At 63.0% G+C, this 110,082-nt stretch carries 114 protein-coding genes and 1 pseudogene (2 of these 115 running past the window's edge); 51 read left to right on the forward strand and 64 right to left on the reverse strand.

Features of this window, described 5'->3' with window-relative positions:
- The 3 genes in view from HUI96_RS19795 to HUI96_RS19805 are tightly spaced (each overlapping or abutting the next) and all read right to left on the reverse strand, a layout consistent with a single transcriptional unit that may run on beyond the window.
- Window positions 1-1,477, reverse strand: the 5' portion of a protein-coding gene (locus HUI96_RS19795; protein ID WP_188256420.1) for a DUF4159 domain-containing protein. The gene continues 1,361 nt to the left of window position 1, outside the view; only the first 1,477 of its 2,838 coding nucleotides appear in the window; the start codon lies at window positions 1,475-1,477; its stop codon lies beyond the left edge, outside the window.
- Window positions 1,474-2,391, reverse strand: coding sequence for a DUF58 domain-containing protein (locus HUI96_RS19800; RefSeq protein WP_188256421.1), 918 nt, complete (start codon window positions 2,389-2,391; stop codon window positions 1,474-1,476). Before HUI96_RS19800 ends, HUI96_RS19795 begins: the two co-directional genes overlap by 4 nt.
- The gene (locus HUI96_RS19805) at window positions 2,391-3,395 is read right to left on the reverse strand and encodes an AAA family ATPase (protein WP_188256422.1); all 1,005 of its coding nucleotides are present in this window, start codon (window positions 3,393-3,395) and stop codon (window positions 2,391-2,393) included. Before HUI96_RS19805 ends, HUI96_RS19800 begins: the two co-directional genes overlap by 1 nt.
- Window positions 3,396-3,539: 144 nt before the next feature.
- Here HUI96_RS19805 and HUI96_RS19810 point away from each other — a divergent pair, with 144 nt between their 5' ends.
- From HUI96_RS19810 to HUI96_RS19820, 3 genes are read left to right on the forward strand one after another with little or no spacing between them, the layout of a single operon-like run.
- Complete coding sequence (locus tag HUI96_RS19810) at window positions 3,540-4,169, forward strand: DUF1285 domain-containing protein (RefSeq protein WP_237684257.1); 630 nt, start codon at window positions 3,540-3,542, stop codon at window positions 4,167-4,169.
- 1 nt (window position 4,170) lies between these two features.
- The gene (locus tag HUI96_RS19815; RefSeq protein ID WP_188256588.1) at window positions 4,171-4,806 is read left to right on the forward strand and encodes a CoA pyrophosphatase; all 636 of its coding nucleotides are present in this window, start codon (window positions 4,171-4,173) and stop codon (window positions 4,804-4,806) included.
- Window positions 4,803-6,080, forward strand: coding sequence for a CCA tRNA nucleotidyltransferase (locus HUI96_RS19820; RefSeq protein WP_188256424.1), 1,278 nt, complete (start codon window positions 4,803-4,805; stop codon window positions 6,078-6,080). Before HUI96_RS19815 ends, HUI96_RS19820 begins: the two co-directional genes overlap by 4 nt.
- On the opposite strand, the gene HUI96_RS19825 is transcribed toward HUI96_RS19820, so the two are convergent.
- The 3 genes from HUI96_RS19825 to hemF form a co-directional block, all read right to left on the reverse strand.
- Window positions 6,077-6,262 carry a DUF1059 domain-containing protein gene (locus tag HUI96_RS19825; RefSeq protein WP_188256425.1) on the reverse strand — a complete coding sequence of 62 codons (186 nt, stop codon included), beginning with the start codon at window positions 6,260-6,262 and terminating at the stop codon, window positions 6,077-6,079. The two genes, HUI96_RS19820 and HUI96_RS19825, sit on opposite strands and share 4 nt — an antisense overlap.
- A gap of 120 nt (window positions 6,263-6,382) precedes the next feature.
- A complete protein-coding gene (locus tag HUI96_RS19830; RefSeq protein WP_237684249.1) occupies window positions 6,383-7,027 on the reverse strand; it encodes an alpha/beta hydrolase in 645 nt (214 codons plus the stop codon).
- A gap of 500 nt (window positions 7,028-7,527) precedes the next feature.
- Window positions 7,528-8,442 carry an oxygen-dependent coproporphyrinogen oxidase gene (gene hemF, locus HUI96_RS19835; RefSeq protein ID WP_188256426.1) on the reverse strand — a complete coding sequence of 305 codons (915 nt, stop codon included), beginning with the start codon at window positions 8,440-8,442 and terminating at the stop codon, window positions 7,528-7,530.
- A gap of 105 nt (window positions 8,443-8,547) precedes the next feature.
- Here hemF and HUI96_RS19840 point away from each other — a divergent pair, with 105 nt between their 5' ends.
- The gene (locus HUI96_RS19840; RefSeq protein WP_188256427.1) at window positions 8,548-8,805 is read left to right on the forward strand and encodes a hypothetical protein; all 258 of its coding nucleotides are present in this window, start codon (window positions 8,548-8,550) and stop codon (window positions 8,803-8,805) included.
- Window positions 8,806-8,812: 7 nt separating this feature from the next.
- Here HUI96_RS19840 and HUI96_RS19845 read toward each other — a convergent pair whose 3' ends face one another.
- Window positions 8,813-9,268 (reverse strand): tRNA (cytidine(34)-2'-O)-methyltransferase, encoded by a 456-nt coding sequence (locus tag HUI96_RS19845; RefSeq protein ID WP_188256428.1) that lies wholly within the window; start codon window positions 9,266-9,268, stop codon window positions 8,813-8,815.
- A gap of 278 nt (window positions 9,269-9,546) precedes the next feature.
- Between HUI96_RS19845 and HUI96_RS19850 the strand changes: the two genes are divergently transcribed.
- The 8 genes from HUI96_RS19850 to HUI96_RS19885 all read left to right on the forward strand — a co-directional run bounded on the left by HUI96_RS19850 (window position 9,547) and on the right by HUI96_RS19885 (window position 17,894).
- Window positions 9,547-9,867 (forward strand): hypothetical protein, encoded by a 321-nt coding sequence (locus HUI96_RS19850; RefSeq protein WP_188256429.1) that lies wholly within the window; start codon window positions 9,547-9,549, stop codon window positions 9,865-9,867.
- 86 nt (window positions 9,868-9,953) lie between these two features.
- Window positions 9,954-11,822 carry an ABC transporter ATP-binding protein gene (locus HUI96_RS19855; protein ID WP_188256430.1) on the forward strand — a complete coding sequence of 623 codons (1,869 nt, stop codon included), beginning with the start codon at window positions 9,954-9,956 and terminating at the stop codon, window positions 11,820-11,822.
- Window positions 11,823-11,936: 114 nt separating this feature from the next.
- On the forward strand, window positions 11,937-13,805 hold the full coding sequence (locus HUI96_RS19860) for an ABC transporter ATP-binding protein (RefSeq protein ID WP_188256431.1): 1,869 nt from the start codon (window positions 11,937-11,939) through the stop codon (window positions 13,803-13,805).
- A 70-nt stretch (window positions 13,806-13,875) separates the two neighbouring features.
- Window positions 13,876-14,178, forward strand: a complete 303-nt coding sequence (locus HUI96_RS19865; protein ID WP_188256590.1) for a DUF6665 family protein — start codon at window positions 13,876-13,878, stop codon at window positions 14,176-14,178.
- A 284-nt stretch (window positions 14,179-14,462) separates the two neighbouring features.
- Window positions 14,463-15,065 carry a ubiquinol-cytochrome c reductase iron-sulfur subunit gene (petA, locus tag HUI96_RS19870; protein WP_188256432.1) on the forward strand — a complete coding sequence of 201 codons (603 nt, stop codon included), beginning with the start codon at window positions 14,463-14,465 and terminating at the stop codon, window positions 15,063-15,065.
- A 19-nt stretch (window positions 15,066-15,084) separates the two neighbouring features.
- Window positions 15,085-16,362, forward strand: coding sequence for a cytochrome b (locus HUI96_RS19875; protein WP_188256433.1), 1,278 nt, complete (start codon window positions 15,085-15,087; stop codon window positions 16,360-16,362).
- Window positions 16,363-16,388: 26 nt separating this feature from the next.
- Window positions 16,389-17,252 carry a cytochrome c1 gene (locus HUI96_RS19880; RefSeq protein ID WP_188256434.1) on the forward strand — a complete coding sequence of 288 codons (864 nt, stop codon included), beginning with the start codon at window positions 16,389-16,391 and terminating at the stop codon, window positions 17,250-17,252.
- A 96-nt stretch (window positions 17,253-17,348) separates the two neighbouring features.
- Window positions 17,349-17,894 (forward strand): adenine phosphoribosyltransferase, encoded by a 546-nt coding sequence (locus tag HUI96_RS19885; protein WP_188256435.1) that lies wholly within the window; start codon window positions 17,349-17,351, stop codon window positions 17,892-17,894.
- Window positions 17,895-18,010: 116 nt separating this feature from the next.
- Here the strand turns inward: HUI96_RS19885 and HUI96_RS19890 are convergent, their stop codons facing one another.
- The 3 genes from HUI96_RS19890 to HUI96_RS19900 are packed head-to-tail and all read right to left on the reverse strand — an operon-like array spanning window position 18,011 to window position 19,969.
- On the reverse strand, window positions 18,011-18,481 hold the full coding sequence (locus HUI96_RS19890; RefSeq protein WP_188256436.1) for a MaoC family dehydratase: 471 nt from the start codon (window positions 18,479-18,481) through the stop codon (window positions 18,011-18,013).
- The gene (locus HUI96_RS19895; protein ID WP_188256437.1) at window positions 18,478-18,936 is read right to left on the reverse strand and encodes a MaoC family dehydratase; all 459 of its coding nucleotides are present in this window, start codon (window positions 18,934-18,936) and stop codon (window positions 18,478-18,480) included. The genes HUI96_RS19890 and HUI96_RS19895 overlap by 4 nt, the downstream gene beginning before the upstream one ends.
- Before the next feature lie 58 nt (window positions 18,937-18,994).
- Window positions 18,995-19,969 (reverse strand): magnesium transporter CorA family protein, encoded by a 975-nt coding sequence (locus HUI96_RS19900; RefSeq protein WP_188256438.1) that lies wholly within the window; start codon window positions 19,967-19,969, stop codon window positions 18,995-18,997.
- A 284-nt stretch (window positions 19,970-20,253) separates the two neighbouring features.
- Here HUI96_RS19900 and HUI96_RS19905 point away from each other — a divergent pair, with 284 nt between their 5' ends.
- Window positions 20,254-20,790, forward strand: a complete 537-nt coding sequence (locus HUI96_RS19905) for a DUF1097 domain-containing protein (protein ID WP_188256439.1) — start codon at window positions 20,254-20,256, stop codon at window positions 20,788-20,790.
- Between the two features lie 118 nt (window positions 20,791-20,908).
- On the opposite strand, the gene ychF is transcribed toward HUI96_RS19905, so the two are convergent.
- Window positions 20,909-22,012 (reverse strand): redox-regulated ATPase YchF, encoded by a 1,104-nt coding sequence (gene ychF, locus HUI96_RS19910; RefSeq protein ID WP_188256440.1) that lies wholly within the window; start codon window positions 22,010-22,012, stop codon window positions 20,909-20,911.
- A gap of 161 nt (window positions 22,013-22,173) precedes the next feature.
- On the opposite strand from ychF, the gene HUI96_RS19915 reads away from it, so the two are divergent.
- On the forward strand, window positions 22,174-23,097 hold the full coding sequence (locus HUI96_RS19915) for a manganese catalase family protein (protein ID WP_188256441.1): 924 nt from the start codon (window positions 22,174-22,176) through the stop codon (window positions 23,095-23,097).
- A 51-nt stretch (window positions 23,098-23,148) separates the two neighbouring features.
- On the opposite strand, the gene pth is transcribed toward HUI96_RS19915, so the two are convergent.
- Together pth and HUI96_RS19925 are read right to left on the reverse strand one after the other, a co-directional pair.
- The gene (gene pth, locus HUI96_RS19920) at window positions 23,149-23,871 is read right to left on the reverse strand and encodes an aminoacyl-tRNA hydrolase (RefSeq protein WP_188256442.1); all 723 of its coding nucleotides are present in this window, start codon (window positions 23,869-23,871) and stop codon (window positions 23,149-23,151) included.
- Window positions 23,872-23,895: 24 nt separating this feature from the next.
- Window positions 23,896-24,525 carry a 50S ribosomal protein L25/general stress protein Ctc gene (locus HUI96_RS19925; RefSeq protein WP_188256443.1) on the reverse strand — a complete coding sequence of 210 codons (630 nt, stop codon included), beginning with the start codon at window positions 24,523-24,525 and terminating at the stop codon, window positions 23,896-23,898.
- A 268-nt stretch (window positions 24,526-24,793) separates the two neighbouring features.
- On the opposite strand from HUI96_RS19925, the gene HUI96_RS19930 reads away from it, so the two are divergent.
- The 3 genes from HUI96_RS19930 (at window position 24,794) to chrA (ending at window position 27,845) form a co-directional block, all read left to right on the forward strand.
- Window positions 24,794-25,564, forward strand: a complete 771-nt coding sequence (locus HUI96_RS19930) for a sulfite exporter TauE/SafE family protein (protein WP_188256444.1) — start codon at window positions 24,794-24,796, stop codon at window positions 25,562-25,564.
- 129 nt (window positions 25,565-25,693) lie between these two features.
- Window positions 25,694-26,506, forward strand: coding sequence for a chromate resistance protein ChrB domain-containing protein (locus HUI96_RS19935; protein ID WP_188256445.1), 813 nt, complete (start codon window positions 25,694-25,696; stop codon window positions 26,504-26,506).
- 1 nt (window position 26,507) lies between these two features.
- Window positions 26,508-27,845, forward strand: coding sequence for a chromate efflux transporter (chrA, locus tag HUI96_RS19940; RefSeq protein ID WP_188256446.1), 1,338 nt, complete (start codon window positions 26,508-26,510; stop codon window positions 27,843-27,845).
- Window positions 27,846-27,860: 15 nt separating this feature from the next.
- On the opposite strand, the gene HUI96_RS19945 is transcribed toward chrA, so the two are convergent.
- The 5 genes from HUI96_RS19945 to HUI96_RS19965 all read right to left on the reverse strand — a co-directional run bounded on the left by HUI96_RS19945 (window position 27,861) and on the right by HUI96_RS19965 (window position 32,260).
- Window positions 27,861-28,796 carry a ribose-phosphate pyrophosphokinase gene (locus tag HUI96_RS19945; protein WP_188256447.1) on the reverse strand — a complete coding sequence of 312 codons (936 nt, stop codon included), beginning with the start codon at window positions 28,794-28,796 and terminating at the stop codon, window positions 27,861-27,863.
- A gap of 131 nt (window positions 28,797-28,927) precedes the next feature.
- Window positions 28,928-29,542, reverse strand: coding sequence for a hypothetical protein (locus HUI96_RS19950; protein ID WP_210320248.1), 615 nt, complete (start codon window positions 29,540-29,542; stop codon window positions 28,928-28,930).
- Between the two features lie 27 nt (window positions 29,543-29,569).
- A complete protein-coding gene (locus tag HUI96_RS19955; RefSeq protein WP_188256448.1) occupies window positions 29,570-30,721 on the reverse strand; it encodes a M24 family metallopeptidase in 1,152 nt (383 codons plus the stop codon).
- Complete coding sequence (gene pgeF, locus HUI96_RS19960) at window positions 30,722-31,513, reverse strand: peptidoglycan editing factor PgeF (protein WP_188256449.1); 792 nt, start codon at window positions 31,511-31,513, stop codon at window positions 30,722-30,724.
- A 210-nt stretch (window positions 31,514-31,723) separates the two neighbouring features.
- Entirely contained in the window at window positions 31,724-32,260 is a 537-nt protein-coding gene (locus HUI96_RS19965) for a Kazal-type serine protease inhibitor domain-containing protein (RefSeq protein WP_188256450.1), read from the reverse strand.
- A 388-nt stretch (window positions 32,261-32,648) separates the two neighbouring features.
- Between HUI96_RS19965 and HUI96_RS19970 the strand changes: the two genes are divergently transcribed.
- The 3 genes from HUI96_RS19970 (at window position 32,649) to HUI96_RS19980 (ending at window position 34,194) form a co-directional block, all read left to right on the forward strand.
- Window positions 32,649-32,864 carry a cold-shock protein gene (locus tag HUI96_RS19970; RefSeq protein WP_188256451.1) on the forward strand — a complete coding sequence of 72 codons (216 nt, stop codon included), beginning with the start codon at window positions 32,649-32,651 and terminating at the stop codon, window positions 32,862-32,864.
- A 489-nt stretch (window positions 32,865-33,353) separates the two neighbouring features.
- On the forward strand, window positions 33,354-33,566 hold the full coding sequence (locus HUI96_RS19975) for a cold-shock protein (protein WP_188256452.1): 213 nt from the start codon (window positions 33,354-33,356) through the stop codon (window positions 33,564-33,566).
- 217 nt (window positions 33,567-33,783) lie between these two features.
- A complete protein-coding gene (locus tag HUI96_RS19980) occupies window positions 33,784-34,194 on the forward strand; it encodes a BA14K family protein (RefSeq protein ID WP_188256453.1) in 411 nt (136 codons plus the stop codon).
- A 49-nt stretch (window positions 34,195-34,243) separates the two neighbouring features.
- On the opposite strand, the gene HUI96_RS19985 is transcribed toward HUI96_RS19980, so the two are convergent.
- Both HUI96_RS19985 and HUI96_RS19990 read right to left on the reverse strand, forming a co-directional pair.
- A complete protein-coding gene (locus HUI96_RS19985; protein WP_188256454.1) occupies window positions 34,244-34,885 on the reverse strand; it encodes an MBL fold metallo-hydrolase in 642 nt (213 codons plus the stop codon).
- A 197-nt stretch (window positions 34,886-35,082) separates the two neighbouring features.
- Window positions 35,083-35,976, reverse strand: coding sequence for a branched-chain amino acid aminotransferase (locus HUI96_RS19990; RefSeq protein WP_188256455.1), 894 nt, complete (start codon window positions 35,974-35,976; stop codon window positions 35,083-35,085).
- Window positions 35,977-36,213: 237 nt separating this feature from the next.
- Here HUI96_RS19990 and HUI96_RS19995 point away from each other — a divergent pair, with 237 nt between their 5' ends.
- From HUI96_RS19995 to HUI96_RS20010, 4 genes are all read left to right on the forward strand, one after another.
- On the forward strand, window positions 36,214-36,723 hold the full coding sequence (locus HUI96_RS19995; RefSeq protein ID WP_188256456.1) for a MarR family winged helix-turn-helix transcriptional regulator: 510 nt from the start codon (window positions 36,214-36,216) through the stop codon (window positions 36,721-36,723).
- 21 nt (window positions 36,724-36,744) lie between these two features.
- Window positions 36,745-37,449: a response regulator gene (locus HUI96_RS20000; RefSeq protein ID WP_188256457.1), complete on the forward strand. Its 705-nt coding sequence runs from the start codon at window positions 36,745-36,747 to the stop codon at window positions 37,447-37,449.
- Window positions 37,450-37,594: 145 nt separating this feature from the next.
- Window positions 37,595-37,861 carry a DUF6074 family protein gene (locus tag HUI96_RS20005; protein ID WP_188256458.1) on the forward strand — a complete coding sequence of 89 codons (267 nt, stop codon included), beginning with the start codon at window positions 37,595-37,597 and terminating at the stop codon, window positions 37,859-37,861.
- A 174-nt stretch (window positions 37,862-38,035) separates the two neighbouring features.
- Window positions 38,036-39,451, forward strand: a complete 1,416-nt coding sequence (locus tag HUI96_RS20010) for an ATP-binding protein (RefSeq protein WP_188256459.1) — start codon at window positions 38,036-38,038, stop codon at window positions 39,449-39,451.
- On the opposite strand, the gene HUI96_RS20015 is transcribed toward HUI96_RS20010, so the two are convergent.
- On the reverse strand, window positions 39,435-39,575 hold the full coding sequence (locus tag HUI96_RS20015; protein WP_188256460.1) for a hypothetical protein: 141 nt from the start codon (window positions 39,573-39,575) through the stop codon (window positions 39,435-39,437). The two genes, HUI96_RS20010 and HUI96_RS20015, sit on opposite strands and share 17 nt — an antisense overlap.
- A gap of 33 nt (window positions 39,576-39,608) precedes the next feature.
- Between HUI96_RS20015 and HUI96_RS20020 the strand changes: the two genes are divergently transcribed.
- Window positions 39,609-40,721 carry a glycosyltransferase family 4 protein gene (locus tag HUI96_RS20020; protein ID WP_188256461.1) on the forward strand — a complete coding sequence of 371 codons (1,113 nt, stop codon included), beginning with the start codon at window positions 39,609-39,611 and terminating at the stop codon, window positions 40,719-40,721.
- Between the two features lie 2 nt (window positions 40,722-40,723).
- Here the strand turns inward: HUI96_RS20020 and HUI96_RS20025 are convergent, their stop codons facing one another.
- The 4 genes from HUI96_RS20025 to HUI96_RS20040 form a co-directional block, all read right to left on the reverse strand.
- Window positions 40,724-41,797, reverse strand: a complete 1,074-nt coding sequence (locus HUI96_RS20025; RefSeq protein WP_188256462.1) for a DNA topoisomerase IB — start codon at window positions 41,795-41,797, stop codon at window positions 40,724-40,726.
- 125 nt (window positions 41,798-41,922) lie between these two features.
- A complete protein-coding gene (locus tag HUI96_RS20030) occupies window positions 41,923-42,282 on the reverse strand; it encodes a tRNA-binding protein (RefSeq protein WP_188256463.1) in 360 nt (119 codons plus the stop codon).
- A gap of 3 nt (window positions 42,283-42,285) precedes the next feature.
- Window positions 42,286-42,786, reverse strand: a complete 501-nt coding sequence (locus tag HUI96_RS20035) for a YbjN domain-containing protein (protein ID WP_188256464.1) — start codon at window positions 42,784-42,786, stop codon at window positions 42,286-42,288.
- A gap of 320 nt (window positions 42,787-43,106) precedes the next feature.
- Window positions 43,107-43,451 carry an accessory factor UbiK family protein gene (locus HUI96_RS20040; RefSeq protein WP_188256465.1) on the reverse strand — a complete coding sequence of 115 codons (345 nt, stop codon included), beginning with the start codon at window positions 43,449-43,451 and terminating at the stop codon, window positions 43,107-43,109.
- A gap of 125 nt (window positions 43,452-43,576) precedes the next feature.
- Between HUI96_RS20040 and lgt the strand changes: the two genes are divergently transcribed.
- The 4 genes from lgt (at window position 43,577) to HUI96_RS20060 (ending at window position 46,899) form a co-directional block, all read left to right on the forward strand.
- Entirely contained in the window at window positions 43,577-44,428 is an 852-nt protein-coding gene (gene lgt, locus HUI96_RS20045; protein WP_188256466.1) for a prolipoprotein diacylglyceryl transferase, read from the forward strand.
- Complete coding sequence (locus HUI96_RS20050) at window positions 44,425-45,504, forward strand: class I SAM-dependent methyltransferase (protein WP_188256467.1); 1,080 nt, start codon at window positions 44,425-44,427, stop codon at window positions 45,502-45,504. Before lgt ends, HUI96_RS20050 begins: the two co-directional genes overlap by 4 nt.
- Before the next feature lie 166 nt (window positions 45,505-45,670).
- On the forward strand, window positions 45,671-46,480 hold the full coding sequence (locus tag HUI96_RS20055) for a DUF2189 domain-containing protein (protein WP_188256468.1): 810 nt from the start codon (window positions 45,671-45,673) through the stop codon (window positions 46,478-46,480).
- A gap of 176 nt (window positions 46,481-46,656) precedes the next feature.
- Entirely contained in the window at window positions 46,657-46,899 is a 243-nt protein-coding gene (locus HUI96_RS20060) for a hypothetical protein (RefSeq protein WP_188256604.1), read from the forward strand.
- A 133-nt stretch (window positions 46,900-47,032) separates the two neighbouring features.
- Here HUI96_RS20060 and uvrB read toward each other — a convergent pair whose 3' ends face one another.
- On the reverse strand, window positions 47,033-50,110 hold the full coding sequence (uvrB, locus tag HUI96_RS20065; protein ID WP_188256469.1) for an excinuclease ABC subunit UvrB: 3,078 nt from the start codon (window positions 50,108-50,110) through the stop codon (window positions 47,033-47,035).
- 246 nt (window positions 50,111-50,356) lie between these two features.
- Here uvrB and HUI96_RS20070 point away from each other — a divergent pair, with 246 nt between their 5' ends.
- On the forward strand, window positions 50,357-51,475 hold the full coding sequence (locus tag HUI96_RS20070) for a glycosyltransferase family 4 protein (protein WP_188256470.1): 1,119 nt from the start codon (window positions 50,357-50,359) through the stop codon (window positions 51,473-51,475).
- 118 nt (window positions 51,476-51,593) lie between these two features.
- Here HUI96_RS20070 and HUI96_RS20075 read toward each other — a convergent pair whose 3' ends face one another.
- The 3 genes from HUI96_RS20075 to HUI96_RS20085 all read right to left on the reverse strand — a co-directional run bounded on the left by HUI96_RS20075 (window position 51,594) and on the right by HUI96_RS20085 (window position 56,277).
- The gene (locus tag HUI96_RS20075; RefSeq protein WP_188256471.1) at window positions 51,594-52,997 is read right to left on the reverse strand and encodes a hypothetical protein; all 1,404 of its coding nucleotides are present in this window, start codon (window positions 52,995-52,997) and stop codon (window positions 51,594-51,596) included.
- Window positions 52,998-53,322: 325 nt separating this feature from the next.
- Window positions 53,323-54,534, reverse strand: coding sequence for a mandelate racemase/muconate lactonizing enzyme family protein (locus HUI96_RS20080; RefSeq protein ID WP_188256472.1), 1,212 nt, complete (start codon window positions 54,532-54,534; stop codon window positions 53,323-53,325).
- Between the two features lie 126 nt (window positions 54,535-54,660).
- The gene (locus HUI96_RS20085) at window positions 54,661-56,277 is read right to left on the reverse strand and encodes a GMC family oxidoreductase (RefSeq protein WP_188256473.1); all 1,617 of its coding nucleotides are present in this window, start codon (window positions 56,275-56,277) and stop codon (window positions 54,661-54,663) included.
- 178 nt (window positions 56,278-56,455) lie between these two features.
- Between HUI96_RS20085 and HUI96_RS20090 the strand changes: the two genes are divergently transcribed.
- Window positions 56,456-56,848: an acyl-CoA thioesterase gene (locus tag HUI96_RS20090; protein ID WP_188256474.1), complete on the forward strand. Its 393-nt coding sequence runs from the start codon at window positions 56,456-56,458 to the stop codon at window positions 56,846-56,848.
- Window positions 56,849-56,915: 67 nt separating this feature from the next.
- On the opposite strand, the gene HUI96_RS20095 is transcribed toward HUI96_RS20090, so the two are convergent.
- Window positions 56,916-57,335 carry a winged helix-turn-helix transcriptional regulator gene (locus tag HUI96_RS20095; protein WP_188256475.1) on the reverse strand — a complete coding sequence of 140 codons (420 nt, stop codon included), beginning with the start codon at window positions 57,333-57,335 and terminating at the stop codon, window positions 56,916-56,918.
- 85 nt (window positions 57,336-57,420) lie between these two features.
- Here HUI96_RS20095 and HUI96_RS20100 point away from each other — a divergent pair, with 85 nt between their 5' ends.
- On the forward strand, window positions 57,421-58,026 hold the full coding sequence (locus HUI96_RS20100; RefSeq protein ID WP_188256476.1) for an NADPH-dependent FMN reductase: 606 nt from the start codon (window positions 57,421-57,423) through the stop codon (window positions 58,024-58,026).
- 439 nt (window positions 58,027-58,465) lie between these two features.
- Here the strand turns inward: HUI96_RS20100 and HUI96_RS20105 are convergent, their stop codons facing one another.
- The 5 genes from HUI96_RS20105 to HUI96_RS20125 all read right to left on the reverse strand — a co-directional run bounded on the left by HUI96_RS20105 (window position 58,466) and on the right by HUI96_RS20125 (window position 62,933).
- Complete coding sequence (locus HUI96_RS20105; RefSeq protein ID WP_188256477.1) at window positions 58,466-58,798, reverse strand: hypothetical protein; 333 nt, start codon at window positions 58,796-58,798, stop codon at window positions 58,466-58,468.
- Window positions 58,799-59,019: 221 nt separating this feature from the next.
- Window positions 59,020-60,327, reverse strand: a complete 1,308-nt coding sequence (locus HUI96_RS20110) for a hemolysin family protein (RefSeq protein WP_188256478.1) — start codon at window positions 60,325-60,327, stop codon at window positions 59,020-59,022.
- Window positions 60,328-60,569: 242 nt separating this feature from the next.
- Window positions 60,570-61,346, reverse strand: coding sequence for an extensin family protein (locus HUI96_RS20115; protein ID WP_188256479.1), 777 nt, complete (start codon window positions 61,344-61,346; stop codon window positions 60,570-60,572).
- Between the two features lie 106 nt (window positions 61,347-61,452).
- Window positions 61,453-61,995 (reverse strand): extensin family protein, encoded by a 543-nt coding sequence (locus HUI96_RS29500; protein WP_237684261.1) that lies wholly within the window; start codon window positions 61,993-61,995, stop codon window positions 61,453-61,455.
- Window positions 61,996-62,507: 512 nt separating this feature from the next.
- Window positions 62,508-62,933, reverse strand: coding sequence for a DUF3775 domain-containing protein (locus HUI96_RS20125; RefSeq protein ID WP_188256481.1), 426 nt, complete (start codon window positions 62,931-62,933; stop codon window positions 62,508-62,510).
- Window positions 62,934-63,079: 146 nt separating this feature from the next.
- On the opposite strand from HUI96_RS20125, the gene HUI96_RS20130 reads away from it, so the two are divergent.
- Window positions 63,080-63,430, forward strand: a complete 351-nt coding sequence (locus HUI96_RS20130) for a DMT family protein (protein ID WP_188256482.1) — start codon at window positions 63,080-63,082, stop codon at window positions 63,428-63,430.
- 81 nt (window positions 63,431-63,511) lie between these two features.
- On the forward strand, window positions 63,512-64,039 hold the full coding sequence (locus HUI96_RS20135; RefSeq protein ID WP_188256483.1) for a tetratricopeptide repeat protein: 528 nt from the start codon (window positions 63,512-63,514) through the stop codon (window positions 64,037-64,039).
- Window positions 64,040-64,120: 81 nt separating this feature from the next.
- Here HUI96_RS20135 and HUI96_RS20140 read toward each other — a convergent pair whose 3' ends face one another.
- The gene (locus HUI96_RS20140) at window positions 64,121-65,251 is read right to left on the reverse strand and encodes a PQQ-dependent sugar dehydrogenase (protein WP_188256484.1); all 1,131 of its coding nucleotides are present in this window, start codon (window positions 65,249-65,251) and stop codon (window positions 64,121-64,123) included.
- A 173-nt stretch (window positions 65,252-65,424) separates the two neighbouring features.
- Window positions 65,425-65,745 carry a hypothetical protein gene (locus HUI96_RS20145; protein ID WP_188256485.1) on the reverse strand — a complete coding sequence of 107 codons (321 nt, stop codon included), beginning with the start codon at window positions 65,743-65,745 and terminating at the stop codon, window positions 65,425-65,427.
- 323 nt (window positions 65,746-66,068) lie between these two features.
- Here HUI96_RS20145 and HUI96_RS20150 point away from each other — a divergent pair, with 323 nt between their 5' ends.
- Window positions 66,069-66,278: a cold-shock protein gene (locus HUI96_RS20150; protein ID WP_188256486.1), complete on the forward strand. Its 210-nt coding sequence runs from the start codon at window positions 66,069-66,071 to the stop codon at window positions 66,276-66,278.
- A 118-nt stretch (window positions 66,279-66,396) separates the two neighbouring features.
- On the opposite strand, the gene HUI96_RS20155 is transcribed toward HUI96_RS20150, so the two are convergent.
- Together HUI96_RS20155 and HUI96_RS20160 are read right to left on the reverse strand one after the other, a co-directional pair.
- On the reverse strand, window positions 66,397-67,230 hold the full coding sequence (locus tag HUI96_RS20155) for an EAL domain-containing protein (protein WP_188256487.1): 834 nt from the start codon (window positions 67,228-67,230) through the stop codon (window positions 66,397-66,399).
- On the reverse strand, window positions 67,227-68,132 hold the full coding sequence (locus HUI96_RS20160; RefSeq protein ID WP_188256488.1) for an EAL domain-containing protein: 906 nt from the start codon (window positions 68,130-68,132) through the stop codon (window positions 67,227-67,229). Before HUI96_RS20160 ends, HUI96_RS20155 begins: the two co-directional genes overlap by 4 nt.
- A gap of 219 nt (window positions 68,133-68,351) precedes the next feature.
- Between HUI96_RS20160 and HUI96_RS20165 the strand changes: the two genes are divergently transcribed.
- From HUI96_RS20165 to HUI96_RS20175, 3 genes are all read left to right on the forward strand, one after another.
- Entirely contained in the window at window positions 68,352-69,554 is a 1,203-nt protein-coding gene (locus HUI96_RS20165; RefSeq protein WP_188256489.1) for a pyridoxal phosphate-dependent aminotransferase, read from the forward strand.
- 137 nt (window positions 69,555-69,691) lie between these two features.
- A complete protein-coding gene (locus HUI96_RS29115; protein WP_210320249.1) occupies window positions 69,692-70,768 on the forward strand; it encodes a PAAR domain-containing protein in 1,077 nt (358 codons plus the stop codon).
- Between the two features lie 277 nt (window positions 70,769-71,045).
- Window positions 71,046-73,028: a putative bifunctional diguanylate cyclase/phosphodiesterase gene (locus HUI96_RS20175; RefSeq protein WP_188256490.1), complete on the forward strand. Its 1,983-nt coding sequence runs from the start codon at window positions 71,046-71,048 to the stop codon at window positions 73,026-73,028.
- Between the two features lie 94 nt (window positions 73,029-73,122).
- Here HUI96_RS20175 and HUI96_RS20180 read toward each other — a convergent pair whose 3' ends face one another.
- A complete protein-coding gene (locus tag HUI96_RS20180) occupies window positions 73,123-73,311 on the reverse strand; it encodes a hypothetical protein (RefSeq protein ID WP_188256491.1) in 189 nt (62 codons plus the stop codon).
- Between the two features lie 109 nt (window positions 73,312-73,420).
- Window positions 73,421-73,825 carry a hypothetical protein gene (locus tag HUI96_RS20185; RefSeq protein WP_188256492.1) on the reverse strand — a complete coding sequence of 135 codons (405 nt, stop codon included), beginning with the start codon at window positions 73,823-73,825 and terminating at the stop codon, window positions 73,421-73,423.
- 236 nt (window positions 73,826-74,061) lie between these two features.
- Between HUI96_RS20185 and HUI96_RS20190 the strand changes: the two genes are divergently transcribed.
- Window positions 74,062-76,116, forward strand: coding sequence for an elongation factor G (locus HUI96_RS20190; RefSeq protein WP_188256493.1), 2,055 nt, complete (start codon window positions 74,062-74,064; stop codon window positions 76,114-76,116).
- A gap of 206 nt (window positions 76,117-76,322) precedes the next feature.
- The gene (gene msrP / locus HUI96_RS20195) at window positions 76,323-77,291 is read left to right on the forward strand and encodes a protein-methionine-sulfoxide reductase catalytic subunit MsrP (protein ID WP_188256494.1); all 969 of its coding nucleotides are present in this window, start codon (window positions 76,323-76,325) and stop codon (window positions 77,289-77,291) included.
- A gap of 331 nt (window positions 77,292-77,622) precedes the next feature.
- Here the strand turns inward: msrP and HUI96_RS20200 are convergent, their stop codons facing one another.
- Both HUI96_RS20200 and trxB read right to left on the reverse strand, forming a co-directional pair.
- Entirely contained in the window at window positions 77,623-78,519 is an 897-nt protein-coding gene (locus tag HUI96_RS20200; RefSeq protein WP_188256495.1) for a LysR family transcriptional regulator, read from the reverse strand.
- Between the two features lie 58 nt (window positions 78,520-78,577).
- Entirely contained in the window at window positions 78,578-79,552 is a 975-nt protein-coding gene (gene trxB, locus HUI96_RS20205; protein ID WP_188256496.1) for a thioredoxin-disulfide reductase, read from the reverse strand.
- Window positions 79,553-79,779: 227 nt separating this feature from the next.
- On the opposite strand from trxB, the gene HUI96_RS20210 reads away from it, so the two are divergent.
- From HUI96_RS20210 to HUI96_RS20225, 4 genes are all read left to right on the forward strand, one after another.
- On the forward strand, window positions 79,780-80,259 hold the full coding sequence (locus HUI96_RS20210; RefSeq protein WP_188256497.1) for an Lrp/AsnC family transcriptional regulator: 480 nt from the start codon (window positions 79,780-79,782) through the stop codon (window positions 80,257-80,259).
- Window positions 80,260-80,470: 211 nt separating this feature from the next.
- Window positions 80,471-82,306, forward strand: coding sequence for an acyltransferase family protein (locus HUI96_RS20215; RefSeq protein WP_337918505.1), 1,836 nt, complete (start codon window positions 80,471-80,473; stop codon window positions 82,304-82,306).
- 37 nt (window positions 82,307-82,343) lie between these two features.
- Window positions 82,344-83,192 carry a hypothetical protein gene (locus HUI96_RS20220; protein WP_188256499.1) on the forward strand — a complete coding sequence of 283 codons (849 nt, stop codon included), beginning with the start codon at window positions 82,344-82,346 and terminating at the stop codon, window positions 83,190-83,192.
- A gap of 138 nt (window positions 83,193-83,330) precedes the next feature.
- A complete protein-coding gene (locus HUI96_RS20225; protein ID WP_188256500.1) occupies window positions 83,331-83,999 on the forward strand; it encodes a hypothetical protein in 669 nt (222 codons plus the stop codon).
- Here HUI96_RS20225 and HUI96_RS20230 read toward each other — a convergent pair.
- A complete protein-coding gene (locus HUI96_RS20230) occupies window positions 83,977-84,759 on the reverse strand; it encodes a TylF/MycF/NovP-related O-methyltransferase (RefSeq protein WP_188256501.1) in 783 nt (260 codons plus the stop codon). The two genes, HUI96_RS20225 and HUI96_RS20230, sit on opposite strands and share 23 nt — an antisense overlap.
- Window positions 84,760-84,803: 44 nt before the next feature.
- The gene (locus tag HUI96_RS20235) at window positions 84,804-85,430 is read right to left on the reverse strand and encodes a glycosyltransferase family 29 protein (RefSeq protein ID WP_188256502.1); all 627 of its coding nucleotides are present in this window, start codon (window positions 85,428-85,430) and stop codon (window positions 84,804-84,806) included.
- Between the two features lie 141 nt (window positions 85,431-85,571).
- Between HUI96_RS20235 and HUI96_RS20240 the strand changes: the two genes are divergently transcribed.
- Window positions 85,572-86,273 carry a glycosyltransferase gene (locus tag HUI96_RS20240; protein ID WP_188256503.1) on the forward strand — a complete coding sequence of 234 codons (702 nt, stop codon included), beginning with the start codon at window positions 85,572-85,574 and terminating at the stop codon, window positions 86,271-86,273.
- Between the two features lie 37 nt (window positions 86,274-86,310).
- Here HUI96_RS20240 and HUI96_RS20245 read toward each other — a convergent pair whose 3' ends face one another.
- The 4 genes from HUI96_RS20245 to HUI96_RS20260 all read right to left on the reverse strand — a co-directional run bounded on the left by HUI96_RS20245 (window position 86,311) and on the right by HUI96_RS20260 (window position 89,372).
- Window positions 86,311-87,057 (reverse strand): glycosyltransferase family 25 protein, encoded by a 747-nt coding sequence (locus HUI96_RS20245; protein WP_188256504.1) that lies wholly within the window; start codon window positions 87,055-87,057, stop codon window positions 86,311-86,313.
- On the reverse strand, window positions 87,054-88,133 hold the full coding sequence (locus HUI96_RS20250) for a glycosyltransferase family 4 protein (RefSeq protein ID WP_425299253.1): 1,080 nt from the start codon (window positions 88,131-88,133) through the stop codon (window positions 87,054-87,056). Before HUI96_RS20250 ends, HUI96_RS20245 begins: the two co-directional genes overlap by 4 nt.
- Before the next feature lie 13 nt (window positions 88,134-88,146).
- Complete coding sequence (gene greA / locus HUI96_RS20255; protein ID WP_188256505.1) at window positions 88,147-88,620, reverse strand: transcription elongation factor GreA; 474 nt, start codon at window positions 88,618-88,620, stop codon at window positions 88,147-88,149.
- A gap of 194 nt (window positions 88,621-88,814) precedes the next feature.
- Window positions 88,815-89,372, reverse strand: a complete 558-nt coding sequence (locus HUI96_RS20260; protein ID WP_188256506.1) for a methylated-DNA--[protein]-cysteine S-methyltransferase — start codon at window positions 89,370-89,372, stop codon at window positions 88,815-88,817.
- A 330-nt stretch (window positions 89,373-89,702) separates the two neighbouring features.
- On the opposite strand from HUI96_RS20260, the gene HUI96_RS20265 reads away from it, so the two are divergent.
- Window positions 89,703-90,521, forward strand: coding sequence for a lytic transglycosylase domain-containing protein (locus HUI96_RS20265; protein WP_337918493.1), 819 nt, complete (start codon window positions 89,703-89,705; stop codon window positions 90,519-90,521).
- 54 nt (window positions 90,522-90,575) lie between these two features.
- On the opposite strand, the gene HUI96_RS20270 is transcribed toward HUI96_RS20265, so the two are convergent.
- From HUI96_RS20270 to HUI96_RS20285, 4 genes are all read right to left on the reverse strand, one after another.
- Window positions 90,576-90,863, reverse strand: coding sequence for an HlyU family transcriptional regulator (locus tag HUI96_RS20270; RefSeq protein WP_188256507.1), 288 nt, complete (start codon window positions 90,861-90,863; stop codon window positions 90,576-90,578).
- An 89-nt stretch (window positions 90,864-90,952) separates the two neighbouring features.
- A complete protein-coding gene (locus tag HUI96_RS20275; RefSeq protein WP_188256508.1) occupies window positions 90,953-91,375 on the reverse strand; it encodes a secondary thiamine-phosphate synthase enzyme YjbQ in 423 nt (140 codons plus the stop codon).
- Between the two features lie 220 nt (window positions 91,376-91,595).
- Entirely contained in the window at window positions 91,596-92,204 is a 609-nt protein-coding gene (locus tag HUI96_RS20280) for a Uma2 family endonuclease (RefSeq protein WP_188256509.1), read from the reverse strand.
- Between the two features lie 68 nt (window positions 92,205-92,272).
- Window positions 92,273-92,566: a GYD domain-containing protein gene (locus tag HUI96_RS20285; RefSeq protein WP_188256510.1), complete on the reverse strand. Its 294-nt coding sequence runs from the start codon at window positions 92,564-92,566 to the stop codon at window positions 92,273-92,275.
- A gap of 254 nt (window positions 92,567-92,820) precedes the next feature.
- Here HUI96_RS20285 and HUI96_RS20290 point away from each other — a divergent pair, with 254 nt between their 5' ends.
- A complete protein-coding gene (locus HUI96_RS20290; protein ID WP_188256511.1) occupies window positions 92,821-94,719 on the forward strand; it encodes a hypothetical protein in 1,899 nt (632 codons plus the stop codon).
- A 111-nt stretch (window positions 94,720-94,830) separates the two neighbouring features.
- On the opposite strand, the pseudogene HUI96_RS20295 reads toward HUI96_RS20290, so the two are convergent.
- Window positions 94,831-95,106, reverse strand: a pseudogene (locus HUI96_RS20295) (transposase); the annotation flags it as partial.
- A 421-nt stretch (window positions 95,107-95,527) separates the two neighbouring features.
- Complete coding sequence (locus HUI96_RS20300) at window positions 95,528-95,953, reverse strand: VOC family protein (protein WP_188256512.1); 426 nt, start codon at window positions 95,951-95,953, stop codon at window positions 95,528-95,530.
- 69 nt (window positions 95,954-96,022) lie between these two features.
- Between HUI96_RS20300 and HUI96_RS20305 the strand changes: the two genes are divergently transcribed.
- Window positions 96,023-96,610 (forward strand): TetR/AcrR family transcriptional regulator, encoded by a 588-nt coding sequence (locus HUI96_RS20305; protein ID WP_188256513.1) that lies wholly within the window; start codon window positions 96,023-96,025, stop codon window positions 96,608-96,610.
- Between the two features lie 37 nt (window positions 96,611-96,647).
- Here HUI96_RS20305 and rpoD read toward each other — a convergent pair whose 3' ends face one another.
- From rpoD to HUI96_RS20320, 3 genes are all read right to left on the reverse strand, one after another.
- Entirely contained in the window at window positions 96,648-98,675 is a 2,028-nt protein-coding gene (gene rpoD, locus HUI96_RS20310; RefSeq protein WP_188256514.1) for an RNA polymerase sigma factor RpoD, read from the reverse strand.
- Window positions 98,676-98,978: 303 nt separating this feature from the next.
- Window positions 98,979-100,910, reverse strand: coding sequence for a DNA primase (gene dnaG / locus HUI96_RS20315; RefSeq protein ID WP_188256515.1), 1,932 nt, complete (start codon window positions 100,908-100,910; stop codon window positions 98,979-98,981).
- The gene (locus tag HUI96_RS20320; RefSeq protein ID WP_188256516.1) at window positions 100,882-101,121 is read right to left on the reverse strand and encodes a hypothetical protein; all 240 of its coding nucleotides are present in this window, start codon (window positions 101,119-101,121) and stop codon (window positions 100,882-100,884) included. The genes dnaG and HUI96_RS20320 overlap by 29 nt, the downstream gene beginning before the upstream one ends.
- Here HUI96_RS20320 and HUI96_RS20325 point away from each other — a divergent pair.
- Window positions 101,120-102,304, forward strand: a complete 1,185-nt coding sequence (locus tag HUI96_RS20325) for an MFS transporter (RefSeq protein WP_188256517.1) — start codon at window positions 101,120-101,122, stop codon at window positions 102,302-102,304. The two genes, HUI96_RS20320 and HUI96_RS20325, sit on opposite strands and share 2 nt — an antisense overlap.
- A 176-nt stretch (window positions 102,305-102,480) precedes the next feature.
- Here HUI96_RS20325 and HUI96_RS20330 read toward each other — a convergent pair whose 3' ends face one another.
- A complete protein-coding gene (locus tag HUI96_RS20330; protein WP_188256518.1) occupies window positions 102,481-102,819 on the reverse strand; it encodes an RcnB family protein in 339 nt (112 codons plus the stop codon).
- 303 nt (window positions 102,820-103,122) lie between these two features.
- Between HUI96_RS20330 and HUI96_RS20335 the strand changes: the two genes are divergently transcribed.
- A complete protein-coding gene (locus tag HUI96_RS20335) occupies window positions 103,123-104,784 on the forward strand; it encodes a Na/Pi cotransporter family protein (RefSeq protein ID WP_188256519.1) in 1,662 nt (553 codons plus the stop codon).
- A 99-nt stretch (window positions 104,785-104,883) separates the two neighbouring features.
- Here HUI96_RS20335 and HUI96_RS20340 read toward each other — a convergent pair whose 3' ends face one another.
- Complete coding sequence (locus HUI96_RS20340; RefSeq protein WP_188256520.1) at window positions 104,884-105,333, reverse strand: GatB/YqeY domain-containing protein; 450 nt, start codon at window positions 105,331-105,333, stop codon at window positions 104,884-104,886.
- A 283-nt stretch (window positions 105,334-105,616) separates the two neighbouring features.
- Here HUI96_RS20340 and carA point away from each other — a divergent pair, with 283 nt between their 5' ends.
- Window positions 105,617-106,819 (forward strand): glutamine-hydrolyzing carbamoyl-phosphate synthase small subunit, encoded by a 1,203-nt coding sequence (gene carA / locus HUI96_RS20345; protein WP_188256521.1) that lies wholly within the window; start codon window positions 105,617-105,619, stop codon window positions 106,817-106,819.
- Window positions 106,820-106,852: 33 nt separating this feature from the next.
- Here carA and HUI96_RS20350 read toward each other — a convergent pair whose 3' ends face one another.
- The 4 genes from HUI96_RS20350 to HUI96_RS20365 form a co-directional block, all read right to left on the reverse strand.
- Window positions 106,853-108,463, reverse strand: coding sequence for a pilus assembly protein TadG-related protein (locus tag HUI96_RS20350; protein WP_237684250.1), 1,611 nt, complete (start codon window positions 108,461-108,463; stop codon window positions 106,853-106,855).
- A 130-nt stretch (window positions 108,464-108,593) separates the two neighbouring features.
- Entirely contained in the window at window positions 108,594-109,508 is a 915-nt protein-coding gene (gene ypfJ / locus HUI96_RS20355; protein ID WP_188256522.1) for a KPN_02809 family neutral zinc metallopeptidase, read from the reverse strand.
- Between the two features lie 92 nt (window positions 109,509-109,600).
- Window positions 109,601-109,789: a hypothetical protein gene (locus HUI96_RS20360; RefSeq protein WP_188256523.1), complete on the reverse strand. Its 189-nt coding sequence runs from the start codon at window positions 109,787-109,789 to the stop codon at window positions 109,601-109,603.
- Between the two features lie 95 nt (window positions 109,790-109,884).
- A protein-coding gene (locus tag HUI96_RS20365; RefSeq protein ID WP_337918494.1) for a bifunctional diguanylate cyclase/phosphodiesterase crosses the window boundary here: on the reverse strand, window positions 109,885-110,082 show its 3' end. 2,415 nt of this gene lie beyond the right edge of the window; only the last 198 of its 2,613 coding nucleotides appear in the window; the start codon falls outside the window, past its right edge; it ends in the stop codon at window positions 109,885-109,887.

Here is a 110,082-nt window from a genome sequence, read left to right on the forward strand (position 1 = left end):
TCTCGCGCTTGTCGCCGGTGACCAGCGGCGTGCCGTCGGCGAGGCTGGCCCAGGTCCGCTCCAGGATGTCGGCCGACGGCTCGGCGAGCACCTGCCGGGTTACCGTCACTTCGTTCGGCGGGGTCAGGTCGCTGAACGGACCGTTCGGCGGGAATTCGGCGACGGGCTGTGGCTCGGTCCAGGACAGAGTGCCGCCGAGAGCCCGCTCACCCGTGCGCAGCCGCACCGGCAGAAGGTCCGGATCGGGTTCCGCCGCCGCCAGCCGCGACCCGGCGAAGCGCACCAGGGTGCCGCCCTTCTTCACCCAGTCGAGAAGCTGTGCGTGGGCGGCATGCGGAATGGTCCCGACGTCCGCCATGACGATCATGGCCGGTTTCTGCGCGATCAGGTCCGGGATGGACACCGCCAGGTCGGGATTGCTGGTCTCCACGAGATCGGCGAAGGGCTCGAGCGCGTGGCGTATGTAGTAGAGCGGCGAAAGCAGTGGCTGTGCCTGATCGGCCTCAGACTGCGAGATCAGCCCGACACGGCGGCGCTTGGCGCTCTCGTCCAGCACGCGCACGGCCGCGGCCTGGTTCTCGCCGTCGATTGCGACCGCGGAAAAGTCGTTACGAAGCTCGAACGGCACCTGCATCGTTCCGGTAGCGGTTGTTTCGCCGGCGGCGAAGCTCAAAGTCGCATCGGCGATGCGGCGGCCGCGATCGTCGAAGGCGCCCGCGGTCACCTGGCGGGGAGCGATGTCCCCCGCCGGACGGATCGCCGTCAACCTAAACCCGTCAACGCCGTTTTCGGTGGCGGTGAGGCCAAGCATCGACAGGCGGTCGGGAACAGCCCAGACCACCGGCGCGCTCACGCCGGAGAACAGTCTCGTGAATGCAGCTTCGTCGGAAGGCGCGGCAAGCCCGTCGGCCAGCACCGCGACGCTCGCGCCGGGCAGGGCGCGCATCGCCTCCGCGACGCGCGCGTAGACGGCCGGACGGTCGGTCGGGATCGGCCGCGGCTTGGCAGCCCGCAGACGATTGCGCGCACCCTCGGCGTCGAACGGCCCGATCTCGGCATTCGGCTTCTCCGCCGTGAAGGCCAGCAGCACCGGCCCTCCGGTCGCAGCCGCATCGGCGATCAGCCGTTCCGCGGTGGCGACACGGCGGTCCCAATCCGGGGCGCTGGCCCAGCCATTGTCCATGACGATCGCTATGCCCTGGCCGCCGGTCTCGACACGCTCGCGCGGATTGAAGATCGGCTCGGCCAGCGCGAGGATCACCAGGGCGGCCATCAGCAGCCTCAGCAGCGTCAGCCACCATGGGCTCTGGTGCGGCGTCTCCTCCCGCCGCAGCACCTGGGCGAGAATGCGCAGCGGTGGGAACACCTCGGTCTGCGGCCTGGGCGGGGTGAGCCGCAGCAGCCACCAGATGACCGGCAGCGCAAGCAGCCCCCACAGGATCGCCGGAAAACCGAAGGAGAGCGGCAGCCAACTCATCCCCGCACTCCCGCTGCGTAGCCGGCGTCGGCCGACATCGCCAGATGAACGCTGACGAGCGCCTCCGAAGCGGGACGGTCGGTGTGATTGACGGTGTAGCTCCAGCCGAGACGCCGGCACCAGGCGCCAAGTTCCTCACGGCGGGCCGTGTAGATACGGCGGTAGTCCTCGCCCAAAAGTTCGGCACGTCCGGCGATCAACTTGTCGCCGGACTCTGGGTCGGTGAATTCGGTGCGGCCGGAATAGGGGAAACTCTCCTCCGCGGGATCGGCGATCTCAATGAGGTGCGCCCGCACGCTGCGGCGGGCCAGCGTGTCGAGCCAGCCGCGGATCTCGTCCACCGGATCGAGGAAATCGCTGGCGATCACGACATCGGAAAAGCGCCGGACCTGCGACAGGTCAGGGCGCCCGGACATGACCGGGGCATGGCTCAGCAGTGCGCCTATCCTCTCCGCCCCATTCCTCGCCGTGATCGGATCGGTGAGGCCGGGCCAGGCGATCCGCTCGCCGCTGCGCGACAGAAGCTCCGCGATCGCAAGGACGAGGACCAGCGCCCGCCATTCCTTGGAAACAAGCGCGGCCGAAGATTTGTAGAGCATCGACGGGGACGGGTCGGACCACAGCCACACCGTATGCGCCGCTTCCCACTCCTGATCGCGGACATAGGTATGATCGTCGCGCGCGGAGCGGCGCCAGTCGATGCGGGACAAGGACTCTCCCTCGACATAGGGACGGAACTGCCAGAAATTCTCGCCGATCCCACGCTTGCGCCGGCCATGCCAGCCGCTGATCACCGTGTTCACGACCCGGCGGGCCTCGATCAGCAAGTCCGGCACGAGTGCCGCGCGCTCACGGGCGCGGGCAAGGGCGTCGCGTGCGCCGACCGGTGCCGAAGCCTCGCCGACACGCGCCATCAGATGACTTTCACCAGGCGCGCTATGACGTCGCGGACGCTCATGCCCTCGGCGCGCGCCGCGAAGGTGAGCGCCATGCGGTGCTGCATCACCGGCTCGGCGAGCGCCTTGACGTCGTCGACGGAAGGGGCGAGCCGGCCCTCGTAGAGGGCGCGAGCGCGGGCGCAGAGCGTCAGCGCCTGGCTGGCGCGCGGACCGGGACCCCAGGCGACGTGTTTGTCGGTCTCGGCGACTCCCTGGCCAGGACGGGCCGAGCGAACGAGGTTCAGGATCGCCTCGACGACGCTTTCGGGGACCGGCATGCGGCGGATCAAGTGCTGGATCTCCTTCAACCGTTCGGGGTTCAGCACGTTAACGGCGCTCGCTTCCTCCACGCCGGTGGTCTCCAGCAGGATGCGGCGTTCGGCCTCGAGCTCCGGATAGAGGATATCGATCTGCATCAGGAAGCGGTCGAGTTGCGCTTCAGGTAGGGGATAGGTGCCTTCCTGCTCCAGCGGATTCTGCGTTGCGAGCACGTGGAAAGGCGAGGGGAGGTCGTGGCGCACGCCCGCAACGGTGACGTGGTACTCCTGCATGGACTGCAGCAGCGCCGACTGCGTGCGCGGGCTGGCGCGGTTGATCTCGTCGGCCATCAGCAACTGGGCGAAGATCGGTCCTGGAATGAAACGAAAGGAACGACGGCCGTGCTCGTCCTGCTCCATCACCTCGGAGCCCAGGATGTCCGACGGCATCAGGTCGGGCGTGAACTGGATGCGGCGGTCATCGAGGCCGAGCACCGTGCCGAGCGTATCCACCAGCTTGGTCTTGGCGAGGCCGGGCACGCCGACCAGCAGCGCGTGGCCGCCCGCCAGAAGCGCCACCAGCGTGCGCTCGACAACACTCTCCTGGCCGAATATGACGCGACCAACGCCCTCTCGAATCCGAGAGATGTCGCTCAGCGCCTTCTCGGCTTCGGCGACCATTTCCCGTTCGCTGAGGCCTAGATCCTTGATGATGGCGCTCATTCAGCCTCGGTCCTCTCATAGAAGCGGACCCATGAGGCGATGGAGGGGATCACAAATCCGGCCCGCACATTAGACTTCAAACACAGCGAACTTAAATCAGCCCACCCGGCTGACAAGCGAAAGAACAGTGACTATTTCGTGACCATGCAAAGCACTGGAGACCAAACGACGCAAGAGTTGAGCCAGGCCGGCGACGCAGCCGGATTGTCGGCTCTCATCTCACGAGCCGCGCGCTCAGGAAAGGGCCTTCCGCCCGTCGAGAAATGGAATCCGCCCTTTTGCGGTGACTTGGACATGGAGATCAGGGCCGACGGCACGTGGTTCTATCTGGGCACGCCGATCGGCCGCATGCCGCTGGTGCAACTGTTCTCGACGGTGTTGCGAAAGGACGAGGACGGCAAGACCTATCTCGTTACACCGGTCGAGAAGGTCGGCATCCGCGTCCAGGACGCGCCGTTCGTAGCCGTCGAAATGCACATCTCGGGCGGGGGCGAGGCCAAGGTGATCACCTTCCGGACCAATGTCGGCGATGTGGTCGAGGTGGGGCCGGACCGTCCGCTGCGTTTCGTCGACGAGCCCGAGACGGGCGGGCTGAAGCCCTACGTGCTGGTTCGCGGCCGGCTCGAGGCGCTGGTGGCGCGAGCGGTCATGTACGAGCTTGTCGAACATGGCGAGGAGATCGAGGTCGACGGAACGCCCATGTTCGCCGTGCGCTCGCACGGACAGATCTACCCGATCATGGCGGCCGAACGCCTGGCGAGCCTGAGTGGCTGACATGCGAGCGCCGGACGCCAGGCTCTTCACGGTCGAGGATTTCAGGCGCCGGGCCGCGCGCCAGGAGAACTTCCTCGCTCACCCGGAGCATGACGGCGACCATCGCTTCAATCCCGGCCATGCGCGGCTGATTCAGCACGATCGATTGCGCGACGCTGCGGTGCTGATCCCCGTAGTCGATCACGGAGACACCGCCACGATGTTGCTCACCAAGCGGGCCGAGACGCTGCGCAGCCACACCGGCCAGGTCGCATTTCCCGGCGGCCGGATCGATCCCGAAGACGGATCGCCGGAGCAGGCGGCTCTTCGCGAAGCCGAGGAGGAGGTGGGCCTCGGCTCGGAACATGTGGAGATCGTCGGGCGCATGCCGGACTACGTCGCCGGCAGCGGCTATCGCATCGTACCCGTGCTCTCGGTCGTCAGGCCGGGGTTCCTGCTGACGCTCAACCGCGACGAGGTGGACGACGCCTTCGAAGTGCCGCTGGCCTTCCTCATGGATCCGGCCAACCACGGCCGCGCCAGCCGTTTCTGGGGCGACCAGGAATGGTTCTACTACGACATGCCGTTTGAGGGCCGCCGGATCTGGGGCGTGACCGCGGGCATCATCCGCACGCTATACGAAAGGCTGTACGCGTGAGCGATGCCGTCTCCCTTGCCGGGCGCGCAGACTGGCTCCCCGACCCGCACCTGCAAAAACTGCTCGCCGTGCTGCGAGAGGGCGGTGAAGAGGCGCGGATCGCGGGTGGCGCGGTGCGCAACGCCCTCATGGGCGTGCCGGTCACCGACATCGATATAGCGACGACCACGGTTCCGGACGAAACGACGCGGCGCGCCGAGGCCGCCGGATTCAAGGCCGTGCCGACCGGGGCCGATCACGGCACCATCACGGTGATCGTGGCAGGAGTCCCTCACGAAGTGACGACGCTGCGGGCGGATGTCGAAACTGATGGGCGCCGGGCAAGAGTTGTTTTCGGCCGTGACTGGCCGGCAGATGCGGAACGGCGCGATTTCACCATCAATGGGCTCTACGCCGAGCCGGACGGCACCGTAGTGGACCTTGTCGGCGGGGTCGAGGACATCCGTTCCGGCACCATCCGCTTCATCGGCGATGCTGAGCGGCGCATCCGCGAGGACTATCTGCGCATCCTGCGCTTCTTCCGATTCTTCGCTTGGTACGGGTCGGGTCGCCCCGATGCCGATGGGCTTCGGGCCTGCGCGCGTCTCAAGGAGGGATTGGACGGTCTTTCGGCAGAACGGGTCTGGACCGAGACGAAGAAGCTTCTCTCCGCACCTGATCCGGGACGCGCGCTCTTGTGGATGCGCCAGACCGGCGTGCTCACACGCATTCTCCCCGAAACGGAGAAATGGGGGATCGATGCCGTCCAGCCGCTTATCGGCGCGGAGCGGGATCTCGGATGGCCGCCGGATCCCTTGCTTCGGCTGGAAGCGATGGTGCCTCCCGATGCCGAAAGGCTGGCTGCGATGGCCGAGCGGTTGCGTTTCTCCAAGGCAGAGGCCGCTCGCCTCACGCGGTGGGCATCGACGCCGCCGGTTGCAGCCACCACGACCGAGCTGTCATTGAGGAAGGCGCTCTACGTGAGCGATCCGGAGGCCGTCAGGGACCGGCTTCGGCTGGCGCTGGTTTCGGCGCGTGGGCGCGCGGTTGGCGACACCGTGGCGTTGATGGAAGCGGGCGCCTATCAGCGGCTGCTGAAGGTAGCCGAGACCTGGGAGCGCCCGACCTTCCCGGTCAAGGGGGGCGATCTGAAGTCACTGGGAGCAGCGGATGGTCCTGGGATGGGCACCCTGCTTCGACAGATCGAGAGCGCGTGGGTGGATTCGGGTTTCGTGCTCGGCCGCGACGCCCTGCTGGAGCGCGCCGCGAAGATCCTGAAGGGCGAGGGCGCCTAGGCGGCGTCGCGTACCGTCTCGATGCGCGAGCGGATCGCCTCGATCATGGTCTCACGAATTTCCTTTTCGCCGTGTGTCTGCCGCAGGTGCTCGACGGCGCGGCGCATCACTTCCGCCTCTTCGGGATGGCGGGTATGCCAGTCACAACCCGGAACAAGCGATCCGCACTGAAACTCTTTCATTGGGCTTCTCCTTCCTGGTTTGTTTCCTCGAGGATGGAGCATAGCACATAGTTGTTTTATCGGCGCCGGGAAGAACGAGTTCTGCGCTCCCTAATCTCCGACTAATAGCTCAGCCTGTTGTCAGTTTTGCGAAACCGCATTTGCCCGATCCAGCCAGCCGGCGACCACTTCCACGTCCTGGTCACCAAGCAGATGGCCCGCCTTGACCACCCTGGGGTCGACGCGCGCCCCGTGATCCCGCAGCAGTTTCTCGAGCCCGGGGCCAAAGGGCGCATAGGTCTCGTCCTCTTCGCCGATCACCATGAGGAAACGCGACCTGGAGAGGTCGGCAGAGGGCACATCCTCCAGCACGGGCATCGGCCTCAACAGCACCGCTCGCTCCACGAGGCCGGGATGAAGGAGGCAGAGGGCCGCCAACAGGTTCGCCCCGTTCGAGTAGCCGACGAAGACTGTATGATCGAGGTCTAGCGTCTTTGCCCTTTGCGCGGTCTCGAGGAAGTCGGCGAACGCCGCTGCCTCGGCGCGGATGTCCTTCTGGTCGAACGAGGTCGGCGTGAGGCGCTGGTACCAGCGTTTCGTGCCTTCCTGGGTCACTCGGCCGGCGACCCCAATCAGCGACGCGTGAGGCGAGGCCCGCGATGCGAGCGGCAACAGCGTGGTCTCGTCTCCGCCGGAGCCGTGCAGCAGGACGAGCGTGTCGCCCGACGGGTCCTTCGGCTGCCGGTAGGTTACCTTGAACTGCTTGGCCCGCTGGATTGCCGCCATTGCGGCTTCGGGCAGTTTGGATCTGCGTTGGTCGGTCAATGTTTTTGAAACGTCCGTCTTCGATGTCATTGCGGTTGCGCACGGCTCCTCCGCAGACGGAGTCTGCCCAGGAAGCTGGCCGGTTTCGCCACTCGTCGCCATCGAAACAACTGCATCAGGGCGGCAATGCGGCGAGGCTTCCGCTGTAGCCACGGTAGAGATCGAAAGAGACGCCAGAATCAGCAGGGCGAAGCCGGGAGCGCGCAAATCAGCCATGAGGCAAGGAATCCCAGCCAAAGGTTAAGGAAATTTTCAGGATCCGCGGTCCGATCGATAAAAGCGTGGACCCGCGTCGATCATCTTACGACTCGTAGCCGGATGACGCCATCTTCATAGAGGATTTCGTAGAAAAGTCCACGCGCTGAATCAATCCGTATCGCCAAGACGCACGTCTCGCGCGGACGTGATCGAGCCGGTCTTCGTAGACGATGCGAATGCCAAGCGGAGAGGGCTACGCGCCATCAGGGCCATTTCACCTCGGGCGGCATGCTGGAGAGGATGGCCTCTACATTGCCGCCGGTGTTCAGCCCGAACGTCGTGCCGCGATCGTAGAGGAGATTGAACTCGACGTAGCGGCCGCGCCGTACCAGTTGCTCCTCCCGATCGGCCGGTGTCCAAGGCGTATTGAAATTCGCCCGCACCAGGCGCGGATAGATGTCGAGAAAGGCGAGCCCGACATCCTGGACGAAGCGGAAGCCCGAATCCCAGCCGCCCTGTTCCGGGGAGGGCTGGACCCAATCGAAGAAGATGCCGCCGATCCCGCGCGGCTCGTTGCGGTGCTTCAGGAAAAAGTAGTCGTCGCACCACGCCTTGAATTTCTCGTAGTCCGCGACGCCTGAGTGAGCCTCGCAGGGAGCGCGCATGGCCTTGTGGAAGGCGACCGTGTCGGGATCGTCCTGGGTCCGGCGCCTGTCCAGGACCGGGGTCAGGTCTGCCCCGCCGCCGAACCACCAGCGCGAAGTGACCACCATGCGCGTGTTCATGTGCACGGCCGGCACATTGGGGTTCTGCATGTGCGCGATCAGCGAAACGCCGCTCGCCCAAAAACGCGGGTTTTCCACCGCGCCCGGGATCTGCTTGCGGAACTCGGGCGAGAACTCGCCATGCACGGTCGAGGTGTGCACGCCCACCTTCTCGAACACGCGGCCGCGCATGGTCGACATCACGCCGCCGCCTCCGGCGCCCTTGTCCCGCAGCCAAGGTTTGCGCTCGAAACGTCCCGGCTCTTGCTCGGACAGGGGGCCGGTGAACTCGTCCTCCAAGCGTTCGAACTCTGCGAAGATGCGGTCGCGCAGTTCCTCGAACCAACTACGGGCGCTCGCCTTGCGCTCCTCGATGTCTGCGGGAAGGCCAGCCGGCAGTTCGGGACGCTTCATGATCACTCCTTCGTCGTCCAGTGCAGAGCCCGACAAAGGACTCGCATTTTTTGCGTCGATCCCTAATCTGTTGACCGTGAGCGTCAAGCAGCATGAGGTTGCACGGTGCGTGCACCGACCAGACCGCCGCTCGATGGGCTGAAGAAGCAGCTCCACCGCGCCCGCTCCGAGGGATCGAAGCGGATCGGCGACGGCTTTATCCGTGAGACCTTCGTTCTACCCCGCCCGGACGCGCGTCTCAAGGCGCAGGAATGGTTCGACCGCTGGCCGAAGCAGGCCTACTGGACTTCGATCGAAAGCTGGTTCGAGCGCCCCAATGACGTGATCGAGTTTACGATCCGCAGGCTTCCGGCCGCGGATTGAGAGAATCTTATCCCACTTGCCTCAGCGCCTCTCCCGCCGCCATCGCTGCGGCCAGCGCGACATTGAGGCTGCGGCCGCCACCGCGCATCGGGATCAGCAGGCGGGCGTCGGCGGCATCGTGAACGACATCCGGTACACCCGCAGATTCACGGCCGAAGAGCAGGATGTCCGAGGGCGAAAACGTAAAGTCCGTGTAGGGCAGGGCGGCCTTGGTGGAGAACAGGACCAGCCTGCGTCCCTCGCTTCGCCGCCAATCGTCAAAGGAAGCGAAGTCGAGGTGGCGCGTCAGCGCGGCCATCTCGATATAGTCCATACCGGCCCGCCGCAGCGCCCGGTCTGAGAGGTCGAAGCCCGCAGGCTCGATGATGTCTACGGCGACGTCTAGGCACGCCGCCATGCGCAGGATCGTGCCGGTGTTGCCGGCGATGTCGGGCTGGTAGAGCGCGATGCGGATCGAGGACAAGGGCGAACCCGGAGTTGCAGGTCGGCCACACTGATCGCCTCACCTTACGCTACGGCAATTCGAGGGTGGCTCTCAGCGCCGAATGGAGTTATAAGACGCGCCTTGTCAACTCGAACCGAGGGAGGCGGAGCATGGAATTCATGATGACCGTAGACATCCACCGCCCCAACCGTGGGCGCAGCGCCTGACGGCGGTATCGGTTCGACGCTTTAGACCACTCCAAAAGCAGATCGCGATCTCCGCCGGAAACCACTCCTGGTTCTCGAAGGATTTTGGCGATGTTTTCTCGCTTCAGCCGCGGGCGGCAAGGCCCGCATATACTCCTTATCCGCGACTCCGATGGCCCCGTCCGGCTCGACGAAGCGCGCTTCATCGGATGGGCCAAAGCGCTCGGCCAGGTCCGGGAAGCCGGTCCGCGATCGATCCGCCCGCATCGCGGACAGTTGCCGGACCTCGACCTTTCGTGCGCCGAGCCGGTGAAGCGTCGGCCGGGCCTGTTCGCGCGAATTGCGAATGCCGTGCTTGCGGGCAAGGTCCCGGACCCTGACGGGGATCTGTCAGGAGACGGCAAAGCCGCTCTCGGCAAGCGGCCGCCGTAATTCTATGCTGTTGCCGGACGGCGTTAATCGGCGCCTAGCGCGATCGCGCGCAGCGGGGCTACGAAGAGTTTTCTGGAAAGTCACACATGTTCGCCTGGTTCGAAAAGAGACTCGATCCGTTTCCTCCCGAGGAGCCGACCGAGCCGCCCAAGACACTGATCGCCTTCTGCCTCCATTACACCAGGGGCTCGTGGCCATACATTATCGCCGCCGCGTTGCTGATGGCGGTGATTGCGCTGACGGAAGTCTGGATGTTCGGTTTCCTGGGCTCGATCGTCGACTGGCTGTCGGCGCAGAACCGCGAGACATTCCTGCAGACCGAGGGCTGGAAGCTCGCGGGCATGGCGGCGATCGTGCTCGTCGGGCTGCCGGCCACCGTGCTGCTGCACTCCCTGGTCTCGCAGCAGACGCTGATGGGCAACTACCCGATGCGCATCCGCTGGCAGGTGCATCGCTACCTGCTTAAGCAGTCTATGAGCTTCTACCAGGACGAATTCGCCGGGCGTATCGCCGCCAAGCTCATGCAGACTGCGCTCGCGGTGCGTGAATGCGTAATCAAGCTTATCGACGTGCTGAACTATGTCTGCGTCTATTTCGCCGGCATGCTGTTCATCGTTGGCTCGTCCGACTGGCGCCTGGCGACGCCGCTTGCGGTATGGCTCGTGGCCTATTTAGGCCTGCTGACATACTTCGTTCCGCGGCTTGGCAATGTCTCGGAGGAGCAGGCCGATGCCCGCTCCATGATGACCGGACGCGTTGTCGACAGCTATACCAACATCCAGACGGTAAAGCTGTTCTCGCACAGCCGGGGGGAGGCTTCTTATGCCCGCGAGAGCATGTCGATCTTCATCGATACCGTTTACCGCACCATGCGGCTGGTCACCCAACTCTACGGCTCGCTCTACATGATCAATTCGCTGCTGCTGGCTTCGATCGGCACGCTGTCGATCTGGCTATGGCTGGAGGAGGCGGTGACGATCGGAGCGGTCGCGGTCGCCATCGGCCTCGTGCTGCGGCTCTGGGGCATGTCGCAGTGGATCATGTGGGAAGTGTCGGGGCTGTTCGAGAACATTGGCACGGTGCGCGACGGCATCAACTCGATCTCGCTGCCGCGCGTTGTGGAGGACCGGCTTGACGCGAAGAACATCGTCGTCAAGGACGGGGACATCCTGTTCGACCGCATCGGCTTCCATTACGGCAAGCGCAAGGGCGTAATCGACGATCTCACCATCCGCATCCGGCCGGGCGAGAAGGTCGGCATCGTCGGCCGCTCGGGCGCGGGCAAATCGACGCTCGTCAACTTGCTGCTGCGCTTTTACGACCTGGAAAGCGGACGCATCCTGATCGACCATCAGGACATCGCCCATGTCCGCCAGGACTCGCTCAGGGCACAGATCGGCATGGTGACGCAGGACACCTCGCTCATGCACCGCTCGGTGCGTGAGAACATCCTCTACGGCCGGCCGGACGCCACCGAGGGGATGCTCATCGAGGCGGCCCGAAAGGCCGAGGCGCTCGATTTCATCGCCGGTCTCGCCGATGCGCAGGGCCGCAAGGGTTTCGACGCGCATGTCGGCGAGCGGGGCGTGAAACTTTCGGGCGGACAGCGCCAGCGCATCGCGATCGCGCGGGTGATGCTGAAGGACGCGCCGATCCTGATCCTCGACGAGGCGACGTCGGCGCTCGACTCCGAGGTCGAGGCGGCGATCCAGGACAACCTTTACCGGCTGATGGAAGGCAAGACGGTGATCGCCATCGCCCACCGCCTCTCCACCATCGCGGCCATGGATCGCCTGATCGTCATGGACAAGGGCATGGTAGTCGAGGAAGGCACGCACGAGGAACTGCTCACCCAGGGCGGCCTTTATGCCCAGTTGTGGCAGCGACAGTCCGGCGGCTTCCTTCCCAACGACGACACGCTCGAGCCGGAGGCGGAGAAGGCGGCCGCCGAGTGATCGGGCTAGGACGAGCGCTCGTCCGGGCGGATACGTGTCTTTCGCCCGGCAGCACCTATATGCGTGGTTCGCGCCGGTGGCCCGGCGCACGGACCGGCCAACCAGCGAGTAAGAATGGCGGAAGAAAGCTTTCGTGAGAGGCTGCTGCATCGCGTCGAGGGAAGCATCGATGCGTTCCATGACACCGACCGCGAGGTGCTGCCCAAGGAGGCGTGGCGCTTCATTCTCTATTTCGCCTCGCAGGCGAAGGGACCGTTCCTGCTGCTCCTGCTGGTCGGTGGCCTCTCGGGTGGTGTGGATGCAGCGCTTTACTGGGCGGTCGGCTGGCTGATCGACCTGCTCGACCATTCCAATCCGGCCACACTGTTCTCGGATCACTGGCCGCAATTGGCGGGCATGCTGGTCCTGCTGCTGGTGATCCGGACTCTGGTCATGATCGCGTCGGCTGTCGTTGAGCAGCAGATCGTGGTGCCCGGCTTCTTCTCGATGGTTCGCTGGCAGTCCTTCCGGCGGGTGATCGAGCAGCCCTACGATTTCTACCAGAACGATTTCGCGGGCCGCATCGCCACCAAGATCATGCAGGGCGGCGAAGCGGTGGGCGACTTCATCGTCAACGTGCTGCAGACCATGTGGTCGTTCCTCACCTTCGTGGTGCTGTCGATCACGATCCTGGTGGCGCTCGATCCGCGCATGGGCGCGGTGGTTATCGTCTGGTTCATCGGCTACGGCTCGATCGTCTATTTCCTGCTGCCCGAAATGCGGCGCGCCGGGCGCGCCACCGCCGACGAGCGGTCGATCTTCAACGGCCGCCTGGTAGACGCCTTCACCAACATCATGGCGGTAAAGCTGTTCGACAGCGGACGGCGTGAGCATGCCTACATCCGCGACGGGCTGGAGCGTTTCCTGGCCGCCGTCAAACGGCTGACCCGCGCCGTTACCACGGTGCGCTCCTCGGTGGCCCTTCTCAACGGCATGATGATGAGCGCCATCGCGGCGCTCTGCATGCTGAGCTTTTCGGCAGGCGAGATCTCGACAGGTGCCGTTGCCGCCGCCATGGGGCTCGTCTTCCGCCTCAACCAGATGTCTGGCTGGATGATGTTCAACATCAACGGCCTGATCCGAAACTATGCGACGGTTCAGGACGCCACCCGCACGATCTCGGTAGAGCCCGCCATCCGCGACGCGCCCGCAGCCACGGTGCTGCCTCGGGCGAAGGGGGACATCCGGTTCGAAAACGTCTCCTTCCACTATGGAAAGGGCGAGGGCATCATCGAGAACCTGAACTTGCACATTCGGCCAGGCGAGCGGGTGGCGCTGGTCGGACCGTCCGGAGCCGGCAAGACGACGATCGTGAATCTGGCGCTGCGCCTCTTCGACGTGGAGGAGGGTAGGGTGCTCATCGATGGCCATGACGTGCGCTCAGTCACCCAGGCCTCGCTCAGGGCACAGTTCGGCGTGGTCAGCCAGGAAGCGATGCTGATGCATCGCTCAATTCGCGACAATATCGGCTATGGCAAGGCCGGAGCGGGTCAGGCCGAGATCGAAGACGCGGCGCGGCGCGCTGCCGCTGACGGATTCATAAGAGGCGTCGCCGATCCGCGCGGCCGAAAGGGCTATGACGCCTATGTCGGCGAGCGCGGCGTAAAACTTTCGGGCGGACAGCGCCAGCGCATCGCCATAGCCCGCATGATGCTGAAGGACGCGCCGATCCTCATCCTCGACGAGGCGACTTCCGCCCTCGATTCGGAGATCGAGGCGGCGATTCAGGACAACCTCTACCAGTTGATGGAGGGCAAGACGGTGATCGCGATCGCGCACCGCCTCTCCACCATCGCGGCGCTCGACAGGTTGATCGTGCTCGATCGCGGGCGGATCGTCGAGGAGGGTCGACACGAGCAACTGATCGCCCGCGGCGGGCTCTATGCGCAACTGTGGAAGCGGCAGTCCGGCGGCTTCCTGCCGGACCGGCTGGCGGCCGAGTGAGGCACCTGTGGGATCTGTGAAGACAGCAGGAACGATCGCTTCTGATGCGTTCAGGAAGGAAGACGTGACAATGGTGCTTCGTCCGCCGCAGCAGTTGCAGCCGTCGCAGGTCACCAACCCGCTCGACGTCGAGATCCTGGCCGAGAAGGCTGCCTCTCTTGGCCATGCCGGCGAGAAGGTCGAGAAGGCGCTTGCACGTCTGCGTGCATTCGAGGGGACGCCGGAGGAGCGCCGCGCACTGCTCAAGGATGCGGCCGAATGCGTCTACGCCTATTTCATCCAGCGAGAGCTCTGCGGCCTGCGCCGGCACCACGAGGTGATTCGGGAATACGGTATCCCGAACGAGGTGCTGGTGCGGCTCGGCGCGAAGTGATGATCGACATGCCTCGTCCCAAGGATTGAAGAGCCTGACGCCGGTGCGGGCGAAGTCCTTGGTGTTGCGAATGACTACGGTCAAGAACGGTGGCGGCGATGTAGGCGTCGCGTCCTGAGCGAAGCGTGCAATCCACAGCGCGCAATCGAGCCCCGCGACAATCTGCCGTCCTCTCTTGGCCCGTCTGGACAAGCGTGGGCTTCACGCATAAACCACCCCGACTGCCGGAGGACTTCTCCAGCCCGTGCCGCCGCGCGAATACGGGCCGGTGCGTCAGGGGGACCATGTTCCGGCGAGGGGTTAGGCGAAAGGATGCCCGTTCCGTGAGCGCAGAAGATACCATTGAACCTTCCCGTCGCGATTTTCTTTACATAGCTACCGGAATGGCGGGCGTCGTCGGCGTCGGCGGCGCGGTGTGGCCCTTCATCGACCAGATGCGGCCAGACGCTTCGACCTTGGCGCTCGCGACCGTCGAAGTCGATGTGGCGGCGCTCGAGCCGGGCATGTCGCTGACCGCCAAGTGGCGCGGCAAGCCGATCTTCATCCGCAACCGCACGCCCGAAGAGATCGAGGCGGCGAAGTCGGTTCCGATGGCGGAACTGAAGGATCCGGTCGCGCGTAATGCGAACAAGGCTGCCGACGCCCCGGCAACGGACGAGGATCGCTCCGCTGGCGACGGCAAGGAGAACTGGCTGGTGATGATCGGCTCCTGCACGCATCTGGGCTGCGTGCCGCTCGGTCAGCAGGGCGATTTCGGCGGCTGGTTCTGCCCCTGCCATGGCTCGCACTATGATACGGCCGGACGCATCCGGAAGGGTCCGGCTCCGGAGAACCTTGCGGTTCCGGTATTCCAGTTCGTTTCCGACACCAAGATTCGCATCGGCTGAGGGGCCTGGGAAAGACATCATGAGCGGTGGACACTCGACCTACACGCCGAAATCCGGGATCGGAAAGTGGATCGACGCGCGCATGCCTTTGCCGCGTCTCGTCTACGATTCATTCGTCGCCTACCCGGTTCCGCGCAACCTGAACTACGCCTACACCTTCGGCGGCATTCTTTCGCTGATGCTGATCGCGCAGATCCTCACCGGCGTCGTGCTGGCGATGCATTACGTGTCCGACACGTCGCTGGCCTTCGTGTCGGTTGAGAAGATCATGCGTGACGTCAACTCCGGCTGGCTGCTGCGTTATATGCACGCCAACGGCGCGTCGTTCTTCTTCATCGCCGTCTACATCCACATCATGCGCGGCCTTTACTACGGTTCCTACAAGGCTCCGCGCGAACTGCTCTGGATCCTGGGCTGCATCATCTATCTGCTGATGATGGCGACGGCCTTCATGGGCTACGTGCTTCCGTGGGGCCAGATGAGCTTCTGGGGCGCCACCGTCATCACCGGCTTCTTCACCGCGATCCCGCTGGTCGGCGAGTGGATTCAGCAATTGCTGCTCGGCGGCTTTGCGGTCGACAATCCGACGCTCAACCGCTTCTTCGCGCTGCATTATCTGCTGCCCTTCATGATCGCCGGCGTCGTCGTCCTGCACGTCTGGGCGCTGCACGTCACCGGTCAGACCAATCCGACGGGCATCGAGGTCAAGGCGAAGACCGATACCGTGGCGTTCACGCCCTACGCCACGATCAAGGACGCGTTCGCAATGATCGTGTTCCTGGCTGTGTTCGCCTACTTCATCTTCTACATGCCGAACTATCTTGGCCATCCGGACAACTACATCGAGGCGAATCCGCTGAAGACGCCGGCGCACATCGTGCCCGAATGGTACTTCCTGCCCTTCTACGCCATCCTGCGTGCGATCACCTTCAACATCGGGCCGATCGACTCCAAGCTGGGCGGCGTGCTCGCGATGTTCGGCTCGATCGCGGTGTTGTTCTTCGTGCCCTGGCTCGACACCTCGCGCGTGCGTTCGGCGGTCTACCGTCCGTGGTACAAGCTGTTCTTCTGGCTCTTCGTGGCCGATGCCATCTTCCTGGGATGGTTGGGCTCGCGACCGGCCGAGGGCGCCTATGTGGCAATGGCGCAGGTGGCGACGCTCTACTACTTCGCCTTCTTCATCGTCATCATGCCGGTTCTCGGCCTGATCGAGACTCCGCGTCGGCTGCCGAACTCCATCACCGAGGCAGTGCTGTCGAAGAACAAGGCTCATCCGGCGGTTGCCGCCAAGGTCTAAGCCAGAGAATCTAGAGGGACTTCGCTATGAAAAGGATTCTCAAGGGCCTGGCCGTTCTGTCGGTCGCCACGGTCTGCGCATTCGGTGCATCGGCCGCGGAGGAAGCGGGGCATTCGGCCGCCGAGCCGACCCACTTCCCGATCTTCAAGCCGCACCACGAAAGCTGGTCCTTCGCCGGTCCGTTCGGCAAGTACGACCTGGCCCAGCTGCAGCGCGGGCTGAAGGTGTATCGCGAAGTCTGTGCCGCCTGCCATGGACTGAACCTGGTCTCGTTCCGGACGCTGGAAGGGCTTGGCTATTCCGACGCCCAGGTGAAGGCGATCGCGGCTCAATATGAGGTTCAGGACGGCCCGAACGCCGATGGCGAGATGTTCAATCGCCCGGGTATCCCGTCCGACTATTTCCCGTCGCCCTATCCGAACACGGAAGCGGCCGCCGCGGCAAACAATGGCGCCGCCCCGCCTGATCTTTCGCTGATCGCCAAGGCGCGTGGCGTCGAGCGTGGCTTTCCGACCTTCATCTTCGACATCTTCACGCAGTATGCGGAGAGCGGACCTGACTACCTCTATTCCCTGCTGACCGGCTATGATCAGCAGCCTCCGGAGGGGATGCAGATCCCGGAAGGCACCCACTACAATCCGTATTTCATCGCCGGAAAGTCGTTGGCAATGCCGCCGCCGCTTAGCGACGGACAGGTGACCTATGACGACGGCTCGCCGGAGACGGTCAAGCAGTATTCGCACGACGTTGCCGCCTTCCTGATGTGGGCTGCGGAGCCGCACATGACGGCGCGCAAGCAGACTGGCTTCAGCGTGCTCGCCTTCCTGATCCTCTTCGGCGCCTTGGTCTACATCACCAAGCGCAAGGTCTGGTCTGAAGTCACCCACTAAGCGGAAAATCAAACCCGAATATGGGCAAGGGCGCTGCGGCGCCCTTTTCTTTTCGCGCGTCTAAAGGCAATTATGCCGGGCAAGGAGTCGTCCGCGATGAAGTCCTCCCTAGAAGAGACGCTGCTTTCTTCGATCCGCACGATTCCAGATTATCCCAAGCCGGGGATCCTGTTCCGCGACATCACCACGCTGCTCGGCAACGCTCGCGCGTTCCGGCGGGCGATCGACGAACTGGTGCATCCCTATGCGGGGTCGAAGATCGACAAGATCGCCGGGATCGAGGCTCGAGGCTTCATCCTCGGCGGCGCCATCGCCCACCAACTGTCGGCCGGCTTCGTGCCGATCCGCAAGAAGGGTAAGCTGCCGCACGAAACGGTACGCGTCGCCTACAGCCTGGAGTACGGACTGGACGAGATGGAGATGCACCGCGATGCGGTCAAGCCGGGCGAGAAGGTCATCCTTGTCGACGACCTGATCGCAACAGGCGGGACTGCGGAGGGAGCGGTGCGGCTGCTGACGCAGATGGGGGCCGACATCGTCGCCGCCTGCTTCATCGTCGACCTGCCGGACCTCGGCGGCCGCGCCAAGCTCGAGGCGCTCGGCGTGGACGTGCGCACGCTGATCGCATTCGAGGGACATTGAAGGCTTTTAGGTCCCAACTTTGAGGGACATTGGAGTTTAGGTGCGTCCTTCGAGGCTCGCCCGAGCCTCGAAGGACGCACCCAAAATTCCCGCGCCGCTAAGGGCGCACCGTTGGATTACTCCACCTTCACCAGTACGGCGCTGTCGAACTCGATGACCTTGTCGCCCTTCGAGTCGAAGCCCTGCGAGTGCAGCGATACGAGCCGCCAGCCGGGCCGGCTGGCCATCGTGCGGTGGCTGACGACCCTGCGCGTATAGGAGACAGTCTCGCCGGCATAGACGGGCTTCAGCCATTTCATGTTGGTGAAGCCGGGGGAGGGGCCCATTTCGGGCTCGGGGCAAGGCCCGGTCCATCGTCTCCCGTCGCGGTTGATCGGAGTCGCGATGTTGCACTTCATCCAGGCGGCCGCCGTATGCCAGCCAGAGGCGCAGAGACCGCCGAGAACGGATTCCTGCGCTTTATGCTCGTCCGTATGGAATGTCTGAGGATCGTATTTTTGGGCGAATGCCTTGATGGCCTCCGCCGAGAAATGATGCGAGCCGATCGGGACTGTCACTCCGACCTCGAGCCATTCGTCGAGGGTCATGCCGTCTCCCGCCTCAGGAACATCATGCTGTTCTGGAACTCCAAAACGGTTTCTCCGCGTTGGTTGAAGAGTTCGTGCCGGCATAGGACCAAGCCGATCATCGGCCGGGACTGAGAGGGGCGCTTGGCTACGACCGTGGTGCGGCCGGTCAGCGTATCCCCCGCGAGCACCGGTTTCCTCCACTTGCCATGATCGACGCCCGGTGCGCCCTGCGAAGTCGAGTCGAGCAGGAAGGCGTCGCAGATCATGCGCATGACGATGCAGCAGGTGTGCCAGCCAGATGCCGACAGGCCGCCAAGGATACTTTCCTTGCCCGCCTGCTCGTCGAGATGCATGGGCTGCGCATCGAACTCGCTGGCGAACTCGACGATCTCTTCCGCGGTCACGAGTTTGGTTCCGAGGTCGATCGACGATCCTTCCTCGAAGTCCTCGTATGCCCAGCGCTTGTCGGTCATCGCCCCCGTCCTCGTTGTTCCGGTCTCGCCTAGCAGAGGAAGGTTGCCGGGGCCAGACTTAGAGCCATCCGCGGCTCTTGAACCACCAGAAGGGGAGGACCGCCGAGAGGATCATTGCGCCAATTGCAAGCGGATAGCCGAAGACCCAGTCCAACTCGGGCATGTTGTGGAAGTTCATGCCGTAGACGGAGGCGACGAGGGTCGGTGGCAGGAACACCACCGCAGCGACCGACACGATTTTGATGATTGCATTCTGCTGGATGTTGATCATGCCGAGCGTTGCGTCGAGCAGGAAGATGATCTTCTGCGAAAGCGACTCGGCGTGGGCGGCGAGCGAAAGCACGTCGCGCGACAAGGTCTTGACGCGACCGCGCTGGTCCTTGTCGCCCTGCTTGACCATGGCGATATTGCTCAGGAACCCGGAGAGGCGTTGCAGGCTGACGAGGCTGTCCTGCACGTCGGAGATGAAGTGCTCCAACCGGCCGATCCGCCTTAATATGTGCTGGAAATCCTGGTCGCGCTTCGAAGCCTTCTTCGCGGTCGGATGGAAAATCTGCCGGGACAGATCGACGACGTCGCGGCTCGCCTGCTCCAAGTGATCGGCCAGCCGGTCAACGATCATTTCCAGGAGGGCGATCAGCACCGAGGTACCGTCGGTGCAGTTCAGGTCGGCGTTCTCTGCCCGAGCCGGAAAGGTCTCGAAGACCCGAGGCTCGTGGTAGCGTATGGTCGCGAGCCTGTTCTTCGTGAGGACAAAGGTGACCGGCCCGATCCTGCTGCCGACATCATCGGACTGAGCGGGGATCGTGGCCGTCATCACGAAGCCGTCTCCCTCGGCATAAAGGCGGGACGAAGTTTCAATCTCCTCCATCTCTTCGCGGGTTGGAATGCCCATGCCGAGCCAGCGTTCGGCGGTCTGCTCCTCTTCCTTGCTGGGGCTGAGCAGGTCGACCCAGACCGCACCCGCCAAGCCATTTCCAAGGTCGGACAACTGGCGCAGGCGATCCCCCTGCGCAGCGAAGGCTCGGATCATTGAGCTTTCCTCGGGGCTGGTATGTTCGAACGGTCTTTCTGGAACCGGTTGTAGCACGGAGCCCGGTAAGCGCGAGCCGCATAATCCCCCGCCCGGCGCGGGTAAAGGCGAGTGCGCAGCCCGAGGAGTGGGGCGGATTGGTGGTTGCGACCGAAAGTAACCCTTGCGTCAGGTCCGATATGGGCAGAAGCTTCGAAGACGTTGGAGGGGAAACTGAAGCGGATGTGAGCCGCACACTCACAGTCTGGTAATTGACCCTCTTCGTGCAAGATCGGGAGGAACAAATGCCACTTCTCACCGCACTTGCTATCAGCATCGGTGTTCTGGGCGGGATCGCCACCTGGCTGTTCGTCGGTCCAGTCGGCGCACTGGGCCTGCAAATTTGGGCCGCATTCGTGGCCTGGGCTGCATTCTTCCACTCCGGCGGCGGGCAGGCCGCGCTGAAGACCAACATTCCTGCCCATGTCTACGGAGCGATCATCGCCTGGATCGTCTTCGTGCTCCTCGGTGCGCTCGCAGGCCCGCTCGGCATTCCGGTGGCCGCCGGCATCCTGGTCGGGCTCGGGGTGATCGCTATGGTCCTGGGCGCCAATGCACCGGCGCTGAGCAGCATACCATCGTCCGTGTACGGTTTTGCCTGCGTCGCCGGCTATACGCTGCTCGCCGGCAAGACGGGTACCGTGCTGTCCGCCTCGCTTGTCGACAATCCGCTGATCAACATCGTCATCTCGATGGTGATCGGGGCCGTGTTCGGCTTCATTTCCGAGAAGGCGGCAGGCGCCCTAACAAAGGCACGGCCGACCACCGCACATCCGGCCTGACGGCTGGACCTCGTCGGCCTCAGCCCGGCGGTTGAGATTAGATTTGGGGTCACGGAAGCCGTGAAGCTTCCGTGACACGCAGCGCGGTGGGACTTCGCCTCGCTGTCGGCGTAGAACGTCAGGTGTTGAACTTGAACAGCATGACGTCGCCGTCCTGAACGACGTATTCCTTGCCTTCGTCGCGTGCCTTGCCGGCTTCCTTGGCCGCCACTTCGCCGCCGAGATTGACATAGTCTTCATAGGCGATCGTCTGAGCCCTGATGAAGCCGCGCTCGAAATCCGTGTGGATGACGCCGGCCGCCTGCGGCGCCTTGGTGCCTTTCTCGATCGTCCAGGCCCGCGTCTCCTTGGGGCCGGCGGTGAAATAGGTGATGAGGTTGAGCAGCGCGTAGCCGGCGCGGATCAGCTTATCCAGACCCGGCTCCTCGAGCCCCATGGAGGCGAGGAACTCGAGTTCCTCCTCGTCGGGCAGTTGTGCGACCTCGGCCTCGATCGCCGCTGAGATCACCACCACGCCGGCCCCTTGTGCCGCAGCCATAGCCTCTACCGCGAGCGTGTGCTCGTTGCCGGTGGCGGCATCCGTTTCCGCGACGTTGCAGACGTAGAGGACGGGGTGCGAGGTGAGCAGGTTTAGGCCCTGCAGGATCTTCAGGTCGTCCAGCGAGATGCCCTGCAGCATCAGGCGCACCGGCTTGCCGTCCTGCAGCAGCGCGAGCGCCTTCTCCATCACCGGCAGTACGGCCAAGGCTTCCTTTTCCTTGCCCTGGGCGCGCTTCCGGAACTGCACGATGCGGCGCTCGAGGCTTTCCAGGTCTGCCAGCATCAGCTCGGTCTCGACCGTCTCGGCGTCGGCGACCGGATTGATGCGGCCCTCGACATGGGTGATGTCGTCATCCTCGAAGCAGCGCAGGACGTGCACTATGGCGTCGACCTCACGAATGTTGGCGAGGAACTGGTTGCCGAGGCCTTCACCCTTTGAGGCGCCGCGCACCAGGCCGGCGATGTCGACGAAGGAGATGCGGGTCGGGATGATCTCCTTCGATTTGGTCACCGCAGCGATCTTCTGCAGGCGCGGATCGGGGACCGCCACCTCGCCGGTATTCGGCTCGATCGTGCAGAACGGATAGTTGGCGGCCTGTGCCGCGGCGGTGCGCGTCAGCGCGTTGAACAGCGTCGACTTGCCGACGTTGGGCAAGCCAACGATGCCGCATTTGAAACCCATGGCAATGTCCTAGGAAACGAGGTTTTGCCCGCGCGTATGGGGGAAAGGATCGCCGATCGTCAAGGCCTGCGGCCTGTTTGGCTGGCATCCAGGACGACGGGTCGCGTTTGGAACATGCCGTTCCTCCGTTTGTTGGGCCACGTCAAAACAGGAGGTCAGCCATGTTCTTGCGCGTCGACAAGCTGCAGATCGAACTGCCGCCGCCCGCGAAACAAGATGCAAACGCCGCCGCCGCGCTTCAGGAACTGCTGGGCGGCAAGTATGGGGAGATGTCAACACTCGGAAATTATCTGTTTCAGAGTTTCAACTTCCGGTCGAAGAGCAAGCTGCGTCCCTTCTACAGCCTCGTCGCGGCGATCACCGCGGAAGAGTTGGGCCATGTCGAGCTGGTCAGCAATGGCGTGGCCATGCTCAACAACGGGCCGGACGAGGACCATGACGATACGATGCCTGGCGACGTCACCAACGCTCCGTTCGAAATGATGAAGGATGTGCGGCTAGCTGCCGGCTTCTTCTCGCAGGGCGGAGGCGCCGTCCCGGTCGACAGCAACGGGCTCAGTTGGAACAAGGACTTCGTCACCACGACAGGCAACGTCATCTTCGACCTCCTACACAACTTCCACCTGGAGTGCGGGGCGAGGCTGCACAAGCTGCGAGTCTATGAGACGCTCACCGATCCGACCGGCCGAGAGGTCTGCGGATACCTGCTGGTCCGCGGCTCCGTCCACGCGCACGCCTATGCTCTGGCGCTGAAGAAGGTCACGGGCGTGTCGATCGAGAAGATGCTGCCCACGCCCAACATCCCGCTCGACAAGATCCCCGAGGCCCAGAAATACCTGGCCGAAGGTGCGCACCGCCGTCTCTATACCTTCAGCCCCAGTGACTATGCCGAGATCGCGGGTATTTGGGGCAATGGCGAGACGGCGCTGGCCGGCGATCCTCCCGGAGAACTGGAGGTGGTCGAAGGCATGCCGGACGGAGGCAAGATCCAGGAATTGGTCGGGGAGCCCTCCGCCTTCACGCCCGACTACGCACCCGAGGAAATGTACGAGATCGCGGCGAAGCTGTATCAGGCCTCGCGGTAGAAGTCCGGGCTCACGTGGCGAGTGATCCGCACCGGAGATCTCGCCACAAGCTCAGGATTCGCCCTTCCCAAACAGCTTCTTCAGCATCGCCGCCATCGGCCCGCTTTCGGGGACCTTGACGGCGGGCTGCTGCGGGCGGGCCTGCCGTATATGGCTGACGCGTTTCTTCTTGGGAGCCGCTTCGGGCTCCGCGGCCGTACCGGCAGGGCCGGACACCGCCAGGCTTACCCGGTTCATAAACTTGTCATCCTCACCCTTCACGAGGTGGGGGGCATTAACGGCAATCGCCTCTAGCAGCGGCTCCAGCCACTCCTTGTCGACCTTGGCGAAGTCGCCGAGCACATGGCCGTGTACCAACTCCTTCACGCCCGGATGGCCGATCCCGATGCGCGCGCGTCGGTAATCCTTGCCGAGATGGGCGTCGATCGACTTGATGCCGTTGTGGCCGCCTGATCCTCCGCCCTTCTTGACCCGTACCTTGCCGGCGACAAGGTCGAGTTCGTCGTAGAACACGGTCAGCGCGGAGGGGGTGAGCTTGTAGAACCGCAGCGCCTCTCCGATCGCCTGGCCGGAAAGGTTCATGAAGGTCTGCGGCTTGATGAGGAGGACCTTTTCGCCGCCGATCGTTCCATCGGCAACGAGCGCCTGGAACTTTTTGGACCAGGCGGAGAAGCCATGGCGGCGGTGGATCTCATCCGCCGCCATGAACCCGACATTATGCCGGTTGTTGGCATATTTCGCGCCCGGATTGCCGAGGCCTGCAAAGACCAGCATGGCTCAGCCTCCGGGGCGGGAGGATTACTCCTCGCCGCCAGCCTCGGTTGCGGCCGGCGCCTCGGCTTCCTCGGCCGCCGGCTTCATCGCAGCGGAGCCAGCGATGGTGGCAATCGTGAAGTCGCGGTCCTGGATGACCGGCTGCACGCCCGCCGGCAGCTTCACCGCCGAGATGTGGATGGAGTCGCCGATTTCCCGGCCGGTCAGGTCGATCTCGATCGAATCCGGGATCGCATTGGCCGGGCAGCGGAACTCTACCTCATGGCGAACGATGTTGAGCACGCCGCCGCGCTTGATGCCGGGCGACTTCTCTTCGTTGAGGAAGTGGACAGGAACCAGGACATTGACCTCGGTGTCCCTGCTAACGCGCAGGAAGTCGACATGCAAAGGCATGTCCTTGACTGGGTCGAGTTGGTACTCCCGCGGCAGGACCCGGATCTTCTGGCCGCCGACGTCGATCGTGGTGACGGTGGTCAGAAAGCCGCCGCCGTGAATCTTGTAGTAGATTTCCTTGTAGGAGAGAGCGATAGCCAGGGGAGGCTGCTTGTCTCCATAGATGACCGCAGGGATCTTGCCTTCGCGGCGAACTGCACGGGCGGACCCCTTACCGACCTGTTCGCGCGCCTCGGCCTTGAGCTCGTAGGACTGGCTCATGGCATTTCCTTTCCGTGTTGCTGGAGCGTTTCCGGCGCTGCGGGCAGCGGTGATCCGAAAACGTCGAAAGCCGCGTCTTGCGCGGCCCTCGCCCGCGCTGCCTCCAAGGGTGTCTACGCGGGTGGCGGCTCTATAGCGAAAGGGGCGGCGAGGCGCAAGATTTCGCTTGCATCGAGCTCGGACTGCATAGCTGGGACTGCTGGTCCGGGCATCACCGCGAGACTGGGGCTATCGATGGTGAAGCAAGGAGCATTACTGGCTCGCCCTTATGACCGAAGCCAGTGAACTGATCTCAGCCCTTTCAGCGGGCGAATTCATCTTTCTCGCATTGTCGGCCCTGATCGCAGGGCTGGCGCGCGGCTTCTCGGGTTTCGGCGGTGCGCTGATCTTCGTGCCTCTCGCAAGCTCGGTGATCGGCCCGAAGCTGGCCGTGCCGATCCTGCTCGTCATCGACATGATGCTTACGCTTACGATGATCCCCAACGCCTGGCGCAAAGCGGAACGGCCGAGCGTAGGCACAATGGCCCTGGGCGCGGCGATCGGCATTCCAGCCGGCGCCTATCTCCTCACCGCAGTCGATCCGGTGGCGATCCGTTGGGGTATCGCCGCGGTGGTCTTTGCGCTGCTCGTCCTTTTGATTTCGGGATGGCGGTATCATGGCAAGCCGAACGTACCGACAACGATCGCCGTAGGCATGACCTCGGGCGTGTTTTCAGGTGCTGCCCAAATCGGCGGTCCTCCCGTGGTCGCATACTGGCTGGGTGGGTTCATTCCGGCAGTGACAGTACGCGCCAATACCGTCCTCTATTTCGCAATCTCCAGCGTGATCTCCCTGGTCAGCTATCTCATGGGCGGCCTGATCACACTCGAGGCATTGAGATTGTCCCTTCTTGTGGGCCCCGCGTTCGGTATAGGACTCTACTTCGGCTCGCGAATGTTCGGGCGATCCGACGAGAAGCTGTTCCGCCGCGTTTGCTTCGCGCTGATCGCTGCTGCGGCCATCATCGGCCTGCCGGTCCTGGATGGCGTACTGCGATGATACGGTCAGCCTGACCCTTCTTGAAGGTGTCATGTTGCGCGTCTATCATGGCCACTCGGGGGCATGGTGGACTCCCCGTGAGGCGTGCGCCCAAGTTCCGCCTTCGCGATGCTATGCGGAGGAGCGGCCATGTCTCGCAAAGTTCAAGCCCAAAAACTGATCCCGCTTGTCGGAACCGATAGAAGTCCGCTCTTCATCGACGTGCGCCGTCTGGCAGTTCGCGCCGATAATCCAGTGCGGATAGCCGGCGCCCTCTGGCGCGATCACATGAAGGTCGGTGAGTGGCTGCCGGGCTTGCCGTCTGGGCGGCGACTGGTGGTCTACTGTGCTCAGGGTCACAATGTCAGCGAGATTGCGCTGGCAGAACTGCTTGTGGCTGGCGCCGAAGCCGGGATGCTTGAGGGTGGCCTGGAGGCCTGGATTGCCGCCGGTGGGCCGACCGTCGCCAAGGAAGGACCGGGTATCGAGCCCGGACTTCCTCAGGCCAGCATCTGGGTTACTCGGGAGCGGCCCAAGATCGACCGGATTGCCTGTCCCTGGCTAATCCGGCGTTTCATCGACCCGCTGGCCATCTTCCACTTCGCCGCCGCCGAGTGGGTCATCGACATGGCCGAGGAAACCGGCTGGATTCCCTACGACGTAAAGGGAGTTCACTATTCTCATCGCGGTGAGACCTGCACCAGCGACACGCTGGTCGAGGAGTTTGGGATCGCCGATCCTGCGCTGCTCCATCTCGCCAGGATCGTGCGCGCCGCCGACACCGCGCGTCTGGATCTGGAACCGCAGGCAGCCGGCTTGCTCGCTTTGTCGCTCGGGCTGTCTGCAATGGAGGCGGATGACCTTGTTCAGATGGAGAAGGGATTCCTCCTCTATGATTCACTGTACGCCTGGTGCCGGTACGCCACGGCAGAAACACACAATTGGCCGGCGGGGGCGACCTGAGATGGACCAGAGTTTGCGCCAAGGGAACGTGCCTTCGTTCTCGGAGGCGACGCGCACATTCACCCGCATCGGACTTCTTTCCTTCGGAGGGCCGGCGGGTCAGATCGCGCTCATGCACAAAATCCTGGTCGAGGAGAAGCGATGGCTCGACGAGCCACGCTTCCTGCACGCGCTCAATTACTGCATGCTGCTCCCCGGCCCGGAGGCGATGCAACTCGCGACCTATGCCGGATGGCTGCTGCACGGCGTGCGCGGCGGGCTGATCGCGGGATTGCTGTTCGTGCTGCCGGGTGCGGTGGTGATCACCGCACTTTCCGCCCTCTATTTCACCCTTGGGCACGTTCCGCTGGTCGAGGGCCTGCTGTTTGGCATGAAGGCCGCGGTTCTGGCGGTCGTGCTCGAGGCCCTCGTCCGTGTCTCGCGCCGGGCAATCACCAGTCGAGCGGCTGTCGGGATGGCGATCGTGGCCTTCGTGGCCATCGCATTCCTGAAGATCCCTTTTCCTGTGATCATTTTTGCCGCTGCCTTGGTGGGAGCGGTTGGGCGCGACTTTGCCAGTCCTGTGCGGTCGAACGGTGCCGGCGCGGATGCGAGCGCGGAGGCAACCCTGATACCCGAATGGACGCGGCCCAACTGGAAGCGGTTCGTGCGGACCCTGGCGATCTGGTTCGCCATCTGGTTCGTTCCGCTAGGGCTCCTCTGGGCAATTTACGGTCCAGGTCATGTGCTCACCGCCGAGGGTGTGTTCTTCTCCAAGATGGCGAGCGTCACCTTCGGCGGCGCTTATGCGGTGCTCGCCTATGTGGCGCAGCAGGCTGTCGAGATATACGGCTGGCTGAAACCCGACGAGATGCTGACGGGGCTGGGCCTGGCGGAGACTACGCCGGGCCCGCTGATCCTCGTCCTGGTCTTTGTCGGTTTCCTTGGCGGCGCCAGGCTGTCGGGCTTCGACCCGCTGCTCGGCGGGTTGGCGGGGGCGGGCGTGACGCTCTGGTTCACCTTCGTACCCTGTTTCCTCTGGATCTTCGTCGGGGCGCCCTATGTCGAGACGATACGTGGCGTGCGCTGGCTGAGCGGCGCACTCGCCGCGGTAACCGCGGCGGTGGTCGGCGTCATAGCCAATCTGGCGGTGTGGTTCGCCCTGCACGTGCTGTTCGCACGGATGGGGGAGGTGGTCGCCGGGCCGTTCACTTTTCCAGTGCCGGATCCCGCCAGCCTCGACCTTTATGCGTTCGTGATCGCGCTTGGTGCGGCCATTGCGTTGTTGAGGTTGCACGCGAACATGATCGCCGTACTCGTGCTGGCGGCGCTGGCCGGAATCGCGGTGCGCCTGATCTGATCGGCGGGATTAGGCTCAGTCGAACAGACTGGAAACCGATTCTTCCTGTGCGGTGCGCGAGATCGCCTCGCCGATCAGGTCGGCGATGGAGATGACGCGGATGTTGCGGGCGTCGATCACGGCCTGGGTGGGCTGGATGGAGTCGGTGATGACCAACTCCTGCAGCTTCGAGCCGGTGATGCGGGCGACAGCGCCGCCTGAAAGCACGCCGTGGGTGATGTAGGCCGACACGCTGTTGGCACCCTTTTCGAGCAGTGCCTCGGCCGCATTGCAGAGCGTGCCGCCCGAATCGACGATGTCGTCGAGCAGCAAGCAGTCCTTGCCATGCACGTCGCCGATCACGTTCATGACCTCGGACTCACCGGGCCGTTCACGGCGCTTGTCGACGATGGCAAGCTGGGCATCGATTCGCTTTGCCAGCGCGCGGGCGCGCACAACGCCGCCAACGTCGGGCGACACCACCATCACATTGTCGAGCTGCTTGTACTTGGCCTTCACATCGCGGGCCATGACGGGGACGGAAAACAGGTTGTCGGTCGGGATGTCGAAGAAGCCCTGGATCTGCCCGGCATGGAGGTCGAGCGTGAGGACGCGGTTCGCTCCGGCGCGGGTGATCATGTTGGAAACCAGTTTTGCGGAGATCGGGGTCCGCCCCGATGCGCGCCGGTCCTGCCGGGCATAGCCGAAATAGGGAATGACCGCCGTGATGCGCCGCGCCGAGGACCGCATGAAGGCGTCCATCATGATGAGCAGTTCCATCAGATGGTCGTTGGTCGGATACGACGTGGACTGGAGGATGAAGACATCCTCGCCGCGCACGTTCTCCTGGATCTCGACGAAAATCTCCTGATCGGCAAAGCGGCGCACGCTCGCCTTGCCGATCGGGATATTCAGATAACGGGCTACTGCCTCTGCAAGGGACCGATTGGAGTTGCCCGCAAATAGCTTCATCTGTCTTTTCCGAGGGGATGGTTGAGCGGGCTTTTAACCGGCTTAACCGCCATTGCAAGCAGAACCCGTCCGGAATGATGTAAACATCGTCAAGCGAACTGCCGCAGGAAGCTTCGTGTTCCCGATATGAGTCAGCCCTGACCGCCGGCGAGCCAGCCTGTCAACTGCTCCACCGTTGAATCCGCGATCGCCTGCATGGCCGCGTCCGGCACCGCGGCCCACCCTTCTCCGCCTGCGGAAGTCACCTTCTGCTGGCCGGAGATGCGATGGATGCGGTTGCCGGTAGGGTCGTAGACGTCCCAGACGTAGATCACGGTGGTCTCGCGTCCCTCGACGAGCGGTGTGAAATACCCCTTCAAGAGATGAGTGGTCGTCGTGTCCGAACTGCCGGTGATCCGGATGCCGCGGTCCTTGGCGCGCGTCGCCAGGCGCTCCGACAGCGAAGTGGCCGCTTCCACTGATGCGCCGACGAGAGGAGCGAAGTAGACCCTCGCCCTGCCGATGAGGGCTGCCGACTGGGTGGCCGTGGCAGCCGGAGCGGGGCTCGTCGCGGCTGTAGAGAGGGTAGCGGCGGATTGATCTACCGAAGCCGTCGACGGATCGCTGGCGTCAGCCACGGAGGTCGGCGCAATCGCAGATGGCTCCAGGACGTCCTGGGCGCTGGTGCAGGCCGAAAGCCCGACTGCTACGAGCACGGCACCTGCAAGCTTGGAGATCCGCCAGGCGCCCTCAGAACCAAAAACCAATTGCGGTACCCCTTCGCGAGTGACGATTCACTTCACGATCAAGTCGAGATCATGGCGGGAAAGTGGCCTTGGTGCCGTTTCTGTGGTGAGATAGGTGCGTCCGAGTGTCATGGCCGTCTCGGCCTCCGAGTCCATGATGATCATGTGCGCAAAGAGCGTCATGTTTGGAGCGATCGGCTCGGAGTTTCCCTGATAGAACATCGGCGTGTCCATCCAACTGGGCGCGAATCGCGCGCCTACTGAATAGCCGCACGCGTTCAGCCTGTGGCGCGTGAGGTCATCCGCCTCGAGCGATTTGGCATGGGCGTCGAACACGTCCCCGAAGGTCTTGCCAGGCATCATCGCCTTCTCGACCGCCATCATCGCGTGATGCGCTGCTTCGTAGAGCTCCTGATGACGCTTCGTGGCCTTTCCGGTCAGGATCGTGCGCATCATCGGTGCATGATAGTGGTTGAAGACGCCCGACCATTCCAGGGTCAACTGGTCGTTCTTCAACAGCTTCCGGCGGCCGGACTTGTAACGGCAGAGCAGGGCGTCGGGTCCTGAGCCGATGATGAACTCGTTGGCGGGATAATCGCCGCCGCCGGTGAAGATCGCGCCCTGCATCGCTGCCAGAATGGCGCCTTCGTCGGCGCCCTGCGTGATCAATGGCAGCGCCGCGTCGAGCGCATCATCCGACAGAGCCGCGGCGTGCTCCACCTTCTCGATCTCGGCCGGGCTTTTGAACTGGCGCAGCCGTGGCACAATGCCCGAAGCGTCGATGATCTGCCCGAAGGTCAGCAACTGCTCGTCAAGCCTGCGGCCGTTATGAGCGGTCAAGCCATGCGTGTCGTATTCGACGCCGATGCGGGCTCCCAGCAGGCCGAGGTCGTTGAGCAGGTTACGAAGGTCCAACGCCGGATTGGCCTGTTCGCGGTCAAGCCAAATGACGATGTTATCGATGGTGGAGGTGTGCCGCGCCTGGCGCAGATCAGCGGAGCGGGTGAGCAGCACCATCGAGCCGTCCGCCTTCACCACGAGAGCCTGGAAGAAGCAGAAACCGAAGGTGTCGTAGCCGGTCAGCCAGTACATGCTCTCCTGCGCGAAGAGCACCAGCGCATCCAGCTTCTTCTCCGCCATCTCAATCGTCAGCCGGTCGCGACGGGCGTCGAACTCGGTTCGCTCGAAATGCAGGGCCATTCAAAGGTCCTCCAGCACGATTGCAGATATCTGCCGGCCGTAATCAGGCTCCTTGCGGTGCGTCGCGCGGCGATAGGAGAAGAACAGGTCCTCTTCCGCGTAAGTGCAGCGCTTGAGCGCCTCAGCCGTCACGCCCGCCTTGCGCAGCCGATCTACTGTATAGCCGTTGAGGTCGAAGTAGCAGTGCCCGGGGCGCGTGGACGGCTTAAACCATGTCGTGTTGCCGCCATCTGCATCCAGGAAGCGCGCGACGAATTCAGGCCCGACCTCGTAGTTGTCCTGCCCGATCGAGGGGCCGAGCACCGCAATGATACGGGATCGCTTCGCCCCGAGAGACTCCATCGCCCCAATGGTGTTCTCCAGCACGCCCGTGAATGCCCCCTTCCAACCGGCGTGCGCTGCTCCGATTACGCGCGCCTCGACGTCCGCGAACAGAACCGGCCCGCAATCGGCCGACGACGAACCCAGCGCCAGTCCTGGTCGGTCGGTGACGATGGCATCCGCCTTGGGGCGCTCGCCCGCGAACGGACCCGTCGCTACGATCACGTCAGGGGAATGGACCTGATAGAGCGAAAGCAGGGCAGGGGATTGCACCCCCATCCAGGCTGCCACACGCCGTCGGTTCTCCGCCACCCTGGTTGGCTCGTCCTGCGAGCCCGTGCCGATGTTCAGGCCCCGGTAGATGCCTTCCGACACGCCGCCGAGCCGGGTGAAGAAGCCATGGCGGATTCCGGACGATCGGCCTTTTAGCAAGTCCGACTGAAGAGGCGCTGGCCCGTGATGCTCGGTCATCCGCGATGCTGTTCTCCGCGGACGGTCAGGGGCTTGGGCATCGAGGGAACTCCTTGGCTGCTTCGGCTGGCGGCGGAAAGTGAGCCAGCGGCAATCCCAAGTCAACCGAGACAACTGCGCCGTGTGGACACGTACGTTACGGGTGCGAAGATGCACCTTGTATTCGATCGCGGAGACGGACGTCTTGCCGCCTCCGCCGCTAATCGAGCCTCAGCAGGGGCCTTCCTGGATGACGCGATAGCGTGCGACGCCGGCCTCACAAGCATTCGGGAAGGTGCGCACGCTCTCGCCTTGCCGCGCGCATACCGGCCGATATTCGCGGGTGCAGAAGGCAGGTTCCTCGTCGCGGTCGCGGCGGGGTCGGCATTCGCCTCCGTGGACGACGCGGTAGCCTGCCGATTGGGCCTCGCATTCGTTGGGGAAGGTTCGTGTGCGCTCGCCTCGCCGCCCACAGACCGGATCGTATTCGCGCGTGCAGAAGCGCGGCTCCGCTGGGCGCCGGCATTGGCCCGGGTGGGCGATCCGATAGCCCGCGCGGTCCGCCAGGCAGGCATTGGCGAAGGTCCGGCTTTCGCCGCCGCGCCGGCCGCATACCGGGTCGTACTCACGCGTGCAGTAGGATTCGGCTGGACCCGGCAGGGGACCGGGCCGGCCCTCGTCCACCACGACAGTGTCGCAGGAACTCAGGAGGACCAGTGCCGCAACTAGCAACGCGCCACGTCTCCAGTCCAGAAATATTGAGCGCATGAGAATCTCCCCCATCTTCTACGCGTATGCTATGATGTGTATCCGGTCCAAAACGCAATGCCGGAGTTTATCCGGTGCTGTTCCCCTGCGGCAGTGCGGCCTGGTTCGCGGACGGCGCTCAAAATTCCCGCATAACCAGCTTCCCGGTTTTCCTTGCGTCAAGAAGATTTCCGTGCGATATATTTCGTGTTCGGGCTATTCATGACCCGGAGACTGGACCGCTTTGGAAGAAACCTTTCCCCGAAACCGTGAATATCTAACGGCCCTGTATTGGTGGGGGGCAGAACGTGCCTGAATGCACGGCCAAACTGACACGGGCGTTCGATCTCCGGAGAAATCCCGGGCAAACGAAACCGCTAGACCCCATCGGGTGAAGGAGCTTCCCCCCATGTCCCAGACGGGAACCGTGAAGTTTTTCAACGCAACCAAAGGCTACGGCTTCATCACGCCGGAAGGTGGCGCGAAGGATGTCTTCGTGCACATCTCGGCGATAGAGAAGTCGGGGCTGAGGACACTCATCGACGGCCAGAAGGTCACGTTCGATATTGAACCTGATCGTATGGGTAAGGGCCCCAAGGCCGTCAACCTGCGCGCGACAGCCTGACACTTGGCTAACCAGGGCCGGTCGGCGAGGCCGGCCCTCGCGCTCCCATCTGATCGATTCGCCTGAAGCTGGAGCGCGGTGTCAGCGCTCTCCTCTTAGGGAATACGCTGCGGCATTGGTCTGAAACTTGCCCCTGGTTTCAACTCACCGCAATCGCGGTTATATGAATTGCCAGCCGCAATTCCGTCCAGTCGTTCCTTGAGGAACGGACTAGGGAATACCTTTCAGTCTCTGCCGTAGACTTGTGGCGTAGAAAGTTTTGCTTGCCCGTTCCGATAAAATGAAGGACAAATCTCGTCTCGGGCATTTGCGGGCCGGAGATGGGAACGAGGCCCCGGCGGCTCTTCTGGAGCACGGGTGCGGCGCATAAACGATAAGAGGGCGGGCCAAAGCCCCGGCGCGATCACGAGTTTCTTCTCCCCCAAGATGGTCGGGAGCCTGTGGGTTCTGCCTGCAGGATCATCGTTCAATGGGTAGGAGATTCATACCATGCCGCAGCACGGCACCGTCAAGTTTTTCAACCATGCCAAGGGGTTCGGCTTCATTACCCCGGACGACGGCGCCAAGGACGTCTTCGTGCATATCTCTGCCGTGCAGGCCTCGGGACTGCCTGGGCTCGAGGACGGCCAGAAGGTGACCTTCGACACCGAACCGGACAAGCGCGGCAAAGGACCCAAGGCCGTCAATCTGACGATCGGCTAGCTGTCTGGCTCCGGGCCACAACTCCCGGGCAATCAACCTCACGTCGCGTCGCCATCACGCTGCGTCGCTCTCTTTCGGTGCGGATAACGTCCGCGTGAACAACTTTTTGCCCGATACGTTGTTCAGCTAGTGTTCAGCCGTAACAGGCATACCGTTCAAGCGACAACGGGGCGGTGGGGTGCTCTCCCCACCGCTGGGACAGTCGAAGGAGAGTGGAATGAATCGCTTGCTGAAGTCGGCCGTGCTCGGCCTTGCCGTCACGGCTACATCCTTGTCGGCGCTCACCGCTGCAGAGGCCGGGGATAGATGGCGCCGTCACCATCATCACCGCGGTTCGGGCGATCTCGTTGCCGCCGGCGTACTCGGAGCTGCGGTCGGCGCTCTGGCGGCAGGAGTCGCGACCACGTCCCGCGTCGAGTATTACGAGCCGGTGCCGGTGTATCGCGACCCGCCGCCGCGGCGTGTCTATGTGGCCCCGGCTCCGCGTGTTGTCTATGCAGAGGGTGCTCTAGAGCCTTGGACGCCGTCCTGGTACGAGTATTGCGAGTCCCGCTATCGCTCGTTCAACCCGCGCACCGGCACATTCGTCGGCTATGATGGTGAGCGCCGCTTCTGCGTAGCCAACTAATTGCAAGCCCTGAATGGAACGGCGCCGTCCACACGCGGCGCCGTTTTCATTAGACGAGGAACGGATTGGTCCGTCTTTCCTCGCCGAAACGGCCGCCTGGGCCGTGACCGCAAAGGAAGCCGACCTCGTCTCCGAGCGGAAGCAGCTTGTTCTTGATCGACGAGAGCAGGGCCGCGTGGTCACCGCCGGGGAGATCGGTGCGCCCAATGGAGCCGCGGAACAAAACGTCGCCGACATGGGCGAACTGTGCGGCGCGGTTAAAATAGACCACGTGCCCCGGGGCATGGCCGGGGCAATGCAGCACCTCGAACTCGTGCGATCCGAACGCGACCTTGTCGCCCTCGTTCAGGAAGCGATCAGGGTTGCAGTTGCGCACGCCGCCGGCGATACCGAAACGCTGCGCCTGCTTCTCGATGTTCTCCAGCAGCGGACGGTCGGCCTCGTGCGGGCCGATGATCTCGACCCCCAGCGCGTCCTTGAGATCCATCGCGCCGCCGGCGTGATCGATATGCCCGTGCGTGATCCAGATAGCGGAGGCTGTTAGGCCGTTTTCGCTCAGCGCAGCCAGGATGCGGTCGACGTCCCCGCCGGGATCGATGACGACGCATTCCTTCGTCTCGTCGTCGAACAGGATCGTGCAGTTCTGCTCGAACGGGGTGACTGGGACGATGCCCGCATTCAGTTTGCCCATGGGTCCTCGCTCCTCAGTCCGCGATGTAGATCAAGCCTGCCTCACTGCCGCCCAACAGCTTGTTGCCGAATGGCGGAATCCGGCCATGACGAATAGGGCCGGAGGGCCGCAGAGCGACTGCTTCCGCTCTTATCAACGAAATAATGCCGGGTGGCCCTGACCACCCGGCATCGCATTCTCCAGCGTCGGCCGCCCGCTTACTCGGCGGCGATTGCCTGCTTCGGCTGAACTGCCGCCGTGTAGTCGTTCATCAGCGTCTTGGTGATCTCGCCGACCTGGAAGTTGTAGGGCCCGATCTCGGAGACTGGCGTGACCTCGGCGGCGGTTCCGGTGAGGAAGCACTGCTCGAAGCCTTCCAGTTCCTCCGGCTTGACGACGCGTTCGTTCACCTCGAGACCGCGCTGGCGGGCGAGGTCGATCACGGTCTGGCGGGTGATGCCGTTCAGGAAGCAATCAGCGATCGGCGTGTGAACCGCGCCGTCCTTCACGAAGAAGATGTTGGCGCCGGTCGCTTCGGCGACATTGCCGCGCCAGTCGAACATCATGGCGTCCGCATAGCCCTTCGCCTCGGCGGCATGCTTGGAAAGCGTGCAGATCATGTAGAGACCGGCGGCCTTCGCCCTGGAGGGGGCGGTGCGCGGGTCGGGGCGGCGATATTCGGCGATATCGAGGCGAATGCCCTTGAGTTTCTGCGCCGGGTCGAAATAGCTCGGCCACTGCCAGATCGCGATGGCGCAGTTGATCTTGTTGTTCTGCGCCGCGACGCCCATCTGCTCGCTGCCGCGCCAGGCGATCGGCCGCACATAAGCATCGGTGAAGCCCTGCTTCTTCAGGAGGGCGCGGCAGGCCTCATCGATCTCCTCGACGCTCCACGGGATGGTGAAGCCGAGGATACGCGCCGATTCATGCAGCCGCTCGGTGTGCTCTGTCAGCTTGAAGATCTCGCCGCCATAGGCGCGCTCGCCCTCGAAAACCGCGCTGGCGTAATGCAAACCATGAGTCAGTACGTGAATCTTGGCATCGGCCCATTTGACGAACTCGCCGTTCATCCAGATAAAGCCTTCAAGTTGATCGAAGGGGACGGATGCCATCAGTGCCTCCTCGGGCCGCAGCCCGGTGTCGTTTATCGTGAGGGGTGTTCGCCGAAGCGAACGCCAAATGTGGAATCTAGGCTGATGCAGGGCTCAAGGCAAACTTACAAAACCCACCATTCGGGGCTTGCAGCTTTCCTTTTCGTTCGCATTGCGCCCAAAACCTTGCCAAAAATTACCAACGCCCGAAAAATATGTCAACATCGCTGACATAAATTCTGCTCGCCAGGAACACGCATGCCAGATCGACAGAAACCGGCCGCCATGCCCGTCCGCTCTCCGCTCGCAGAGGAGAATGGCATCGACCTTTCCATCATCGAGCTCCTTTTCTTCGCCTATCGGGACTTCACCTCCGACCCCGACCAGATCCTGGAGGCATACGGCTTCGGGCGCGCGCACCACCGCGTCCTGCACTTCGTAAACCGGAAGCCTGGGCTGACCGTTGCCGAACTTCTGGAAGTACTCCAAATTACAAAGCAGAGTCTGGCTCGCGTGCTGAAGCAACTGATCGATACGGGACATATCGTCCAGTTGCCGGGCCCCCGCGACCGGCGGCAAAGGGAACTTTACCCCACGCAGAAGGGGCGGCAACTGGCGCTCGACCTTGCGCGGCCGCAGTCACGGCGCATTGATGCTGCACTGAAGGCGATCGGCCCGGATGAACGGGGGGCTGTGGAAAGCTTCCTCAAGGCAATGGTCAACGCCGAACTTCGGCCGCAGATCGATCGTCTGGGGCACGAACAGTAGGGCGCAATGTGAGAGGATCAGATGAGCGCAGTTCCGTCCGTTCTTGACGATGACGCACCGCATCTGCTGGTGATCGACGACGACACCCGCATCCGCAACCTGCTCAAGCAGTACCTCACCGAGAACGGATTTCGAGTTACGGTCGCGGGAAATGCCGAGGAAGCGCGGCGGCATCTCATGGGGCTCGACTTCGATCTCTTGATCCTTGACGTGATGATGCCGGGCGAGTCGGGCGTGGAACTGACCAAATCCCTGCGCGAGCAGAGAACGGTGCCGATCCTGATGCTGACGGCTCTTTCGGAGACCGACAGCCGGATCGCCGGTCTGGAGGCCGGCGCGGACGACTACCTGCCCAAGCCTTTCGATCCTCGCGAATTGATCCTGCGCATCAACAACATCCTGCGGCGGGGCGGGCCAGCGACCACACCCAAACTCGAGCAATTGGTGTTCGGGCCCTATACGTTCCAGATCGCGCGGCGCGAGCTCAAGAGGGGCGGCGAGCCGCTCAAGCTCACCGAACGGGAGCAGGAGATCCTGGCGATCTTCGCGACGCGGGCGGGCGAGACCATCCCTCGCCACGAACTGGTGGCGGGCGAGGCAGAGGTCAGCGAACGCACGATCGACGTGCAGATCAACAGGCTGCGGCGCAAGATCGAGCGGGATCCAGCCAACCCAATCTGGCTGCAGACCGTCCGCGGTGTGGGCTACAGGCTGAGCGTCGAATAGGTCGTATTGAGATTCAGGTGATGGCGGGCCGCGAATGACGCTCTTCTGCGCCCGAAGCGCCGTTAACCATTCCTTTGAACCCGATACTCAATCTCCCGGTCACGGCCATTTCATGATTCGGCCGAGCGTCAGTGGGGGATTTTGTATGTCCGATGAGCCGGCTCGTCTGCTCGCCTTTCCGATCGATCGCAGGACTGCCCTGGTACGGGAGACGGCGGGGGAACTGTTCCAACTAAACGGCGACGCGGCGAACACCTACTGGCACATGAAGGCCCGTGAACTCCTGGCCGACCTGACCGAGCAAGGTCGGGATATGGAGACGGCCCGCGAGGAGGTGCTCCGCTTCTTTGCGGCGGTGCAGGACGAGTTCCGCAAGGAGCTCTCGCACAGGCGCTCCCTGGCCATCGCCTAGAGCATGATCCCGAGAGGTTGCAGACTTTTGGGATAAGAGATTATGCGACCAGACAGCGATTGCGACTCCAAGAAGGACATCTTGCTCTAGGCGGCCGTCGCCTCGGGTTCCATCGAGCATCGCCCCGCTCTAAGATGAGTGAGCCGGGCGAGCCGGCGGAGACGGTGGAGGCGAATGGCTACCTCTGAGGCCGGACATACGCGATACGCCGATTGGCGTGCGCGCGCCAGGAAGGCGTACCGGCACGTTCAGCGATATTGGGAACGGTTCTGGCGGCGGATATCCTACTATCTGCCGAAGCGGCTCTATGCGCGTTCGCTGATCATCGTCATCACGCCGATGATCCTGCTGCAGTCGGTGGTCACGCTCGTCTTCATGGAGCGGCACTGGCAGTTGGTGACCCAACGGCTGTCGGATGCGGTGGTCCGCGACATTTCCGCCATCATCGATCTGATAGAAGTATTCCCGCAGCCCAATGGAGACTATTCGGAGCTGACGCGTATTGCCCGGCAGCGGCTTCAGATGAGGGTCGAGATCCTTCCGCCTGAACCGCTGCCACCGCCTGGTCCGAAGCCCTTCTTCTCGATCCTCGACGAGAGCCTGTCGAACGGAATCCGGGATCACATCCGCAGGCCCTTCTGGCTGGACACCGTCGGGGATTCCAAGATCGTCGAGGTCCGGATTCAGCTCGAGCACAATGTCTTGCGGGTGTTCGTCCGGCGTGGCCAGGCCTACGCGTCCAATTCCCATATTTTCCTGGTCTGGATGGTAGGCACTTCGCTGATCCTGCTTGGCATTGCCATCCCGTTCTTGCGCAACCAGATCAAGCCGATCACGCAACTGGCCGAAGCAGCCGAGAGTTTCGGGAAGGGCCGCCCAATGCCGCCCGACTTCCGTCCGCGTGGGGCGGAAGAAGTGCGGCGTGCAGGCTTCGCCTTCATCCAGATGCGCGAGCGCATCGAGAGACAGATCGAGCAGCGCACGACGATGCTAACCGGCGTGAGCCACGATCTGCGGACGATCCTTACACGCTTCAAGCTGCAACTGGCGCTGAGCGGCGCGAAGCCTGACACCGAGGCGCTCAACCAGGACGTCAACGACATGCAGGCGATGCTCGAAGGCTACATGGCCTTCGCGCGGGGGGAGGGACTCGAGGATGCCGGCCGATTCGACCTCGCCGAAGAATTCTCCAAGCTCGCGGAGGAGGCTAAGCTGCGCAAGCGCAAGCTCAAGACTTCGCTGACGGGTGCATCGGAGATACATGTCCGGCCGAACGCGTTTCGCCGACTTCTGTCCAATCTTGCCGGCAACGCTTTCCGCTACGCCAAGACGGTCGAGGTAAAGGCGACGCATGCGAGGGGCACGGTCAGGCTGGTCATCGATGACGACGGGCCAGGCATTCCCGCCGACAAGCGCGAGGAAGTGTTCAAGCCCTTCGTTCGGCTGGACGATGCGCGCAATCTCGATGCCAGCGGCACCGGGCTCGGCCTTTCGATCGCGCGCGACATCGCGCGCAGTCATGGCGGCGACATACGCCTCGAGGACAGCCCGCTTGGCGGGTTGAGGGTGGTGGTCACGGTTCCGGGGTGAGGAAGGCGCGGGCGACCCCCACCCCACCCCGCCTCGCTTCGCTCGGCACCTCGGGCGAGAAGTCGTCGGCGAAGCCGGCCGGAGTGGGGTCGAACCAAGATGCGATACCCGGAACCCCCGTCATTCCCCTGTCATGGATACTGCACGATATGGCGGCATGCCTCCGCTTGCCGCCGATCCACTTTCTGCCGGCACAGAGCCGCAGCCTGTTGCGGAACTGCAGGCGCTCGTCAGTCATGTCAGGCGCATCCTGATCGTCTCCGATGCTTGGCACCCGCAGGTCAATGGCGTAGTCCGAACGCTCGAGCACCTCGCCGATCATCTTACGGCTGCAGGTGCCAAGGTGGAGATTTTGGCGCCGGCTGGTTATCGCACGATTCCCATGCCGACCTATCCAGACATACCGCTTGCGCTGGCCTCGCCCGGCGAAGTGGCCCAGCGGATCGAAGCGTTCGCTCCTGACCACATCCACATCGCGACCGAGGGTCCGCTGGGGTTTTGGGCGCGCCGATACTGTCGCCGCCACGGTACCGTTTTCACGACCAGCTATCACACCCGCTTCCCGGAGTATCTACGTGCCCGTGCTCCAGTGCCGGAAGCGTGGAGCTATGCTGTCATGCGCCGCTTTCACAACGCGGGTTCTGGCACGCTGGTCGCCACGCCATCGTTGGCAAGGGAGCTTGCGGGGAGGGGGTTCACAAAGGTCAGGCAGTGGTCGCGCGGCGTGGATACCCAGCTCTTCAGCCCAGACCGACGGATCTCCCTGGACTTGCCGGGGCCGATCTTCCTCTATGTCGGCCGGGTGGCGGTAGAGAAGAACCTGCCGGCGTTCCTCGACCTCGATCTCCCGGGGAGCAAAGTGGTCGTGGGAGACGGGCCGGCATTCGCAACGATCAAGGAGGCGTATCGGAACGTCACCTTCCTAGGAGAGATGAGCGGCAAGTTCCTGGCCGAAATCTATGCCTCGAGCGACGTCTTCGTTTTCCCCAGCCTGACCGATACGTTCGGCATCGTTCAATTGGAGGCGCTGGCGAGCGGGCTTCCAGTCGCCGCCTACAACGTGACCGGGCCGGCCGACGTTTTCGCCGACGGCGTGGGCGGAGCGCTTTCCGACGATCTTGGTGAGGCGGCCCTCAAGGCGCTGACGCTTGATCGCGATGCAACTCGCCGGAAGGCCTTGGGCTATAGTTGGGCGGCCTGCGCGGCGCTCTTCATGCGGCATCTTCACGCCGCTCATCAGAGCCCGCAACCTGCAGAAACGGCCGCCTAGGTTCAGCTCTGAAGCGCTAACCAGTTGCGGACCAGCGCTTCCTCTTCGTCCAGACCCTCCGCGACGTTGCGCCGCGACTTCTTCGCCGCGGCGAGTTCCTCCCACAGTCGCCCTTCTTCCCAGCTCTCCAGCACGCGGGGATGTATATAGCAGGCGCGGCACACGGAACGCGTGTTGCCGAGGCGGGCGGCCACCTGGTCGATCACCTGATTCATCACCCGCTTTCGCGTACTCGCCGCCTCGGGCACCGGCGTGACACCGAAGAGCGAAGCCGCATGGATCGTCCCACCCCAGGTGCGGAAGTGTTTTGAGGTGAAATCCTGGCCGGAGGCCTCGCGGAGGTAGTCGTTGATATCGTGAGACCCGACACCACGCCGGTCGCCGTCCTCATCGATGTACTGGAAGAGTCTCTGCCCGGGCAGTTCCTGGACATCGCGGAGTATTCTGGCCATCCGGCGGTCCACGAGTTGGAGCCGCCATTCCTTGCCGGACTTCCCCGTGAAGTTGAAGCGCAGCTTCGATCCCTCGATCACCACGTGGCGATTGCGCAGCGTGGTCAGGCCGAAGCTCTGGTTGTCGCGCGCATAGGCGTCGTTGCCGACGCGGATCATCGTGTTGTCGAGCAGCCAGACGATGGAAGCGACCACCTTCTCGCGCGGGAAGCCGTGACGCCGCAAATCCGAATCCACCCGAGTGCGGATCGTCGGCAGGGCATCGGCGAAGGCGGCGAGGGTGGAGAACTTCGCCTCGTTGCGGCAGAGCGACCAGCGCTCGTGATAGCGGTACTGCTTCCGCCCCTTCAGGTCCCGGCCCGTCGCCTGGAGATGTCCGTTCGCGGATGCGGTTATCCAGACATCCGTCCAGGCCGGCGGGATAGCCAGCTTCCTGATGCGGGATAGCGTTGAGACATCAGCGATGCGGTTGCCGTCGGGCCCGCGATAGAAGAAGCCCGTGCCTGCCCGGACCCTCCTTATCCCCGGTTCCTCGTCGCTGACATATTCGAGCTCGGCTTCCCGGGCGGAGACCTCCGGCGGCGGGCGTACGACCGCGACCTCGTCGTCCAACAGCTTCAACACAGCCCACTTCCTTCATCGTTCGGGACAGAAGGAATTCGCTGGGATGCGGAGTGGTTCCTTGCGCCCGCTGGCGGGGCTTGGCGTCTTTTATCGCGGTCCCGCGCGGTCGGGGCGGGAACGCAGGCCTAGAACAGACGGCCTCCGTTCGGGACAGTGCGGTCGATGGCGCCAAGCACGACCGCGCCTTCCTCGTCCGGGAAGCCGAGGGTAAGCACCTCGGACATGAACTTGCCGATCTGGCGCGGTGGGAAGTTCACCACGGCAAAGACCTGCCTGCCGATCAGCATCTCAGGCGCATAATACTTGGTGATCTGGGCGGACGATCGCTTCACGCCGATCTCAGGGCCGAAGTCGATCCTGAGCTTTATCGCCGGCTTGCGCGCCTCCGGAAAGGGCTCGGCCTCGACGATCGTACCGGCGCGGATGTCGACCTTGTCGAAATCCGCAAAAGTGATCTCCGGCTTGCGCTCTCCGCCAGCACTCATGGATCAGGCCGTACCATGCGTCTCGAACAGCACGCTGGACAGCGCGACCTTCGCCGAGGTGCCTGACCAGACGACGAACTGGAAGGCTTGGAAATAGCACTCGCAGGCTTCCAGCGCACTCGACAGCAGCACCTCCACCTGCTGGCTGGAGGGCTCGACGCCGCCCGCAAGCAGCAGCGACTGGCGGAACATGATGGCGCCTTCCTGCTCCCAAAGGTCGAAATGTCCGAACAGCAGTTGCTCGTTGATCAGCGACAGCAGCCGCATCACCTCCAGCGTGCGCGCTTCCGGCACCTTGATGTCAAAGGCGCAGGCGAGATGCAGTGCCTCGAAATCCTCCATCCAGGAGAAGGAGACGTGATAGTCGGTCCAGCTACCGGAGACCGTGATCGCGATCTCGTCATCGCCGGTTCGCTCGAACGCCCAGTCGTTGTTGTGCGCGACCTGCTCGATGACGTCGACGGGGTGGATGTCGCGTCCGATGTCGAGTTCGACCAGTTCCATGCGTGTATCCTGTCGTTGCCCGGGCATGCGGGAACTGCCGGCAGTCGCAAGCCGGAAGCCGATGCTGTTCTTGGAAATGTTCGACAGGGTGCTTGGCGCAACCTTACCCCGTGCCGGGCTCCTCCTGCCGGCCGCGTGACCCGTTCCGAATCATGCAGCAAATTCAGTGTATTGATCGGGAGTCGCGTGACCAGCCCCCGAAGCAGGAAAAGGGCGGGATTATGGCCGTGTCCGCTGCGGAAAAGATTCACGCAACGCAGTTAAAGGATTCACGTGACAGCGCTTTTCCGGATGGGGAGCCTGTGGACAATTTTAACGAATTATTTGTGACTATCGCTTGCGGGAGCCCCCGACGCGACCATTGTAGGCGTGGAGAGCGGGTCAGCAATGGGTTCTGCGCCGCCAGATCCGCCCTTGGACCTGATCATCGCCTCGAGTTCATCGATCCGCGCGGCCAGTCTCTTGTTCTCGGCGCGCGCCTTGACCGCCATCTCGCGGACAGCCTCGAACTCCTCACGCTGGACAACATCCATGCTGTTGAGGATGCGCTCGGCTTGGGAGCGGAATGCCGTCTCCATCTCACGTCGCACGCCCTGAGCGGCGCCTGCGGCGTCAGTCAGCAGCTTGGCGAACTCGTCGAGAATGCGATTTGGTCCGTTGCTCATGAGGATATCTCCACAGCTTGAGAATGACGTAGTTGCCAAGCCCCCGCATTGCAAGGCGAAGTCTTCCTTGACCCGGCCCCAAGCCTGGAGGATTGTCCGCGCCACGCTCACCGGATGAGACAGTCTTGACCGATTACCTCCTTCTCCCCCTGGCGGCGCTGCCTTTCCCGAACATCGACCCCGTGCTCATCCGGCTGGGGCCGCTGGCGATCCATTGGTACGGCGTGGCCTATGTAGTCGGCATCCTGTTCGGCTGGTGGTACGCCAAGCGGCTGGTCTCAAACGAGCGCCTCTGGCCGAACGGCGAGCGGCCGATGCGGCCGGAGGACATTGACGACTTCCTGCTGTGGGCGGCGCTCGGCATCGTGCTCGGCGGCCGCGTCGGCTACGTGCTGTTCTACGACCTGCCGCGCTATCTCGCCAACCCGCTGGACATCTTCGCGGTCTGGCAGGGCGGAATGTCGTTCCACGGCGGCTTCGTCGGCACCACCCTGGCGATGATCCTGTTCGCCCGTTCTCGGAAGATCCGGGTCTGGACCCTGTTCGACGTCATCGCCGCCGGAGTGCCGGTCGCGCTCGGACTGGTGCGCTGCACCAACTTCATCAACTCGGAGCTTTGGGGCAGGCCCACCGATGTCCCCTGGGCGGTGGAGTTTCCGAACGGCGGTCCGTTCCTTCGCCATCCCAGCCAACTCTACGAGGCCTTGCTGGAAGGGCTCGTCCTGTTCCTCCTGCTCAGGATTCTCACGCATCGATTCGGCAAGCTCGCCAGCCCCGGCTTCGTCTCCGGCGCCTTCATGGCCGGCTATGGGTGTGCGCGCATCTTCGTCGAGTTCTTCCGCGAGCCCGATGCCCAACTCGGCTACCTCTTCGGCGGTTGGTTGACCATGGGCATGATCCTGTCGTTGCCGATGGTCCTTGTCGGCATATGGGCAATGGCCACGGCCCGCAGGGTCGGGAGGCCGCAGCCGGCATGACCACGCTGAAGGAGCGCATCGCAGCGCTCGTCTCGGCGATCGGGCCGATCAGCGTGGCGGAGTATTTCGCGCTCTGCCTCTCCGATCCCACGCATGGCTATTACACGACGCGCGATCCCTTCGGCAGGGCAGGGGACTTCACCACGGCGCCGGAGATCAGCCAGATGTTCGGCGAACTCATTGGGGTTTGGCTGGCGACGGCATGGCGCGCGATCGGCCAACCCGAGAACCCTGCCATCATAGAGCTCGGCCCGGGCAGGGGAACCCTGGCGAAGGACGTTTCTCGGACGATCGCAAAACTCGAGCCTGCCCTAAGGACCTCGGCCGAATGGCATCTGGTCGAGACCAGCCCGAAATTGCGCGAAATCCAGGCAGCGACACTGCAGGAGTGCGGCCGCTTTACATGGCACGACAGCCTCGATGAGGTGCCGCGCCGGCCACTGCTGGTCGTCGCCAACGAACTGTTCGATGCGCTGCCCCTTCGCCAATACGTGAAACAGGGCGGCGCCTGGCGCGATCGCTGCGTGGCGCTGGACGTGGAGGGCGGCCTCACTTTTGTCGCGGGGGCAGGCACCCTTGATCCGATATTCCTCCCGCCCGATGGAGAGGCACAGCCGGAGGGAAGCGTGTTCGAGATCGCGCCGGCCCGAACGGCGCTGATGCAGCAGATCGCTGAACGGATTGCCCGCGACGGCGGTGCCGGGATATTCTTCGACTACGGCCACTTGGTTCCCGGTTTTGGGGACACCCTCCAGGCCGTGCGCAATCACCACTACGAGGGGGTACTGGACACCCCCGGCGAGGCCGATCTGACTTCGCATGTCGACTTCGCCGCACTGGCCGAGGTGGCCCGCGCCGCCGGTCTGGAGGTTGACCAGTCCACCCAGGGCGCATTCCTGCTCGGCATGGGACTGCTCGAACGGGCCGGACGGCTCGGCTCCGGGGCAGGGCAGGCGCGACAGGATGAGGTCCGCGTCGCGGTCGAGCGGCTCGCGGGACCCGATCAGATGGGCGAGTTGTTCAAGGTGATGGCAGTCCTGCCCCGCGGGGTGAAGGTGCCGCCTTTCTGGCCCTGAGGTCGCGGCGGGCGAGCGCACACAAAAACCTGGACCCGCAGTAAAGGCAGGGACTCACCACCTCTGCGCAATTACGCTATAGTGCGTCATCAGGTCGCGTGCCCCCGGTAGGCTAGCGACCAGTCTACCGATACGACGCGACCGCCCGCTCCAGTGGAGGACGGTCATGGCAGGCTTTCATGTCATCGCAGGTGCCGGCGAGAGGATCGTCCATCCCCAGGTCCGGCGGATCGACTTCTCGGACCTAACGACGTCGTTGAGCCAAGGCTTCGACGACTTCATGGCCAAGCCGTCTCATGTGATGTTCATCGTGATCCTCTATCCGCTGGTCGGCGTGTTTCTGGCCAACTGGACCTCGGGAAATGCCCTGCCGATGCTGTTCCCCTTGATGTCGGGCTTCGCCCTTCTGGGGCCGCTCGCCGCCATCGGGCTTTACGAGATCAGCCGGCGCCGCGAACTCGGTCTCGATCCATCATGGCGGGACGCGCTGGCAGTGCGACACTCGCCCGCTCTTCCGTCGATCATGGCTGTCGGCGTCTTTCTGGGCGTGGTCTTCATCGCCTGGCTGCTTGCCGCGCGCGGCATCTACATCGCCATCTTTGGCTATGAGGCACCGTCGTCGCTGCCGGCCTTCATCTCGGAGGTGCTGAGGACCTCACGTGGCTGGGAGCTTATCATCACCGGCGGCCTGGTGGGATTCCTGTTCGCCATGCTCGTGCTTTGTACGACCGTGATTACCTTCCCGCTTCTGCTCGACCGCGACATCGGTGCCTATGAGGCGATGGCGGCCTCGATCCGTGCGGTCTTGAGAAATCCGATCGAAATGATGGCATGGGGCCTGATCGTGGCGGTCCTGCTCGCGGTCGGATTGCTCACGGTCTTTGCCGGCCTGATCATCGTTATCCCGGTGCTCGGTCACGCTACCTGGCATCTCTACCGCAAGGTGGTCGAACCTGACGGCACGCAGCCGATCTGAGGCTGGTCCGAGGCACGACTTTGGTCTCGCTCATGTTCCGCTTCGGGAGGGCCCGATAGCCCTATGTAACAAAAAGTGATTTTGTAGGCCTTGCTGAAACCCGAATCAGAAGGCGCTATGACCGCGCCGCAATGTCGCGGCTTGAGGGCAGGCGACACGCTTAAGGAGGCTCAGCGATGACACGCCACCCCAACGACAAGACACCGGTTCCGAATAACGACGACAAGAACGACGTCGAGTCGGGCGCTCACGCCGAGATAGAAGGCGCCATCGACGCGGTCTGCTGTGAACTGGGGCTCGACCACCGCTCAGACGAGCGCCGCCGTCGGGTGGCGCATGGAGTGGTTTCCACCTGGCGGAGCGGCAGAAGGCTGCCTCTCAACCTCGTGAGCGCAGGATTCGATGCAGTCGGCGTCTGAACAGTCACTTGTTGTTCAAGCCGATGCCATTGGCGCAGTCGGCTGAGAATTGATTTTGATTAAGTAGGCGCCGCCTGAGGTGCCGTAACGGCCTTCACGCTTTTCCGGCCGGCCTTTCCAATTGACCAGAGGACTACCTCCCCGGTCGCCCCGTCTTGCCCGGTCTGCGCTTCGCCTGGCGCTCATCCACCGGGTCTTCGAAGGAGCCGATACCGATCTTGCCGCGCTTGACAGGCTTCTCGCCCTCCATCGGCTTCTCGGTGCGGCGTACCGTCATCTCGTCCAGCGTGTTCTTGCGGAACAGCGATGGCCGGTGGTCGTCGGGAATGCCGAAGTCCGAACCATGGGCTTCGTCATGCGACTGCTTCTTGAACAGGGAACGAGATACGGCGCCAGCGGGCGTGGGCATGTCGGTGCCAGGACCCATGTCGTCGAGAGAGGGTTTTGTGAAGAGCGACTTTCTGTCCCCGTCATCAACAGTGCGGTGGCGCTCGCGGCCCTTGTTGTGCTTGCCCTTCTCGCGACCGGTGACTGGGCTCAAGCCTTCCGCCTCTCGTGCCAGCGGGTCGTCCGCGATTTCGAGTTCCTTCTCGCGCAGCCGCTTGATCTCGTCGCGCAGCCGTGCGGCGCGCTCGAAATCGAGATCGGCGGCTGCGTTGCGCATCTCCTTCTCGAGATGCGCAAGATGCGCCTGCAGATTGCTGCCGACCAGCGCGCCGCTTTCGGCGAAGCCGGAGATGTCGGGCCTGACGTGATCGCGCTCGTAGACGGAGTCGAGGATGTCGGCGATCCGCGACTTCACGCTTTCCGGCGTGATGCCGTTCGCAGCGTTGTATTCGAGTTGCTTCTCGCGGCGGCGGTTGGTCTCCGCCATGGCGCGTTCCATCGAGCCGGTGATCTGATCGGCGTAGAGGATGACCTTGCCATCGACGTTTCGCGCGGCGCGGCCGATCGTCTGGATGAGCGAGGTCTCGGAGCGCAGGAAGCCTTCCTTGTCGGCGTCGAGGATGGCGACGAAGCCGCATTCGGGGATGTCGAGGCCCTCGCGCAGCAGATTGATGCCGACCAGCACGTCGAAGGCGCCGAGGCGCAGATCGCGCAGGATCTCGATGCGCTCCAGCGTGTCGATGTCGGAGTGCATGTAGCGGACGCGCACGCCCTGCTCGTGCAGGTATTCGGTGAGGTCCTCGGCCATGCGTTTGGTGAGAACCGTCACCAGCGTGCGGTAGCCCTTGCGCGTCGTCTCGCGGATCTCGCCAAGCACGTCGTCGACCTGAGTTTTCGCCGGGCGCACCTCGACGGGCGGGTCGATCAGGCCGGTCGGGCGGATGACCTGCTCGGCGAACACGCCGCCCGATTGCTCCATTTCCCAGCCACCCGGCGTCGCCGAGACGGCGACGGTGAGCGGGCGCATCGCGTCCCATTCCTCGAAACGCAGCGGCCGGTTGTCCATGCAGGAGGGCAGGCGGAACCCATATTCGGCGAGCGTCGCCTTCCGCCGGAAGTCGCCGCGATACATGCCGCCGATTTGCGGCACGGTAACGTGGCTCTCGTCGATGAAGATCAGCGCATTGTCCGGCACATATTCGAATAGGGTCGGCGGCGGATCGCCAGGGGCGCGGCCGGTCAGGTAGCGCGAATAGTTCTCGATGCCGGCGCAGGAGCCGGTTGCCTCCAGCATCTCCAGGTCGAATCGGGTGCGCTGCTCAAGGCGCTGCGCTTCCAGCAGTCGTCCTGCTTTTTCAAGCTCTTCCAGCCGGAATTTCAGTTCTTCCTTGATCGACTTGATAGCCTGATTCAAGGTCGGCCGCGGCGTCACATAGTGCGAGTTCGCGTAGATCTTGACGCTTTTCAGGTCGCCGGTCTTCTGTCCCGTGAGCGGGTCGAACTCGGTGATCGACTCGATCTCGTCGCCGAACAACGAGATGCGCCAGGCGCGATCCTCCAGGTGCGCGGGGAACAGTTCGATCGTGTCGCCGCGGACCCGGAACGAGCCGCGCACGAAGTTGATGTCCTGCCGCTTGTACTGCTGGGCGACGAGGTCGGCGAGAAGCTGGCGCTGGTCGATGCGGTCGCCGACCGTCATCTGGAACGTCATCGCGGTATAGGTCTCGACCGAGCCGATACCGTAGATGCACGAAACCGAGGCGACGATGATGACGTCGTCGCGCTCCAGCAGCGAGCGCGTGGCCGAGTGGCGCATGCGGTCGATCTGCTCGTTGATCGACGATTCCTTCTCGACGTACGTATCGGTGCGCGGGACGTAGGCTTCGGGCTGGTAGTAGTCGTAGTAGGAGACGAAATACTCGACCGCGTTGTTCGGGAAGAATTTCTTGAACTCTGCGTAGAGTTGCGCGGCGAGCGTCTTGTTCGGCGCCAGGATCAGGGCAGGGCGCTGCGTCTCCTCGATCACCTTTCCCATGGTGAAGGTTTTTCCGGAGCCGGTGACGCCGAGCAGAACCTGCGTGCGCTCTGCGGAATTAACGCCCTCGACAAGATCGCGGATGGCGGTCGGCTGGTCTCCGGCCGGCTGGAAGTCCGATTCCATCTGGATGAGAATGCCGCCCTCGGATTTTTCCGGGCGGGCGGGCCGGTGCGGCGTCCAGATCTGGCCGTTCTTATGAAGCGGGTTGCCGGATTCGATGAGCTTCGACAGCGCCTCGACAGTGGCGGTCACGCCGGACTTCGGCAGCGCTTCGGCATCCTCCAGGCTAATGTCGAGGCCGGGAACGGGATTCAGGCCCGCCGCGGCGCGCTCGCGCGCGCTGGCCGCGCCGCCCATGGAGGTGCCGCGCGCGGTCTTGGTCGGCGCGGAGGAGCGGTCGGGGATTTTCTTGGGCTCTCTCCCCTTTGAGGGGAGCGTGGCCGCGGAGTGGCCGGGTGGGGTTTTATCGGCCGTGCTCGACCTGCCTTTGCGCAGCGCGCTGCCTTGGGCAACCCCCTCTGCCGCCTTCGGCGGCATCTCCCCGTCAAGAGGGGAAATCGGGCGCTGAGCCCGCCCATCCTGCTCCGCTTCGCGCGCGATCTGCTCGGCCCAGTCCGAAACCGATCCGGTCAGCGGGGCGCCCGTGAGTTGCGCCTGCGGCGCCTCTTCGAAGCCACCGGGATCGAGCGGTTCGGACGCGTCGAGGTAATCCGTCAGCGGACTGCCGCGCTTCCTGTACCCGCCGTCCTTCGACGCGGGTGCGCTTTTGTGGGGGGATTTGGCCATGGTCAGAATATGGGCAGAATCATTCCGGATTGGAAGGTGGCGCGTTGAGGTCCAGCCTGTCTGCCGTGGGCGGCTGTTGACATAGGGTTGTCAGGAAGACCACCCCGGCACGACCGAGCGTGCGCAGTATGTAATTTCCCCTGGGGGCTGCATCAGGAGACGGTGCATGCGGAAGACAACGCTGGCCAACGACAGCGGCCCGACTGAAGCCGAGCGGCTTTGCGCCTCCTGGCGAGCAGGCCGCGCATGAGGATCGTCCATCTGGTCGGTCATCGCGGACTGAATGGCGTTGCAACGAGCGTGAAGATGCTTGTCGACGCCCAGTTGCGCGCCGGTCATGAGGTCATGGTGGTGCATCCGCGGAAGTCGTGGATAGAGAAGCAGTCCTTTGCCGGGCCGATCACTCTATTTGAGACCAGCTACAGCTTGAAACCGGGCGAACTGCTGCGGACCGGCTATGCCATCCGGGACTGGGGGCGGACGCTTGTGCACGCCCATGGCAGCGGCGGCAACAAATACCTGATGGCCTTCCGGATGGCCGTGGGCGTGCCGGCGGTGATGACAGCGCACGCCCGGCATTACCAGATTCCCTGGATGTTTGCTCATGCAGTGGTCGGGCTGAGCCGGCAGACCATGGACTATTATATCAGCCGGCGACTGGTGGCGGCGCGGCGCATATTCAACGTGCCCAACATTTTTAACATCGACGATTTTTCTCCGGTCGACCCATCCAGCCGCACGGCGGCCCGAGCCGAACTGGGCATCCGCGACGAAGCCTTTCTCATCGGCGCGGTCGGCAGCATCGGGGCGCGCAAGCGCCAGGCCGACATGGCCAGGGTTTTGGCAAGATTGGTCGAGGCGGGCGTCGATGCCGAATTGCTGCTGGTCGGAGGTTCCACCTCCGAGCCCGATGCACAACGAGACCTGGCCGAGGCAATGGCGGATCCGCGCCTGGCGGGGCGGGTGCATATGCCCGGCCATCGCGCCGATGCCGTTCGTCTCATCCCCGCCCTCGATCTCTACCTATGCGCGTCGGCCGTGGAGGAAGCCCCGATCGCGCCACTCGAGGCCATGGCACTGGCGGTGCCGGTCGTGTCGACCGATGTCGGGAACATGGCGGATCTTCTGCCGCCCTCGCGGATCCTGCCGGTCGGCGACATAGACGGAATGACTGAGACCGTCATCGGGCTTGCGCGTAACCCGGCCGTGCGAGCAGAACAGGGAGCTTTCGATCGAGCCACGGTTGCCACCAAGCTCTCGGCTAGGGCGATCCTACCGAAGATCGAGGAGATCTACCGCTTCGCCATTGCTTCGGCGCGCGATCGCAGCCGCGGCCGGATCGATCAGGCTCTCGCCAGTCACTAACGCTAGTTTGGTGCCTGGACTGCCCGGCTCCAGTCCGAGGCAGCTTACTGACGAACTCCTGAGCAATCTCTGGCGTAGCGTGTGAGAGATTGCCCAGCCTGTAGCGAGTCCGGTCCTGTTACTCCGCCGCCACCTGCGTGGCGATTGCAACGTCCGCGGCCGTAAGCTCCACCTGTTCGCCTGCTGCTCCTTCCTTCGCCTTGGACCGTTTCGAGGCAGGGTGCTGGGAGACCTCGGTGCGCCGGAGCCGCTTGATCGTCGCGCGAAGCTCGGTGATCTCCGCCTGCATCCGTGCCGTCTCCTGGCGATGACGATCATCGTTCGCCGCGGGAGAGATTCCTTCTGCCAGTGCGCGCCGTTCAACCTCCACGTCGCGCCCCTGCACCGAAAGCCGCTTCTCAAGCACCTGCTTGTCGGTCTCGAGGTCGCTTATGCGCGAGCGCAGTGTCGCGGCGGTGTCGAGCGTTTCGCGCTGCTCGCTTGCCGCGGACTGGAGGCGCGCGTTCAGCGCCTGTACTTCGGCCCGGAGTGCATGGTTCTCGCTTTGGTGCCTCCGGTCGCGATCGCTCAACTCGGCGGCAAGGCGGGCGGCGTATTCATTCGCTTCGACCAGCTTGGCTTCCAGCGCGTCATTGGACTTCTGCAGCCGGGCGCTTTCGGACTCTTCGGCCACGAGCTTGCCCATGATCTCCGAAAGTCGGGCGGAATCGCTTGCATGCATGGCCGAAAGCTCCTCGGCACGGCGGCGCGATTCCGACTGCTTCTTCTGCGCCAGATCAAGCTCCACCGACAGGCTTATGCTCTTCTCGCGGAGGACTTCCGCTTCCCTGAGATAGCGCTCTGCCTCGGTGGTGCGGGCTGCAAGCGCCGTCTGCAGTTCGCCCTGCTGCGACTCCATCCGGGCGATGAGGTTGCGAGCCTCCACCAGTTCCAACCTGAGTTCGCCGATGGTCTCACGCATCGTCTCGTTTTCCGCGAGCAGTCTCGCCTCGCGCGTCTTCAGAACCTCGACCAACTGGTCGTAACGGGCGCGAAGCCGCTCCAGCTTGTCCGCGCGCTCGGACAGGCGGCGGTTCTCAGCGGCGAATGCGGCGTTGGCATTCTCGAGTTCATTGGCGCGATGGATTTCCGCGTAACAGTCGTTGAGGAATTCGCGGCCCATATGTTGCGAGGCGACGAGGCTTGCGATCGCCTCGCCGATGCGCGCCAGGTCTTCGCGCGTGCGCGCCTGCGCCTCCTCGAAGGAAGCGTAGGCCGCGAGCCGGTGCTGTGCATGAGGGCCAATGCGCTCGACCGGAGCATCCTCTTGCTGCTCGGCCGGCGCCGTCTCCGTCTCCTGTACTGCCTCGACCGGCTCAAGTTCATCCCCCAGAGCTTCCGCCTGAGCGTGATCTTCATCGGGAGCAACGCTCTCTGGCGGAAGAAGGAACTCCTCCTTCAGCACATCTTCCATGCCGTCTTCCAACGCTACGAAGGCTCTCTTCAATGGATCACGACGGTTTAGAAGATTGGCGATATTCATGACATTGTCCCCTGACGCCACGCTCTCACGCAATATTGAGCTGTTTACCTATTGTTAATCAATATACAGCGTTTCCGGTTGTTGGAAACGGTCCGGATCTCGCGGCATTTCGTTATAGTAAACGGGCGTTTAGAGGCGTTCCAGGGCGCTGCTGGACCAAATCCGATCTACTTTGGCCGCTAAAGTATTAGGCCCGGGGCTTCTTTAGGCGTAGGCTCTGCGTGTCCAGTTAACAATATTGCTGATGTAACATGGTGTCTGCAGCAGCCTCCGCGCCCGAACGGGGCAGGAAGCTGCCAGCCACGCGACGGTGCGAGATAGGCGCTTACGGAAAGACCACCTGCTGGGTCATCTCGAGGTGTAGGAGCGATCCGTCATAAGGATGCGCCTCGCACACCGCCTCATTCAACTCGACGCCGATGCCGGGCTCGGAGGAGGGGATCACATGCCCGTCCTGCCACTCGATCTTCTTCCTGAGCAACTGCTCGTGGAAGCCGTCCCACTGCTTGAGCGATTCGAGAATCAGGAAATTGGGCAGCGTCACGGCCAACTGAATGTTGGCGGCGCCGACGATTGGCCCGCAATAGCAGTGTGGCGCGATCTGGATGTGATAGGCCTCGGCCATCGCGGCGATCTTCTTGGTCTCCAGGATGCCGCCTGAACGGCCGAGATCCGGCTGAAGGATCGTCGCCGCCCGCTGCTCGATGACCCGGGCGAACTCGAACTTGGTGGTCAGGCGTTCGCCGGTGGCGATCGGTATCTTCGTCCCCCGCGCAACCTGGGCCATCACCTCCGGCATGTCCGGCGGCACCGGCTCCTCGAACCAAAGCGGATCGTAGGGCTCGATGGCCTGCGCCATGCGCAGAGCGCCCGAGGCGGTGAACTGGCCATGCGTGCCGAACAGGATGTCCGCCTTGTCGCCGACCGCCTCGCGGATCGCCTTCATCATGCGGGCCGAGAGGTCGATGTCATAGAGCCGTGGCTGGTGGCCGTCGTAGATCGTGTAGGGGCCCGCAGGGTCGAGTTTTACTGCGTCGAAGCCCTGCCGGACGTATTCGGCCGCGCAGGCGGCGGCGAGATCAGGATCGTTATAGACGTTGACGGGACCCGCCTCGACCGGGACGACGCTGCCCTGGTTGGGGTAGAGATAGGTGTAGGAGCGGAGCGTCTCGTGCACCTGTCCGCCCAGTAGCTTGTAGACGGGCTTGCCGGCCTCCTTGCCGATGATGTCCCAGCAGGCGATCTCCAGCGCCGAGAAGCAGCCCATGACCGAGATGTCGGGCCGCTGCGAAAAGCCTGACGAGTATGCTCGGCGGAAGAAGCTCTCGATGTCGTGCGGGTCGTGGCCGATCAGATGGCGCTGAGCCAGATCCTCAATCATGCGGGCGGTGACGTGCGGCCCGAAGGTGGCATTATAGGCCTCGCCGTAGCCGACCACGTTGGAGTCTGTCGTCAGCTTGACGAAGATGAAATAGCGCCCGCCGATGCCCGGCGGCGGATTGCCGACGACCCAGGTTTTTACGTCAGTGATTTTCATGAGTGACCTCCAGAAGGGGGATTCCTCGCCCCACGTAGTGGGGGAGAGGTGCCGGGCAAAGCGAGGCGATGAGGGGGCTACTCATCATCACTCGCCGAAGAATCAACCGAAGTGGCAGGAACGATCTCACCCCGCATCCTCCAGCACCATCTCCGCGCCCTTCCATCCGGTCATGATCGAGGGGGCGTTGGTGTTGCCGGCGATGTTGGTGGGGAAGATCGAGGCGTCGATGACGCGAAGCCCCTCCAGTCCATGAACCTTCAGCCGTGGGTCGACGACTGCCTTCTGCTGGTCGGGACCCATGCGGCAGGTGGCGACCGGGTGATAGACCGTACCTGAACGGCGGCGGAAGTCATCGATCAGCGCCTCGTCGGAGGTGACCGAGGGCCCAGGCACGATCTCCTCGACGATGAACTCCTTCAGCGCCGGCCGCGCCGCAATGCGCCGTACGAACTTGACCGCGGCCAGCATCTCCGCCACGTCGGCCTCGGTCGAGAGGGCATTGGGCATGATCCTGGGGTGTTGCCGAGGATCGGACGAGCGGATCATGATCTCGCCGCGGCTCGACGGACGGCAGTTGGAGAGGCCGATCGAGAAGCCCGGCCAGGGATCCGGGGTCAGGATCGGGCGCTCGCCGGTCCTCGGGATGATGGTCGAGAAGGCCTGAAAATAGAGCTGCATGTTGGGCCGAGGCAGCGCCGGATCCGTGCGGAAGAACCCGCCGCCAGCGTTCATCGACATCGACAGCGGGCCGGAGCGCATCAGGACGTACTGCATTCCGACCAGCATCTTGCCCCACCAGGGCCGAAGCAATTGGTTGAGCGTCGCCTCGCGCCCCTTGAACGTGTAGTTGATGCCGACGTGGTCCTCGAGATTGCGGCCGACATTTTCGCTGGCGTGAACAACCTCGATCCCGAGCGAGCGCAAGTGCTCGGCTGGACCCACGCCCGAGAGCTGCAGCAACTGTGGGGAGTTGATCGAGCCGGCCGAGAGGATCACCTCGCGGCCTGCCTTGACGCGAAAAGTTCGGCCACGCTGCTCATATTCGATCCCGGTGGCGCGGCGCCCCTCGAACAAGATTTTTGTCGCCAGCGCATTCGTCTCGACGCGGACATTGGCCCGCTTCATGGCAGGCCGCAGGAAGGCGCGCGCCGCCGACATGCGCCGGCCGTCCCTAGTCGAGATCTGGTAGATGCCGACGCCCTCCTGGGAGGCGCCGTTGAAGTCCGAATTGAAGGGCAGCCCGGCCTGCTCGGCCGCATGGATGTAGCGCTTGGTCAGCGGATGGACGGCGGAAGTGCAGTCGCTGACGTGGACCGGCCCGCTGGTCCCGCGCCATTGGTTGGCGCCCGCTTCATTGTCCTCGATCGCCTTGAAGGCCGGCAGAACATCGTCATAGCTCCAGCCGGGATTGCCGAGGTCGCGCCAGCCGTCATAGTCGGCGCGGTGTCCCCTGATCCAGACCATCGCGTTAATCGAACTCGATCCGCCGAGAAGTTTGCCGCGCGGCCAGTGGTCGGCATTGCCGGCGAGCCCCGGATCCGGCTCGGTGCGGTAATTCCAGTTCACCGCCGGATCGTAGAAGGTCTTGCCATAGCCAAGCGGCATCTGGACGAAGAATCGCCTGTCCGTGCCGCCAGCCTCCAGCACCAGCACGGAGAAGCGGCCGCTTCTCGACAGCCGCTCGGCAACTACGCAGCCTGCGGAACCGGCGCCGACAATGATGAAATCGTAGGTCTGCATGAGAGAGTCCAGCGAGGTTGCGGCACTTTAGCGCTGCGGCAAAATCCTCAACGTGGGTTCGCCCGGCATGGGTTGTGAGAAAAGCGACGGGGCCAGGACGGATGCGACGGCTTCGTTGACCCTGTCCGATCGGACAGCTAGGCAGGCGATGAGACACGGCTTCAGGGCTCAGGCTGCCATGACACACTACGCGGATGGACAACCCACCGGCGAGCTCACGCTGCGGACGCTGGCGATGCCTGCTGACGCCAATGCCGCGGGCGACATTTTCGGCGGCTGGGTGATGGCGCAGATGGACCTTGCGTGCGGCATCCGCGCGGCGGAACGGGCGAAGGGCAGGGTGGTGACCGCGGCGGTCAAGGAGATGTCCTTCGCCAAGCCCATGAAGATCGGCGACACGCTCTGCATCTATACGCATGTCAGCCGGGTCGGCCGCACCTCGATGACGCTCAAGGTGGAAGCCTGGGCGCAGCGCTACCTCACCGATCGGATGGAAAAGGTCACGGACGCGGATTTCGTCATGGTGGCGCTGGATGGCGAAGGGCGGCCGAAGCCGGTGCCCAGTGCATAGCGCAGTCGGCAGTCGTGATCGGCGTCGGTCGTGAGTAGCCGGTCGTCGGTAGTCAGGCAGTAAGTCGCTACTGCCGATTGCCGACTGCCGAATCCTGACCGCCGTGCACGTCCTCGCTGTCGCACGCCGTCCGGTCGAAGCTTTCTCGCGCCTTGCCGATCCGCTCGCCGTTGCGGCGGGCCCAGTCGGCCAGCGCGGTGACCGGGGCCAGAAGCTCGCGGCCCAAGTCGGTCAATTCGTACTCGACCCTGGGCGGGATGGTCGGGAACTGCTCGCGAACGACGAAGCCGTCCCGTTCGAGACTGCGCAGCGTCGTCGTGAGCATCTTCTGAGAGATCCCGCCGACCGCTTCCCTGAGCTCGTTGAAGCGCATGCGGCCGGCGCCGAGCTTCGTAACCACCAGGACCGTCCACTTGTCGCCGACCCGCTGAAGGATGCTGCTGATGGCGCGGCAGTCCTCACTGACGTGCAGGTGCCTAGGTTTCAAAGAAGTGCCTCCTTGCGGCTTTCCTTCCTAGTTACTTATATAAAGTTGGTATCCTTAAGATACCAGATTTCAAGAGGTCACTTCTATGTCTAAACCGAAAATCGCCCTTGTCATAGGCTCCACTCGCGCCAACCGTTTCGCCGACAAGCCGGCTGAATGGTTCGCCAAGATTGCCAGCCAGCGCAGCGACATCGACCTGGAGGTGATCGATCTTCGCGACTTTCCAATGCCCTTCTTCGACGAGGCCGGCTCCTCGGCCTATGTGCCATCCAAGAGCGAGGTGGCCCAGCGCTGGCAGAAGAAAGTGGCGGAGTTCGACGGGTACATTTTCACGGCGGCCGAATACAACCGCGGCCCGACCGCGGTGCTGAAGAACGCGCTCGACTATGCCTACACCGAGTGGAAGCACAAGGCGGCCGGCTTCGTGGGCTACGGCGGCGTCGGCGGCGCTCGCGCCGTCGAGCAACTGAGGCTGCATGCCGTGGAGCTTCAGATGGCACCGGTGCGCAATGGCGTGCACATCGTTTGGGCTGACATGGCGCAGGTCATGGACGGCTCGAAGAAGCTGGAAGAGTTCGAGCACTTGAATCAGGCCGCGAACACCCTGCTCGACGACATCGCCTGGTGGGCAAAGGCGCTGAAGAGCGCACGGGAAGCGTCCGCCGCCGAACAATCAAGCAAGGCCGCCTGAGCCCTTTCGCGGAGGCAAAACCCGCCGCCCTTGTTAGAGCGGCGGGGTGTTGCCTGGGTGCCGAGGCACCGCGGTACTCGGTACGTGACCGCAGCCTCGTCACAATGCATGATCATGGTGAAAAATGGCTTAATTGGCCTCGCCGAACCACCCGCGCCGTCTATCCACAGGACTAATCGCCGCTCCCAGGACGGGTTGGCCGAAAACAAAAAAGCGGGCCCCGCGCCCGCTTCTCTCGCTTCTGAGACTTTTCTCACCGCCGATACATCCACGGTCGGCAAGCCGTCGATCAGATCAATGCGGCCATCTTGACGGGGAACCTTGACCCCGAATCCCGGGGAAGCCTCGACCCGCCCCTCGACGGCCGATGTCGCCTATATGGGCAAGGATATGGGCCGAAACAAGGCGTTGCTCGCGGCCTCGCAGTTACCCGGGTTCCCTATTCTTGAAGCGTGTAGGATCCGAGCTCGCACAGGTTCTGGGTGTCGGTCGTCGTGTCCAGATCCGAATCCTCGGTGAACTCGAACCTCATGTCGTATTCGCAAACCGCGCGGCCGTCGGCGATGGTGATTTCCACGCTTTCTCCGGGATTGAGGACATCCTGCCCGAGGATATCGTCTTCCCAATTGTTCACGCCCGTCGGGGAGGAGTGGAAGCGCGTCAGCACGGAATCGGTGCCATTTGTCAACGTAAAGACAAGATCTTCCGCGTGGGCAGGAACCGAGGAGAGAATGGCAACCGCGGCACTGGCCCCAAGCAGTTTCATATTCATACTTGTAAAAACCCCCTTGCCCGAAATGGGCAGGGCTGCTCCCTAACTCGAAAGCCAAGTCGTCAGAAATGAATTCGCGCGGCTTCCCTAATTTTCCCCGAAGCACAACGATGCAATTTTGCCTAGGCTGATGGATCGGATCAACGCGCTCCCGCGATGATTCAAGCTGCTGTCGTGCTCGCTGAGGATCTCAGCACGACATGCTGATGCGGATTGGGTTTCTAGCCGGCCCTGCGATGGGCGCCGGGAAGTCGCCTGGCCAGCACCTTGTCGATCCGGCGGCCGTCGAGATCGACCACTTCGAACCGCCAGCCATCCGCATCCACCCATTCGCCGGTCGCGGGCAGATGGTGCAGGTGGGAAAGCACATAGCCGGCCACCGTCTCGTAATCGCGCTCCTCCGGGACGTTGACCCCCAGATGGTCGCGCATCTCGTCCGCAGGCATGTAGCCGGCGAGCAGCCAGGATCCGTCCTCGCGCTGGACGGCATGAGGCTCCTCTTCCGCCTCGAGGTCTGACCGGAATACGCCTGTGATCGCCTCCAATATGTCGGCGGGCGTGACGATTCCCTCGAAGTGGCCGTACTCGTCGTGGACAAGCGCGACGGGGATTTCTGACTCCTTGAGAGTGGCCAAAACATCCAGTGCGTCCGCCTGATCGTGCACGATCGGCGCCTCGCGGGTATGCAGCCTGAGGTCTAGGCTCTGGCCGGCCAGCAGGGCGGCCAGGAGTTCACGGGTCTGCACGACACCGATCATGGCGTCCACAGAGCCGTCGCCTACGGGCAGCCGCGAGTGTGGGGTCTCGATCAGGGCCTTGCGCACCGCCTCGTCGTCCCAGGCGAGATTGATCCAGTCCACCTCGGTACGCGGCGTCATCAGGGCGCGCACGGCGCGATCGCCGAGCCGCATCACGCCAGCGATCATCTGCCGCTCGTCGGCCTCGATCGTCCCGTGGTGCTCGGCCTCGGCCACGAGCATCTTGATCTCCTCGTCGGTGACCTTCTCTTCCGATTCGCCGCGCTGGCCGAGCAGCCACAGAACCGCGCGGCCGGAGATATCGAGCAGGAACACCACCGGCGAAGCGATCGTCGCCAGGATAGACATTGCAGGCGCTACCCGTGCGGCAATTCCCTCGGGGTTGCGCAGCGCGATCTGCTTGGGAACCAGTTCGCCGATGATCAGTGACGCGTAGGTGATCACGGCGACCACGATGCCTACGCCGAGGCCGTCCGCGGCAGAGCGGGGGAGCCCGGTTTCGGCCAACGCCGCGGCCAAGCGGCCGCCGAGCGTCGCGCCGGAGAAGGCGCCGGAGAGCACGCCGACCAGCGTGATGCCGATCTGCACGGTAGAGAGGAAGCGGCCCGGATTCTCGCCGAGCTTGAGCGCGCTTGCCGCGCCCTTCACGTTGCGCTCGATCATGCCTTTCAGCCGTGCGGGACGGGAGGACACGACCGCCAGTTCGGACATGGCCAGGAGTCCATTCAGGCAGATCAGGACGGCGACGATCGCGACTTCAACGTACAGCATTTCCGGTGCTTTAGCATTGGTCCGACGCGGCAGGAAGTGTGCTCAGAAGCCTCGTGCCTGGCAAAAGCGAATTCACGTTCGTTGTCGAGAACTCATTCAGTGCTCAATTCAGAGTAGCCCTCTCGAAACTAGTTCCTGCACTTACAGTCCATCGAACCGGAGATCCTTCCGCGCTGGAGGACGCCGTCGACCTTGCCCCGAATCTCCTCCGACAGAGATTCCAGCCTCCAAGTCGCCGTGGTCTATCGGCAGGCCGTGTGGCCGTTCTTGCGCGGCATGATGTCGAAGTGGAAGTGGTCGGCGTGGTCTGCGTCGTAACCGGGCCCAAGCACGGTCGAGAAGTAGTCGCAGCCGTCCTGGCGCACCGTCTTGAGGAAGCCGCGCTGGCGGAATGCGAACCAGCCGGGCTTGCGCACGTCGATGTCCCGGCCATTGGTGAGCTCAATCCGCATGATGTCGAGCGCATTCCCCACCGAATGCTGCGATCGTCTGGCCGTGCCGCGGATGTTCCGGCAGGAATAGCTCGACCCCTGATGTATTGTCCTTACGCCAGAGAAATAGCGCCAGCGTGCTGCCGGCACGAGTTCCTTCCTCGTCCAGCGCGCCACGGTCGCGGCCATTGAGCAGGTAAGAGTGGCTGCGGGTTGCATCCGGACGCTGCCGATCGATGATACTTGAACCGGCCAATCGATGCCGCAACTCGCGCCCTGATGGATCGTCGGCAGGTCCCGGAAGCCGACGCCGAGGCGCTTCAGCTCGCGGCGGCAGGCTGCCTCCGAGGCCGGCATGACATTCAGTGGCGCCCGCGGCTCGTCAAAGCGCGGGTATGCCACCTCGATCGGGCCGGAAGATTCAAGCGGCTCGAGCGGCTCCAGTTGCGGCGCGGATAGAGCGGCTGTGTTCGTGCCCACGTCGATGTCAGGCCGCGGCGGCTCCCTCGAGCAACTGCTTGCGGCAAGCATGAGCATCGCCACGCCGACAAGGCGGCGCGCGCGCATACGCGATACATGAATGCGCATGGATAAATCCCTGACCGTCAGGGACAGGCTATGCGGCAAGCGTAAAGGAAAGGTCGATGGCGCCGTTCACAGCTGCGGCGGCAAGATGGCGGCCGCAAGCGCCTTACTATTCGCAGAAGGTGCCGCCGTTTTTGCGCGGAGCCAGATCAAGGTGGAAGTGCGTGCCGTGATCGGCATCGCTGCCGGGGCCAAGCACAGTCTTGAAGGGGCCGCAGGCCGCCTTCCGCACGCTGCCGAGGAAACGCGCCTCGCGCTCACCGGGGGTCGGCGTCACATCCACGGAAGTCCCGTTCGACAGGTTGAACCGCGCGATATCGAGCGCATTTCCGAAGGCGTGTTCCGATAGTTTTGCGCTTCCGTTGCGTGGCCGGCAGACATAGGCGGAAGCGTGCGAAATCGAGGCGAGCTTGGCGCCGAACTCCCGCTGTGCCGCCGGATTGATCACATCGTTTGCGAAGTCGGTCATGCTTTCAGCCATTGCGCAGTTCATCACGGCCTCCGGCTCCAGCTTGACCTCGGGGCCAAGGCTTTGCACCGTCAACGGGTAGGGCATGGAGCAGCCCTTTTCGTCGTGCTCGGCCGATCGGCTTGCGAATTTCACCCCGAGCTTTTGGAGCCGATCCCGGCAGGCAAGCTCGGCGGTCGGCATCGGCACCGAAGGTTTTTCCGACGAGCGCGGGTCCGGCGGAACGACGTCGGGTTTCGGAATGTCCGGCGCCTCCTTCGAAACGGGACCGGGTGTGTTCGGATGGACAGGAAGACTTGTCGTGGGCGCTCCGGCATCCCGCTCCGAGCGAGGCCGTTCGGTCGGCAGCGGCGCCGCTTGAGGCGGACCCTTCGGCTCCGTTCCGGATTTAGCACGGCCGGGACGTGGTTGCGGCACCGGCACATGCATGTCTGGCGCGGGTGTAGCAGGCTGCCGATCAGGAGAGTGCAACTGTGGAATTGGCGCCGATTTGGGAAGATCAACCGATTGGGCAAGTGACGCGGCCGCAAGAAGGTCGGCTGTGAGAAACATGATGGCGAGGGCAGTCAGTCGCACGCCTCGCGTGCATCCTTTCCGGCCCCTCTCTTCCGGCAGGTTCATCTAAGGAAAATAGTGGTGTCAAGGAAAGGTTGCCGACAAGATCGGTAACATCTTCAGCGTGCACCCCGGCTCGCTCAGGCGCCGATCGATTCCAATCCTTCTTCGAGCCAGTCGCCCAGCATTGGCATACCCAGCAGATATTTGGATGTTCGCCTATTGCCGCGCTCCCGCGCGGCTGCGACCGCTTCGGTCCACTCGGAACCCTCGTAATCGCCGCGCCCGATCCAGGCGAGCGCGACCAGTTCCGCCGCCTCGTCGACGTTCAGATCGTCGATCAGTTCGCGCAACTCCTCCTCGAGCAGATTCTCCGACTCTTCCTCTGCGAGACCCTCGTGGAGATGGAGATCGCCGCCGTCGCCGTCATACTCGACCTCGTGCTCCTGGCCGTCGGCATAGTCCTCATTGATCGCGGCGCTGATGACCTTGGCCTTTTCGATGAAAAGCCGAACGGTGTCTGGCCCGATCGTCAGTTCCCAATCCCTGTCGAACTTCCTTTCCACCGGCTTTTCTCCGCCCTCCTGTCAATGATGATCGCAGAATTCATGGCGAAGGTCACGCTGCTCAATCAGCCGTGAGCCGCCGGCAGGCAGCATTGACAGGGTTGGCGCGAGCACCGAAATGGCGCGTCGCTCACAACTGGTGCCGCATGTCCGCGATTCTCTCGCCCAAAATCCTACCGATCCTCCTGCTCATTGTTTCCAACGTCTTCATGACCTTTGCATGGTATGGCCATCTGAAGTTCAAGACGGCGCCGCTCTACGTCGTCGTTCTGGCGTCATGGGGCATCGCCTTCTTCGAATACTGGCTGGCTGTGCCGGCGAACCGTATGGGAAGCTACGCCTATTCGGCTGCAGAGCTGAAGACTTTCCAGGAAGTCATCACGCTCGTTGTCTTCATGGTATTTTCGGTGTTCTATCTCGGACAAAGCATCACCTGGAACCACGTTCTGGGCTTTGTCCTGATCTGCGGCGGCGCTGCACTGATCTTCAGGGCGTGAGGTTCGATCGCGACGGCCAGGAAGAATCCTCGCCCCGGCAACGTTGATCAGTGAGCACGGGCCTAGTCAGGAGGACTGCATATGCGCAATTGCATCGCTCTGATCGCCGCTTTCCTGGTCGCAACTCCGCTTGCCGCAGGACCGGTTTTCGCTGCCGGCGGTAGCAGTGGAGGCAACAGTGTCCCCAGTTGCGGCACAGGGAAGATCTATGACAAGAAGACCAAGAAATGTGTGGCGCAGAAGGCCGGTGCGGTCGACGACGAGACGATCTATCTGACCGGGCGCCAACTCGCGCAGAGCGCCAACTACGAAGAGGCGATCAAGGTCCTCAGCCTGGCCGAGAACAAGAGCGATCCGCGCATCCTGAACTATCTCGGCTATTCGCACCGCAAGGCCGGTCGCGTGCTCGTCGGCCTCGGCTACTACCAGGAGGCGCTGAGGGTCGACCCCAACTATACGCTGGTGCGCGAATATCTCGGCGAGGCCCACCTGCAGATGGGAGACCTGGCCGGCGCCAAGGTTCAACTGGCTGAGATCGAGAAGCGCTGCGGGACCGGATGCGAGGAGTACAAGGATCTCGCCGGCCAGATCGCTTCCTACAAGGGCTGAGGGCACATCCTATACCGCCAGACCGACACGGGCGGGCTGCCTCAAGGGCGGCCACTTACAGGTGTGCGGTAGCCGGCCCGGCTACTTCCCTCGCGACACGCGGACGATCGCTCCGTCCTCCTCGTCGGTGAGCAGCCAGATCGAGCCGTCGGGCGTAATCCTTACGTCGCGGATGCGCCCAAACTCGCCCTTCAGGATTTGATGCTCCTTGCCGATCTTCCCCGAGCCGTCGCGCTCGAGTCGGGCAAGATATTCGAACTTCAGCGAGCCGATGAGCAGATTGCCCTTCCACTCCGGGAACATGTCGCCTTCATAGACGGCCATGCCGGAAGGCGCGATCGAGGGATTCCAATAGTGCAGGGGTTGTTCATAGCCCGGGGCTGCGGTTCCGACGCCGATCTTCGCGCCGGAGTATTCTCTGCCGTAGGAAATCACGGGCCAACCGTAGTTCTTGCCTGCTTCCGGCTGGTTGATCTCGTCGCCGCCCTTCGCGCCATGCTCGTTCGTGAGCAGGCGGTGGGTGAGGGGGTCGAAGACGGCGCCCTGGATGTTGCGGTGTCCCTTCGACCAGATCTCCGGAAGGTGTGGCTTGCCGCGCCAGGTCGGATTGTCTGGCGGTATGGAGCCGTCCGGCTGGATGCGGACCACCGAACCCGCAGCGTCCTGAAGGTCCTGGGCGCGCGGGGCGTCGCCGCGGTCGCCGGTGGTGATGAACAGTGTTCCGTCGGGGGCAAAGACCAGGCGCGACCCGAATTGCAGGGTGCTACGTGTCTTCTTCTTCATGGAGAAGATTATCTGGACATTCTCGAGCCGGGCGTTGGCGCCATCGCGAACCAGCTTGGCTCGGGCCGCTGCTGTTCCTGATCCGCCTCGGCCTGGCTGCGAAAAGCTGAAGTAGACCAGATTATCGCTGGCGAAGTTCGGCGAGACGGCGATGTCGAGCAACCCGCCCTGTCCGCGGGCGGCGACCTTCGGCACCCCTTTCACCGGCTTCGACAGCTTGCCATCCGAAAGGATACGGATGCGCCCCGGCCTCTCGGTGACGATTGCATGGCCATCCGGCAGGAATGCCACGCCCCAGGGATGTTCGAGCCCGCGAACGATGACGTCGGTTTGAAGCGGAGGAGAGGATTGGGCACTCGCGCCAAGGACGAACGCCATCGAGAACAGGGTTGCCGTCAGCGCAACCAGAAGTGTGTATGTTCTGCTCATACGACCGAGCGTAGGTTGGTGTCGAAGCCGTGCAAGTCGCCGCCCGATCAACTACCGTGCCCTTTTCATCACGTCTTTGTGAGCAAGCGCCGGGCTGCCCCATTCTCTGTTTCGGAGCAGCGTTCGAACGAGTTTGTTCAACCTGCCGACAGGCACGGATCTAGCAGCGTAACTCACCTATGACGGAACAGTAGAAAGTCATCGTCAAGGTCGAATGGACGGCACTCGTAGACGGGGCAGTTGCTCGTGTCTCTGGTGGTAATGTAGGTCGTTTCTGGCTGCTCGCTGCTGGCACAGAAGCGGACGTCCCGAACATAACGGCCATAGAGCTGCCCGCCTGTGCGAGCCGAGCGATAGCGCACGATCGCCGCGCCGTCGCGAGCAATGGTCGCTCTCACCTCTCCGCAGGACATCGAGGCGGCGTTGTAGCGGGAGATCGCATAGGCGTCGCTCGCGAGCAGGGCGAGACCCATTCCAAGGAGGATGCTCTTCATCGAACACTCCGCGGAGCGGCCTATGCCGCAGGTTGAAAGAAAGTAGATATAATACCGAAACGGATGGAACGGTTCCGCGGTTTGTGCGTTTGAACTCGCCTACGCTGCCGTCGTGGCAACGTTGGCGGCAAGAGGTGTGCCGCGGCGCCCTCCTGCCTCTTGTCTAAAGGAATGAAGCGATTTATAGGCGGTTGTATTGAATTTTCGGTCGATCGGTAGCTCGCGATATCTCGCGTTCGCTGACGTTCATCTGCAAATTTCGATAGGGCCCGCCGGGCGCCGAAGTCCGGTCAGAAAAACGTAGCGACAATCTAGGAGATAAGATGGCTACCGGTACCGTCAAATGGTTCAACACCACCAAGGGCTTTGGCTTTATTCAGCCGGACGCTGGTGGTGCGGACGTATTTGTCCACATTTCGGCAGTCGAGCGCGCTGGTATGACTAGCCTCGTTGAGGGCCAGAAGATCAGCTTCGAGATCGAGCAGGACCGCCGCACCGGAAAGTCTGCCGCTGGCAAGCTGGCGAAGGTCTAAGCCGTCCGCCGATCAGGCGAGTTAAACAAGAAAAAGGCGGGCTCGTTCCCGCCTTTTTCTTTGCTGTTATGGTGCTTGGACTTTCTCCGCCAGTTTGATGAATGGCGCGAGGTGCGCATCAGGCGGTAAGCGGGACCACGTTGCCATGCGCTCCCATCAGCGTGGCCAGGAGACGCGGCGAATCATCGAACTCGGTTCCTGCTAGCGCGCCGGGCTCTAGGTGATCGCCCTGCAACCGGTCGGCGTTCGCCGCCAGGGCCGCCCGCAGTTGCGCCGCGTCCGAAATGCCCTCGACCTGAATCATGATCCCGCGGGATCTCAGCGTGGTCACCAGCAGACGGAAGACGCGCATCAGTTCCGGCTGAGTGACAATGCCTTGCGTCCATTTCGAGGGAACGCGCACCAGTGCGGGCGAGAAGGATGTATTCATCTCGTTCAGCCGCGACGTCGCTTCCAATTCCAGCGCCAACGATGCGCCCGACCGTCCGAGTGCCTCCGCGGCTTCGGCGAGGTCCTTCGCTTCTGCAATACTGGATAGGTCGAAGTAGAGCCGCTCCGGCATGATGCCGACCGATAGTGCTTCCTCGATGAGCGCCTCTATCTCCGCGCAGGGCTGTTCCACGCCAGCGGGCAACTCGATGATCAGATCGAAATATGGATCGTCGCAGCCGATGAAATCCAGATTGCGGATCGCCAGCCTGGGTCCGATCCACTCTGCGGCCGCGGTCTGCTCCGCCGGAAGGTCCAGCAGCGCGTCGCTGTAGACTGCTCTTCCACGTTCTTGGAATGCGACGCCGAAGGATACTGCAACCGGTACCAGGCTGGTGTTTCGCCGCACGAAGACGGGCTGGAATGCAGTCTTCAGCCGAAGGGGCGGCAGGAGGCCGAACGACAAGCCGATCTCGTCCTGCACGATTGCGTGCAGGTACTCAGTTGTTGGGTTTTCAGTCATGGAGACGAGATCTTCCGGCCAAAATGCTTGCCTGGGGCGAGGGCGACGGGAGCAGGCCGGCGATGCTCTTGCTGGACGGCTGGCCGTCGGCCTGGCGCGATCGGGAGGGCGGTGCGGGGGAATGCCCCAAAGTTGGTGGGAGCCAGTTCCGGTCGCGCCAGCACATAGCCCTGCACCATGGAGGCGCCCGATTTTTCAGCGAGCTCGAGTTGCCAGTTCTCTTCGATGCCCTCGAATACCGTGGAGATGCCCTGGTCGTAGAAGATCTCGACCATGGCGCTGAGGAGACCGAAGCCAGGGTCCGATTCCATCAATCGCGTGATCCAGTGGGCATCGAATTTCACGATGTCCGGGCGCAGCATCTTGATGCGTTCGATGTCGGAGTCCTCGGCGCCGTAATCGTCGACTGCGATCTTGAAGCCGTTCGCCTTGAGTGCCTGGACGAAATTGTAGAGCGCGTCCTGCGAGCCCGACTTCTTTTCGGTGACCTCGCAGACGACCCGTTTGGGATCTATTCCGGACTCATGGAGAGTCACCCGCATGTCGCCCAAAGCGGCATCGGCGATCGAGCGGTCGATGAAGACCGATGGGTCGAAGTTGACGAAGATCGCCGTGTCCTGCGGCAGACACGCCCCCGCATTCATCAGGTGAAGCGTGCGTGTCAGGGTCTCGACATGGAAACGGTCGATGCCGGCAAGCCCGCCGAAGAAGGCGCCCGGTGATACGAAGGCGCCGTCGCGCTCCGGCCTGATCAGGCCTTCGAAGGCGGCGATGGCCAGCTTGCCGTTGTTGAAGGCGAAGATCGGCTGAAACGCGCTTTTCAGCGCATAAGCACCCCAGACGGCCTGAACGGTCTGGTCCTCGTTGCGGCCAATATGGGCGAGCACTGCGCTACGGGGCACGATCGCCTCTGCTTCTCATAAGAGTGGCAGCCTACACCGGCGAGATTTGATCCCGCGTTAATCCAATCGTTCGAAGTTGAGACATCCGAAAGACGGGCAGGCGCTTGCGCAAAGGTAAGCGATCGGACATTACGTGCATGCTCGCCGCTCATGGCCAAGGATCCGTGCGGCGGGCTGCTATCCGGCCATTCGGCCCATAACTCTTGGAGACCTCCAGCCATGGCATTCCTTGCCGACGCCCTTTCCCGCGTGAAGCCCTCCGCAACGATCGCGGTCACCCAGAAAGCGCGCGAGCTGAAGGCGAAAGGCCGCGACGTGATCGGCCTTGGCGCCGGCGAGCCGGATTTCGATACGCCGGATAATGTGAAGAACGCCGCCATCGACGCGATCCGCCGCGGCGAGACGAAGTATCCGCCGGTGTCGGGCATCCCGCAACTGCGCGAGGCGATCGCGAAGAAGTTCAAGCGCGAGAACAACCTCGACTACAAGCCGGAGCAGACTATCGTCGGCACCGGCGGCAAGCAGATCCTGTTCAACGCTTTCATGGCCACTCTCAATCCGGGCGACGAGGTGGTCATCCCTGCGCCGTACTGGGTCAGCTACCCGGAAATGGTCGCTCTCTGCGGCGGCGAATCCGTCTTCGCTGCCACGAGTGGGCAGAACGGCTTCAAGCTGACGGCCGAGGCGCTCGAGAAGGCGATCACGCCGAAGACCAAGTGGCTGGTGCTGAACTCACCGTCGAACCCTTCGGGCGCGGCCTATACGGAAGCCGAGTTGCGGGCCCTCGGCGACGTGCTGCTCAAGCATCCGCACGTCTGGGTGCTCACCGACGACATGTACGAGCACCTGACCTACGGCGACTTCGTGTTCAAGACGGTCGCCGAGGTCGAGCCGCAGCTCTACGAGCGCACCCTGACCATGAACGGCGTGTCGAAAGCCTACGCCATGACCGGCTGGCGCATCGGCTACGCTGCCGGGCCGGTGGCGCTGATCAAGGCGATGGACATGATCCAGGGCCAGCAGACCTCCGGTGCCTGCACGATAGCCCAGTGGGCGTCGGTCGAGGCGCTGAACGGGCCGCAGGACTTCGTCGCCAAGAACAAGGCGATCTTCCAGAACCGTCGCGATCTCGTGGTCTCCATGCTGAACCAGGCGAGGGGCATCAGCTGTCCGTCTCCGGAGGGCGCCTTTTACGTCTATCCCTCCTGCGCGGAACTGATCGGCAAGACGGCGGCATCGGGCAAGGTGATCGCCAATGACGAGGAGTTCTGCGCGGAGCTTCTGGAGAGCGAGGGCGTCGCGGTGGTCTTCGGCTCGGCCTTCGGACTCGGGCCCAACTTCCGCATCTCCTACGCGACTTCCGAGGCTCTGCTGGAGGAAGCCTGCCACCGTATCCAGCGGTTCACCGCATCGCTGAAATAAGCGGAAGGCTTGGACTGGTTGTGGCGCTTCGGCGCCACACTGGACAAGGCCGCGGGAACCGGCGATGATCTAGGCATTCGTCCTTGGGGCAGAAGGACGGCGAGGGGGCTGTTGGTGTAATCGCCGGAGGAACGAGCATGCCGCCTGCTGCCCGGCTTACCGACATGCATGTCTGTCCCATGCAGACGCCGGCCGTTGTTCCGATCCCGCATGTCGGTGGCCCCATTATCTCTCCCGGAATGCCGACCGTTCTGATCGGCAACCTGCCGGCCGCTCGCATCACCGATATGTGCGTTTGCGTCGGTCCACCCGACGTGATCGTGCGCGGATCGGCAGGCGTCCTGATCGGAGGCCTCAACGCCGCGCGCATCGGCGACAACACCGCCCATGGCGGCGTCATTGTCCAGGGCTGGCCGACCGTGATGATCGGCGAGATCGGGGTTGTCACGCCCGCTCCGCCAAAAATGCCGGCTCTGCCCAATGTCGCCCTGCCGGATGTTCCGGCCATGCCTGCCATGCCGGCGCCGCCCAGACTGCCTGAGATAACCGCTCCGGAAGCGGGGCTTCTGTCCAGCATCGCAAGCGCTGCGCTCGACGTGATGGCGCCGCCCGGGTCCGCAGATGCACCTGAAGGTGCACAGAGTTCTTCCGCATCCCCATCTTCCCGCACCTCCGCCCCGCCGCCGCCCGCAGCCCCCGCAACGCCTCCAGCCGCCTTCGAGGCCCTGTCGAAAGCTGTTCCGGCCGTCGCCCAGACGATGCAAAAAATGGCGGAGAAACCCGGCTCGGCGTTCGCCGAAAGGGGAGCGGCCGCATTGGGTGCGTTGAACGACGCGCTCGCGGCGGTGCCTGCCGACCAGCTTCCGCCGGCCCTAAAGCCGGCCATCGAGGATCTGCAGACGCGCATCGAGGCCGCCAGAGCCGCGTATGGGAAGGCCTCGGCCAAGGTCGCCGAACTGGTTGCAGCAGCCGAGCAGAAGGCCACGGAGTTGAAGCAGCGATACGATGAACTGCAGGCGGAGAAGGAGCGCATCCGCAACCACTCCGCAAAGGGGCTCGACGACTGGAACGCGCTCGTTGACGGCTATGAAGCAACGCGGGACGAACTGAAGCGCCATGCCGACGAGGCGAAGCGTCTCGGCAAGGAGGTGTCGAGTAAGACCCGCGCACTCGCAAATACAAAACCCCCTACGCTGCCATTTCGAGGGCGTTAATCGCCGAAGGCCACCATTCTCGTTTCGGATTATCGTCTCCGGGTTACGTGACGTGGTCTTCGATCCCGCATTTGCATCTCTGCGATATCTCCATGAACTTAGGAATCGCTAGTCTGGTCGTATCTGCCGCTCGAAAATGTAATTCTCGAAGGAGGGGTGTCTTTAAGTAATAGAACATTAACTGCATTTGTGATTCCGATTACTAAGAAATCTTAGAATTTAACTATTCGTCTACACGAAATATGGACACTTCGGTCCTCTATGCGGGGGCTGGTCCATGAAGTCAGCGAATGTGAGGGCAATCTCGGTCGCCATAGCCGGCATGCTTCTCCTGGCAAGTGCGGTCTTTTTCGGAATAGAACTGACCGTCAACAGGGCGGTTTCCGTCGATGCCGACCGGAAAGCACGCGATTGGGCGGCCTATTTCATCGGCAAAATGCCCAATCTAGATGAACTGATCTCAACCGGTCAGGCGGATGCGGCGCAGCTTTCGGTCATCGCTGCCGCCGAGCATGTGGGAGATGTCTTCCGTTTCAAGCTGTTCGACCGGCAGGGCCGAACAGTACTCGTTTCCGATGAAGCCGCCTACGCCAAGGAGGGCGGGGCCGGCGAGCACAGCGCCAAGGCGGCGGAAGTTCTTAGAACGGGAAACAGCGACGTCTCTCTGAACGACGGCACCGGCAAGAAGAACCGACCGCCGCTCTATGTCGAAGCCTATGTACCCGTCATCGACGCGCAGGGCAGCACGCGCGGGGTCGTCGAGGTCTATATCGACCAGACCGGGACGGCCTCCCTGTTCAAGGCAACCTTCATGCTGCTGGCGATCGGCCTTGCTGCGGCGGCCGCGCTGATGTTCGGCCTGCCGACGCTCGCCTTCATCTCGCGCAGCCGGCAGGCGGCGGAAGCAAAACGCCGGGTCGAATACCTTGCCAAGTACGAGCCGATGACCGGTGTGCTCAACCGTGCCAGCTTCACGGAGCGTCTATCCGAGTTGCTTGCCCGGAACGTGCCCGACCGGCAACTCGCCATCATTTTTCTCGACGTGGATGATTTCAAGACGATCAACGACACCTATGGCCATGAAGCCGGTGACGAGTTCCTGAAACATGTCGCTCGCTGCGTCATGGGCTGCTGTGGGGCGGACGATCTGGCCGCCCGGATGGGCGGCGACGAGTTCACGCTGGCGGTCCGCCGCGACAGCACCCAGGATGTCACCGACACGGTCGAACGGTTGATGCGCGCCATCGGCGAACCGATCCTCACGCGCGGAAAGACCATATACGGACGCATCAGTTGCGGCGTGTACGTTGTCGAGGAACAAATCGGGCTGGCTGACGCCATGCACAAGGCCGACGTAGCTCTCTATCAAGCCAAGATGGACGGAAAGAACACCTATCGCCTGTTCTGCGACAGCATGGAGGACACCATGCGAGCCCGACTGGAACTGGAGCAGCGTGTGCGCGATGCGGTCTCCTGGCAAAGCTTCGAGTTGCACTATCAGCCGCTTTTGCGGGCGGACAACGGCACGTGCATCGGCTTCGAGGCGCTGTTGCGGCTGACGGACGGGGAGGGAGGCTTTATCCCGCCGTCCAGCTTCATCCCGGTCCTAGAGGCGATGGGACACATCAACGAGGTCGGCAAATGGGTGATCGAACAGGCGACGGCGACTGCCGCGCTTTGGCCGGAGCCGCTCACGGTGTCGGTCAATCTGTCCGTGCGCCAGTTCCAGGACGGCAAGCTCGTGGGCTATGTGCGAGAAGCGTTGCGCAAATCGGGCCTGAGCGCCGGCCGCCTCGAGATCGAGGTGACCGAATCCATGCTGATGGAGAACACCGAGAACGTGTCCAGCCAGCTTCGGGAACTGCGGTCGCTGGGCGTCTCGATCGCCATGGACGACTTCGGAACCGGGTATTCGAGCCTTGGCTATCTGTGGCAGTTCGGGTTCGACAAGCTCAAGATCGACAGGTCTTTCGTCTCAGCGCTGGAGCGCAACGATCGGCAGGCACGGGATATCCTCGATACCATCATCATGCTGGGCCACAAGCTCGATATGAGCGTAACGGCCGAGGGGATCGAGACCGATCATCAGGCCGAGGTTCTGACCTCGCTCGCCTGCGACCACTTCCAGGGCTATCTCTACGGTCGTCCCCGGCCGGCCAGCGAAATCCCCGCTTTCCTGCTCGAGGGCAAGCGGAAGCAAATGGCAGCGGCATCCAGCGCGGCACCATCTGCGCCGAGGCTGTTCGCCGCGGGCGCCTAGGCAGTGGTGATTTGCTCCGCCGGACGCGGGAAGTGCGCAGTGATATCTCGGAAGGCGCGGGCCGGTTATTTCGCCGGCCCGCCTCTCTTTGCGGTCACGCGTCCAGAGTGTGGCGCAGGCTCCGCTGCGGGGCGTTGGCGAGATAGCCGTGTTCCCGCAGCCATTTCGCGATGATCAGTTCCACTAGAGACGAAACGGAACGGTGGTCCTCCTTAGCCGCAACGGTGAGCGCTTCCTTGATGTCCTGCTCTATGCGGAACCCGAGTGGATGAGTCTTGGCCATGGGTTTTCCTTCATTTAGCCGCCCTGGCGAGATGCACATGAAAGGCAATGTCGCGCGGCTTGTTCCCGGTGTGTTTTGGGTCCGAGGCACCTGAGCGCCGGACCCGAGTTCAGACTGCCGGGGAGCCTTCAGGCGGGCCGCGCGCATGCCTTCCGCCGGTATCGGGGCGGTCTCGGACCAGGTGATCGCGATGGCCGAAGCCAAGTGTCAGGGCAGCAACTGAAAGTCGCCCTTCCGCGTAGCCGACCCATTCGAACTCGACCGGTTCGGCGAAACCCGGTGATGAGACATCGTCGTCCGGGAGAACAGCCGAGGAAGCTGAACAGGTCTCCGTGGGGATGCCGTTGCCCTGCGGGTCAGGTGACAGGGGGCTGTCAAGATAATAGTGCGGCCGCTGGCGCTCGAAGGTGTCCGCGGCAGACGACGCCTCGCCCAGTGCGAGAAGCGCGGCAACCCACAGGATCGTCCGGTAGAACAGGACGAGGACCGTGCTATGTGCACCGGCGCTATTCATGCTCTGCGCTGCGTCTGCCCCTGGCTCTCGGGCCCGCCCTCCGGGCCTGAGTCGATTTGCGATCGTCATACAAAGTAGGAGCAATGCTTAGCCGGGACAAGCTCCGGCTTTTTTCTTGCCCTGCTGATTATCCCGTGTGACGATACGGCAGGTCAGGGGCCCGTGCACAAGGCTCCGCCTGCGACGGCCGCAGGCCGGCCGCCGCTCTCGAGGAAACGATTGAGTGGAGGTCAGTCATGGGTGCACGTGCCGGGGGCAGACGCACGGGACCGAAATGCGTCGCCATTGTCGGTCCCTTCTCCAGCGGAAAGACGACCCTTCTCGAAGCCATTCTCGCGCGCGTCGGCGCAATTCCCCGCCAGAATACGGTAGCTTCCGGAAGTACCGTCGGCGACAGCTCTCCCGAGGCCCGGGCTCACGCCATGAGCGTCGAGGCGACTTTTGCCACGGTCGATTTCATGGGCGAGTCGATCACCTTCGTGGATTGCCCCGGCTCGGTGGAATTTTCCTTCGAAGCTCAGCCCGTGCTCGCGGCCTGTGATGCGGCGATCGTCGTGACCGAGGCGGACGAAAAGAAAATCCCGGCTCTGCAGGTCATCATGCGCAGCCTCGACGAATTGCGGCTGCCGCGCATCCTGTTCCTGAACAAGATCGACAAGACCTCCGCCGGCGTGCGCGATACGCTGAAAATGCTGCAGCCGGTGAGCGACACGCCGCTGTTGCTGCGACAGATTCCGCTGCGGCGCGACGCGATCGTCGTCGGCGCGATCGATCTCGCGTTGGAGCGCGCCTATGTCTGGCGCGAGCACGCAGCGAGCGAGGTGACGGAAATCCCGGACGACGAGAAGGCGCGCGAGATCGAGGCGCGATTCTCGATGCTCGAGACGCTCGCCGATCACGACGACCATCTGATGGAGCAACTTCTTGAAGAGGTCGCCCCGCCCCAGGATGCGGTGTTCGACGACCTGGCCGCGGACCTGCGCGAGGGCAATGTCACGCCCGTCCTGATCGGCGCGGCCGAAAAGGGCAATGGCGTTCTCAGGCTGTTGAAGACGATCCGCCATGACGTGGCCGACGTCGAGGCAACCAATAAACGCCTCGGCGTCCCAGAAGATGCCGGGACTTTGGTGCAGGTCATGAAAACCGTCCATACGGCCCACGGCGGCAAGCTTTCGATTGCGCGCGTGCTTGCCGGAACGGTCAATGACGGATTCGAACTAGCATTGCCCGACGGCGCCACGGCCCGGGTCTCGGGCATCTATCGCTTGCTTGGAAAGGAGCAGACCAAGGTTCCCTCCGCGATGGCGGGCGATGTGGTTGCTCTCGGAAAGCTCGAAGGCGCTCGCACGGGACAGACGCTCGGGGCCGGCAAACAGCCTGCGGTTCAGCTCTTCGACGGCATTCCACCGCAGCCGGTCTTTGCGATCGCACTACGCCCGAAAGAGCGAAAGGACGACGTCAAAATGTCGGCCGCCATCGTCCGGCTGGCCGAGGAGGACCCGGCTCTCACCTTCACCCATAGCCAGGAGACCAGCGAGACGGTGCTGGCCGGGCATGGCGAGATGCATCTGCGCGTCACCATCGAGCGGCTGGAGGGCAGGAACCAGATCCCCATCGAGCAGCGCGCGCCGGCAGTGCCCTACCGGGAGACGATTCGAAAGGCGACGCAGCAGCGCGGGCGCCACAAGAAGCAGTCCGGCGGCCATGGCCAATTCGGAGACGTGGTGATTCAGATCAAGCCGCTCCCACGCGGCGAAGGCTTCCAGTTCACCGACACGATCACCGGCGGGGTCGTGCCCAAGCAGTACATCCCATCGGTCGAGGCCGGAGTGCGCGACTTTCTCAAGGAGGGGCCGCTAGGCTTTCCGGTAGTCGACGTCGCCGTGAACCTGTCGGAGGGCTCCTACCATTCGGTGGATTCATCCGACATGGCCTTCCAGATGGCGGCGAAGCTCGCGATGAAGGAGGGCATGACGGCTTGCTCGCCCGTGCTCCTGGAGCCGGTGATGAAGGTCCAGATTTTCACTCCGTCAGACGCTACGGCCAAGATCACCGGCATCGTGCCACAGCGGCGCGGTCAGATCCTGGGTTACGACGCGCGGCCCGGCTGGAAGGGCTGGGACGTGGTCGAGGCCACCATTCCGCAATCGGAGATCGGTGATCTCATCATCGAGCTGCGCTCGGCCACGGCCGGGGTGGCCAGCTTCGAGGCGAACTTCGACCATATGGCTGAGTTGACCGGCCGGCTTGCTGACGACGCAATGAGTCACGCACGCGGAAAGGCGGCGTAGCTATCCGACGCTGCGGCAGTAGCGGCAAGAGGCGATCGTTCTACCCCCACCCCTGACCCCTCAAGTGGGGGGGGTAGAAGCCTGCGTACGGCGGGGGCATTGTTCGTCATCACGTTGGCCATTCACCACGCGAATGTGAAGGCAGGACTGATTGATCAGGCCCTCTCGACGCGGCACGTTGAAATCGCTTGCCGGAGGACTTGCCCATGAGTTTTGCTGTTCATCGCCGCCCCTCCTGGGCGATCCCGGATTTGGAGGCGACGCCTTACTCGGCTTTCGTCAACCGCCGTGCCATCCTGGCGGGCCTGGGTGTTGGGGCGTTAGGCCTCGGAGCCGGCCTGCCGCGGTTGGCGCTTGCGCAGGAAGCCGACCCTACGGCCGATCTCTATCCCGCCAGGAAGAACGAGAGCTTCAAGCTCGACCGCGATCTGACGCCGGAAGAAATCAACGGCCACTACAACAATTTTTACGAGTACGGCACCCAGAAGACGATCGCGCGGGCTGCCCAGGCGCTGAAGACGCGGCCCTGGGACATCGAGATCGGCGGGCTTGTCGAAAAGCCCTTCACCATTGCTTTCGACGATCTGGTTCGAAAGATCCCGCTGGAGACCCGGCTCTACCGCCACCGTTGCGTCGAAGCCTGGTCGATGACGATCCCCTGGACCGGCGTTCCACTGAAGGAACTTGTTGCACTGGCCAAGCCGCAGGGCTCGGCGAAATTTGTGCGCTTCGAGACCTTCCTCGACCCGGACATGGCGCCGGGCCAGAACGACTTTCTCTACCCATGGCCCTATATCGAGGGCGTCACCATCGAGGAAGCCGGCAACGATCTCGCGTTTATGGTCACAGGAGCCTACGACAAGCCGCTCGTCAAGCAGCATGGGGCTCCGCTGCGGGTCGCACTGCCATGGAAATACGGCTTCAAGTCGATCAAGTCGATTCGCAAGATCGATTTCGTCGAGGAGCGCCCCGTTGGCCTCTGGGAGGCGATCCAGCCGAGCGAGTACGGTTTTTGGGCTAACGTCAATCCGGAAGTGCCGCATCCGCGCTGGAGCCAGGCCATGGAGCGTGTGCTGCACACGGGCGAGTTCGTACCGACACTGATCTATAACGGCTATGGCGAGCAGGTCGCCGGGCTCTATGCGGGCGTCTCGGGGGAAAAGCTCTTCATGTGAGCATACGAGGCAGGCGTGGTGAATTCTGCTGCATTCGTGTGCAGCCGGCAGAAACGCTCAATTGCGTGCAGAACACCCCGTCAAGAATCAAAAAAGCCGGATCTGGAAAGACCCGGCTGAGTTGATTGGAGTGCCGAAAACGGCAAAACCTCCAGAGGGGAACACTCTGGGGCGCCAATGGGAGGAGGAATGCGCCCCGGAGATGTCCACTATATGGGCTATGCCTGCCCAACAAACAAGCATGTCGCTTGCAAAGCTCCCATGCAAAAAAGCAGCGCCTGTGGTCCAATGTCCTTACGGAACGAATGGCTCAGACCGAAGGAGGTCGTTTTCAGAACGACCAGTTGCGTGCCTTGGTGATGACGAAGTCGCGGAAGGCCTGGAGCTTGGCCTGGTTTTTCATCGCTTCGGGGTAGCAGAAATAGGTGTCGAAGGACGGCACCTCGGTTTCCGGAAGGAGCTGGATCAACCCCGAGTCCTTGTCGACCAGATAATCCGGCAGCATGGCGATGCCGGCGCCGCGCTGGACCGCCCGCCGAATCGAAATGAGGTCGTTGATCTGCAGCGTCGCGACGCGCTGTCCGCCGTCGAAGTCGCCTACCGTCTCCAGCCAGTTGAGTTCGCTGAGATGCGGCGGAACCGGCAAGCCGAAGGTGACGATGCGATGGTTCTTCAGGTCTGAGATCGAGTTCGGCTTCCCCCATTTGCTGACGTAGGAGGGTGAGGCGAACAGGTGGAAGTGCACAGTGAACAGGCGGCGCTGGATCAGATCCGGCTGTTGCGGCTGGCGCAGCCTGATCGCGCAGTCCGCCTGCCGCATGGTCAAATCCAGTTCCTCGTTGGCGAGGATGAGTTGGATCTGGATGTCCGGGTAAAGTTCAAGAAATTCGGGGATGCGCTCGGTAAGCCAACCGGCTCCCAGGCCGACCGTCGTGGTGACTCGGAGAATGCCGGAGGGCTTGTCCTTCGCCTCGGTGAGGCGCGATCGCACCGATTCCAGTTTGAGCAGCACGTCATGGGCGGTGCGGAACAGCAACTCGCCCTGTTCGGTAAGAACCAGACCCCGTGCATGCCGGTGGAACAGCGGGACGCCGACATCGTGCTCGAGCGCGCTCACCTGGCGTGAAATGGCCGATTGCGAAAGCCTCAGCGTCTCTGCCGCATGCGTGAACGAGCCGGCTTCGGCCGCGGCATGGAACACCCGCAGCTTGTCCCAATCGAGTGACATCTGTTCCCCTCTTATCGCCGGCTTCTCGCCGCCGGTACGAGCGATCTTGCGTGCGTCTCTATTCCGCAGCTTCGCGTTGCTCCTCAAGGCTAGCCAGGTACTTTTCCGCGTCCAAAGCCGCCATGCAGCCGAGCCCGGCCGCGGTCACCGCCTGCCGATAGGTGTCGTCGGTCACGTCTCCGGCCGCGAACACGCCGGGCACATCGGTGCGGGCGGTGCCGGGGGCGGTCCAAAGATAGCCGTTCGGCTTCTGCTTCAGCTTGCCGACGAAGAGTTCGACGGCCGGCGCATGGCCGATCGCGACGAAGATGCCGTCCACGGGGAGTTGCGAAATCTGGCCGGTGATCACGTTGCGAAGCTTCAGCCCTTCGGCGGTCGGGGGGAGGGGCGCCTTTCCGGGACGGCCAGTGATCTCGTCCACGACCGTGTCCCAGATCACCCGGACATTATCCTTCTTCATCAGCCTTTCGCGCAGGATCCGCTCGGCTCGGAATTCGCTGCGGCGATGGATGACGGTGACCGATTTCGCCAGATGCGAAAGGTAGAGCGCCTCCTCGACCGCGGTATTGCCGCCGCCGATGACAGCCACATCCTTGCCGCGATAGAAGAAGCCGTCGCATGTGGCGCAGGCGGAGACGCCGAAACCCTTGTAGATCTCCTCCGACGGGATCCCCAGCCATTTCGCCTGGGCGCCGGTCGCGATGACGAGTGCGTCGCAGGTGAAGCTCAGGCCGGAATCGGTCTTCACTCGGAAGGGACGGACATTCAGGTCGACCTCAGTGACAATGTCGTTGACGATCTCGGTGCCGACATGCTCGGCCTGCTTGAGCATCTCGCCCATCAGCCAGGGTCCTTGGATCGGTTCGGCGAAGCCCGGATAGTTCTCGACATCCGTGGTGATGGTGAGTTGGCCACCCTGCTGCAGACCGGCAATGAGAACCGGCTTCAGCATGGCGCGGGCTGCGTAGATCGCCGCCGTATAGCCCGCTGGGCCGGAGCCGATGATCAGAACGGGCGCGTGCTTGGCGGTCATGACGTGTCGCTTTCTACCTTCGATCCTGCCTCGCTCGGGGAGGAACGTAGGCGGTTGTAATCTATGTGCTGTCTTGCACTGCAGCAAGGCAGCCGATTCGGCCATCCCCGGAAAGGACATGACGCCCGGAGAGTGTGCGTAGGACAGATTCGCGGCTGACGCGTAGGCGGCTTTTGGTCTAAGGACCGCTGAGACGGGCCGTTCTTTTCGAGATTGCGGATCATCACATGGCGGTTAGGGCCGAACTCGATGCTATCGACTGGAAGATCCTGCGCGAGTTGCAGAACGATGGTCGCATGACCAATGTGGAGCTTTCGCGCAGAGTCGGCATCTCGGCGCCGCCCTGCTTGCGCCGCGTGAAGCGGCTGGAGGATATGGGTGTCATTCGCGGCTATAGGGCGCTGCTGAACGGTCCGGCGCTGGGCATGGACGTGGTGGCGTTCTGCCTGGTCGGCCTGAAGCACCAGTCGGATGCGGATCTGAAGGCTTTTGCGGAGCTGACCCGCGGCTGGCCCGTCGTTCGGGAAGCCTGGATGGTCTCGGGCGAATCCGACTTCATGCTTCACTGCGTCGCAAGTGATCTTACGACCTTTCAGACCTTCGTCATCGAGACGCTGACTTCCGCGCCGAATGTCGAGACCGTGCGGACGGCGCTTACCATCCGCAAGGTCAAGGACGAGGGCCTCGTGGCGATGGACGAGGACTGACGCGCCGATCGGCCAGGTGCCGCGCCGACATTGCGACGCAATCAGCCCCTAACAAGAGCGCAACGAATCAAGCATGACGGCTTGTGACCGGTGGCACTCACCGACCATTTCCCGAAGATTTTGCGATCCCCCGATGCGAATTGCCTACAGACCCGAGATCGACGGCCTGCGCGCCATTGCCGTGCTCTCCGTGATGCTCTTCCACTTCGGCGTGCCCGGCTTCGGGGGCGGCTTTGTCGGGGTGGACGTCTTCTTCGTCATCAGCGGCTATCTGATCACGCGGCTGATCAGCGAGGAGATCTCGACGACAGGCAATTTCAGATTTGCCGAGTTCTATGTAAGGCGGATACGCAGGTTGTTTCCGGCGCTCGTCTCCGTCCTGATCGTCAGCGCGCTGGTGGCCGTCGTGGTTCTGTCGCCCGAACACCTGAAGCGGTTCGTCCGCGAGATGATGACGGCCGTACTGTCCGTCTCCAATATATTCTTCTTCTCTCAGTCCGGCTATTTCGACGTCAGCAAGACCTACAAGGTCCTCCTGCATACCTGGTCGCTGGGGGTGGAAGAGCAGTTTTACCTGATATGGCCAGTGTTCCTCCTTTTCGCCTTGCGCCTTCGGCGCAGAGCATTTTTGAGTGTCTTCGTCGCCTTGGGCATCTGTACCTTATTGGCTGCCGAGTTTTGGCACGACCGTGAGGCCGCTTTCTTCCTTACGCCGTTCCGCATCTATGAGTTCGCCATCGGCGCCGGGCTCGTCTGGCTGGAGCGTTATCAAGCGCCACGGCTAGCTTCGGAATTTGCAGCTGTTTGCGGCCTGGCGATGATCGCCGCAGCGGCACACCTGATCACGCCGGAGATGCATTTTCCGGGGCTGCTCGCGTTGCTTCCCACAGTAGGCGCCGCTCTCGTCATCTATGCTCGCGATGCGAGCCTGGCCGGTCTTCTGACCAGGAACCCGGTCAGTGTATGGATCGGCAAGATCAGCTACTCGCTGTATCTCGTTCACTGGCCGCTCTTCGTCTTCTACTTCTACGTGAACTACCGGCCGCTTACCCTGTTCGACCGCACTGCCTTGGTGGTCGGCTCCTTCGTGCTCGCCACCGCGCTCCATCGGTTCGTGGAACAACCATTCCGCCATCCAAGGCCCGGCAAAGGGGAGATGGGCCGCTTCGCCACGCGAACCGCTGTGTTGGGAGCGTCGATCATCGCTTTGGGCGTTTCTGTCGTATTGGGGGGAGGCTGGCATTGGAGACTTTCGGCCGAGACCGCGAGCCTGCTTGCCAGTGCTCGGCGCCTGACCGTTCATGTCGATCCCTGTCATTACCGGTCTGAGAAGATAACCCCAGAGTTGCAGTCGAAGCTCGACGAATGTTTCAAGCAGCGCGGTTCGGCAGTTCTTATCCTCGGCGACAGCCACGGATCCGACCTGTTCGACGCCTTGGCCTCCAATAGCGGCGACAGGCATGTGATCGGGATCACAGATGGCGGTTGCCGGCCCGTCCGGCCGCTGCACGAGTGCTACTTCCGTGAACTGCCGAATTTTCTTGCCAGCAACAAGAGCAAGATCGACAGTATCGTTTTCACGCAGAAGGGCAGCTATTTCCTCACCGATTACATCAGCCTGCCGGTGGACCTTGAGGTTATCGACGGGACTGTCGACTTCGTTGCCAAGCTCGCCGGAACGGGGATCGAGACGGTTTGGCTGGGACCTCAGGAGGAGCCGAATTACGAAGTCGAGCATTTTGTGCCCGTGGCCACCCAGCCGACACTCGGGGAGAGCTTCCTGAGAGCTGAAAACCAGCACATAAAGGATGTTGAGGACGAGGTCAGAAAGAGATTGGGGGCGTCAGGTGTTCCGGTGACTTATATCTCGAAACTCGAGACCATCGGAAAGTTGACGCCTGCGCTGTTTGTCGTAGACGGCGAGTACACCTACTCGGACGCGACTCACTGGTCGGCGAAGGGCGAGGAGATATTCGGCGCGATGTTGATGCGAAATCCAATACTTCACCGAATCTTTTTCTCCGCCTCCAAGACAGGAGCATCCTAGAACTGATGATAGCTGGTGATACCCTGTCCGAATCTGAATGACGCTGCACGTTTCCTTCCACACCTACCCGCACTTCTGGCCTTTTCCGGTCTCCTGGAAACGATGGTCGAAGCTGAGCGACAAATACCAGCTTGGCCATGCGCTGCGGGTGGGCATGAAGCGCCATGGGGTCAGGACGTCGAAGGCGAAGAAATATGAGGTTCCCGACAGCGACATTGCCGTCGTTTGGTCGTGGAAGCAGCACCGCCTCATCGAGGGCATGCTTTCCTCGGGGCGCCATGTGCTGGTGCTGGAGCGGGGTTTTCTGCCCAATCGAAAGGAGTGGTGCAGCCTGGCCCTCGACGGGTTCAACGGGCGCGGCAGGTTCGCGCCTCCGGCGGACAACGGCGAGAGATGGCGCACGCATTTTGCGCATCACCTAAAACCCTGGAAGGAGGGGGCGGGAGAGTACGTGCTTGTAATAGGCAAGGGCGCCAACGACGTCTCCCTGCACGGCGCCAGCTTCATGGCGTGGCTCGAGGAGCAGGTCCGGCTGCTACTGAGCGCAGGCCATCGCGTGGTCTACCGGCCCCACCCCGATCGGCCGACGCCCTGTCCTGAGGGCGCCGAACTCTCCACCAGAACGCTCAAGGAGGACCTCGCCTGCGCCTCCTTCATCGTGTCGTTCAACTCATCGACGGATGTGGAGGCGGTTCTATCCGGCGTGCCGGCGGTGATCACCGATCCCGGCTCGCTGGCCTATCCCGTCGCGGCGCACTCGGTCCTTGAACCCCTGTCCCGTCCCGATCGGACCAAATGGTGCCATGCCCTGGCCTGGCGGCAATGGACGGCTGAGGAACTGCGCAACGGCGATGCCTGGGATCACGTGAAGCAACTCCTGGCCTAGCAGGGGGGAATCAAGCGGGCCGACCTCGGGGGGCGCGTAACCACCACCGTTCGCGAGATCGCTCCCGACGCTCAGGCCTATGCGGGTGCGAACAGGGCTGCTAGAGCGCATTACGAAGCTGAAGGCTCCGATTGAAGAATGTCACGCGCTGAGATCGACTGGTCCGTTTTCCGCAGCCGTCAACAGAAGTGGCTCGCAAAGCTGGGAATCCTCGATCGGCCGTGGCTGATCCTTGGCGCAGCGCCGTCGCCGACCATCCCGGAGGGGATACTGTCCACTCATGCGCGCGTCGACATAAACAATTCTGGCCTGAGCGCGGCCTCCTTGGGTCTGGGGCGCGCCGATCTCACCCTTCGCAAGAAAAGCAAGCCCTGGTCCGAGCACCCAAACCTGAACACGCGGGGGCTTCTCTGGTACAACACCAATCCGAGCTGGCTCCTGAGGCTCCAACTCCTGACGATGCCCCGGGTTCGGGTGGACAGCATCATGGCGGTCACGCGCACCGAGCGCGATGGCCTTGTGGAACTGATGGCCGGCGAGAGCGTCCGCGGCACGGGCGATATCGGCAAGGCAAGCAACGGCGTCGCCGGTCTTTGCTACGCGCTCTTTGTCGGAGTGCCACAAATAGTCCTGTGCGGCATCTCGCTCTCCAAGCAGGGCCATTTCTACAACGAGCTGGCGCGCAAGCGCCTGCAGGTTTCGGAGGACGCGTTCGTCCTATCCAGGCTCAAGGACAGGCCCGAACTGTTCACCACCGAACCGGACCTGTCGGCCGAAGCCGGGATCAAGCTGTGGCAGGCCGGCTAGTCTCCAGGATTGTGACAACGCACTGGCCGGTGGTCAGGTGCAGGACGGTCTCGGGCTTATCCGCGAAGAACTCGTCGAATGCGCGTCTCGCGCCTGGGCAGTGTTCGGAACCGTAATCGTCGCAGACGATGAAGCCCCCGGTGGTCATACGCGGATAGAAGAACTCCAGGCTGTCCAGCGTCGGCTGGTGGAGGTCGACATCGATGTGGACCAACGAGAACGACCGGTCGGCAACCTCCGGGAAGCGGGCGGGTATCCAGCCCTGCATGATCTGGACCTTCGGGTAGTCCTTCAGGTTCTCCTTGATGATCTCGATCGGCGCGAGGATGTCGCCCTTGCTCCAGTACGCCTCTCCGCCTTCCAGCCTATCCTCGGCCGTGGGTTCCGACAGGCCCTCGAAGGAGTCGAAGACGAACAGCGTCTTCTCGCTTGCAGGCCCGCGCCCAGTCAGCATGAAGGTGGCCGATCGGCCGAAGCGCGATCCGCATTCGGCGATGTCGCCAGCAATCGCGCGCGTCTTGCGAGCGAGATCGAGCAGCGTGAAGCACCGATCATCGGGAACGCCGGTGATGGACTTCGCTCGCGCCCTGAGAAATTCCTCGTCGTGGTACCAGATCAGGTTGTGCCTGTAGAGCTGGAGATCGTTCTTCTTCGCATAGCGGTTGAGAAGCTTGAACCGCGCCTTGCGCCGTACTTCGGGTGAGGACGAGTACTGCTGAACGAGCTTCGAGTTCAGGATTCTCGAGATGAAGTTTTTCATACAGATTCCTTGATTGGCGAGGCCAAGGTGGGGGCGCTGCGGTTTCAGATGAGTGCAGAAAGATCCAGGAGCCCTTCCTGCTGCTTCCGTCTCATCCAGTTTTCCTCGCCCGCCCAGTCATGTCTCTTCCATCCGGCCCAACTGAAGCCCACCAGTTCAATGCGCCACTCCGGAGCCGGAAATCGCTGCAGCGCGTATCGGGTGCCGAGATAGCCGGTACTGGGAAAGACCTTGTGTCTCTGCACCAGCTCCAGGCCCAATTCGTCGCAGCTTTCCTCGTAGAAGGTTACGGGCAGGATGGTGACCGATTTTCCCAACTTGCCGAACACCTCGATGATCCGCCACGTCCAGTCGGTCCGTCGTCCCTTCAGCCATGACAGCGGGTTCGGCTTCGGGTGATAGCGCGCGATTACGGTGGGGTGGTAGGCCAGTATGATCTCCTTCGCGTTGCGAAGGACCGGAGATTGGAGGAAGCCCTGGTTGGCAAGCCTGGCCTGCATGGGCTTGCCGGAATTCATCATGAAGATGATGTCGGTCTTTGTTCCGACTTGGTCGAGCGGCTGCTTCGGGTTGTTGAACCGGATCACCACGTCCGCCGCTTCGATGAAATCGGCCGAGCCCGGCCGAAGCGGGCCGTTCCCGACAATAGTCACTCGCTTCGGTGTGTTCATGCGCGCATCCGCCCGCCCGTAAGAGAAGTCGGACCTCTACTTCAAGGGGAACTCGGTCTTCAACAGGGCGCGGGGGCCGCTGTTGAATAATCGCCATCAAGCCGCTATTGCCCCAGCAGCGAGATATCAGCGAGGATTGCCATGGGTGACGGTTTGAAGGTGTACATCGGCTGGGATTCGCGCGAGCCGATCGCCTATGACGTCGCCAGGCACTCGCTCCTCAAGAATTCCAGCATCCCCGTCGAAGTGATCCCGATCAAGCTGCAGGAACTGATCGAGCAGGGCGCATATACGAGGGAGGTCGATCCGCTCGCCTCGACCGAGTTCACTTATTCCCGGTTCTTCACGCCGTATCTCGCCGGTTTCAAGGGCTGGGCGCTGTTCTGCGACTGCGACTTCCTCTTCTTCGGCGATGTCGCCGGCCTCCTGTCCTACCGCGACCCGTCCAAGGCCGTTCTCTGCGCGCAGCACGACTACAAGCCGAAGGAATCGGTGAAGATGGACGGGAAGGTGCAGACCGCCTATCCCAGGAAAAACTGGTCGTCCTTCATGCTCTTCAACTGCGAGCACCCCTCGACCCGCAAGCTGACGCCCGAGGTGATCAACAGCGAGAGCGGCGCCTATCTGCACCGCATGCAGTGGGCGGCCGACGAGGAGATCGGTTCGCTTCCGATCGAATGGAACTGGCTGGAAGGCTGGAACGACAAGCCGGCGTCGGGCTATCCGAAGGCGGTCCACTTTACGAGCGGCGGCCCCTGGTTCAAGGACTGGCAGAACGTCGACTATGGCGACGAGTGGCGCCGGGAGGCCGACACGGTCGAGCCCGGCTGGAAGCCGATCTGACCGGGCAAACCTGCCGGACAGAGCGGGAGGCCGAACCTCAGATCTGGCGCAGCCGCAAGGCCAGGCGATAGCTCGCCCGTTTGATCTCCCGCGAGAGCACGTCGAGCGGCTTTCGGGTCTTCTTCTGAACGACCGACCCGCCGAGCAGGTGGCCGATCTGGCGGATGATCGGCGGGTGCATCGCCAACACGCGGACTGCGGGTATGCATCGTAGCTGAATCGTGGTGTCGACCGGTCTGTCGAACACTTCCGTGGCCTTCAGCAACTCGATCGCAGCCTGGCGGCCCACCAATTGCATCTGCATGCCCGCGCCCAGCCGTTTCGGGTGAACGAGCCTAGCCTCTCCCGCCTCCGCCGCGAGCGTTCCTTTGTCCGTATAGTCCCGGTAGGGGAAGCGGATATAGTCGCCGGGCCGGATCGACTGCAGTGCCAACTGCAAGGCCGTGTCGAAATGTGGACCGTCAGGCTCGACGTCATCCTCGATGATCAAACCTGCGTCCAGTCCGCGATCGACGATCTCACGCCAGGCTTTTCTGTGGGACAGGAAGCAGCCGACCTCGGTCCGGCGCAGTTCGAAGGGGTAGCGCGGCCGGTGCAGCCGCCGTCGGTAGACGGCTTGCACGTCTTCATCGGAGAGTTGAAGCCCGTCGACGGCATCGAGAATGGTGACGGGCATCGGTAGCATGGAGGCGAGACGCTCGGCCTGCGGGCGGCGTCGTTCGGCGCGTCGCAGATGAATGACGAAGGCCCCGACCTGCAGCGGAAGGTCCAGGCTCGTATTCATCCCCGAGCCCACATCTTCTGGTACACCGAGTGAAGGCCGTTGGCTTCATTCTGGAGCGGGAAATGGCTCCAGACATGCGCCAGCCCCGCCTCTCCATGACGCTTCGCGAGCCCCGGATCAGCCAGATAGGGGCGAACCGCTTCGCGAAGAGACTCGCCGTCACTGGCTGGCACCACGGCTCCGGTGACGCCGGGAACGATCATTTCAGCATAGGCGCCCGCATCGCTCGCCACGACGGCCGAACCCGATGCCATGGCTTCGAGCGGCGTCAGGCCAAAACCCTCGTTGCGTGAAGGCGCAACATAAAGCGAGACGCGCCGGTACCAGACCCTTATGTCGGGAACCTCACCCAGAAAGAGGATGCGGTCCTGAAGACCGGCCGCTGCGATGCGAGCCTTCAGGCCCTCGGTCCAGGCCCGATGCTCAGGCCTTACCCGTCCAGTGATCACCGCAGTCCAGTCAGGATGATCAGGCAACAGTTCGATCATCGCCTCGACGAAAAGGTCTGTTCCCTTCTGGGGCCGCACGCGCCCGAAGCAGCCGATCGCATACTTCCCGGGCAATCCGGCCGCTGCGAAGTTGTCTTCTGCGGTGCGCGGCGGATGGAACGCTTCCAGGTCGATCCCGTGCATGATCACCTGGTGCGGAACCTCGAGGTAGCTGCCCGAGCGGCCGCTCGTCGCCACCACGGCATCCATCCGCCGAATCAGCCATTTGGTGAAGGGCTTGTGGTGGCGCTGGCCGGCGGAGGTGAACATGAGATGCAACGGCGCGCCGAGCGCCTTGAACAGAATGCCGCCCACCATCTCGATGTTTCGGCGCGCATGCCAGATGCGTTTGCGGCCGGATGCGGGCCGGCGCCACAGGAGCGGCATCTGCCAGAACCGCATTTTGGGAAGCCCGTCCGGCAGGCCCGGCCCAAACGTGGTGATGCCGATCTGCCTCGCCTGCACCGGGACGAGCTGAATGATGGTGCTGGTCACGCCCGACAATCGCCGCTTGAAATGAGGTGCGATCACCTCGATGTGCGACATATCGGGGGCAGCGCCGGTCGCCGGCGCTGATGGAGCAAGCATCGGGGCGCTCTGGTCAGACGAAGCTGAGCTTGGTGATCTCGTAGCCGCGCGGGCCGCCGGGCGCATTCACCTCGACGGAATCGCCGACCTCCTTGCCGATCAAGGCGCGGGCGATCGGAGAGGAGATGGAGATGCGGCCCGACTTCACGTCGGCCTCCTGATCGCCGACGATCTGGTAGGTCTTCGTCTCCTCGGTGTCCTCATCGACGAGTTCGACCGTGGCGCCGAACTTGATCGTCGTACCCGACAGCTTGGAGATGTCGATGACTTCGGCGCGCGCGACGAAATCCTCGAGTTCGGCGATTCGACCCTCGTTGAGGCTCTGCGCTTCCTTGGCGGCGTGGTATTCGGCATTCTCGGAAAGATCGCCGTGCGAGCGCGCCTCAGAGATCGCCTCGATAATGCGCTGCCGCTCTTCCTGTTGACGCCAGCGCAGTTCTTCCTTGAGCGCTGCGAAACCACCGGCTGTCATCGGAACCTTGATCATTTCAGTTCGGCCCTTCCGCTTCTGTGTCGCGCCCGGGTCGGTGTCAAACCTGCTAGGCGGCAAACAAAAAAAGAAAACGGCCCGCAGAAAAGGGGACCGTTCTCAGCTCTTTCGCCGCCAATATAGCAACGCTGTCGGAATTTTCACGCCCAAAAACATTCCACCGATTTTCGGGGCGTCACGCGCATCCGCCGCTAGAAGGGAAAGGCAGCCTGTCCGGCAGGGGAGGGCGGCCTCGCGCGCTCCATCTCGAGCAGCCGCCGCTTGGTCGCCTGCCCACCCGGCGCCGAGAATCCGCCCATGCGTCCACCCGCCGCAAGCACGCGATGGCAGGGGATGATGATGGGAACCGGATTGCTAGCCATTGCCTGCCCGGTCTCTCGCGCCATGCCCGGATGACCGGCCGATTCGGCCAGAGCGCCGTAGGTGGTGGTCTCGCCATAGGAGAGGCTGCGCGCCTGCCGGTAGATCGCCCGTCGGAATTCGTCGGAGCCGTCAAGATCGAGTTCGATCGCGGAGAAGTCCACCTTCTCGCCGCCTGCATAGCGTTCAATTGCCGCTATTGCTTCCTGGACGCGGGCTGGAGGCTCAGCGGCAATCGCGGGCGATCCGCGCTTGAGCAGTCTTGCCGCGGTGCTGCGGCGATCGCTTTCCGGAAGCTGGAGGTGCAAGACGCCAGCCGGTGTCCAGGCGATGCCGATCCAGCCGAGGCGGGTTTCGAATAGCGTGTAGCCCGAGGCTAGAGGCTCCATTGTGCGAGTCTCCTTCGCGATGAGCTTACCAAAGGTCGGGCCTGGTACAAAGCACGAACGCATCGGCTGTAGAGAAGTTGACTGCATGGCAAGAACGGGAGCGCGCCTTGAGTTTGCAAGCAATTTCAAGAGCTTCTCAGATTGTTCCGCCGCGACGCACGAGATGCGATTGCCGCAATCCTTAAATTTGGGTAATGCGGCTCTGGGGACAACAGCACGGCAGAACCGGCATTGCCTTTATTCTCGAGGAAGCTCCTCCTCCTTGGAGGTCTCGCGCCTGCGCTCCTTGCCGGCTGCGCGACGACCGAAACGAGCACTCCGGTTCCGGTGGTGAGCTACGATCTTGGGCCGGACGACACGCCGCTTCCGGAAACCGTGGCCGTGCTCCCGACCCAGTCCTCCGGCGAGCCGATTATGGCACTAGCGAGTTACGCGGAAGCGCCTGAGGCCTCGCAGGCTCTAGCAGCGGCTGCCACCGCCGCGAGCGCGCCCATGGCGCCTGAGTTAAGCGCGCAGGTGTCTGGCCAGGCGGAGCAGGCGGGAGAGGCCGCCACCGGTGTCGCGGCGACCGAGGTTACTCTCCCGGATGGCACCATGGTTCCAGTGCCTAATGCGAAGGCCGGCACTGCCGTTGCGAATGCGGCAGGCCAGACCGGTTCGGCGTCTCAACCGGAAAAGGGCGTCGTAGTTGCGTCTGTGGAGACTGGTTCGGAGATGACCGAGGCGGCACTCGCCCCGGCCTCCCTAGTCAAGCTGGACGATCCGCGAGCGCAGCTCGATCAACTGATCGCGAAATACGCCGCCGTCTACGAAGTGCCGGTGGATCTGGTCCGGCGGGTGGTCAAGCGCGAGAGCAACTTCAATCCCTCGGCCTTCAGTCGGGGGCATTACGGGCTGATGCAGATCAAGCACGCGACGGCGCGCGGCATGGGCTATCTGGGGCCGGCGCGCGGCCTGTTCGATGCCGAGACAAATTTGATGTACGCGGTCAAATATCTGCGCGGCGCCTATCTCGTCGCGGACGGGGATCACGAGCGCGCCGATCGCCTCTACCAACGCGGCTACTACTATGATGCCAAGCGAATGGGGCTGCTCGAAGAGACCGGCCTCGGCACCGACCGGGTGAGACGCCGCCAACCGCATTTATAGGCGCCGTCAACACTGCGACCGTGCAGTGAAAATCCGCCCGGCCAGGCCCTGACGTCAGCCGAACATCCGCTCCCCTTGCTCATCGACGATCTGCTGACCCTTTCGCAGAGCCATGTCAGCGGCATCGTCTTCGGAAGCGAAGCGGTCGGCCCGAACGAATCGGTGCTCCTTCATCGCGCCGTCTATCTCCTTGGATATGATCCCGCAGGTCTGGAACTGCCCCTCCGACTTGTAGGGTGCAGCACGGATGGTGAAGCCCTTGTATTCCACCCCGCGGCCGGCAGGCTTGGCGCTTTCCTGTGCGCCGCCAGCGCCACCGAACAGACGCTTCAGGAATGACATCGCGATTTCCTCTGTTGTTTCAGGAAAACTAGCTCAATTGCATTCGGCGCGTCGAGCGCCACCCACGGGCGTGAGGATTGCAGCCCCATTCAAGGTCCGAGATGAAGCACGACCTGCCGGCGATGCGGCGCGGTACGATGCTCGAACAGATAGATGCCCTGCCAGGTGCCCAGCGCCAGGCGGCCGCCGGTGACCGGGATCGATAGCGAAACGAGCGTCAGTGCCGCCTTGATATGCGCCGGCATGTCGTCAGGTCCCTCGAGCCGATGGGTCAGATAGCTCATCGCCGGATCGTCCGCCGGCGGCACGAGGCGGCGCATGAAGGCCTCAAGGTCGCGGCGGACATCCGGATCGGCGTTCTCCTGGATGAGCAGCGAGCACGAGGTGTGACGCACGAACACCGTGAGCAGCCCTGTATCCGCGCCGGCATCCCGGACAAAACTCTCCGCCCGGTCCGTGAGTTCGTAGAGACCCTGACCGTTGGTGCGGATCTCGATCGTCGTCTGGGCCACGCTCTTACTCCTCCAGGGCGCGCTAAAACATACGCGTCAGCTTCGTGAGGGTTGCGTGAGCGCTGTTCAAAAAATTGAGCGGCAGCCCCGCTGCGACGTTCGGCTGCGCTTAAGCGCGTCCCTACTTGACCCCGAACACCTCGGCGCAACGCGACAGGCTGAAACCGGCGCCGTCGGTGTCGCGTGTTGCTTCGACGTTCACGATCAAGCCGGCGGAAGATCAAAGAGGCTTGAGGCCGAACTTGTCCAGGCACATGGAGACGCTCGGGGCGCGAATGGCCGTCAGTTCTTCGTTCGATCCGGCTTGGGTTATGGAGCGGTAACCCTCGACGCCAAGTCGCCTGAAGACATGCGTTACCAGACCGTTGGCGTCGATGACCCAGACCTCGGGGATGCCATAGGCCGCATAGACGCCGATCTTGCGGCCGCGGTCATAGGCGAGGCTCGAGTCGGCCACTTCTATCGCCAGCAGCACGTCCGGGCCGCGCAGGTCGCCCGGAAAGATCGATCGCTGAAACACGCAGAAGTCGGGTTCGAGGAAGCTCTTGTCGTCTAGCCGCAGCGTGGTTTCCTGCGCAATCGACAGTTCGTCCGAGATCCTCCGCTGGAATTGGCGGTTCAGCTCGACCTTGACCATCTCGTGGCGCCCGCCCTTGGCTTGCATCGGAACGACCTCTCCCCCGATCAGTTCGAACCGCTCGTCCTCATCGATGATGCCTGCCCGCGTCATCGCTTCGATCTCGGCGACTGTCCAGGCGCGCCTGGGCAGGCCTTCCGCGGCCTGCGTGGTTGCCGGCATGGGCAGGAAGTCGGCCGTGTGCGTATTCATGCCGCAACCCTAACACAAAGGGCGCCTGCTTGCCACGCAGACGCCCAGTGATGGCAGGCAGCCGGGGGTCACCCGAACGACGAGATGATCTCCCGATAGGCGGCTTCAGGGAAAGCCTTCAAGGTGCGGGTGCGCACATTGCCTCCCGTCGAGAGTTGCAGCGCGAACCGCGCCATCACCGCATCGTCGGGAGCTTCGCAGACTGCGACCATGTCGTAGTCGCCCATGGTCAGGAAGAACTCCCGGAAGGAGCCTCCCATGTCCGAAAGGGCCTTCTTAGCCGCATCGAGCCGCTTCGGCGACTCCCGAACATTCCTGACGCCCTGATCGGTCCAGTTTATGAGAAGCACATAGGTGGTCATGGTTCACCTCCCTCTGGCGCCGAAACGTATCGGACAGAGGATCGGCGCCGGACATTCCGCCCCCACCATGGAGGAGTATGCTCCCGCGGGCGATTGGGGGCAAGCGGCGGGAGCGCAGATCACGCCACAGTAGGCGGGTTACGACACGACGAGACTTTCGCAATCGCGCTCAAAAGAGTTGCTCTCGCGCATCTACTTAAAGTAGTGTAGTTACTATAACACATCTTTTAGTAGAGTTAAGAAGGGAGGCAAGGGTGGCGCAGTTCGTCATGTGCGCAGCTTTGAGCTGGCTTGTTGTGACTCTTCTCTTCGCCATGGATCCGAGCAGAGCGTGGAAGCCTCTTGCCAGGCGGCATTTCGTCCGAAGAGTTGCCCACAATATTATGACGCTGGCTTCGTTGTTTATCGTAGTGGGCGTCATCGTCGGGATGGGGTACCTGCTGGCTTATCGGCGCTTGGCCGGGATTCGGTCGTCGCTTGAGAATTGGTGGGACCAGTTCACCGAACTTTGGTTTGCACAGTGCCTTCTAGGTATCGCGTTTGGCGCGATCTTGGCGGTATGGCTCAGGCGGGCCTACAGGTTGCCGCCTAGCTCGGATCTTTCGCTCTCCCAGAAAGTGGAGGGGATCGCCCTAGTACTACTGTTCATTGTTGGCACGACCTCAACGCCGCTCGCAGAGCTTCTGCGCGGAGCGTCGATCAACACAGGTTTCCTCAATGTGACGCTTGCCGCAGCAACGACGCGTTCAGACGATGCAAGAAAGGGGAATAATTGGGCTCCACTGACCTTTGGCCCAAGGGGCGCCCACCGGCCAGCCGATGAGGAATTCGGCCTGAGAACGGTGGCTGACCTCCATATCCATATGAAGACAGATGCGTCTCGAATTGAAATGGACTGGCAAACTGCCGGCCGTTATCCCGAGTTGAGCCGGGTGCCGGGGCCGGATCGCGTCTTGGTGCTCACGGAGCGCCTTGAAACAGCGGCTGACACCTACCGCAATAATGTTTACGCACTCACCGAATGTATCCGATTTCTCAATGAGCAAACCGGCGATCGCGGGTTCGGTCGCTCGCTGTTGATGGGCCTGAAACCCGAAGTAGCGAAGCTTCATTATCTATCACTAGCGCGCATGTCACAGCCCTCCCCAGAAAACCAATTTGTTGATGAGGTGGATGAGACAGCGCGCAATCTGGCTACGAAGCTTCATCAGGCGATTGACGTAGCCGCCGACCAGGCAGGCGTCCTTGAGACCTTGAGACCCAAGAAATCAAACGGCCATTGCTCAGGTGCGGTTACGCCGTACAGCGCCGCGGATTTGTTCAACATACTTGCCGAACGTCGGCCATACATCTCGATACTGTACGCTGCGCTATTGCAGTTGGATAATCAGGAACTTACGGGCGTTGCAGTGCTGGATCAGTGGCTCGAAGCCTTCGAGCGCTACAAAATGGACCATGAAGAACCTGCCTTCCTGTGGTTCAAGCTGCGGATACATGCGACAGAATACCTCCTGTTCGAATCGTTGTTTCGCCGAGAGCCGGCGCAAAGACAGACGGATCTTGATTCACATCTTAAAAATACTGAACTCCTTATCAACCTGTACGGCACATTGCCCCCAGTGCAGGAGTACTACGAGAAGATTTTCGGAAATGATCGGATCGAGCTTATAGCTGATGGGTTCGAGACGGAGCCTGCTTACAGGCCTCAATGCCCGGGTGGGCTTCCTCGTGACGCTTTGACCCTGTCGCTTGGATTGCTTTCTTCGAAGGCTGTTTACGCCCGGCGAGCAACTCAGCATTCCGATTTCGCACGAAACTATATTCCTCAGACGAGGGCTTACGCGGAGCAAGTCGTCAATGCGGACTACGGTTGCCTCGCCCGCCAATATCCCCAGCAATTCGTACTTCAGACACGAGCAGAGAACTTGCGCGTGCTTGCGTTGCACAGGCTGGCGAGCATAGGGTCAAGGAGAGCCGCGCGTTCAGAGTATGCCGCCTGGGTCGTGCGCGAACTAAAGAGTGCCGAGGCCGCCCTGAAACTGTCCCGGACTCTTCTGGGGCCGTTGGACTCGACTGATGCAAAGGAGACCCGAGATGAGGTCGAGAAGTTACTTCTGGATCTTGATGTCGAATTGAGTTGGCGCGATCGCTGAAAGGGAATTGGCTAAGAGCTCGCAAAGGCGCGCTAGCGCTATTCAAGCGAAGAGTTCCGTCGAGAGACAAACTGCGTCACATTCGTCAAAGTTTGCACTCCAGGGCATTCAGTGCTTGATCTTGGCGGATGCTTGCTCGATCGCATTGAGGTCGGGGGAATAGTGCGGTAAGTACCAGAGCCGGCGCCTGCCGTCCGGATCATCTGCCGCACGGCGGCCGACTGGTGCGAGCGGAGAATGTCCATGATGACGGGTTTGAGCACCGGCAGGAACTGCTGCCAGAGATAGGCCCGGAAGCTCCGACCATTGATGGGGCCTTCGAATACGAATGGGGGAAAGCCGATTCCAGCGCAGCGTGCCAAGGAAGGTCAGGGCGCGCCAGTGGCCCCTGCGGAAGTCGCCCAGCGGCGGTAAGCCGGGCTCGATCGGGCATAGCGCATGGCAACGTCAAATGGCGACGAGAGGCGGTTCCGCCATTGCAGCACCGGCCGCCATAGTGAGCGCCCATATAACCAGGATTCCTAATCGTACGATGCTCATCTGGGTTCCCCCTGACTAAGGAGAGCAGATATTACTCAGGCGCTCCTGGGCCTGCAACCAACCGGTTGCAACCGGACCGATCTATGACGACTAGGTCCGGTTGTGGGTACCGATCAACTGTCAAGAAGTTCCCGAACTCCTGGACCCGCTCGGATGCGCCAGGTTGCGTAGTGCTATGGCCGCTGGCAGACTTCCTCGAGTGCGTAGTCAATGCTCAGGCTGATGCCGAAGCACATGCCCAGCACGCGGTCCCCATGTTTGCAGCACCTCAACTCGGCAGCGCGTCCGGTGCATAACTGTTGGCAAACTCTGCACTCGGGGCGATCGGCTTTATGACGTCGATCAGGACTCCGTTCGGATCCGCGGTAATGAAATGACGCTGGCCAAATGCCTCGTCGCGCAGTGGAAGCAGGATCGGCAGCCCGGCCGCCTTCAGCCGCTCGTGCTCGGCATCGACATCCTCGACCTCGAAATTGATGAGAAGGCCCGACACCCTGCTCCTGCCGGACGCCGGTATCGTCTCGTGGGAGCCGTCGAGAATGGCCAGGTTGATCGCCGGGTCCTGCTTCAAGGTCAGATGGACATACCAATCGCTCTCGAAGGCCGGAGCGAACCCGAAATGCCGAACATAGAAAGCCGCCGTTTGCTCGACGGCGTCTGTCATGATGACAGGATAGTAGCTCGTCACTCTCACGGGCTTTTCCTCTGGCTAGAAAACATACATACTGCATGTACAAGCCAATTTAACATACAGGCTGTATGTATGCAAGAAGGAACTGTTTCCCGAACCAACCGCGAGCGAACGGAAGCGACCCGTGCAGCGCTGATTAAGGCCGCCAGAAGCCTGTTCGTGGAGAAGGGTTACGCCGAGACGGGCACGCCGGAGATCGTCGCCGCAGCAGGCGTTACCCGCGGCGCCCTCTATCACCATTTCGCGGACAAGCAGGCGCTGTTCCGGGCCGTGGTGGAACATGAATCGGCAGCGGTCGCCGAGGAGATCGTTCGCAAGTCGTCAGACGGGACGGCAATCGAGATGTTGATTGCTGGCGGAAACGCTTTCTTTTCCGCCATGGCCGTTCCCGGCCGTACACGGTTGCTCCTGCTCGATGGCCCTGCCGTTCTGGGACGTGCGGAGATGGACGCGATCGATGCGCGCCATGCAGGCCGCACTCTGCGCGAGGGTCTCGCCTACGCCATGGAGCAGGGAGAGATCCGCCCGCTGCCGCTCGATCAGCTATGCGCCCTGCTCGGCGCGGCATTCGACCGCGCGGCCCTGGCGATCCGGAACGAAGCGGAGACAGCCGAATACCAGGCTGTGATCGGCGATCTGATCAAGGGACTTCGTCCATGAAAAAAGGCCCGGACTGTGCCGGGCCTTTCTTGAAGTCTTAGCTGTCGAGGAAGCTTCGCAGCTTGCGGCTGCGGCTCGGATGCTTGAGCTTGCGCAACGCCTTGGCCTCGATCTGGCGGATACGCTCGCGCGTCACCGAGAACTGCTGACCGACTTCCTCCAGCGTATGGTCGGTGTTCATGCCGATGCCGAAGCGCATGCGTAGCACGCGCTCTTCGCGCGGGGTGAGCGAGGCGAGCACACGCGTCGTGGTCTCGCGCAGGTTCGCCTGAATTGCCGCGTCGATCGGCAGGATGGCGCCCTTGTCCTCGATGAAATCGCCGAGATGCGAATCCTCCTCGTCGCCCACCGGGGTCTCGAGGCTGATCGGCTCCTTGGCGATCTTCAGCACCTTGCGGACCTTCTCGAGCGGCATCGCCAGCTTCTCGGCAAGCTCTTCCGGCGTCGGCTCGCGGCCAATCTCGTGCAGCATCTGGCGCGAGGTCCGCACGATCTTGTTGATCGTCTCGATCATGTGGACCGGGATGCGGATCGTGCGCGCCTGGTCGGCGATCGAACGGGTGATCGCCTGCCGGATCCACCATGTGGCGTAGGTCGAGAACTTGTAGCCGCGACGGTACTCGAACTTGTCGACCGCCTTCATCAGGCCGATGTTGCCCTCCTGGATGAGGTCCAGGAACTGCAGGCCGCGGTTCGTGTACTTCTTGGCGATCGAGATCACGAGACGGAGGTTCGCTTCGACCATCTCCTTCTTGGCGATTGCCGCCTCGCGCTCGCCCTTCTGCACTTGGTTCACGATCTTGCGGAATTCCGAGATCGAGATCGCGGTTTCGGTGGCGAGGTTCTGGATCTCGGAGCGCAGCGCATTGACGGTCGCCGCCTCGTTCCTGGCGAACTCCTTCCAGCCGCGGGTGGTCAGCTCGCCGACGCGGGTGAGCCAGTTGGTGTCGAGTTCCGATCCCTGATATTCACGGAGGAATTCCTCGCGGCGCACGCCGTAGCTTTCGGCCAGGCGCAGCAGCTTGCCCTCGTTCTGCACCAGCCGCTTGTTGATGTCGTAGAGTTGCTCGACCAGCGCCTCGATGCGGGCATTGTTGAGCGACAGCGATTTCACCGCCTTGATGAGCTGGTCCTTCAGTTCCTTCAGCTTCTTGTCCTGGCTCGGCGACAGCCGCTCGCTGTCACCCAGGCGGGCCTCAACCTGCTGGTCCTGAAGCTTGCGCAGCCTGCGGTAGGTGTCGGCGATGACGTCGAGGGTCTCCATCACCTGCGGCCGCAGCTCGGCTTCCATGGCGGCCAGCGACAGGTTCTGCTCGTCCTCGTCGTCGTCCTCTTCCTCTGCGCGCATCTCGCCGCCGACATTGGTGATGTCGTCGTCCTCGCGCGATGCACGGCGAGGCGGCGTGCGGTCTTCGGGCGTCTTGGGGCGTTCGAGTTCTTCCTGCCGCTCGGGGCTCGGCGCCTGCTTGGCCTCGGGGCCGGCATAGGTCGCCTCGAGATCGATGATCTCGCGTAGCAGGATCTTGCCCTCGTTGAGCTCGTCGCGCCAGATGATGATGGCCTGGAAGGTGAGGGGGCTCTCGCAGAGACCTGCGATCATCGTCTCGCGGCCGGCCTCGATGCGCTTGGCGATCGCGATCTCGCCCTCGCGCGACAGAAGCTCGACCGAACCCATCTCGCGCAGATACATGCGCACGGGGTCGTCGGTACGGTCGGTGGGTTCCTTCTTGGTGGTCGTTGTGGCGACCGCGGTGCCGGTCTGCTCGGCGAGTTCAGTCGCCTCTTCTTCCGCGTCGCCTTCGGCTGCCTCGGCCTCTTCGCCGGCCTCGTCATCCTCGACGACGTTGATGCCCATGTCCGAGAGCATGGACATCGTATCCTCGATCTGCTCGGAGGTGACTTCCTCCGACGGCAGGACCGAGTTCAGTTCGTCCATGGTGACGTAGCCGCGCTTCTTGGCGGCCTTGATCATTTTCTTGACAGCGTCATCGGAGAGGTCGAGAAGCGGGCCATCGGGCGCGCCCTCGCGTTCAGTCTCGGCCTCTTCCTTTTCCTTTGTCGCCATTCCGTGCCTACTCCAGAGAGAGCGGTTTGCCCTGCGGCCGTCTTGTCCTGCTTTCCGCCGGCAAATTCCGCAAAAACCGCTGATGCCGCCCGCAGCGGTACTTGATCAGTCGGTTAACATATGTGGAGCGAGGTTAACGCCTCGTCCAGTCTTCGCTTCCGTCCTTTACTGGTCGGTGAGAACGTTCCTGCGGGTCACTGTCCCCGAATCGTCCTGATTCCGCCAAAACACCCGAAGGTCAACCGCCTGTCGCATGATTCGCGGTGAATTGGCGAATCAATTGAAGCGGGCGGGAGCGTCCGTTCAGCTCCGATCCGAGCGACCGGACGAGACGCCGAAGCCCTCGATCAATGCCTCCGTAGCCTGAAGGTCCTGGAGTTGCGCCTGAATCTCGATCAGGTGTCGGTAGTTTTCGTCGGTCGGTTCGGCGTCGAGCGCCGTCTCGGCCAGCTTCAACTCCCTATGTAAGGTGCGGGCGCTGCGCTGCAAGTGCAGGGCCTGTGCGAACGCTTCGCGGGCATCCTCGACTGCGGCGTCCTCGAGTGCCGTCCAGAGGCGGGCGCCGCGAACCATCAGGGTCGCGCGCTCCAATATCTCCTCCATTCCCGCGGTCTTGATGGCTTGGCGAAGCCGGTCGCGGTCGCTCGCCTCGCCATGTGCGGCTGCGTCGATCAGCGCTGCGTGAAGCTGGCGGAGGTCGGCGCTGGTAAGCTCCAGCGTCTCGACCTGGTCGAAGTACTCGTCGATCAGCGACGGATGGCTGATGAGCGTCACGATGATGGCGGTTTCGCGCAGCGGCATAACGCCGCCCGCCCGCCTCGCCAGCGCCGATCGTGACAGGCTATCCGAGACAGCGAGCCGGCCCGCAGCCTGCCCGGGCGTCGAGCCGCGCTGGCCGCTGCGGCGCTGGCCAGGTCCTCCTGACCCTGCAGCGGGGGGCCTTCCACGCGAGACGCCAAAAAAGGCCTGTACGCGCTCCCGCATATCCTGGCTGTAGTGGAAGCGCACGCTCTCGTCGCGGATGCGAGCGGTGAGCTCGCGCAAACTTCGTTCCAGTTCGGCACGCCGCTCCGGGGTCTCGAAGACAGCGCCGGTGGTCTCGCGCATCCAGAGCAGGTCGGAAAGCGGGCGTGCCTCGGCAAGCACGGCGCGAAAAGCCTCAGCTCCTTCCTCGCGCACCAGGTCGTCGGGGTCCTTGCCCTCGGGGAGGAGTGCGAAACGCGCCGTCCGGCCGGGCTGAACGGCTGGCAGGATCATGTCGGCGGCGCGCCAGGCCGCTCTGAGGCCCGCCGCATCGCCGTCAAAGCAGAGCACCGGCTCCGGCGTCATCTTCCAGAGGAGCTCCATCTGGTTCTCGGTCAGCGCCGTGCCGAGCGGCGCCACCACATTGTCGAAGCCCGCCTGCGAAAGGGCTATCACGTCCATGTAGCCTTCGACGGCGATTACCGGCTGGTCCTTGCCGAGCGACTTGCGGGCTCGCGCCAGGTTGTAGAGCACCTCGCCCTTGTGGAAGAGCTCGGTGTCGGGCGAGTTCATGTACTTGGCGGCGACCTCGGGCGACATCGCCCGGCCACCGAAGGCGATCACTCGTTCCCTGCGATCCTCGATCGGGAACATGATGCGGTCGCGGAACCAATCGTAGGAGACCGGGATATCGTTGCCATGCCGGACGAGGCCGCATGCCTCGATCTGGTCGGGAGCGACGCCTTTGCCTGCCAGATATTCCTTCAGGGCATTGCGGCTGTCCGGTGCGTAGCCGATCCGGAATTTCTGTTGGGTCGCAGGCGCCAGACCGCGCTCGCGCAGATAGGCGCGCGCCTTCGCGCCCGCCGCCGATTGCAGCTGCTGCTGGAAGAAACCTGCAGCCATCTCCATGACGTCATGCAGGCTAGCGCGCTGTCGCGCGCGCTCCTCTTCCCGCTCGTCGCGCGCGGGCAAGGGCAGCCCGGCCATATCGGCCAGGCGCTCCACCGCTTCAGGGAAGGACAGGCCGCCGAGATCGGTGAGGAAGCGGAAATGATCGCCCGAAACCCCGCAGCCGAAACAATGATAGCGGCCCTTGCGGTCCTCGCAGTGGAAGGAGGGCGTCCTCTCTCCATGGAAGGGGCAGCAGGCCCAGTAGTCGCCCTTCGCGGCATTGGTCTTGCGCCGATCCCACGTCACGCGCTGTCCCACCACAGCCGAAATCGGCACGCGGTCGCGTATCTCATCGAGGAAGCTGGGCGGAAAGCGCATTGGATCGGGGTCCCTTGTGCTGCAGATACGGCACGGCAGCGCGGTGCGCCACCGGCCATTGCGTCCATGCCCGCGATCCACAGGGGCGCAGATCGGCAACCATTGAGAAAAACTGCACGATCCTCCAGCCTTTCTGGATTGCCGCGACGAGTTGTCCATGGTTGTACGCCACGTACAAAGCACCAACCTCGCGCACTTCCGGTTCCGCCATGCCGCTGCCCCTGATCGCCCTATTTGCTGCAGCCTTCGCCTTCGGCACGACGGAGTTCGTGATCGCAGGCGTGCTGCCGGACGTCGCCGCAGGCCTCGAGATTTCCATTCCAACCGCGGGCATTCTCGTCTCAGGCTATGCGTTGGGCATCGCCATCGGCGGCCCGCTGATGACGATCGCTACGGCGCGCGTATCCCGCAAGACGCTGCTGCTCGCAGTTCTGGTGGTCTTCACGCTCGGCCAGTTGGCCTGTGCGCTGGCACCCGGCTTCGTCTCCATGCTCGTCGTCCGTTGCATCGTAGCCGTCGCGCACGGCGTCTACTTCGGCATCGCCATGGTCGTGGCGACAGGCATCGTCAATCCCGGGCAGCGTGGCATGGCAGTCGCCGTCGTGCTCGCCGGCCTGACCGTTTCCAACGTCGTCGGCGTCCCTATCGGCAGTGCCGTCGGCCAGTTCTTCGGCTGGCGCGCCACGTTCTGGGCCATGCTGGCGCTGGGCCTCGTCTCCCTCGCCGCCATGGCCCTACTCCTGCCGCGTACCGGGGGCGCGGCGACACGGCCGGCAAGCCTCGCCCGCGAGGTTCGCGTTCTCGGCCGCCAGCAGGTCTGGACCTCGCTGATCCTCATGCTGATGCTGATGATCTGCCAGTTCGTTCCGTTCACCTACATCTCGCCGCTGCTGCAGGAGGTGACCGGACTGGACGCGATGCACGTCCCATGGGTGCTTCTGATCAATGGCATTGGCTGCACGCTCGGCGTGTTCATCGGCGGCAGGCTGGCGGACTGGAAGCTGATGCCCTCGCTCATCGTCATCACGGTTGTGCAGGTGGCGATTGTGGCATTGATGTACGTCGTGGCACCGTATCCGCTACCGATGATCGTAGCGGTGGCGGCGTGGGGCTGCGTCAACTTTGCCATCGGCACGCCGATCCAGACCCGTATCCTATCGTGGACCGCCGATGCGCCGAACCTCGCCTCGTCGCTTATTCCCGCGGGCTTCAATGTCGGGATCGCCTTCGCCGCCTTCTTCGGAGCGGCCATGCTCAATGCTGGCCTGGGCTATCGCGAATTGCCCCTGTTCGGCGTGGCGTCCATGCTGCTGGCTCTGGTGGTGGCGACCCTGTCCTGGACGGCCGAGCGGCGCAGCGGCGCCACGCCGCCTCCATCCGCTCGCGCAGTATAGCGACGCAAGCAGAGTGGCCACTTGCCCACCATCGCAAGTCCGTTGGTGTCGACGCGTACGGGCTAGACGATCTGTCGGCGATATCGCCGCTGAGAGCTGATCTCGTCGTCAAGGCATGGAGCATCAGGGGCGGCCTTGGGCCGCCCCTTCGGAATTCCGCAGGGAATGGTGGTGTTTCAGCGGGCCACAACGATGCTGGCGATCAGGCCTGACACGGCGCCGACGAGCAGATAGTCGTTGCCCACTCTGATCCAGTGATGGCCGGGAACTGGCCGCCGCAAACCGTGGCGGTGATAGTTGCGTACCGGCTTGTGCCGCTTCCATTCGGAATATCTGTGACCCTTGTGCCAGCGTTGATGGCGATGGTGGTGCCTCTTGGCCTCGTGATGCCTGGATCCGTGATATTGCGCGACCACATCGCCGCCGGCACGGTGCTGGACGGGCGCGGCCATGGCTTGAGCAGTGGGGCCGGCAAGCAGGGCAAGGGCCAGTGCTGAGATTGCGATGCGTTTCACCGGGTTCTCCTTCGTTGTTGACGTGACCCTGGTATGGCTCGCCAAGTGAACCGCACATGAACGCATGCATTAAGGATTTGTAATGATTACATATCCTTGGATCTGGATGTTAACGCTACGGAATGAGAGGTCGGATCGCAGGATCGGGAGAAATGGTCCCAAAGACGGGGGCGGAGATCACCCCTCGCTAAACTTATCCGGCTAAGATAAATCTGAGGCTACTATGAAAACGATCCGCACTCTCGGGCGACCCCGCGCGGCCAGAAGCCGCGTCGGCAACTGTCGCTCGGAAGAAGGCGCGAAATGAGCGGCTCGGTCGTCCTCCTCAACCTCGCGGGCGCGGTCGCGCTGCTGCTTTTCGCCACCCGCATGGTGCGCACTGGCGTGGAACGCGCCTATGGCGACGTGCTGCGTCACCGGCTGCGGTCCGTGCTGCGCAATCCGATCCTTGCGGTCGGGGCAGGGGCGCTGCTCGCGATCTGCCTGCAAAGCGCCACGGCCGTCAGCATCCTGGTCGGATCGTTCACCGGCGCCGGCATCGTCGGCGCGACCCCGGGCCTGCTCTCGGTGCTGGGCGCAGACCTCGGCTCGTCGCTGGTGGTAAAGCTGCTTTCCTTCGACCTTAGCCTGCTCGTTCCGGTCTGCCTGCTGGCGGGCACGTCCATGTTCATGGCGACCGAGCGACGCGAATGGCGCCAGCTTGGGCACATCCTCGTCGGCGTGGGTCTGTTGCTCTTGTCTCTGCGCATGATCGGCCAGGCGTCCGAGCCGCTGCGCGAAAGCGAGATCCTGCCGGTCGTCATCAACTATCTCTCGGGCGACCCGATCACCGCCTTCCTGCTGGCGGCCGTGATGACCTGGCTGTTCCACTCCAGCGTGGCCGCCATTCTCCTCGTCTGCGCGCTGGCGGCGCGCGGTCTCGTGCCCATTCCGCTTGGTCTGGTCCTGATCCTGGGAGCCAACCTTGGAGGCGGCGTGATCGCGGTGATGCTGTCGCGAGGCTCGGTGCCGCGCGCGCGGATCGTGCCTCTCGGCAACCTGATCATGCGCACAGCGGGCGCGGTGATCGGCCTGGCGGTGCTCGTGCTCCTTCAGCCGCCGCTCGGCTGGCTGGGCGCCGGACCGGTTGACCAACTGGTCCATTTCCATATCGCGTTCAACGTGGCTCTGGTGATCGCTGGGGCGCCGTTTGCCCACTGGGTGAGCAGGCTGGCGGAAAGCCTCACGCGAACGGGGGAGGCTCGACAGGCGGGGACGCTTGCGGGCGCGGAAGTCAGTGCGCTCGACGAGGCGGCGCTCGCGATGCCGACAATCGCGCTGGCAAATGCCACACGCGAGGTCGTGCGCGTCTGTGGAACGGTTGAACTGATGCTCATGCGCGTGATCGAACTCTATGAGCACGCCGACCAGGTGAAGATCGACGAATTGGCGGCGCTCGACGACAGGGTCGACCGCAAGCATGCGGCCATCAAGCTCTATCTTGCCAAGCTTACCGCAAATCCACTCACGGAAGCAGAGACCTTGCGCTGTCAAGAACTTCTCGGCGCCTCCATCAGGCTTGAGCAGGTAGGCGACATCATTGTGCGCAATCTTTTGGCGCATGTGCAGAAGAAGTTGGACCGGGGACTCACTTTCACGGACGAAGGCTGGCGCGAACTGGTCGCTTTCCACCACGCCGTGCTCATCAATGCGCGGCTTGCATTCAATGTGGTGGTGTCGCGCGACGCCATGACGGCGCGGCAACTCGTGCAGGAGAAGGATCGGCTGCGCACGCTCGAAAAGCAGTCGAGCCAGAGCCATTTCGACCGTCTGCGCGAAGGGACGGCCAAGAGCCTGGAGACCAGTTCCATCCACCTGGATACGATCCGGGACCTCAAGCAGATCAACTCGCTGCTTGCCGCGATGGCCTACCCGGTTCTCGAGGAGGCTGGCCTGCTCACCGGATCGCGCTTGCGGGCGGTTTAGACTGGACCGAGAGAACCTCTCCCGGCTTGAATGAACTGGACCTCCTCGGCCCAGCCCACCGGTTGGAACGGCACTTCAGCTGAGAGTCGGGGGCTGGCGTTACTGAAGCATCGACTTCACGATGCCGCTCGCCTTGCCGAAATCCATTTTGCCCGGAAATCTCTCCTTCAGCACGGCCATGCAACGGCCCATGTCGCGCAATCCCTCCGCTCCAACCTCCTCGATCACCTCCTGGACGGCGCGCTTTGTTGCCTCCTCGTCCATCTGTTTGGGCAGGAATTCGCGGATGATCACGATCTCCTGGCGCTCCTGCTCGGCGAGTTCGGGCCGGCCGCCCTGCTCGAAGGCATGGGCGGATTCCTCTCGCTGACGGACCATCTTGGCGAGGACCTGCATGATCTCGTCGTCGCTCACCGGGGCCTTGCCGGCGCCGCGATTGGCGATGTCGCGATCCTGCAGGGCGGCATTGATGAGGCGCAACGTCGACGTCCGCCGCTTGTCCTGAGCCTTCAGAGACGCTTTCAGCGCCTCCGCGATCTCCACGCGCATGGAATTTCTCCTTTTCCGGACCATCGACAATAGCGCCACGCGACGGCGGAAGCAAATCCGGCCCGCAACCAACCTTCTGATTTTGCTTGCGAAAAAATTGGTGGTCGCTAGGTCGCGATGATTGACCCGTCGGGAGGCATCGCCTATTGTGCGTGCCTTGCAGTGAGTGCGAAAAAAAACGTCCACGGTTCCGGCGAACACCGTCGCGAACCGCGTTCTGCTGCATTATATGGCCATCGGACCGCTTCTGGACAAGCGCCCTGCCATCGCCAACGGAGTCGCCATGACCGCCTCGACATCCCCCTGGGGTACCGAACTGCTGACTGCTGCCCTGGTCCTGGCCGACGGCACCGTCATCCGTGGCAAGGGACTGGGTGCAACCGGCAGTGCGGTCGCGGAAGTCTGCTTCAACACCGCACTCACCGGCTACGAGGAGATCCTGACCGATCCATCCTATGCCGGGCAAATCGTCACTTTCACCTTTCCCCATATCGGCAACGTCGGTGTCAATGACGAGGACATTGAGGACCTCAACCCTGCCGCGCGGTCGGGCGCCGTCGGCGCCGTCTTCAAGGCAGACGTGACCAACCCCTCGAACTATCGCGCCGCGGGCGATCTGGATCGCTGGTTGAAGCGGCGCGGCATCATCGCGATAAGCGGCATCGATACACGCGCGCTGACGGCGCTGATCCGGGAGAAGGGCGCCCCCAACGCGGTGATCGCGCATTCAGCGGACGGCCGCTTCGACATCGACGACCTGAAGCGGCAGGCGAAGTCCTGGCCTGGCCTGATCGGGCTCGATCTCGCGAAGGAAGTTACGTCCGGCCAGTCGTCCGTCTGGACCGAGATGCCGTGGGCCTGGAACGAGGGCTATTCCTCCCTGACCGAGCCACGCTTCCACGTCGTGGCAATCGACTATGGCGTGAAGCGCAACATCCTACGGCTGATCTCCGGCCTCGGCGGAAAGGTGACCGTCGTTCCCGCCCAGACCAGCGCCGAGGACATACTGGCGCTGAAGCCGGACGGGGTTTTCCTGTCGAACGGTCCCGGCGATCCGGCGGCCACGGGCGCGTATGCGGTGCCCGTGATCAAGGATCTGCTCAAGACCGACATCCCGATCTTCGGCATCTGCCTCGGGCACCAGATGCTGGCGCTGGCGCTCGGCGCCTCCACCGTGAAGATGCACCAGGGCCACCATGGCGCGAACCATCCGGTCAAGGACCATACCACCGGCAAGGTCGAGATCGTCTCGATGAACCACGGCTTTGCCGTCGACGCGGCGACGTTGCCCGCCGGCGTACAGGAAACCCACATTTCCTTATTCGACGGCACCAATTGTGGCCTGACGCTTTCAGGCCGACCGGTCTTCTCGGTGCAGCACCATCCCGAAGCCTCGCCGGGGCCGCAGGATTCGCACTATCTCTTCCGCCGCTTCGTCAACCTGATCCTGGAGCGGAAGGGAGAACCGGCCCTGGCGGAGCGCTGACCCGGCCCACCTTAGGGGGGGCGATGCCCTCCGTCAGGAAGAGATCCGCAGCTTCACGATCTTGTCACGGATTTTGCCGAACGCCTCGTCGAGCATGGTGCGCGTAGGCACGTCGAAATAGTGATCCGGCGCCGAGGCACACTCCTTGAGCACCGTTCCAGTCTTCACGTCCGGCTCCTCCAGCCGGATCGTGTAAACCTCGATGCCCTCGGCCTTGACCTTGTCGCAGGCGGCGAGCGTCCGGCTGTTCATGAGCGTATTGGTCGCCGATTGTCCTCCGGCGCTGATCCCGAGACGACCGTCCACCAGGTAGCCGTAGCTGGAATAGCTTGAGCCCAGGCCGGTGCCGTTGTTGCCGAAGACGTTCGCGCCATCCGTGAGCACGATCATGATCTTCTGAACGCCGGTCGAGCGATCCCTGCCCTCGGTGAAGGGCTGGCCCGGTGAAAGCACGCGCAGGCCCCAGGCGACGCCTTCGGTGATGTTGGTGTTGCCATTGGCCTGAAGCGCGTTCACCTTCTTCTTCAGGTCGTTGTACTTGTTGGAAAGCGGTGTGATCGGGTCCATGTCGCAGCCCCGGCCAGGCCCCTTGCCGCCGGCCGTATCGATCGGAATGTACTTCTTTCCGGTGAGCGGATCGGTGATCACCGAGAGGATACTCCAGAAGGGATCGAGCAAGCCGCCCAGCAGCGGGTTGCCTGCGGAGTCGGTCTTGACGCCATATTTCTTGAAGCGCGCAATCTTGGCCGCGACCGAGGGGTCGTTCGGCTTGGCCGGCGAAACGATGTAGCTGTTGGCATAACTGTCCGGCTCGTCGATGCCGAATGCGGGTACGAACAGGGTCTGCGGATTGTTCGGATCGGCTGCCGCGTCGCTTACGTCTAGGTTAGCGCCGATCCCGCGCGTCTCGACGCAGCCTCGCCATTTCTGGCCCAAGTTCTCATAGAGTTGGAAGCGGCTTGCGCCGGGGGCTAGCTCCGATTGCGGAAAGTTGGCTTTGCCTTCGAGATCGAGCCAGGAGGCTCCGGTGCCAGCGATCTGCTTACCGGCGCTATCGAACTTCGGTCCGTATTGCGGCCCGACATTGACGAAGGTCGCGAAGGGGACGATGGCGAATTTCAGCCTCTCTGGCTGATCGACCTGCGCCGACATGGTATCAATCAGCCCGACCACGGCGTCCTTCATGGCCTGCAACTTCCCGCCCTTCATGGACCCGGTGGTGTCGAGCACGAGGCCGATCTCGTAGTCGACGTAGGCGACATCGGCCGAGGCCGAGACCGCCAGGGGCCATTTCTCCTTGCCGAAGAGCCCGCCGAACGCCAGTGCGGTGCCTGCGTTCACGTCCAGGCTGACCCTAGTGCCGTCGCGGCTAATCCGAAGCTCTGACACAGCGTTATTGTAGTTGGAGGCGAGGAACTGCTCGGCAATTTGGTGAGCCCGGTCAGCGGACAGCTTGTCGCCCTCTCTGGCCACCGCGAGCACTGCGGCATCCGCCGCCTGCTGCAACTGGCTGTGCTTTCTCGCCACATGCGAGACGTCAAGGGCCATGCCCACGCCGAGCAGCAGCGGCAGGGCCGCCAGGCCAGTGATCATCGCGAAATTGCCGTTGCGATTACGCAGGAAACGAACAAACGTGGTTCGCATCGCCCACTCCCATTGCACCGGGTGAGACGATAGCGAACGGAACTGAATGTACGTCTAAGAAGTACAACGAGAATTTAGCTCGGTCCTAAGCGGGTCGTTAACGTTCCCGAACTGCCTAGGATCGAGCTAATCAGATCGGGTTGTTGAACGTGTCGCACGCCGAGAGCTTGCCGCTTTCGAACCCGGCTCTGAACCACTTTTGGCGCTGCGCGCTTGTGCCGTGATTGAAGCTTTCGGGCACGACATAGCCCTGGGTGCGCCGCTGCAGAGTATCGTCGCCGATCTGCGCCGCTGCGTTCAGCGCCTCCTCCAGGTCGCCGCGTTCCAGAATGCCCTTCTGATTGGTATAGTGACCCCATATGCCGGCGAAGCAGTCGGCCTGCAGTTCAACCCGAACCGACATCTGGTTAGCTTCTCCTTCAGACATGGACTGCCGCATCTGGTTGAACTTCGGCAATATGCCCGTGAGGTTCTGTACGTGATGGCCGACCTCGTGCGCGACGACGTAGGCCTGGGCGAAGTCGCCGGCCGCGTCGAACTGGCGAGCGAGTTGATCGAAGAACGCCGTGTCGAGATACACCTTGTGGTCGCCGGGGCAATAGAACGGGCCGGCGGCGGAGGACGCATAGCCGCAAGCGGATGAAATCCCGCCGGAAAACAGAACCAGCTTCGGATGTTCATACGTCTGGCCTTCAGACTGGAAGATGCCGTCCCAGACGTCTTCCGTCTCCGCGAGGACGGTGCTGACGAATTGGGTCATCTCATCCCGGGCATGGGTGCTTCCCTGGGTTGTCTGGCTGGACTGCGGTGCCATGCCGCCTTCTGAGAGAAGCTCAAGCGGATCGATGCCGCAGGCCCGCAGGGCGAAAAACAGAACGATCAGGATAATGATGCCGGAGAGGCCGCCGCCGCGCCCGCCGCGGCCAATGGGGATGCGCAATCCGCCGCCCGGCCGGCCGAACGGGCCGCCGCCCATTCCGCCGCCGAAGCCGCCGCCTCGCATGTCCTCGACGTTATCGCTCTGCCGGCGTCCCCTCCAAAGCATGGTCGCTCCTCAATGTTAGCCCCGGACGATGACTCCGGCTGTCGGCTTCGTCCAATCAACAAGTGCGGGATCTGAAGTTCCGGGTTCGGAGTTCAGTCGCGCTGCTTTTCTCCGGCGCTCGTCCCGTCCGAGCTTCGCGATCGCTCGTCGAAGCGCTCAGCCCCCTTCTTCAGGTCGCTGCCCTTCTCTGCCTCGACCTTGCGTTCCTCGCGCGCGCTTTTTTTCCGTAGGCCCGCTGCCGCTTCCTTACCTGCGGCTGTTTGCGACCGTTCAGTGCCCATGGCTCGCCTCCCTACTGGGTTGCCAGCATCAACGCGCCTTGCGCGCGGACGTTCCGCGAACAAGTAATAGTCCTCGGGACGGCTGCGGCTAAGGCTCAGGAGGCAGCGCGCCAGGACTGGGCGCGGACGTAGTCCTCGAATGCTGCTGCGCTCATCGGCCGGCCGAAGGCGTAGCCCTGCAGCTTGGTGCAGCCGATCTTTCTGAGGATGCGGGCGTGCGCCATGGTCTCCACGCCCTCGGCGACGACCTCGATCCCCAGCGTCTTGCCGATCTCGGCAATGGATTCGACCAG

This window comes from Pseudaminobacter soli (ex Zhang et al. 2022), from assembly GCF_014595955.1.
Taxonomy (GTDB): Bacteria; Pseudomonadota; Alphaproteobacteria; order Rhizobiales; family Rhizobiaceae; genus Kumtagia; species Kumtagia pseudosoli.

Coding starts and splice junctions, on each gene's coding strand:
- HUI96_RS20130 (WP_188256482.1), top strand. CDS start 63,080: ATGTCCGCGATTCTCTCGCCCAAAATCCTACCGATCCTCCTGCTCATT.
- HUI96_RS19995 (WP_188256456.1), top strand. CDS start 36,214: ATGCCAGATCGACAGAAACCGGCCGCCATGCCCGTCCGCTCTCCGCTC.
- HUI96_RS20280 (WP_188256509.1), bottom strand. CDS start 92,204: ATGAATACGCACACGGCCGACTTCCTGCCCATGCCGGCAACCACGCAG.
- HUI96_RS19900 (WP_188256438.1), bottom strand. CDS start 19,969: ATGATCCGAGCCTTCGCTGCGCAGGGGGATCGCCTGCGCCAGTTGTCC.
- HUI96_RS20145 (WP_188256485.1), bottom strand. CDS start 65,745: ATGAAGAGCATCCTCCTTGGAATGGGTCTCGCCCTGCTCGCGAGCGAC.
- HUI96_RS20245 (WP_188256504.1), bottom strand. CDS start 87,057: ATGAATACGAGCCTGGACCTTCCGCTGCAGGTCGGGGCCTTCGTCATT.
- HUI96_RS20150 (WP_188256486.1), top strand. CDS start 66,069: ATGGCTACCGGTACCGTCAAATGGTTCAACACCACCAAGGGCTTTGGC.
- HUI96_RS20180 (WP_188256491.1), bottom strand. CDS start 73,311: ATGGCCAAGACTCATCCACTCGGGTTCCGCATAGAGCAGGACATCAAG.
- greA (WP_188256505.1), bottom strand. CDS start 88,620: ATGATCAAGGTTCCGATGACAGCCGGTGGTTTCGCAGCGCTCAAGGAA.
- HUI96_RS20030 (WP_188256463.1), bottom strand. CDS start 42,282: ATGAGTGCTGGCGGAGAGCGCAAGCCGGAGATCACTTTTGCGGATTTC.
- HUI96_RS20225 (WP_188256500.1), top strand. CDS start 83,331: ATGTCACGCGCTGAGATCGACTGGTCCGTTTTCCGCAGCCGTCAACAG.
- HUI96_RS19915 (WP_188256441.1), top strand. CDS start 22,174: ATGTTCTTGCGCGTCGACAAGCTGCAGATCGAACTGCCGCCGCCCGCG.
- HUI96_RS19880 (WP_188256434.1), top strand. CDS start 16,389: ATGAAAAGGATTCTCAAGGGCCTGGCCGTTCTGTCGGTCGCCACGGTC.
- HUI96_RS20080 (WP_188256472.1), bottom strand. CDS start 54,534: ATGAAAATCACTGACGTAAAAACCTGGGTCGTCGGCAATCCGCCGCCG.
- HUI96_RS20320 (WP_188256516.1), bottom strand. CDS start 101,121: ATGGCGGAACCGGAAGTGCGCGAGGTTGGTGCTTTGTACGTGGCGTAC.
- HUI96_RS19980 (WP_188256453.1), top strand. CDS start 33,784: ATGAATCGCTTGCTGAAGTCGGCCGTGCTCGGCCTTGCCGTCACGGCT.
- HUI96_RS19985 (WP_188256454.1), bottom strand. CDS start 34,885: ATGGGCAAACTGAATGCGGGCATCGTCCCAGTCACCCCGTTCGAGCAG.
- HUI96_RS20360 (WP_188256523.1), bottom strand. CDS start 109,789: ATGGGCACTGAACGGTCGCAAACAGCCGCAGGTAAGGAAGCGGCAGCG.
- HUI96_RS20155 (WP_188256487.1), bottom strand. CDS start 67,230: ATGACTGAAAACCCAACAACTGAGTACCTGCACGCAATCGTGCAGGAC.
- HUI96_RS19965 (WP_188256450.1), bottom strand. CDS start 32,260: ATGCGCTCAATATTTCTGGACTGGAGACGTGGCGCGTTGCTAGTTGCG.
- HUI96_RS19890 (WP_188256436.1), bottom strand. CDS start 18,481: ATGACCCTCGACGAATGGCTCGAGGTCGGAGTGACAGTCCCGATCGGC.
- HUI96_RS20200 (WP_188256495.1), bottom strand. CDS start 78,519: ATGTCACTCGATTGGGACAAGCTGCGGGTGTTCCATGCCGCGGCCGAA.
- HUI96_RS20250 (WP_425299253.1), bottom strand. CDS start 88,133: ATGCTTGCTCCATCAGCGCCGGCGACCGGCGCTGCCCCCGATATGTCG.
- HUI96_RS20105 (WP_188256477.1), bottom strand. CDS start 58,798: ATGAATATGAAACTGCTTGGGGCCAGTGCCGCGGTTGCCATTCTCTCC.
- HUI96_RS19945 (WP_188256447.1), bottom strand. CDS start 28,796: ATGAAGCTATTTGCGGGCAACTCCAATCGGTCCCTTGCAGAGGCAGTA.
- HUI96_RS20325 (WP_188256517.1), top strand. CDS start 101,120: ATGCCGCTGCCCCTGATCGCCCTATTTGCTGCAGCCTTCGCCTTCGGC.
- dnaG (WP_188256515.1), bottom strand. CDS start 100,910: ATGCGCTTTCCGCCCAGCTTCCTCGATGAGATACGCGACCGCGTGCCG.
- HUI96_RS20005 (WP_188256458.1), top strand. CDS start 37,595: ATGTCCGATGAGCCGGCTCGTCTGCTCGCCTTTCCGATCGATCGCAGG.
- HUI96_RS19975 (WP_188256452.1), top strand. CDS start 33,354: ATGCCGCAGCACGGCACCGTCAAGTTTTTCAACCATGCCAAGGGGTTC.
- HUI96_RS19800 (WP_188256421.1), bottom strand. CDS start 2,391: ATGGCGCGTGTCGGCGAGGCTTCGGCACCGGTCGGCGCACGCGACGCC.
- ychF (WP_188256440.1), bottom strand. CDS start 22,012: ATGGGTTTCAAATGCGGCATCGTTGGCTTGCCCAACGTCGGCAAGTCG.
- HUI96_RS19935 (WP_188256445.1), top strand. CDS start 25,694: ATGTCTCGCAAAGTTCAAGCCCAAAAACTGATCCCGCTTGTCGGAACC.
- HUI96_RS29500 (WP_237684261.1), bottom strand. CDS start 61,995: ATGCCGACCGCCGAGCTTGCCTGCCGGGATCGGCTCCAAAAGCTCGGG.
- HUI96_RS20235 (WP_188256502.1), bottom strand. CDS start 85,430: ATGAACACACCGAAGCGAGTGACTATTGTCGGGAACGGCCCGCTTCGG.
- HUI96_RS19825 (WP_188256425.1), bottom strand. CDS start 6,262: ATGAAAGAGTTTCAGTGCGGATCGCTTGTTCCGGGTTGTGACTGGCAT.
- HUI96_RS19970 (WP_188256451.1), top strand. CDS start 32,649: ATGTCCCAGACGGGAACCGTGAAGTTTTTCAACGCAACCAAAGGCTAC.
- HUI96_RS29115 (WP_210320249.1), top strand. CDS start 69,692: ATGCCGCCTGCTGCCCGGCTTACCGACATGCATGTCTGTCCCATGCAG.
- chrA (WP_188256446.1), top strand. CDS start 26,508: ATGGACCAGAGTTTGCGCCAAGGGAACGTGCCTTCGTTCTCGGAGGCG.
- HUI96_RS20000 (WP_188256457.1), top strand. CDS start 36,745: ATGAGCGCAGTTCCGTCCGTTCTTGACGATGACGCACCGCATCTGCTG.
- ypfJ (WP_188256522.1), bottom strand. CDS start 109,508: ATGCTTTGGAGGGGACGCCGGCAGAGCGATAACGTCGAGGACATGCGA.
- HUI96_RS20100 (WP_188256476.1), top strand. CDS start 57,421: ATGTCTAAACCGAAAATCGCCCTTGTCATAGGCTCCACTCGCGCCAAC.
- HUI96_RS20260 (WP_188256506.1), bottom strand. CDS start 89,372: ATGGAGCCTCTAGCCTCGGGCTACACGCTATTCGAAACCCGCCTCGGC.
- HUI96_RS20305 (WP_188256513.1), top strand. CDS start 96,023: ATGCAAGAAGGAACTGTTTCCCGAACCAACCGCGAGCGAACGGAAGCG.
- HUI96_RS19955 (WP_188256448.1), bottom strand. CDS start 30,721: ATGGCCCTGCATTTCGAGCGAACCGAGTTCGACGCCCGTCGCGACCGG.
- HUI96_RS20050 (WP_188256467.1), top strand. CDS start 44,425: ATGACCACGCTGAAGGAGCGCATCGCAGCGCTCGTCTCGGCGATCGGG.
- HUI96_RS19815 (WP_188256588.1), top strand. CDS start 4,171: ATGCGAGCGCCGGACGCCAGGCTCTTCACGGTCGAGGATTTCAGGCGC.
- HUI96_RS20055 (WP_188256468.1), top strand. CDS start 45,671: ATGGCAGGCTTTCATGTCATCGCAGGTGCCGGCGAGAGGATCGTCCAT.
- HUI96_RS20085 (WP_188256473.1), bottom strand. CDS start 56,277: ATGCAGACCTACGATTTCATCATTGTCGGCGCCGGTTCCGCAGGCTGC.
- HUI96_RS20135 (WP_188256483.1), top strand. CDS start 63,512: ATGCGCAATTGCATCGCTCTGATCGCCGCTTTCCTGGTCGCAACTCCG.
- HUI96_RS20285 (WP_188256510.1), bottom strand. CDS start 92,566: ATGACCACCTATGTGCTTCTCATAAACTGGACCGATCAGGGCGTCAGG.
- HUI96_RS19855 (WP_188256430.1), top strand. CDS start 9,954: ATGTTCGCCTGGTTCGAAAAGAGACTCGATCCGTTTCCTCCCGAGGAG.
- HUI96_RS19895 (WP_188256437.1), bottom strand. CDS start 18,936: ATGACCGACAAGCGCTGGGCATACGAGGACTTCGAGGAAGGATCGTCG.
- HUI96_RS19905 (WP_188256439.1), top strand. CDS start 20,254: ATGCCACTTCTCACCGCACTTGCTATCAGCATCGGTGTTCTGGGCGGG.
- HUI96_RS19850 (WP_188256429.1), top strand. CDS start 9,547: ATGTTTTCTCGCTTCAGCCGCGGGCGGCAAGGCCCGCATATACTCCTT.
- HUI96_RS20035 (WP_188256464.1), bottom strand. CDS start 42,786: ATGGAACTGGTCGAACTCGACATCGGACGCGACATCCACCCCGTCGAC.
- HUI96_RS19990 (WP_188256455.1), bottom strand. CDS start 35,976: ATGGCATCCGTCCCCTTCGATCAACTTGAAGGCTTTATCTGGATGAAC.
- HUI96_RS20210 (WP_188256497.1), top strand. CDS start 79,780: ATGGCGGTTAGGGCCGAACTCGATGCTATCGACTGGAAGATCCTGCGC.
- HUI96_RS20350 (WP_237684250.1), bottom strand. CDS start 108,463: ATGCGAACCACGTTTGTTCGTTTCCTGCGTAATCGCAACGGCAATTTC.
- HUI96_RS19865 (WP_188256590.1), top strand. CDS start 13,876: ATGGTGCTTCGTCCGCCGCAGCAGTTGCAGCCGTCGCAGGTCACCAAC.
- HUI96_RS20010 (WP_188256459.1), top strand. CDS start 38,036: ATGGCTACCTCTGAGGCCGGACATACGCGATACGCCGATTGGCGTGCG.
- HUI96_RS19925 (WP_188256443.1), bottom strand. CDS start 24,525: ATGAGCCAGTCCTACGAGCTCAAGGCCGAGGCGCGCGAACAGGTCGGT.
- HUI96_RS20340 (WP_188256520.1), bottom strand. CDS start 105,333: ATGCGCGTGGAGATCGCGGAGGCGCTGAAAGCGTCTCTGAAGGCTCAG.
- HUI96_RS20270 (WP_188256507.1), bottom strand. CDS start 90,863: ATGTCATTCCTGAAGCGTCTGTTCGGTGGCGCTGGCGGCGCACAGGAA.
- HUI96_RS19930 (WP_188256444.1), top strand. CDS start 24,794: ATGACCGAAGCCAGTGAACTGATCTCAGCCCTTTCAGCGGGCGAATTC.
- HUI96_RS20190 (WP_188256493.1), top strand. CDS start 74,062: ATGGGTGCACGTGCCGGGGGCAGACGCACGGGACCGAAATGCGTCGCC.
- trxB (WP_188256496.1), bottom strand. CDS start 79,552: ATGACCGCCAAGCACGCGCCCGTTCTGATCATCGGCTCCGGCCCAGCG.
- HUI96_RS20040 (WP_188256465.1), bottom strand. CDS start 43,451: ATGAGCAACGGACCAAATCGCATTCTCGACGAGTTCGCCAAGCTGCTG.
- uvrB (WP_188256469.1), bottom strand. CDS start 50,110: ATGGCCAAATCCCCCCACAAAAGCGCACCCGCGTCGAAGGACGGCGGG.
- HUI96_RS19885 (WP_188256435.1), top strand. CDS start 17,349: ATGAAGTCCTCCCTAGAAGAGACGCTGCTTTCTTCGATCCGCACGATT.
- HUI96_RS20240 (WP_188256503.1), top strand. CDS start 85,572: ATGGGTGACGGTTTGAAGGTGTACATCGGCTGGGATTCGCGCGAGCCG.
- HUI96_RS20020 (WP_188256461.1), top strand. CDS start 39,609: ATGCCTCCGCTTGCCGCCGATCCACTTTCTGCCGGCACAGAGCCGCAG.
- carA (WP_188256521.1), top strand. CDS start 105,617: ATGACCGCCTCGACATCCCCCTGGGGTACCGAACTGCTGACTGCTGCC.
- HUI96_RS20185 (WP_188256492.1), bottom strand. CDS start 73,825: ATGAATAGCGCCGGTGCACATAGCACGGTCCTCGTCCTGTTCTACCGG.
- rpoD (WP_188256514.1), bottom strand. CDS start 98,675: ATGGCGACAAAGGAAAAGGAAGAGGCCGAGACTGAACGCGAGGGCGCG.
- HUI96_RS19810 (WP_237684257.1), top strand. CDS start 3,540: ATGCAAAGCACTGGAGACCAAACGACGCAAGAGTTGAGCCAGGCCGGC.
- HUI96_RS20140 (WP_188256484.1), bottom strand. CDS start 65,251: ATGAGCAGAACATACACACTTCTGGTTGCGCTGACGGCAACCCTGTTC.
- HUI96_RS20165 (WP_188256489.1), top strand. CDS start 68,352: ATGGCATTCCTTGCCGACGCCCTTTCCCGCGTGAAGCCCTCCGCAACG.
- pgeF (WP_188256449.1), bottom strand. CDS start 31,513: ATGACCGAGCATCACGGGCCAGCGCCTCTTCAGTCGGACTTGCTAAAA.
- HUI96_RS20230 (WP_188256501.1), bottom strand. CDS start 84,759: ATGAAAAACTTCATCTCGAGAATCCTGAACTCGAAGCTCGTTCAGCAG.
- hemF (WP_188256426.1), bottom strand. CDS start 8,442: ATGAAGCGTCCCGAACTGCCGGCTGGCCTTCCCGCAGACATCGAGGAG.
- HUI96_RS20335 (WP_188256519.1), top strand. CDS start 103,123: ATGAGCGGCTCGGTCGTCCTCCTCAACCTCGCGGGCGCGGTCGCGCTG.
- HUI96_RS20015 (WP_188256460.1), bottom strand. CDS start 39,575: ATGACGGGGGTTCCGGGTATCGCATCTTGGTTCGACCCCACTCCGGCC.
- petA (WP_188256432.1), top strand. CDS start 14,463: ATGTTCCGGCGAGGGGTTAGGCGAAAGGATGCCCGTTCCGTGAGCGCA.
- HUI96_RS20115 (WP_188256479.1), bottom strand. CDS start 61,346: ATGCGCATTCATGTATCGCGTATGCGCGCGCGCCGCCTTGTCGGCGTG.
- pth (WP_188256442.1), bottom strand. CDS start 23,871: ATGCTGGTCTTTGCAGGCCTCGGCAATCCGGGCGCGAAATATGCCAAC.
- HUI96_RS20090 (WP_188256474.1), top strand. CDS start 56,456: ATGACACACTACGCGGATGGACAACCCACCGGCGAGCTCACGCTGCGG.
- HUI96_RS19860 (WP_188256431.1), top strand. CDS start 11,937: ATGGCGGAAGAAAGCTTTCGTGAGAGGCTGCTGCATCGCGTCGAGGGA.
- HUI96_RS19805 (WP_188256422.1), bottom strand. CDS start 3,395: ATGAGCGCCATCATCAAGGATCTAGGCCTCAGCGAACGGGAAATGGTC.
- HUI96_RS20070 (WP_188256470.1), top strand. CDS start 50,357: ATGAGGATCGTCCATCTGGTCGGTCATCGCGGACTGAATGGCGTTGCA.
- msrP (WP_188256494.1), top strand. CDS start 76,323: ATGAGTTTTGCTGTTCATCGCCGCCCCTCCTGGGCGATCCCGGATTTG.
- HUI96_RS19875 (WP_188256433.1), top strand. CDS start 15,085: ATGAGCGGTGGACACTCGACCTACACGCCGAAATCCGGGATCGGAAAG.
- HUI96_RS19830 (WP_237684249.1), bottom strand. CDS start 7,027: ATGGCGGCAATCCAGCGGGCCAAGCAGTTCAAGGTAACCTACCGGCAG.
- HUI96_RS20175 (WP_188256490.1), top strand. CDS start 71,046: ATGAAGTCAGCGAATGTGAGGGCAATCTCGGTCGCCATAGCCGGCATG.
- HUI96_RS20220 (WP_188256499.1), top strand. CDS start 82,344: ATGACGCTGCACGTTTCCTTCCACACCTACCCGCACTTCTGGCCTTTT.
- HUI96_RS20060 (WP_188256604.1), top strand. CDS start 46,657: ATGACACGCCACCCCAACGACAAGACACCGGTTCCGAATAACGACGAC.
- HUI96_RS20110 (WP_188256478.1), bottom strand. CDS start 60,327: ATGCTGTACGTTGAAGTCGCGATCGTCGCCGTCCTGATCTGCCTGAAT.
- HUI96_RS20075 (WP_188256471.1), bottom strand. CDS start 52,997: ATGAATATCGCCAATCTTCTAAACCGTCGTGATCCATTGAAGAGAGCC.